General features: G+C 60.2%; 104 protein-coding genes, 1 tRNA gene and 1 other RNA gene (2 of these 106 running past the window's edge). 45 read left to right on the top strand and 61 right to left on the bottom strand.

The window, feature by feature from the left end; all coding sequences use genetic code 11:
- Positions 1-17: the end of a ferritin-like domain-containing protein gene (locus tag ACZ5RG_RS04060; protein WP_298599095.1), read on the top strand. The gene continues 760 nt to the left of window position 1, outside the view; the window shows 17 of its 777 coding nt (coding positions 761-777); its start codon lies beyond the left edge, outside the window; its stop codon occupies positions 15-17.
- Between the two features lie 12 nt (positions 18-29).
- On the opposite strand, the gene xerD is transcribed toward ACZ5RG_RS04060, so the two are convergent.
- Both xerD and ACZ5RG_RS04050 read right to left on the bottom strand, forming a co-directional pair.
- Positions 30-938 (bottom strand): site-specific tyrosine recombinase XerD, encoded by a 909-nt coding sequence (gene xerD, locus ACZ5RG_RS04055; RefSeq protein WP_464447845.1) that lies wholly within the window; start codon positions 936-938, stop codon positions 30-32.
- A complete protein-coding gene (locus ACZ5RG_RS04050) occupies positions 938-1,912 on the bottom strand; it encodes a tripartite tricarboxylate transporter substrate binding protein BugE (protein ID WP_315135794.1) in 975 nt (324 codons plus the stop codon). Before ACZ5RG_RS04050 ends, xerD begins: the two co-directional genes overlap by 1 nt.
- Before the next feature lie 146 nt (positions 1,913-2,058).
- On the opposite strand from ACZ5RG_RS04050, the gene ACZ5RG_RS04045 reads away from it, so the two are divergent.
- A complete protein-coding gene (locus tag ACZ5RG_RS04045; protein WP_312260404.1) occupies positions 2,059-2,964 on the top strand; it encodes an AEC family transporter in 906 nt (301 codons plus the stop codon).
- Here the strand turns inward: ACZ5RG_RS04045 and queG are convergent.
- A complete protein-coding gene (queG, locus tag ACZ5RG_RS04040; protein ID WP_298600318.1) occupies positions 2,886-4,010 on the bottom strand; it encodes a tRNA epoxyqueuosine(34) reductase QueG in 1,125 nt (374 codons plus the stop codon). The genes ACZ5RG_RS04045 and queG overlap by 79 nt on opposite strands.
- A gap of 84 nt (positions 4,011-4,094) precedes the next feature.
- Between queG and tsaE the strand changes: the two genes are divergently transcribed.
- Both tsaE and ACZ5RG_RS04030 read left to right on the top strand, forming a co-directional pair.
- On the top strand, positions 4,095-4,616 hold the full coding sequence (tsaE, locus tag ACZ5RG_RS04035) for a tRNA (adenosine(37)-N6)-threonylcarbamoyltransferase complex ATPase subunit type 1 TsaE (RefSeq protein WP_464447844.1): 522 nt from the start codon (positions 4,095-4,097) through the stop codon (positions 4,614-4,616).
- Positions 4,606-6,027: an N-acetylmuramoyl-L-alanine amidase gene (locus ACZ5RG_RS04030; RefSeq protein WP_464447843.1), complete on the top strand. Its 1,422-nt coding sequence runs from the start codon at positions 4,606-4,608 to the stop codon at positions 6,025-6,027. Before tsaE ends, ACZ5RG_RS04030 begins: the two co-directional genes overlap by 11 nt.
- Here the strand turns inward: ACZ5RG_RS04030 and ACZ5RG_RS04025 are convergent.
- Genes ACZ5RG_RS04025 through ACZ5RG_RS04010 form a run of 4 tightly spaced genes read right to left on the bottom strand, consistent with a single transcriptional unit; the run spans position 6,024 to position 9,162 of the window.
- Complete coding sequence (locus ACZ5RG_RS04025) at positions 6,024-6,689, bottom strand: transaldolase family protein (protein WP_298600303.1); 666 nt, start codon at positions 6,687-6,689, stop codon at positions 6,024-6,026. The two genes, ACZ5RG_RS04030 and ACZ5RG_RS04025, sit on opposite strands and share 4 nt — an antisense overlap.
- Entirely contained in the window at positions 6,686-7,909 is a 1,224-nt protein-coding gene (locus ACZ5RG_RS04020) for an ROK family transcriptional regulator (protein WP_464447842.1), read from the bottom strand. Before ACZ5RG_RS04020 ends, ACZ5RG_RS04025 begins: the two co-directional genes overlap by 4 nt.
- A 30-nt stretch (positions 7,910-7,939) precedes the next feature.
- Positions 7,940-8,380: an RbsD/FucU family protein gene (locus tag ACZ5RG_RS04015; protein WP_464447841.1), complete on the bottom strand. Its 441-nt coding sequence runs from the start codon at positions 8,378-8,380 to the stop codon at positions 7,940-7,942.
- Entirely contained in the window at positions 8,374-9,162 is a 789-nt protein-coding gene (locus tag ACZ5RG_RS04010) for an ATP-binding cassette domain-containing protein (RefSeq protein WP_298600295.1), read from the bottom strand. Before ACZ5RG_RS04010 ends, ACZ5RG_RS04015 begins: the two co-directional genes overlap by 7 nt.
- Before the next feature lie 164 nt (positions 9,163-9,326).
- Here ACZ5RG_RS04010 and ACZ5RG_RS04005 point away from each other — a divergent pair, with 164 nt between their 5' ends.
- The 3 genes from ACZ5RG_RS04005 (at position 9,327) to ACZ5RG_RS03995 (ending at position 12,340) form a co-directional block, all read left to right on the top strand.
- Positions 9,327-10,292: a sugar ABC transporter substrate-binding protein gene (locus ACZ5RG_RS04005; RefSeq protein ID WP_019428598.1), complete on the top strand. Its 966-nt coding sequence runs from the start codon at positions 9,327-9,329 to the stop codon at positions 10,290-10,292.
- Positions 10,293-10,362: 70 nt separating this feature from the next.
- Positions 10,363-11,307: an ABC transporter permease gene (locus ACZ5RG_RS04000; protein WP_464447840.1), complete on the top strand. Its 945-nt coding sequence runs from the start codon at positions 10,363-10,365 to the stop codon at positions 11,305-11,307.
- A gap of 91 nt (positions 11,308-11,398) precedes the next feature.
- Positions 11,399-12,340 carry a PfkB family carbohydrate kinase gene (locus ACZ5RG_RS03995; RefSeq protein WP_464447839.1) on the top strand — a complete coding sequence of 314 codons (942 nt, stop codon included), beginning with the start codon at positions 11,399-11,401 and terminating at the stop codon, positions 12,338-12,340.
- A gap of 72 nt (positions 12,341-12,412) precedes the next feature.
- Here ACZ5RG_RS03995 and ACZ5RG_RS03990 read toward each other — a convergent pair whose 3' ends face one another.
- On the bottom strand, positions 12,413-13,051 hold the full coding sequence (locus ACZ5RG_RS03990) for a DedA family protein (protein WP_298599441.1): 639 nt from the start codon (positions 13,049-13,051) through the stop codon (positions 12,413-12,415).
- Between the two features lie 37 nt (positions 13,052-13,088).
- Here ACZ5RG_RS03990 and mutL point away from each other — a divergent pair, with 37 nt between their 5' ends.
- The 6 genes from mutL to ACZ5RG_RS03960 all read left to right on the top strand — a co-directional run bounded on the left by mutL (position 13,089) and on the right by ACZ5RG_RS03960 (position 22,149).
- Positions 13,089-15,164, top strand: a complete 2,076-nt coding sequence (gene mutL, locus ACZ5RG_RS03985; RefSeq protein WP_464447838.1) for a DNA mismatch repair endonuclease MutL — start codon at positions 13,089-13,091, stop codon at positions 15,162-15,164.
- 146 nt (positions 15,165-15,310) lie between these two features.
- A complete protein-coding gene (locus ACZ5RG_RS03980; protein ID WP_464447837.1) occupies positions 15,311-16,333 on the top strand; it encodes a hypothetical protein in 1,023 nt (340 codons plus the stop codon).
- Between the two features lie 20 nt (positions 16,334-16,353).
- Positions 16,354-17,571 (top strand): multidrug effflux MFS transporter, encoded by a 1,218-nt coding sequence (locus ACZ5RG_RS03975; protein WP_298599632.1) that lies wholly within the window; start codon positions 16,354-16,356, stop codon positions 17,569-17,571.
- Positions 17,568-18,524 (top strand): tRNA (adenosine(37)-N6)-dimethylallyltransferase MiaA, encoded by a 957-nt coding sequence (gene miaA, locus ACZ5RG_RS03970; protein ID WP_464447836.1) that lies wholly within the window; start codon positions 17,568-17,570, stop codon positions 18,522-18,524. The genes ACZ5RG_RS03975 and miaA overlap by 4 nt, the downstream gene beginning before the upstream one ends.
- The gene (locus ACZ5RG_RS03965; RefSeq protein WP_464447835.1) at positions 18,521-20,167 is read left to right on the top strand and encodes an SGNH/GDSL hydrolase family protein; all 1,647 of its coding nucleotides are present in this window, start codon (positions 18,521-18,523) and stop codon (positions 20,165-20,167) included. Before miaA ends, ACZ5RG_RS03965 begins: the two co-directional genes overlap by 4 nt.
- Complete coding sequence (locus ACZ5RG_RS03960) at positions 20,164-22,149, top strand: acyltransferase family protein (protein ID WP_464447834.1); 1,986 nt, start codon at positions 20,164-20,166, stop codon at positions 22,147-22,149. The genes ACZ5RG_RS03965 and ACZ5RG_RS03960 overlap by 4 nt, the downstream gene beginning before the upstream one ends.
- A 20-nt stretch (positions 22,150-22,169) precedes the next feature.
- On the opposite strand, the gene flgJ is transcribed toward ACZ5RG_RS03960, so the two are convergent.
- Complete coding sequence (gene flgJ, locus ACZ5RG_RS03955) at positions 22,170-23,294, bottom strand: flagellar assembly peptidoglycan hydrolase FlgJ (RefSeq protein ID WP_464447833.1); 1,125 nt, start codon at positions 23,292-23,294, stop codon at positions 22,170-22,172.
- 175 nt (positions 23,295-23,469) lie between these two features.
- Between flgJ and ACZ5RG_RS03950 the strand changes: the two genes are divergently transcribed.
- Positions 23,470-24,753 (top strand): SGNH/GDSL hydrolase family protein, encoded by a 1,284-nt coding sequence (locus tag ACZ5RG_RS03950; protein WP_464447832.1) that lies wholly within the window; start codon positions 23,470-23,472, stop codon positions 24,751-24,753.
- 33 nt (positions 24,754-24,786) lie between these two features.
- On the opposite strand, the gene arfB is transcribed toward ACZ5RG_RS03950, so the two are convergent.
- The 25 genes from arfB to ACZ5RG_RS03825 all read right to left on the bottom strand — a co-directional run bounded on the left by arfB (position 24,787) and on the right by ACZ5RG_RS03825 (position 47,775).
- Positions 24,787-25,191, bottom strand: a complete 405-nt coding sequence (gene arfB / locus ACZ5RG_RS03945; RefSeq protein WP_298602409.1) for an alternative ribosome rescue aminoacyl-tRNA hydrolase ArfB — start codon at positions 25,189-25,191, stop codon at positions 24,787-24,789.
- A 104-nt stretch (positions 25,192-25,295) separates the two neighbouring features.
- A complete protein-coding gene (locus ACZ5RG_RS03940) occupies positions 25,296-25,817 on the bottom strand; it encodes a DUF1178 family protein (RefSeq protein ID WP_464447831.1) in 522 nt (173 codons plus the stop codon).
- 12 nt (positions 25,818-25,829) lie between these two features.
- The gene (locus tag ACZ5RG_RS03935) at positions 25,830-26,414 is read right to left on the bottom strand and encodes an NUDIX domain-containing protein (RefSeq protein WP_298602415.1); all 585 of its coding nucleotides are present in this window, start codon (positions 26,412-26,414) and stop codon (positions 25,830-25,832) included.
- A gap of 24 nt (positions 26,415-26,438) precedes the next feature.
- Positions 26,439-26,741, bottom strand: coding sequence for a DUF2818 family protein (locus ACZ5RG_RS03930; protein WP_298602418.1), 303 nt, complete (start codon positions 26,739-26,741; stop codon positions 26,439-26,441).
- Positions 26,742-26,757: 16 nt separating this feature from the next.
- Complete coding sequence (nuoN, locus tag ACZ5RG_RS03925; RefSeq protein WP_298602421.1) at positions 26,758-28,245, bottom strand: NADH-quinone oxidoreductase subunit NuoN; 1,488 nt, start codon at positions 28,243-28,245, stop codon at positions 26,758-26,760.
- A gap of 50 nt (positions 28,246-28,295) precedes the next feature.
- Entirely contained in the window at positions 28,296-29,771 is a 1,476-nt protein-coding gene (locus ACZ5RG_RS03920; RefSeq protein WP_019428582.1) for an NADH-quinone oxidoreductase subunit M, read from the bottom strand.
- 22 nt (positions 29,772-29,793) lie between these two features.
- Complete coding sequence (gene nuoL, locus ACZ5RG_RS03915; RefSeq protein WP_464447830.1) at positions 29,794-31,827, bottom strand: NADH-quinone oxidoreductase subunit L; 2,034 nt, start codon at positions 31,825-31,827, stop codon at positions 29,794-29,796.
- 7 nt (positions 31,828-31,834) lie between these two features.
- Entirely contained in the window at positions 31,835-32,143 is a 309-nt protein-coding gene (gene nuoK / locus ACZ5RG_RS03910) for an NADH-quinone oxidoreductase subunit NuoK (protein ID WP_026036407.1), read from the bottom strand.
- Positions 32,143-32,778, bottom strand: coding sequence for an NADH-quinone oxidoreductase subunit J (locus tag ACZ5RG_RS03905; RefSeq protein WP_298602426.1), 636 nt, complete (start codon positions 32,776-32,778; stop codon positions 32,143-32,145). The genes nuoK and ACZ5RG_RS03905 overlap by 1 nt, the downstream gene beginning before the upstream one ends.
- A 37-nt stretch (positions 32,779-32,815) precedes the next feature.
- The gene (gene nuoI, locus ACZ5RG_RS03900) at positions 32,816-33,316 is read right to left on the bottom strand and encodes an NADH-quinone oxidoreductase subunit NuoI (RefSeq protein ID WP_019428578.1); all 501 of its coding nucleotides are present in this window, start codon (positions 33,314-33,316) and stop codon (positions 32,816-32,818) included.
- A gap of 22 nt (positions 33,317-33,338) precedes the next feature.
- Complete coding sequence (gene nuoH, locus ACZ5RG_RS03895) at positions 33,339-34,421, bottom strand: NADH-quinone oxidoreductase subunit NuoH (protein ID WP_298602431.1); 1,083 nt, start codon at positions 34,419-34,421, stop codon at positions 33,339-33,341.
- A complete protein-coding gene (gene nuoG, locus ACZ5RG_RS03890; RefSeq protein ID WP_464447829.1) occupies positions 34,418-36,526 on the bottom strand; it encodes an NADH-quinone oxidoreductase subunit NuoG in 2,109 nt (702 codons plus the stop codon). Before nuoG ends, nuoH begins: the two co-directional genes overlap by 4 nt.
- Positions 36,519-37,919: an NADH-quinone oxidoreductase subunit NuoF gene (gene nuoF, locus ACZ5RG_RS03885; protein WP_298602436.1), complete on the bottom strand. Its 1,401-nt coding sequence runs from the start codon at positions 37,917-37,919 to the stop codon at positions 36,519-36,521. The genes nuoG and nuoF overlap by 8 nt, the downstream gene beginning before the upstream one ends.
- Positions 37,919-38,407, bottom strand: coding sequence for an NADH-quinone oxidoreductase subunit NuoE (gene nuoE, locus ACZ5RG_RS03880; RefSeq protein WP_108287322.1), 489 nt, complete (start codon positions 38,405-38,407; stop codon positions 37,919-37,921). Before nuoE ends, nuoF begins: the two co-directional genes overlap by 1 nt.
- Entirely contained in the window at positions 38,404-39,657 is a 1,254-nt protein-coding gene (locus ACZ5RG_RS03875; protein WP_464447828.1) for an NADH-quinone oxidoreductase subunit D, read from the bottom strand. Before ACZ5RG_RS03875 ends, nuoE begins: the two co-directional genes overlap by 4 nt.
- A 1-nt stretch (position 39,658) precedes the next feature.
- Positions 39,659-40,267: an NADH-quinone oxidoreductase subunit C gene (locus ACZ5RG_RS03870; protein WP_464447827.1), complete on the bottom strand. Its 609-nt coding sequence runs from the start codon at positions 40,265-40,267 to the stop codon at positions 39,659-39,661.
- 13 nt (positions 40,268-40,280) lie between these two features.
- Positions 40,281-40,760, bottom strand: coding sequence for a NuoB/complex I 20 kDa subunit family protein (locus ACZ5RG_RS03865; RefSeq protein WP_019428571.1), 480 nt, complete (start codon positions 40,758-40,760; stop codon positions 40,281-40,283).
- A 43-nt stretch (positions 40,761-40,803) separates the two neighbouring features.
- Complete coding sequence (locus ACZ5RG_RS03860) at positions 40,804-41,163, bottom strand: NADH-quinone oxidoreductase subunit A (RefSeq protein ID WP_298602449.1); 360 nt, start codon at positions 41,161-41,163, stop codon at positions 40,804-40,806.
- 65 nt (positions 41,164-41,228) lie between these two features.
- Positions 41,229-41,313: transfer RNA gene (locus ACZ5RG_RS03855), tRNA-Leu, on the bottom strand.
- A 143-nt stretch (positions 41,314-41,456) separates the two neighbouring features.
- Entirely contained in the window at positions 41,457-41,852 is a 396-nt protein-coding gene (secG, locus tag ACZ5RG_RS03850) for a preprotein translocase subunit SecG (protein WP_298602452.1), read from the bottom strand.
- Positions 41,853-41,892: 40 nt separating this feature from the next.
- A complete protein-coding gene (gene tpiA, locus ACZ5RG_RS03845) occupies positions 41,893-42,639 on the bottom strand; it encodes a triose-phosphate isomerase (RefSeq protein ID WP_464448176.1) in 747 nt (248 codons plus the stop codon).
- Positions 42,640-42,644: 5 nt separating this feature from the next.
- Positions 42,645-43,655: an NAD(P)H-quinone oxidoreductase gene (locus ACZ5RG_RS03840; RefSeq protein ID WP_464447826.1), complete on the bottom strand. Its 1,011-nt coding sequence runs from the start codon at positions 43,653-43,655 to the stop codon at positions 42,645-42,647.
- 55 nt (positions 43,656-43,710) lie between these two features.
- The gene (pnp, locus tag ACZ5RG_RS03835) at positions 43,711-45,816 is read right to left on the bottom strand and encodes a polyribonucleotide nucleotidyltransferase (RefSeq protein WP_312260430.1); all 2,106 of its coding nucleotides are present in this window, start codon (positions 45,814-45,816) and stop codon (positions 43,711-43,713) included.
- Positions 45,817-46,026: 210 nt separating this feature from the next.
- Positions 46,027-46,293 (bottom strand): 30S ribosomal protein S15, encoded by a 267-nt coding sequence (rpsO, locus tag ACZ5RG_RS03830; protein ID WP_019428565.1) that lies wholly within the window; start codon positions 46,291-46,293, stop codon positions 46,027-46,029.
- A gap of 288 nt (positions 46,294-46,581) precedes the next feature.
- A complete protein-coding gene (locus ACZ5RG_RS03825; protein WP_464447825.1) occupies positions 46,582-47,775 on the bottom strand; it encodes a pyridoxal phosphate-dependent aminotransferase in 1,194 nt (397 codons plus the stop codon).
- Positions 47,776-47,876: 101 nt separating this feature from the next.
- On the opposite strand from ACZ5RG_RS03825, the gene ACZ5RG_RS03820 reads away from it, so the two are divergent.
- The gene (locus ACZ5RG_RS03820; protein ID WP_464447824.1) at positions 47,877-48,140 is read left to right on the top strand and encodes a hypothetical protein; all 264 of its coding nucleotides are present in this window, start codon (positions 47,877-47,879) and stop codon (positions 48,138-48,140) included.
- A 55-nt stretch (positions 48,141-48,195) separates the two neighbouring features.
- On the opposite strand, the gene recD is transcribed toward ACZ5RG_RS03820, so the two are convergent.
- The 5 genes from recD to ACZ5RG_RS03795 form a co-directional block, all read right to left on the bottom strand.
- Entirely contained in the window at positions 48,196-50,289 is a 2,094-nt protein-coding gene (recD, locus tag ACZ5RG_RS03815) for an exodeoxyribonuclease V subunit alpha (RefSeq protein ID WP_464447823.1), read from the bottom strand.
- The gene (gene recB / locus ACZ5RG_RS03810) at positions 50,286-53,972 is read right to left on the bottom strand and encodes an exodeoxyribonuclease V subunit beta (RefSeq protein ID WP_464447822.1); all 3,687 of its coding nucleotides are present in this window, start codon (positions 53,970-53,972) and stop codon (positions 50,286-50,288) included. The genes recD and recB overlap by 4 nt, the downstream gene beginning before the upstream one ends.
- A complete protein-coding gene (gene recC, locus ACZ5RG_RS03805) occupies positions 53,969-57,499 on the bottom strand; it encodes an exodeoxyribonuclease V subunit gamma (RefSeq protein WP_464447821.1) in 3,531 nt (1,176 codons plus the stop codon). Before recC ends, recB begins: the two co-directional genes overlap by 4 nt.
- 331 nt (positions 57,500-57,830) lie before the next feature.
- Positions 57,831-58,997: a HupE/UreJ family protein gene (locus ACZ5RG_RS03800; protein WP_464447820.1), complete on the bottom strand. Its 1,167-nt coding sequence runs from the start codon at positions 58,995-58,997 to the stop codon at positions 57,831-57,833.
- Entirely contained in the window at positions 58,994-60,247 is a 1,254-nt protein-coding gene (locus tag ACZ5RG_RS03795; RefSeq protein ID WP_464447819.1) for a tetratricopeptide repeat protein, read from the bottom strand. The genes ACZ5RG_RS03800 and ACZ5RG_RS03795 overlap by 4 nt, the downstream gene beginning before the upstream one ends.
- Positions 60,248-60,363: 116 nt before the next feature.
- Between ACZ5RG_RS03795 and ACZ5RG_RS03790 the strand changes: the two genes are divergently transcribed.
- Positions 60,364-60,504, top strand: coding sequence for a hypothetical protein (locus tag ACZ5RG_RS03790; RefSeq protein WP_155820306.1), 141 nt, complete (start codon positions 60,364-60,366; stop codon positions 60,502-60,504).
- 55 nt (positions 60,505-60,559) lie between these two features.
- Positions 60,560-61,195, top strand: coding sequence for a flavin reductase family protein (locus ACZ5RG_RS03785; RefSeq protein ID WP_298602485.1), 636 nt, complete (start codon positions 60,560-60,562; stop codon positions 61,193-61,195).
- Between the two features lie 11 nt (positions 61,196-61,206).
- On the opposite strand, the gene ACZ5RG_RS03780 is transcribed toward ACZ5RG_RS03785, so the two are convergent.
- The 6 genes from ACZ5RG_RS03780 to ACZ5RG_RS03755 form a co-directional block, all read right to left on the bottom strand.
- The gene (locus tag ACZ5RG_RS03780) at positions 61,207-61,566 is read right to left on the bottom strand and encodes a hypothetical protein (protein WP_464447818.1); all 360 of its coding nucleotides are present in this window, start codon (positions 61,564-61,566) and stop codon (positions 61,207-61,209) included.
- A gap of 5 nt (positions 61,567-61,571) precedes the next feature.
- Complete coding sequence (locus ACZ5RG_RS03775) at positions 61,572-61,940, bottom strand: glutaredoxin domain-containing protein (RefSeq protein ID WP_315135700.1); 369 nt, start codon at positions 61,938-61,940, stop codon at positions 61,572-61,574.
- Positions 61,941-61,995: 55 nt separating this feature from the next.
- Entirely contained in the window at positions 61,996-62,583 is a 588-nt protein-coding gene (locus ACZ5RG_RS03770; protein ID WP_298602494.1) for a restriction endonuclease, read from the bottom strand.
- Positions 62,584-62,760: 177 nt separating this feature from the next.
- Positions 62,761-63,741 (bottom strand): Bug family tripartite tricarboxylate transporter substrate binding protein, encoded by a 981-nt coding sequence (locus ACZ5RG_RS03765; RefSeq protein WP_298602497.1) that lies wholly within the window; start codon positions 63,739-63,741, stop codon positions 62,761-62,763.
- A gap of 37 nt (positions 63,742-63,778) precedes the next feature.
- The gene (locus ACZ5RG_RS03760) at positions 63,779-64,606 is read right to left on the bottom strand and encodes a beta-keto acid cleavage family enzyme (RefSeq protein WP_464447817.1); all 828 of its coding nucleotides are present in this window, start codon (positions 64,604-64,606) and stop codon (positions 63,779-63,781) included.
- A gap of 18 nt (positions 64,607-64,624) precedes the next feature.
- Entirely contained in the window at positions 64,625-65,578 is a 954-nt protein-coding gene (locus ACZ5RG_RS03755; RefSeq protein ID WP_298602503.1) for a 3-hydroxyacyl-CoA dehydrogenase family protein, read from the bottom strand.
- An 89-nt stretch (positions 65,579-65,667) separates the two neighbouring features.
- Between ACZ5RG_RS03755 and ACZ5RG_RS03750 the strand changes: the two genes are divergently transcribed.
- The 3 genes from ACZ5RG_RS03750 to ACZ5RG_RS03740 all read left to right on the top strand — a co-directional run bounded on the left by ACZ5RG_RS03750 (position 65,668) and on the right by ACZ5RG_RS03740 (position 67,423).
- Complete coding sequence (locus ACZ5RG_RS03750; RefSeq protein WP_464447816.1) at positions 65,668-66,612, top strand: LysR family transcriptional regulator; 945 nt, start codon at positions 65,668-65,670, stop codon at positions 66,610-66,612.
- A gap of 96 nt (positions 66,613-66,708) precedes the next feature.
- Positions 66,709-67,080, top strand: a complete 372-nt coding sequence (locus ACZ5RG_RS03745; RefSeq protein WP_298602509.1) for a hypothetical protein — start codon at positions 66,709-66,711, stop codon at positions 67,078-67,080.
- A 1-nt stretch (position 67,081) separates the two neighbouring features.
- Entirely contained in the window at positions 67,082-67,423 is a 342-nt protein-coding gene (locus ACZ5RG_RS03740; RefSeq protein WP_464447815.1) for a TIGR03643 family protein, read from the top strand.
- 47 nt (positions 67,424-67,470) lie between these two features.
- Here ACZ5RG_RS03740 and ACZ5RG_RS03735 read toward each other — a convergent pair whose 3' ends face one another.
- Genes ACZ5RG_RS03735 through ACZ5RG_RS03715 form a run of 5 tightly spaced genes read right to left on the bottom strand, consistent with a single transcriptional unit; the run spans position 67,471 to position 72,567 of the window.
- Complete coding sequence (locus ACZ5RG_RS03735) at positions 67,471-68,238, bottom strand: SDR family NAD(P)-dependent oxidoreductase (RefSeq protein ID WP_464447814.1); 768 nt, start codon at positions 68,236-68,238, stop codon at positions 67,471-67,473.
- Positions 68,235-69,623 carry an MmgE/PrpD family protein gene (locus ACZ5RG_RS03730; protein ID WP_464447813.1) on the bottom strand — a complete coding sequence of 463 codons (1,389 nt, stop codon included), beginning with the start codon at positions 69,621-69,623 and terminating at the stop codon, positions 68,235-68,237. Before ACZ5RG_RS03730 ends, ACZ5RG_RS03735 begins: the two co-directional genes overlap by 4 nt.
- Entirely contained in the window at positions 69,620-71,101 is a 1,482-nt protein-coding gene (locus tag ACZ5RG_RS03725; RefSeq protein WP_464447812.1) for a tripartite tricarboxylate transporter permease, read from the bottom strand. The genes ACZ5RG_RS03730 and ACZ5RG_RS03725 overlap by 4 nt, the downstream gene beginning before the upstream one ends.
- Before the next feature lie 3 nt (positions 71,102-71,104).
- Positions 71,105-71,611, bottom strand: a complete 507-nt coding sequence (locus ACZ5RG_RS03720; RefSeq protein ID WP_464447811.1) for a tripartite tricarboxylate transporter TctB family protein — start codon at positions 71,609-71,611, stop codon at positions 71,105-71,107.
- Positions 71,608-72,567: a tripartite tricarboxylate transporter substrate binding protein gene (locus ACZ5RG_RS03715; protein ID WP_312260447.1), complete on the bottom strand. Its 960-nt coding sequence runs from the start codon at positions 72,565-72,567 to the stop codon at positions 71,608-71,610. Before ACZ5RG_RS03715 ends, ACZ5RG_RS03720 begins: the two co-directional genes overlap by 4 nt.
- 260 nt (positions 72,568-72,827) lie before the next feature.
- On the opposite strand from ACZ5RG_RS03715, the gene ACZ5RG_RS03710 reads away from it, so the two are divergent.
- Genes ACZ5RG_RS03710 through ACZ5RG_RS03695 form a run of 4 tightly spaced genes read left to right on the top strand, consistent with a single transcriptional unit; the run spans position 72,828 to position 76,880 of the window.
- Positions 72,828-73,535 (top strand): GntR family transcriptional regulator, encoded by a 708-nt coding sequence (locus tag ACZ5RG_RS03710; RefSeq protein ID WP_315237210.1) that lies wholly within the window; start codon positions 72,828-72,830, stop codon positions 73,533-73,535.
- A complete protein-coding gene (locus ACZ5RG_RS03705) occupies positions 73,532-74,503 on the top strand; it encodes a Bug family tripartite tricarboxylate transporter substrate binding protein (protein WP_464447810.1) in 972 nt (323 codons plus the stop codon). The genes ACZ5RG_RS03710 and ACZ5RG_RS03705 overlap by 4 nt, the downstream gene beginning before the upstream one ends.
- A gap of 5 nt (positions 74,504-74,508) precedes the next feature.
- A complete protein-coding gene (locus ACZ5RG_RS03700; RefSeq protein WP_464447809.1) occupies positions 74,509-75,888 on the top strand; it encodes an MmgE/PrpD family protein in 1,380 nt (459 codons plus the stop codon).
- The gene (locus tag ACZ5RG_RS03695; protein ID WP_312260451.1) at positions 75,885-76,880 is read left to right on the top strand and encodes a D-2-hydroxyacid dehydrogenase family protein; all 996 of its coding nucleotides are present in this window, start codon (positions 75,885-75,887) and stop codon (positions 76,878-76,880) included. Before ACZ5RG_RS03700 ends, ACZ5RG_RS03695 begins: the two co-directional genes overlap by 4 nt.
- 12 nt (positions 76,881-76,892) lie before the next feature.
- Here ACZ5RG_RS03695 and ACZ5RG_RS03690 read toward each other — a convergent pair whose 3' ends face one another.
- The 4 genes from ACZ5RG_RS03690 to tsaD all read right to left on the bottom strand — a co-directional run bounded on the left by ACZ5RG_RS03690 (position 76,893) and on the right by tsaD (position 81,480).
- Positions 76,893-77,999 (bottom strand): stealth family protein, encoded by a 1,107-nt coding sequence (locus ACZ5RG_RS03690; protein WP_464447808.1) that lies wholly within the window; start codon positions 77,997-77,999, stop codon positions 76,893-76,895.
- 131 nt (positions 78,000-78,130) lie between these two features.
- The gene (cho, locus tag ACZ5RG_RS03685; protein WP_298602517.1) at positions 78,131-78,991 is read right to left on the bottom strand and encodes an excinuclease Cho; all 861 of its coding nucleotides are present in this window, start codon (positions 78,989-78,991) and stop codon (positions 78,131-78,133) included.
- Positions 78,991-80,265 carry a branched-chain amino acid ABC transporter substrate-binding protein gene (locus tag ACZ5RG_RS03680; protein WP_464447807.1) on the bottom strand — a complete coding sequence of 425 codons (1,275 nt, stop codon included), beginning with the start codon at positions 80,263-80,265 and terminating at the stop codon, positions 78,991-78,993. Before ACZ5RG_RS03680 ends, cho begins: the two co-directional genes overlap by 1 nt.
- A gap of 171 nt (positions 80,266-80,436) precedes the next feature.
- A complete protein-coding gene (gene tsaD / locus ACZ5RG_RS03675; RefSeq protein ID WP_298602559.1) occupies positions 80,437-81,480 on the bottom strand; it encodes a tRNA (adenosine(37)-N6)-threonylcarbamoyltransferase complex transferase subunit TsaD in 1,044 nt (347 codons plus the stop codon).
- A 144-nt stretch (positions 81,481-81,624) separates the two neighbouring features.
- Here tsaD and ACZ5RG_RS03670 point away from each other — a divergent pair, with 144 nt between their 5' ends.
- The 12 genes from ACZ5RG_RS03670 (at position 81,625) to ACZ5RG_RS03615 (ending at position 95,744) form a co-directional block, all read left to right on the top strand.
- Positions 81,625-82,314, top strand: coding sequence for a substrate-binding domain-containing protein (locus ACZ5RG_RS03670; RefSeq protein ID WP_298602561.1), 690 nt, complete (start codon positions 81,625-81,627; stop codon positions 82,312-82,314).
- 38 nt (positions 82,315-82,352) lie between these two features.
- Complete coding sequence (locus ACZ5RG_RS03665; protein ID WP_298602564.1) at positions 82,353-82,979, top strand: ANTAR domain-containing response regulator; 627 nt, start codon at positions 82,353-82,355, stop codon at positions 82,977-82,979.
- Between the two features lie 275 nt (positions 82,980-83,254).
- Positions 83,255-84,499, top strand: a complete 1,245-nt coding sequence (locus ACZ5RG_RS03660; protein WP_464447806.1) for a CmpA/NrtA family ABC transporter substrate-binding protein — start codon at positions 83,255-83,257, stop codon at positions 84,497-84,499.
- An 11-nt stretch (positions 84,500-84,510) separates the two neighbouring features.
- Positions 84,511-85,425, top strand: coding sequence for a nitrate ABC transporter permease (ntrB, locus tag ACZ5RG_RS03655; protein WP_298602569.1), 915 nt, complete (start codon positions 84,511-84,513; stop codon positions 85,423-85,425).
- Entirely contained in the window at positions 85,422-86,228 is an 807-nt protein-coding gene (locus ACZ5RG_RS03650) for an ABC transporter ATP-binding protein (RefSeq protein WP_019428528.1), read from the top strand. Before ntrB ends, ACZ5RG_RS03650 begins: the two co-directional genes overlap by 4 nt.
- Positions 86,229-86,288: 60 nt before the next feature.
- Complete coding sequence (gene nirB / locus ACZ5RG_RS03645) at positions 86,289-88,790, top strand: nitrite reductase large subunit NirB (protein ID WP_298602573.1); 2,502 nt, start codon at positions 86,289-86,291, stop codon at positions 88,788-88,790.
- A gap of 27 nt (positions 88,791-88,817) precedes the next feature.
- On the top strand, positions 88,818-89,207 hold the full coding sequence (gene nirD, locus ACZ5RG_RS03640) for a nitrite reductase small subunit NirD (RefSeq protein WP_298602576.1): 390 nt from the start codon (positions 88,818-88,820) through the stop codon (positions 89,205-89,207).
- A 54-nt stretch (positions 89,208-89,261) separates the two neighbouring features.
- Entirely contained in the window at positions 89,262-92,153 is a 2,892-nt protein-coding gene (locus tag ACZ5RG_RS03635; protein WP_464447805.1) for a nitrate reductase, read from the top strand.
- A gap of 60 nt (positions 92,154-92,213) precedes the next feature.
- The gene (gene ybiB / locus ACZ5RG_RS03630) at positions 92,214-93,113 is read left to right on the top strand and encodes a DNA-binding protein YbiB (protein ID WP_464447804.1); all 900 of its coding nucleotides are present in this window, start codon (positions 92,214-92,216) and stop codon (positions 93,111-93,113) included.
- A complete protein-coding gene (cobA, locus tag ACZ5RG_RS03625; RefSeq protein ID WP_298602586.1) occupies positions 93,110-93,898 on the top strand; it encodes a uroporphyrinogen-III C-methyltransferase in 789 nt (262 codons plus the stop codon). The genes ybiB and cobA overlap by 4 nt, the downstream gene beginning before the upstream one ends.
- 112 nt (positions 93,899-94,010) lie before the next feature.
- Complete coding sequence (locus tag ACZ5RG_RS03620) at positions 94,011-94,439, top strand: YidB family protein (RefSeq protein ID WP_312262038.1); 429 nt, start codon at positions 94,011-94,013, stop codon at positions 94,437-94,439.
- A 72-nt stretch (positions 94,440-94,511) separates the two neighbouring features.
- Positions 94,512-95,744 (top strand): BaiN/RdsA family NAD(P)/FAD-dependent oxidoreductase, encoded by a 1,233-nt coding sequence (locus ACZ5RG_RS03615; protein WP_315237238.1) that lies wholly within the window; start codon positions 94,512-94,514, stop codon positions 95,742-95,744.
- On the opposite strand, the gene ACZ5RG_RS03610 is transcribed toward ACZ5RG_RS03615, so the two are convergent.
- The gene (locus tag ACZ5RG_RS03610) at positions 95,734-97,977 is read right to left on the bottom strand and encodes a patatin-like phospholipase family protein (RefSeq protein WP_315135675.1); all 2,244 of its coding nucleotides are present in this window, start codon (positions 97,975-97,977) and stop codon (positions 95,734-95,736) included. The two genes, ACZ5RG_RS03615 and ACZ5RG_RS03610, sit on opposite strands and share 11 nt — an antisense overlap.
- A 301-nt stretch (positions 97,978-98,278) precedes the next feature.
- On the opposite strand from ACZ5RG_RS03610, the gene rpsU reads away from it, so the two are divergent.
- Both rpsU and ACZ5RG_RS03600 read left to right on the top strand, forming a co-directional pair.
- Positions 98,279-98,491, top strand: coding sequence for a 30S ribosomal protein S21 (rpsU, locus tag ACZ5RG_RS03605; protein ID WP_019428257.1), 213 nt, complete (start codon positions 98,279-98,281; stop codon positions 98,489-98,491).
- Between the two features lie 109 nt (positions 98,492-98,600).
- Entirely contained in the window at positions 98,601-99,062 is a 462-nt protein-coding gene (locus ACZ5RG_RS03600; protein ID WP_464447803.1) for a GatB/YqeY domain-containing protein, read from the top strand.
- 36 nt (positions 99,063-99,098) lie between these two features.
- Here ACZ5RG_RS03600 and ACZ5RG_RS03595 read toward each other — a convergent pair whose 3' ends face one another.
- Together ACZ5RG_RS03595 and pmbA are read right to left on the bottom strand one after the other, a co-directional pair.
- Entirely contained in the window at positions 99,099-99,989 is an 891-nt protein-coding gene (locus ACZ5RG_RS03595; RefSeq protein WP_298602600.1) for a DMT family transporter, read from the bottom strand.
- A 13-nt stretch (positions 99,990-100,002) separates the two neighbouring features.
- Positions 100,003-101,481 carry a metalloprotease PmbA gene (gene pmbA / locus ACZ5RG_RS03590; protein WP_298602618.1) on the bottom strand — a complete coding sequence of 493 codons (1,479 nt, stop codon included), beginning with the start codon at positions 101,479-101,481 and terminating at the stop codon, positions 100,003-100,005.
- 22 nt (positions 101,482-101,503) lie between these two features.
- Here pmbA and yjgA point away from each other — a divergent pair, with 22 nt between their 5' ends.
- The 3 genes from yjgA to rpoD all read left to right on the top strand — a co-directional run bounded on the left by yjgA (position 101,504) and on the right by rpoD (position 105,569).
- Positions 101,504-102,160, top strand: coding sequence for a ribosome biogenesis factor YjgA (yjgA, locus tag ACZ5RG_RS03585; protein WP_298602603.1), 657 nt, complete (start codon positions 101,504-101,506; stop codon positions 102,158-102,160).
- Positions 102,153-102,749 carry a molybdopterin adenylyltransferase gene (gene mog / locus ACZ5RG_RS03580; protein WP_298602606.1) on the top strand — a complete coding sequence of 199 codons (597 nt, stop codon included), beginning with the start codon at positions 102,153-102,155 and terminating at the stop codon, positions 102,747-102,749. Before yjgA ends, mog begins: the two co-directional genes overlap by 8 nt.
- 306 nt (positions 102,750-103,055) lie before the next feature.
- Positions 103,056-105,569 carry an RNA polymerase sigma factor RpoD gene (gene rpoD / locus ACZ5RG_RS03575; protein ID WP_464447802.1) on the top strand — a complete coding sequence of 838 codons (2,514 nt, stop codon included), beginning with the start codon at positions 103,056-103,058 and terminating at the stop codon, positions 105,567-105,569.
- A gap of 127 nt (positions 105,570-105,696) precedes the next feature.
- On the opposite strand, the gene ssrA is transcribed toward rpoD, so the two are convergent.
- The 4 genes from ssrA to ompA all read right to left on the bottom strand — a co-directional run bounded on the left by ssrA (position 105,697) and on the right by ompA (position 108,224).
- Positions 105,697-106,085: a transfer-messenger RNA gene (gene ssrA / locus ACZ5RG_RS03570) on the bottom strand.
- Between the two features lie 12 nt (positions 106,086-106,097).
- Positions 106,098-106,763 (bottom strand): HAD-IA family hydrolase, encoded by a 666-nt coding sequence (locus ACZ5RG_RS03565; RefSeq protein ID WP_464447801.1) that lies wholly within the window; start codon positions 106,761-106,763, stop codon positions 106,098-106,100.
- 6 nt (positions 106,764-106,769) lie between these two features.
- The gene (ubiG, locus tag ACZ5RG_RS03560) at positions 106,770-107,480 is read right to left on the bottom strand and encodes a bifunctional 2-polyprenyl-6-hydroxyphenol methylase/3-demethylubiquinol 3-O-methyltransferase UbiG (protein WP_464447800.1); all 711 of its coding nucleotides are present in this window, start codon (positions 107,478-107,480) and stop codon (positions 106,770-106,772) included.
- A 90-nt stretch (positions 107,481-107,570) separates the two neighbouring features.
- On the bottom strand, positions 107,571-108,224 hold the full coding sequence (ompA, locus tag ACZ5RG_RS03555) for an outer membrane protein OmpA (protein ID WP_464447799.1): 654 nt from the start codon (positions 108,222-108,224) through the stop codon (positions 107,571-107,573).
- Positions 108,225-108,458: 234 nt separating this feature from the next.
- Between ompA and gyrA the strand changes: the two genes are divergently transcribed.
- The 4 genes in view from gyrA to ACZ5RG_RS03535 are tightly spaced (at most 28 nt apart) and all read left to right on the top strand, a layout consistent with a single transcriptional unit that may run on beyond the window.
- Complete coding sequence (gene gyrA / locus ACZ5RG_RS03550) at positions 108,459-111,110, top strand: DNA gyrase subunit A (protein WP_312261107.1); 2,652 nt, start codon at positions 108,459-108,461, stop codon at positions 111,108-111,110.
- Positions 111,111-111,112: 2 nt separating this feature from the next.
- Positions 111,113-112,204: a 3-phosphoserine/phosphohydroxythreonine transaminase gene (gene serC / locus ACZ5RG_RS03545; protein ID WP_298602252.1), complete on the top strand. Its 1,092-nt coding sequence runs from the start codon at positions 111,113-111,115 to the stop codon at positions 112,202-112,204.
- 28 nt (positions 112,205-112,232) lie between these two features.
- Positions 112,233-113,333, top strand: a complete 1,101-nt coding sequence (gene pheA / locus ACZ5RG_RS03540; RefSeq protein WP_298602249.1) for a prephenate dehydratase — start codon at positions 112,233-112,235, stop codon at positions 113,331-113,333.
- On the top strand, positions 113,330-113,637 hold the 5' end (the start) of the coding sequence (locus tag ACZ5RG_RS03535; RefSeq protein WP_298602246.1) for a prephenate dehydrogenase. It continues 613 nt past the right edge of the window; only the first 308 of its 921 coding nucleotides appear in the window; its start codon is at positions 113,330-113,332; its stop codon lies off the right edge, out of view. Before pheA ends, ACZ5RG_RS03535 begins: the two co-directional genes overlap by 4 nt.

Here is a 113,637-nt window from a genome sequence, read left to right as displayed (position 1 = left end):
TGGCGGCGCTGAGCTGAGCTCAGTTCGCCTCATCCCCTGGGGTGGTGCTGGGCGTGCAGCGTCTTGAGGCGCTCGCGTGCCACATGGGTGTAAATGGTGGTGGTCGAAATATCGGCATGTCCCAGCAGCATCTGCACCGCCCGCAAATCGGCCCCGTGGTTGAGCAAATGGGTGGCAAACGCGTGGCGCAGTGTGTGGGGCGACAGTGGCGCGGTGATGCCCGCCTCGATGGCATAGCGCTTGACCAAACTCCAAAACATGACACGCGACATGCCTGTGCCGGGTTTGGGGCCACTGCTGGTGACAAACAGGTCTTCGGTCTGGCGCTGCCCCAGCAAGGCGGGCCTGGCTTGGGCCATGTAGCGCTGCAGCCACTCACGGGCCTCTTCACCAAAGGGCACCAAACGCTCTTTGCTGCCCTTGCCCATGATGCGAAGTACCCCTTCGTTGAGGGAAACATGCAGGGTTTTGAGGCTCACCAACTCGGTGACCCGCAAACCGCTGGCGTACATCAGCTCCAACATGGCGCGATCGCGCAAACCCAGCTCGGTGCCCACATCGGGTGCACGCAACAAGGCATCGACTTGCGCTTCGCCCAGGGTTTTGGGCACCCGCAAGGCCTGTTTGGCCGCGAGCATGCGCAGCGTCGGGTCGGCTTGCACCAAGCGCTCGCGCAAGGCCCAGCGAAAAAACCGCTTGAACACCGTGAGCCTGCGGTTGGCCGATGTGGCCTTGGTCTCGTCATGCCGCTCGGCAAAAAAAGACTGCAAGTGGTGTTCTTGGGTCGCCTCGAGCACCAGCCTGTGCGTCACAAACAGCCAAGTGGCGAAGTGCAACAAGTCAAGACGGTAGGCTGCCAAGGTGTTGGCAGCCAGCCCGTCTTCCAGCCAGAGGGCCTCGACAAAGCGGTCGACAGTCGTCTGGCTGGCCTCATGCATCAGTCGAGCTTGAGGTTTTGCTGGTCGACCACCTTTTTGTAAACCTCGAACTCGGCCTTGATTTGGACGGCGAACTCTTCAGGTGTGTTGGCCACCACCAAAGAGCCCGTGTCTTGAATGCGCTTGGTCACAGCCGGGTCTTGCAGGGCTTTTTTCACACCGTTGCTGATCTTATCGACCACGTCTTTGGGCAAGTTCTTGGGGCCCAGAATGCCGTAATAAGCCATGCGGTTGACGGGCTCCAGGCCCACTTCCTTGAAAGTCGGCACATTGGGCAGTTGCGGCAGGCGTTGGGGTGCGGCCACCACAATCGCGACCAGCTTGCCCGACTGGATGAAAGGCAAGGCCGAAGGCATGTTGTCAAAAATGATGGGCACCTGACCGGCTACCGTGTCGTTCAGGGCGGGGCCTGCGCCACGGTAAGGAATGTGGGTGATGAACACGCCCGCCAAGCTCTTCCACAGTTCGGTTTGCAGGTGGCCAATGCCGCCAGTGCCCGATGAGGCATAAGAGTATTTGCCCGGGTTTTTCTTCAACTCGGCGATAAAGCCTTTGTAATCTTTGGCCGGGAAGCTCGGGTGCACCGCAATCACATTGGGGGTGGCCGCGATGTTGATGATGGGGGTGAAATCGGTGATGGGGTTGTACGGAATTTTGGGGTTGATGGCCGGATTGGCCGCTGTCGTGGACACCGTGGCCATGCCCAAGTTGTAGCCATCGGGGGCCGCACGCATGGTTTCAGTGGCACCGACCACACCGCCGCCGCCGGCCTTGTTCTCGACAATCACACTCTGGCCCAGCGCCTTGCCCAAAGGCTCGGAGATGACACGCGCCACGATGTCCGTGGTGCCACCGGGTGCAAAAGGCACTTGCAATTTGATCACCTTGTTGGGGTAAGCCTGCGCCCACACCGAACCACTGGCCAACACGGTGGCAGCCAAACCGGCCACAGAAACCCAATCGCGACGCTTCATTCGATAACTCCTTAAAAGAACACACATGATAGGCAAAAAATGCAGGCCCCCGCGAGGGGGGAAACCCATAAACCCGTGAGAAAAACATGCGCCTCAGGTGACAAGTTCACGCCTGAGCGCTTACGAGGGTCGGTTATCCTAGCCGTGTGAACTTTGCCCAACTGCTCTTCCCCGATTTTTCCCTGATTTTGTGCGGCTATCTGATTTGCCGCTTCACCGCGCTGAACCGCCCCGTTTGGCAACAGGTTGAGACTCTGGTTTATTTCTTTCTTTTTCCGGTGTTGCTGTTTCACTCGATTGTAAAAAGCCCACTCGACCTGAATGCAGCGTCCAGCCTGATCGGAGCAGGCCTGAGCTTGGGGGTTTGCGCCATTGCCCTGTCTTACAGCCTGCCCTATTGGCCCATTCTGGGCAAACGGCTGGACCGACGCGACCACGCGGCCAGCGCCCAAGTGGGCTTTCGCTTCAATTCTTTCATCGCCTTGGCGCTGGCCGAACGACTGGCAGGCCCAGAAGGCTTGCTGATGATTTCGGTGTTGATCGGCGTGTGCGTTCCGCTGTTCAACATCGGCGCGGTCTGGCCCATGGCACGGCATGCCAACACCGGTTTTTTGCGCGAACTGGTGCGCAACCCGCTGATCATTGCCACCGGCTCTGGCCTGATCGCCAATTTGCTGGGGTTTCGCATTCCGCTTTGGCTGGACCCTAGCGTGAGCCGCATCGGGGCCGCATCTTTGGCCTTGGGTTTGATGGCGGCGGGCGCGGGCATGCAACTGGGCACCCTGCGCCAAGGCAAGCTGCTGGGCATGAGCGTCTTGATGGTCAAGCACCTGTTGCTGCCCTTGATCGCGTTGGGCATGGCCCACCTGTTTCAGCTCAACCCCGTACAAACCACCGCGTTGCTGGCGTTTTCTGCTTTGCCCACGGCATCCACTTGCTACGTGCTGGCTGCCCGCATGGGCTACAACGGCCCCTATGTGGCGGGCCTGGTCACGCTGTCAACCTTGTCAGGAATGTGGAGCCTGCCGTTTGCACTGGGCGTGCTGCGCTGATTGGCCAGCGACCAAGCCACCTGTTCTTGCACCACCGGATCAGGGTGTGCGGCATGCGCCGTCAGCCCCTGCTGCAAGGCTTGACGCTCTGACGCGGTGATGACTTCGGACGCCAACGCATTCCCCGCCGCCAATGCCAGATTGCGCAGCCAGCGGGCATGGCCAATGCGGCGGATGGCGCTGCCTTCGGTGCGGCGCAAAAATTCAGTTTCTGTCCAGGCCATCAACTGCACGATGCTGCCAGCCCCCAAACCTTCGCGGGCCTGCCAATCGGGCAATGGGCTGACTTGCGCGAACTTGTTCCACGGGCACGCCAGCTGGCAGTCGTCGCAGCCATAAATGCGGTTGCCAATCAGCGGGCGCAAGTCCTCGTCAATCGGCCCCGCGTGTTCGATCGTCAAATACGAAATGCAGCGCCGCGCATCCAGCCGGTAGGGGCCCACAATGGCCTGTGTCGGGCACACGTCCATGCAGGCGGTGCACTGACCACAATGCGCCGACACGGGGGGTGTTTCGGGCAAGGCAAAGTCCACAAACAATTCGCCCAGAAAAAACATCGACCCGGCTTCGCGACTCAGCACCAGCGTGTGTTTGCCGCGCCAGCCCAGCCCGCTGCGGGTGGCCAGTTCGGCCTCCATCACCGGAGCAGAGTCGGTGAACACGCGGTGCCCAAACGGGCCGATGGCTTGCGCGATGCGCTCTTGCAGTTTTTGCAACCGGCTGCGCAAGACCTTGTGATAGTCACGCCCCCGGGCATACACCGACACCACCGCCTCATCTGGCTGCAAGCTGCGGGCGGTTTCGCGGGCCAGCCAGTCGGGCGGCGTGTCCGATGGCAAATAATCCATGCGCGCTGTAATGACACTCACCGTGCCCGGCTGCAGCTCGGCTGGGCGGGCGCGCTTCATGCCGTGACTGGCCATATAGCCCATGCTGCCGTGAAACCCAGCGGCCAGCCAGGCCTGCAATCCGGGCTCGGCCGAGGTCAAATCGATGCCCGTCACGCCAATTTGGGACAATCCGAGTTCACGCGCCCAGATCTGGATCTGGGGCCACAGTTCAAGAAGGTCGATTTGAGTACGTTGAGCAGTCACCCACCGATTGTAGGAAGCCCCGCTACAACCCCGCCCTTGGCCCTGGTTTGGGAGGGCGTGTGGGCCGACGAATCCGCCACACAAGCCTTTGCCACGCAGCTGGCCCAGGCCCTGACCACTTGGCCGGGCGGACGCGATGCCCGCATCGAGCTGCGCGGCAATCTGGGGGCGGGCAAAACCACGCTGGTGCGCCACCTGCTGCGCGCCGCCGGGGTGCAAGGCCGCATCAAAAGCCCAACCTATGCGGTGGTCGAGCCACACCATGCGGGCTCGGGCGACAGTGCTTGGCCCATCTGGCATTTTGATTTTTACCGCTTCAACGACCCACAAGAGTGGGAAGACGCGGGTTTTCGCGACATCTTTGCCGGGCCGGGACTCAAGCTCATGGAATGGCCAGACAAGGTGGCGGGCCAACTGCCACCGCCCGACTGGGTGATTGCGCTGGACGCACTCGACGAGGAACAACGCGGCGTGCACATCAGCGCAGGCACCCCGCGAGGCCAACACTGGCTGCAAGCGTGGCTGGCCACACCTGCGGGGGCAGAGCATGCGCGCTGATCGCCGACGCCTGATACAGGCCGGATTTTGCGTGCTGAGCCTGGGCGCGGCACAACTGGCACGCGGCGCCAACATGCTGGCCGTGCGTGTTTGGCCCGCACCCGATTACAGCCGGGTCACGCTCGAATCGGACACCCCGCTCAAAACCACGCAAACCTTCATCGCTTCCCCACCCCGGCTGGCCGTGGACATTGAAGGCCTGCAACTGAACGCCGCTTTGCGCGAACTGGTCGGCAAGGTGCAAGCCTCTGACCCCAACATTGCGGGCATCCGTGTGGGCCAATACAGCGCCGAGGTGGTGCGCTTGGTGATTGACCTGAAACACCCCATCGCGCCGCAGGTCTTCAGCCTTCCGCCTGTAGCGGCCTATGCCCACAGGCTGGTGCTCGACCTTCACCCCATCCAGACCATTGACCCCCTTGAGCAGTTGATTCAGGAACGGGCCTCGGCCAAGACCACGCTGCCTGCACCGGCCCTGCCCAGCGCAGCCCCTGTGAACGACCCCTTGGGCGAGTTGATCGCACGCCAAACCCGTGCAGGCTCTGCCATCGGTGCACCCAGTCTGCCCTCGCCTTCTGTAACGCCCCCTGCCGCCCTGTCCACCCGCCGCCAAGACTTGACGCCCCCGGCAGGCCCGTACATCGACAGCCAGGACCACCCGCCACGCGCCGTGTCCAACAACAAGGCCGACCGATTGATCGTGATCGCGCTGGACCCGGGCCACGGCGGCGAAGACCCTGGCGCGATTGGCCCTGGTGGCACACGCGAAAAAGATGTGGTGCTCAAAATCGCCAAAATGCTGCGCGACCGCATCAACGCCAGCAGCGTCAATGGCAACCCCATGCGGGCCTACCTGACACGCGATGCTGACTTTTTTGTGCCCCTTCATGTGCGGGTACAAAAAGCCCGGCGCGTACAGGCAGACCTGTTTGTCAGCATCCATGCCGATGCGTTTTTCACGCCACAGGCCAGCGGTGCCAGCGTGTTTGCGCTCAGTCAAGGCGCGGCCTCCAGCAGTGCAGCACGCTGGATGGCGCAAAAAGAAAACAAGGCCGACTTGATCGGCGGCATCAATCTGGGCAGTCAGGATGCCCAGGTGCAACGCGCCATGCTCGACATGAGCACGGCAGCGCAAATCAAGGACAGCCTGATGTTGGGCGGTAGCTTGTTGCGCGAGATCGGCGGCGTGGGTCGCCTGCACAAACCCCGGGTGGAACAAGCGGGGTTTGCGGTCCTCAAAGCCCCCGATATTCCCAGCGTGCTGGTCGAGACCGCCTTCATCAGCAACCCGGCAGAAGAAGACAAGTTGCGCAGCGACGTTTATCAGCAGCAACTCACCGATGCTTTGATGCGCGGCATCCTGCAATACTTTTCGCGCAACCCGCCGCTGGCGCGCAACCGAAGCCTTTAAGGCTTTTGGCTCGTCGCCACATCCCGGTCAAACTGCGCCATCGCCGTGAGAGTGAGCGGGTCGGTGGCCAAGGCGGCGGCAAACTCGGGGCGCACCGTGACGGCATGGGCACCGGCTGCGATCAGCCGAGAGAGCACATCGGCCGATTTGATGCTGGCGGCCAGCAGTTGCAAGCCATCGGCCTGCACCGCCACACAGGCTTCGATCAGCGACCACACATCGCGCCCGTCGGCCTGCAAGCGCCCCACATACGGCGCCACATGGTTGGCCCCTTGGGCACGCGCCCACAGCAGCTGCACGGGGTTGGACAAACCCGTCAGCAAAGTGGGCACGCCCCAAGCCTGCACTTCGCGCAAGACCGGCTGCCAGTCTGGGTGACAAGGCAGCTTGATGGTCAGGCGCACACGGGCCTGCACGGCGGCGGGCAGCAGCACCTCGAGCCATTGCGCGGCCTCGCCCACATCGGCTCGGGGCAATTGCAGCATCAACTCGGGCATGCGGGCCTCGCCCGCCTGCGCCACCAGCTGCAGATAGCCAGGCAAGCTGACCGGCAAGCCCGCTTGCATCACCAGCGTGGGGTTGGTGGTCACGCCCTGCACCGGTGGGCAACCCGCAGGCAAGGCCCATTGGCGGGCGTCGGCGGAGTCGAGGTAAAACTTCATGCGGCGTCCTGTTTCAAGAAGATGTCTTTGTCAGGGAAAAACTGGCTGTGCAGCGGCAGCAATGCACCGCCCAAGGCACGGGCGTGCGGGCCCACCTGCCCGGCCAGCAACTGGGGCTGGTGAATGCCGTCAAAGCGGTACTGGGCCAGCGCGTCTTGTGTGGCGCTCATCAGGGCGGTCATGAGCGGTGCGCCCAGCGAGCCATCCATCACCACTGCATCCAGATCGAGCAAGGCCGCCGAGCTGGCCACCGTCATGGCCAGCGCTTGGCTGGCTTGGGCGATCCAGGGGGCGGTGAACGGGGCATAAGCAGCGTCCATGATGACCGCTTGGTGGATCAGCAAGGGGTCGTGCCCAGCTGCCAGCAGGCTTTGCTCGAGCTGCCAGCCCGAGGCTTTTTGCAGCAACTGTGGCGGCATGCCCAAGCCCTTGGATTCGGACGAGGCCAAGCCCACGGGCAAAGAGCCGATCGCCCCGGCGTTGCCCCGTTCGCCGTTCATGATGTGGCCCGACAGCACCAAGCCGCCACCAATGAAGGTGCCGACAAACACATACAAAAAGCTGCGCACGCTGCGGCCATGGCCTTGCAGCAACTCGGCCACGCAGGCGGCAGTGGTGTCTTTGGCAAACACCACGGGCAGATCGGTCAGGCGCTGCACTTGCTCTGGCAAATCGATGTGCTCCCAACGGGCCAAGGCCTGCGCCGCCTGCCCGCCCAGCAGGTCGGCCCATTTGTGCAAAGACAAGGGCGCCGTCAAACCCACCCCCACGGTGCGGGCCCACAAATCGCCCATGCGCGCTTGCAAAGTCTGCAAGCCTTGCGTCATCGACTGGAACAACTGATCCGGATCGGGATAGTCGTAAAGCACTTCCACTCGCTCGACCGGTTGGCCGGTGAAATCGGCCACCAACAACTCCAGATTGCGTCGCCCCACCTGAATGCCGACACTGAACGCGCCCTGCGGATTGAGCGACAGTGGCACCGAAGGCTGGCCGATTTTGCCGCGCACCCGGTCTTGTTTAACCAACAAACCGTCGTCGAGCAAACGGCCCACGATGATGGCCACCGTCTGGGTTGACAGCTGGGTCAGTCTGGCCAGATCGGCCTTGGGAATGGCACCGTGGTGGCGGATGGCCTGCAGCACGATGCGCTCATTGAACTGACGCATCCCGACGTGGTTGGAACCGCGCATGGCGGAGTTGGGGGATGCGGAGTTCATGCAACGGAGCCGTTCAACAATCAGGAAAAATCAAAGAAGAATCACGCCTTTGCAAAACAAGGCGTTGCCATAAGCCGTGCCCTCACCGCTTTGAACGATCAGGCTGGCCCCCTTGATTTTCTCGTAAAACGCGTAGCGTTCCACCGACTCAACCTGCTCGGCCTTAAAACCTTCGGCCACCACCAGATCGACCACGGCTTGCTGAGCTGCTGTGCGGTGGCCGTCTACGCTGTGACATACGCGCATGAAGGCCGCAGGCTGCGCCACATCCACGGCCAGCGGAAACACCGACAACACGGCACGACTCACCCGCTCCAGGCTGTTGCCTGGCAAGCGCACCACGGGCTTGCCCTGGCTCAAATGGCCGGCAGTGAAGTTGGCGTCCACCACCGCCACCCATTCACCGTGGCCCATGGCGCACAAGTGCATCAGCAGCTCTGGCGTCAACAGTGGATCGAGCCCTTTCAGCATGTGACGGCCTCTTCAGAACGCAGGCTGGCGGGGTCAATCGCGCCAGTGATCAGGCCCACGATTTGTTCAGGACTGGTCTCGCGGGTGAGGCGGCTGCAAATGATGCGGCCTTGGCGGAACACCCAGATGCGGTCCACGAGGTCAAACACCTGCCGCAGGTTGTGGCTGATGATGATCAGCGGGATGCCTTGCTTTTTCAACCCCTTGATGATCTCTTCCACGCGGGCGGTCTCTTGCACGCCCAAGGCCGCAGTGGGCTCGTCCAAGATGATCAGTTTTTTGGCAAAACCGGCCGCACGCGCAATCGCCACGCACTGGCGCTGACCACCCGACATGCCGCGCAGGCTCTCGGACATGTCCTGAATTTTCACGCCCGTGGTCGACAGCATGCTGGCCGATTTTTCGCGCATCGCCTTGTGATTCAGGATAGACAAGGGGCCCAAATTCAGGCGCGTGATCTCGCGGCCCAAAAAGATGTTGGCCGGCACGTCCAGGTCTTCGGCCAGCGCCAGCGTCTGGTACACGGTCTCAATGCCCTGCTCTCGGGCATCGAGCGGCGACTCAAAGTTAACTTTTTGCCCGTCCAGCAGGATGTCGCCGGTGTTGGGCTGCTCGGCCCCGGTGATCAGGCGCACAAAGGTGCTTTTGCCCGCGCCGTTGTCGCCCACGATGGCGGCGTGCTCGCCGGGCAAGAGGCGAAATTGGGCATCGGTCAGGGCTTTGACCCCGCCGTAATGCTTGGTCAGTTGCTGAATTTCGAGAACGGGTGTGGATGTCGACATGGCGGCTACTTTCACAATGAATGGACCGGATCATGAATGATTTGTTGAAAAACCGTATTAGTAAAACTACTAGGTTTACTTAGTCATCTTTTTCGTTTCCAATCCGTTCGCGGACAAGAAAACGGTTTCTTGTCCGAATTGACCTCAACAACGGAGATAAACCCATGATCACGAAACGCACATTCGGCCGCTTGGCCATCGCTGCAGCAGCTGCCACTTTGTTCACCTCGGCCATGGCCGCAGACGTGACGGTGGCTTACATCACCAACGGCAACACCAACGAAGGTTGGACCTTGATCAACGGCGGCGCCAAGAAAGCGGGCAGCGCCAATGGCGTCAAGTTCATCGAATTGGCCGCCGACAAAGGTGAGTTGTCGCGTCAACTGGCCATCGTTGAAGACATGATCACCCGCAAAGTCAACGCGATCGCCATCGCCCCTGTGGACTCGGCTGGCATCGCACCCGCCATCAACAAGGCCTTGGCCGCTGGCATCGCTGTGATCGCCGTGGACACCGGCATCACCGGCGCCAAGATCACTTCTTATGTCGCCACTGACAACATCAAAGCCGCCAACGTGCAAGGCAAGTGGGCTGCAGGCGAGATCAAAGACGGTGACACCGTGATCTACGTGACTGGCGACCAAGGTCAGTCGACTGGCCAAGAGCGCAAGAAAGGCTTTGTGGACGCCCTGAACGCAGGCCGCAAGAACGTCAAGATCGTTGAAGTAGCCACCACTTGGGACCAGACCATGGCCCAAAACGGTGTGGAAGCTGCTTTGCGCGCCAACCCCACTGCCAAGGTGATCGCCTGCGCATGGGACGGCGGCGCTTTGGGTGCCAAGGCCGCGCTGATGGCCGCTGGCAAGAAGCCAGGCGACGTGAAAATCGCTGGCTTTGACGGCTCCCCTGGTGGCCTGGACATGATGAAGCAAGGCTGGCAACAAGCCAACGCCGCGCAAATGCTGGCCAAAATCGGCCAAGTGGGCGTGGAAACCGCCATTGCTGCAGCGCAAGGCAAAAAAGTCGAAGCACGCATCGACACCGGCTCCTTCCTGGTGCTGCCAGCCAACGTGGACAAGTTCGCTGCCGACTCCGGCGTGGGCCAGTTCATGAAAGTCAAGGCTAAATAAGTCAAGGCCTCGATGTGGCCCGCCCGGACCTGCAGGTCCGGGCTTATCTGTTTGAAATACCGAGAAATTTATGAAATCCATCACACGACAAGAGTGGTACGGCGCCCTGGTGGCGGTGATCGTTCTGGGCGTTTTGCTCACCTTCGCTTCGCCTTACTTTTTGACCACCGGCAACCTGTCCAACATCCTGGTGCAGGCCTCGGTGATCGCCTTGCTCGCAGGTGGACAAACCTTTGTGATCTTGACCGGTGGTGTCGACTTGGCCGTGGGTGCGTTGACCGCACTGGCCGGTGCCGTGGCCGGTCACATGATGATCAAAATGGGCATTGACCCTTATCTGGCCATGCTCATGGCGCTCGCCATTGGCGCAGCGGTGGGCGTGTTCAACGGTTACCTTGTCGCTTTTGTCGGCATCCCGGCCTTCATCGTCACGCTTGGCGGCCTGACGCTCTGGCGCGGTCTGGCCTTTGACATGACCGGTGGCTTTGACAACGCGGGCTTGCCCGATCCCCTGCCCTTCATCGGTTACGGCGATGTGCTGGGCATCCCCATGCCCACACTGATCACCGGCATCTTTTTTGTGGTGATGGCCTTCATTTTGTCGAGCACCAAAATCGGCCGCTACGTGTACGCCATGGGCTCCAACGAAATGGGTGCCCGCCAAGTGGGCATCAATATCCGCTGGTACAAGTTGGGTGTTTACGTGATTTCTGGCCTGTGCTGCGCACTGGCCGCCATCGTGCTGATGGCCCGCATGGACTCGTCCAGCGGCAAGATGGCGCAAATGTTCGAGTTGGACGCGATTGCCGCTGTCATTTTGGGCGGCACCTCCTTGTTTGGCGGTCGCGGCAGCATCTGGGGCAGTTTGTTGGGCGCGGTGCTGATCACCATGATCCGCAACGGCATGAACCTGATGGAAGTCTCGCAATTCAAGCAAATGATGGCCATTGGCGCGGTCGTGATCGTGGCCGTGTGGATCGATGTGGTGCGCCGCAAACATCTGCTCAAGAAATAAGCAAGCACAGCGTCATCGCCGGGACTTGTCCTTCGTCTTAAACCCTGTGGCCTGACCGCTCAGGCCACACCATGTTGCCCCACTGATGCCCATGACCACTCCGATTTTTGTGTTGGGCGAAGCCCTGATGGACTGCATCGCACAGCCCGATGGCCAGTTGCGTCCCCTCATGGGCGGCAGCCCCTTCAACATGGCCCGCGCCGCTGCCCTGCGCGGTGCCAGCGCGACTTACCTCAACCCCTTGTCCACCGACTTGTTCGGCCAAGGCCTGGCACAGCTGCTGCAAAAAGACGGCGTACAGCTACAAGGTGGCACCAGCCGCCTGCCGACCTCTTTGGCCGTGGTGCAAGTCACCCACGGCCAGCCCAGTTACGGCTTTTACCGCGAAGGCATTGCCGACCGCGACTACACCGTGGACGGCATCGTGGCCTTGTTGCGCCAGCAAGAAACGCCGGGGATTTTGCACACGGGCTCTTTGCTGTTGATCCCGCCCGAACACCACAAAGTGGTGGCTATTTTGAAGGCGGCACGCGCGCTGGGATGGACCATCAGCGTGGACATCAACCTGCGGCCCAAAGTGGCGCATGAGCTGACCGAGTATGTGCAAGCGCTGCGCGAAGTGATTGCCCTGACCGACTGGCTCAAGGCCAGCGACGAAGACCTGGAAACCATGGGTTTTGCAAATGTCGCCATCGCTGAATCACCGCGTTTGGTGCGCGAACTGCGCCAATCGCGTTCGGGTGCGGCACCCAACACCTTGAGCCGCGTGGCCCTGACCTTTGGCGGCGAAGGCGCTTATCTGGACATCGAAGGCCAATCGCACAGCCTGCCCGTGCCGCGCATCACCGTGGCCGACACCGTGGGCGCAGGCGACACCTTTTGGGGCAACACCTTGGCCGACTGGGCCTTGCAGCCCCATGACGATGCCGCTCGCGTGGCCCAAACGCTGGAAAACGCCATGAAAGCCGCCGCCATCAACTGCACCCGCCAAGGCTGCCAGCCGCCCACTTGGGCTGAAGTTCAGGCGTTTTAAGCCTGTGCAAGCCGTCGGGGTTTGTCACCTGACAGGTCCCGGCAGGTCAGCGACCTTCTTTTTGAGGTGGTTTCACGCGGCCTTGCGGACTCGCCAAGCGCCCACAATCGCGATCAGTCCCGGCACCAAAATCAGCGCCCAAATGATCTTGGACAGGTGTGTTTGCACAAAAGGCAAGTTGCCGAACAGGTAGCCGACCAGCGTCAGCCCCACCACCCAAATGGCACCGCCCACCACGTTGTAGAGGGTGAATTTGCTGCGTGTCATTTCGGCCACGCCCGCCACAAAGGGCACAAAAGTGCGAATAAACGGCATGAAGCGGGCCAAGATGATGGTGATGCCGCCGTACTTTTCGTAAAAGGCATTGGCCTGCAAAAAGGCTTGGCGGTTGAAAAACCGGGAGTCTTCCCACTTGAACACTTTGGGACCAAAGTAGCGCCCAATCGTGTAATTGGTCTGGTCCCCCAAAATCGCCGCCACCAGCAACAAGCCCATGGCCAGTGGCAGGCTCATCAGGTCGGCCCCGCACATGGCACCCACAATGAAAAGCAGAGAGTCGCCCGGCAAAAAGGGCATGACCACCAAGCCGGTTTCGACAAAGATGATCACAAACAGCAAGGCGTATACCCAGGCCCCGTATTGGCCCACAAAGGCCTCCAGGTAACGGTCAACGTGAAGGATGAAATCAAGGAGTTGCAAAAGAAGGTCCATGGGCCGATTATCCCCGGCCAAGCCCTAAAATCAGGCGGTGACCTCCCAACAGACCCCGGCGACCGCGCGCCGCCCCATTCGCGAACTCCCCGATGAACTGATCAGCCAGATCGCCGCAGGCGAGGTGGTCGAACGCCCTGCCTCGGTCGTGCGAGAACTGGTGGACAACGCCATGGATGCCGGAGCGCGCAGCATCACGCTGCGCCTGATGGGTGGTGGCACCCGGCTGATTTCGGTGGAAGACGATGGCGGCGGCATCGCCCCGGACGAGCTGGCCACGGCCCTCAAGCGCCACGCCACCAGCAAGATCGGCAACCTGGGCGAGCTCGAATCGGTCATGACCATGGGCTTCAGGGGCGAAGCACTGGCGGCCATCAACTCGGTGTCTGAACTGACCTTGCTCTCGCGCATGGACGGCCAAGCCACCGCCTTTGCACTCGATGGCCGCACCGGTGAGATCCGCCCAGCGGCCCGCGCTGTGGGCACCACAGTGGAAGTAAAAGAACTGTTTTTTTCCACCCCCGCCCGCCGCAAGTTTTTGAAAAGCGACAGCACCGAACTGGCGCACTGCATCGAAGCCGTGCGCCGCCACGCGCTGGCCCGCCCCGATGTGGGCTTTGCCATCTGGCACGAAGGCAAACTGGTCGAGCAGTGGCGCGTGCACCCCGGAGAAGCGGGGCTGGAGCAGCGCCTGGCCGATGTGTTGGGCGAGGAATTTGTGGCGCAGTCCATTGCGGTGGCCTACAGCGCCGGGCCACTGAAGGTGATCGGCCGCGCGGGCCTGCCCGATGCCGCTCGTTCGCGCCCCGACCACCAATTTGCCTATGTCAATGGCCGATTTGTGCGCGACAAAGTGGTCATGCACGGCGCACGCAGCGCCTACGAAGACGTGCTGCACGGGCACAAACAACCGGCCTATGCGCTGTTCATGCAAATCGACCCCACGCTGGTCGATGTGAACGTGCACCCCACCAAGATCGAAGTGCGCTTTCGCGACAGCCGCGCCGTGCACCAAGCGGTTCGCCATGCGCTGGAAAACGCGCTGGCTGCGCCACGCGCACACAAGCTGAGCGAGGCCGCTGGCGACAGCCCGTTTGCGGCATCCCCCGGGGCTTTGTCCGAGTCAGCGCAGGCGTTCAAATTGCAAAATGGCCCTTCACCCAAGGCCCTGCCCGAATCGGCCGCCTGGCAACAAGGCGGCATGGCTTTTGAACGCCCGGGGCTGGCCAGCTTCAACGCCCCCTGCTACAAACCAGCTGATTTTTTGCGCCCCCGTGTGGACGGCGAACAGGCGATGGCCGACCTCAAGGCGCTGTGGCAGCCCACAAACGAAGCCCGCAGCGAAGTCAGCGCTGGGTGGTCAAGTGATGGCACCCCGCAGGGCCCAATGCCACCGCAGGCGGCTGAAGCCTCGGGCATGTGGGCCATCTCGCCGAAACCCGACAGCCAGGCGCTGGCAGGGGCAAATGCCGACTGGGCACAAAGCACCCCGGCCGCCCCTTTGCCCGAGGGCGACTGGCCTTTGGGTCGCGCGGTGGCGCAGTTGCATGGCGTTTACATCTTGGCTGAAAACAAGCAGGGCCTGGTGGTGGTGGACATGCACGCTGCGCACGAGCGCATCGTGTACGAGCGCCTGAAAAACCAGCTGAACACCGCCCACGGCGAAGGCCCGCGGATCGCCAGCCAGCCTTTGCTGATCCCAGCCACCTTTGCCGCCAACCCCACCGAAGTGGCCACCGCCGAAGCCTGCGCCGAAGCGCTGGAACAGCTGGGTCTGGAGATCTCGCCCCTGTCGGCCAAGACCTTGGCCGTGCGTGCTGTGCCCACCACCTTGGCCCACGGTGATGCGGTGGAGCTGGCCCGCAGCGTGCTGGCCGAACTGGCCCAACACGATGCCAGCACCGTGGTGCAACGCGCCCAAAACGACATTCTGGCCACCATGGCCTGCCACGGCGCAGTCCGCGCCAACCGCCGACTGACGCTCGATGAGATGAACGGTCTGCTGCGCCAGATGGAAGAGACCGAACGATCCGACCAATGCAACCATGGCCGCCCGACTTGGCGTCAGATGACGATGCGGGATTTGGACGCTTTGTTTTTGCGGGGCAGGTGATGAGGCAACCACCATCGCACTTTGAATCCGGGTCGGCTGCACCCGCCACGCGGTCTCGCTCATACTCGCTTCGCTCGCCAAATCGCGAGCACCGCGCGGCGGGCGCAGCCGACCCTGCGGCTGCGCCCCCCAAAACAGGGGCTGGTTTGAACAACCACACAGCGATGGTTGGGGTCGGTACGCGGACTGCCCGATTTGGCGAGCGAAGCGAGTATGAGGGCAGCCGCGTACCGACCTCAACCATCGCAGTCCACAAAGACAGCCAACCTCAAACAAGCAGTGAAGCTGGTTTTCGGACCACCCGGTTTGGCGAGCGAAGCGAGTATGAGGGCAGCCGCGTACCGACCTCAACCATCGCAGTCCACAAAGACAGCCAACCTCAAACAAGCAGTGAAGCTGGTTTTCGGACCACCCGGTTTGGCGAGCGAAGCGAGTATGAGGGCAGCCGCGTACCGACCTCAACCATCGCAGTCCACAAAGACAGCCAACCTCAAACAAGCAGTGAAGCTGGTTTTCGGACCACCCGGTTTGGCGAGCGAAGCGAGTATGAGGGCAGCCGCGTACCGACCTCAACCATCGCAGTCCACAAAGACAGCCAACCTCAAACAAGCAGTGAAGCTGGTTTTCGGACCACCCGGTTTGGCGAGCGAAGCGAGTATGAGGGCAGCCGCGTACCGACCTCAACCATCGCAGTCCACAAAGACAGCCAACCTCAAACAAGCAGTGAAGCTGGTTTTCGGACCACCCGGTTTGGCGAGCGAAGCGAGTATGAGGGCAGCCGCGTACCGACCTCAACCATCGCAGTCCACAAAGACAGCCAACCTCAAACAAGCAGTGAAGCTGGTTTTCGGACCACCCGGTTTGGCGAGCGAAGCGAGTATGAGGGCAGCCGCGTACCGACCTCAACCATCGCAGTCCACAAAGACAGCCAACCTCAAACAAGCAGTGAAGCTGGTTTTCGGACCACCCGGTTTGGCGAGCGAAGCGAGTATGAGGGCAGCCGCGTACCGACCTCAACCATCGCAGTCCACAAAGACAGCCAACCTCAAACAAGCAGTGAAGCTGGTTTTCGGACCACCCGGTTTGGCGAGCGAAGCGAGTATGAGGGCAGCCGCGTACCGACCTCAACCATCGCGGTCCACGCAGAAACCTGCGCCAACGCTGCGTAAGCCAAAGAACCCACACTGGCATGCCACAAAAGCTCATCGTCCTCATCCTCGCCCTGCTGCTCGGCCTGCAACCCGTCACCACCGACCTGTACTTGCCCGCCCTGCCCGCCATCACCCAAGGCTTTGGCGCGGGAATGGGACAAGCCCAACTCACGCTCACCGCGCTGCTGCTGGCCTTTGGGCTGTCGCAACTCGTCTGGGGGCCACTGTCCGACCGCTTTGGTCGCCGCCCCATCTTGCTGTGGGGCATGGCGGCCTACACCGCGTCCTCTGTGGCCTGCGCCTTGGCACCCAGCATGGCTTGGCTGATCGCGGGGCGCACGCTGCAAGGCATCGCGATGGGCGCGGGCGTCATGGCCGCACGCGCCGTGGTGCGCGATTTGTTTCAGCCCGCGCAAGGCGCCACCGTCATGTCGCAAGGCCTCACTGGGCTGGGCATCATTGCCTGCGCCTGTGCGCCACTGGGTGGCATGCTGACCGACTGGCTGGGCTGGCGCATCGCCCTGCTCATGCTCGCGGTGTTTGGCGCTGCCACCCTCGCCCTGGTGTATTGGCGCTTTGAAGAAACCCTGGCCCGCCCCGACCCACATGCCCTGAGCGCACGCCCCCTCATCCAAGCCAACCTCGACATCCTGCGCAACCCGGTGTTCCTCACCTGGTGTGCTTTGTCGGCGGGTTCTTACCTGGGCCTGTTCACCTTTTTGGCCAGCTCCTCGTTTGTCTTTGTCACCTTCATGGGCTACAGCAAAACGGCCTATGGCTTTCTCATGCTCAGCATGTCGCTGTCGTACATCGTGGGCACCTTCTGGTGCCGCTGGATGCTGCGGCGCACCAGCGTGCACCGCACCGTAGGCATCGCCGCGGTGTTGACCATCACTGGCGGCGTCAGCATGACCGCACTGGCTTATGCAGGCCAAGGACAAGACTGGTACGGCGCTTGGGCGGTTATGGGACCGATGTACATCTTCATGCTGGGCCACGGCGTGCACCAACCCTGCGGACAAAGCGGTGCGGTCGCGCCCTTTCCGAACCGGGCCGGCACAGCATCGGCCTTGAACGGCTTTTTGATGATGCTGGGTGCCTTTTTCATAGGCGGTTGGCTGGGCACACACATGGACCGCCCGGTGTTTGCCTTGGCCCACGGCCTGTTGCTGTGCGCCATCTTCATCACCTTCGTGGCGTGGACCGGCGTGCAGCGCCATGGCCGCCCAGTGGTCACATCGGTCAAACCAACATGAGCCAACGCCCTGTCGACGCCATCGCCTTCGTCGGCCCCACGGCCAGCGGGAAAACCGCTGCGGCATTGGCACTGGCCGAAAGCCTGCAAGGTCATGGGGGTGCAGAAATCATCAGCATCGACTCGGCCTTGGTTTACCGGGGCATGGACATTGGCACGGCCAAGCCCAGCCGCCAAGAGCTGGCCGCCGTGCCGCACCACCTGATCGACACCCTGGACCCTCTGCACAGCTACAGCGCGGCCGAATTTGCCAAAGACGCCACCCGGTTGATCCACGACATCCGCGCACGCGGCAAAACGCCCTTGTTGGTGGGGGGCACCCTGCTTTACCTCAAGGCTTTGCTCGAAGGCCTGAACGATATTCCCGCAGCCAACCCCGAGGTGCGCAGCCAAATCCAGCAGCAGGCCGAGCGCCTCGGTTGGCCCGCTTTGCACGCTCAGCTGGCCCAAGTGGACCCGACCACCGCCGCACGCCTGGCCCCTGGCGACAGCCAGCGCATTGGCCGTGCGCTGGAAGTCTGGACCGCCACGGGCCAGACCTTGACGTCGTTTCACCAAAGTGCCAAAAGCAACGCGCCCGACTGGCACATGCCCATCATCAGCCTGGAACCCGCCGACCGGGCCTGGTTGCACGGGCGCATTGCCCAACGCTTTGACCTGATGATGGCGACGGGTTTCATGGACGAAGTGCGAAGCCTGCGCCAGCGCGGCGACCTGAACCCCGACCTGCCCTCGATGCGCTGCGTCGGTTACCGCCAAGCCTGGGAGGGGCTGGACGCAAACGGGCCCGAAAGTGAGATCCGTGAGCGCGGGATTTTTGCGACGCGGCAATTGGCCAAACGCCAAATCACTTGGCTGCGCAGCATGCCGCAGCGCACGGTGGTGCAGGCCGATGGGCCACAAGACCCGGTCACCCGCGTGGTGGCTCTGGCCCAGGAGTGCTTGCAGAAATGAAGATGCGTTTTTGGATGCTGATGTGGGGCTGTTTGTGCGTTGGGGCTTGGGCTCAGCAGACGCATTCGGCACCATCAAGCCCAACAAGCCCATCGGCCATCTTGGCCTCTGTGGTCTCGGTGCAATCACGCCACATCGACCACACCGGAGCGCGCCCCGTAGAGCTGGTGTGCCCGCGCAAAGGCCCGGCCCAAACCAGGCCATCAAGCCCAGCCCCAGAGCCCACCGAAATCCCTGACGATGACGAAGTCGAACAAGCCTTGCAAGAGGCTCGAGCGCAGGCGCAGGGACAAACTCAGGCACAAGCCAAAGGAAGCACTGGGGGCCTTGAGGGCTTTGGAAGCGCCAAACAGCTGCTCCGCAGCGGCGCTTTGAGGCAGGGCTTGCCTGGCCACTTGTCCGGCCACTTGCCAGGCCAATTACCCGGCCATTTGCGCATGGCCATCTGGGGCGACAGCCACATGGCGGCTGCGTTTTTCAGCGACCACTTGCTGCGTCAAATGCTGCGACAAGAAGCGGCCGCCGATGCCACCGTCGGCAGCCGCTTCGTCCATGCTGGGGTCGGCCACGGCGGCGTTCGAGCCTTGGTGCGCAAGACCTGTTTGTCTGGTGACTGGGGGCGCGAAATGGCCTATGCCCACGCCGATGCCGCCGCCGCACCCGGCCCGGGCATGACGAGCCTGGTGGCCAAACGCCCCGGCGCCACACTGGCCATGGACCTGCGTGACGCACAAGGCCAGGCCCGTCACACCCGCTTGCAAATTCTGCACCACGGGGATGTTGCGAACGCTGTGCGGCTGGCCATCAGCCTGAACGGCGAAGCCGAAACACAGGTCACCTTGGCCGCACAAGCCGGACCCAACGCCTTGGCGCTGACCACCAATGCCCCACTGTCCACCTTGCAAATTCGCGTGGTCGAGGGGGCCTTTCGCTTTCAGGGCCTCAAGCTGACGGAACCGGCCACACCCACACCCACACCCCCCACAGCACTGACACCGGCCATTCACCTGGACCTGTTCGCCTACCCCGGTGCCACCGTGGCGGGCTGGGTGCGCAGCGATTTGGCTTACCTGGCGTCGTGGTTCACCGACCAGCCATACGACTTGGCCTTGATCGCTTTTGGCACCAACGAAGGCAACGACCCGCGTTTCAGCGAGGCCGCCTACCGCGACACCTTGAACCAGGCGCTGCTCAACTTCCGCCAAGTCTTTCCGCAAACGCAATGTGTGCTGATCGGTCCGGGCGATCGGGGCATGAGGGTCGCCAAACCCAAAGCAGCCAAGGGGAGCAAAAAACAAGCCACTCAAAAACCAAGCGGCCAGGCCAGCGCCAAGGACAAGAAAGCCAAGTCGAAAGCCAGTGCCCCACCCAGGCCGCCCAACACCGCCGCTGCGCCTGTGGCCCAATTGCTCAAGTACAGCCGCATTCACACACTGATCGGCCAAATTCAGGCCGAGGCAGCGGCCCAGAACGGTTGTCTGGCCTGGAGCATGCAAGACGCCATGGGCGGCGCAGGCAGCGCCTACCAGTGGGCGCGAAAAAATCCACCGCTCATGGCCCCTGACCTGATCCACTTCACCCCGGCCGGTTACCGCGAACTGGCCGACCGCTTCATGGCCGACTTCGGCCTGTCCAAGCCATGAGTGCATTGGCCCGATTGCCAGGTCTCGATGGCTTGCGCGGCGTGGCCGTGTTGGCCGTCATCGGTTACCACCTGAATCTGGGCAACTTCCTGCCTGCGGGTTTTCTGGGCGTGGACATTTTCTTCACCGTGTCCGGGTTCATCATCACGGCGCTCATGTTGCAAGAGCACGCAAAGACCGGCCGGATTGACTTTGCGGCCTTTTACCTGCGCCGAGCACGCCGCCTGTTTCCGGCTGCGCTGCTCATGCTGTTGTTGCTGGTGCCGCTCACGCCGCTGTTGCTGCCCGCCGCGCTGCCGCGTTTGCGCGAAGACCTGCCTGCGGCATTTCTGTATGTCTCCAACTGGTGGCAGATCGTGGCGCAGCAGTCGTATTTCGAGGCGATTGACCAACCTCGGCTGTTGCAACACCTGTGGTCACTGGCCGTAGAAGAGCAGTATTACCTGCTGTGGCCCCTGGCTGCGCTGTGGCTTTTGAACCGGGCCAGCCGCACAGGTCTGGGCATGTGTGCCGCGCTGATTGCCTTGGCCAGCACCGCCTGGATGGCCTGGCTCTATGCCACTCAAATAGACGGCGGCGACCCCAGTCGCGTGTATCTGGGCACCGACACCCATTTGATGGGGCTGTTGGCGGGATCGGCCCTGGCCGCCTGGTGGAACCCCTGGAAAATCCGCATGGCCTCGCCCGCGAGCGACGAATTGCTGAACCTGGCAGGCACAGCCGCCTTGGCCGCGCTGATCTGGGGCATGGCCGAAACCCACGAAGGCACGCCTGGGCTGTACCAAGGCGGTTTCTTGTTGGCCGTCATGCTGACCTGCATGGTCATTGGCGCAGCCACCCGTGAGGGCACTTGGGTGGCTTGGATGCTCTCCACACGCCCCATGTTGTGGCTGGGGGCACGCTCTTATTCGCTGTACCTGTGGCATTGGCCTGTGGTGGTCTGGCTGCGGCCTTCCTCACAGGCTGACGCCCTGGAGCTGACCTGGGTCAACGCCGCCCGCTTGGCCATCACCCTGCTGTGCGCCGAAGCCTCTTACCGCTGGGTCGAAACCCGCTGGGCCCATGGCTTCAAGGGCAAGCCCTGGCGACGCAGCATGGTGCTCGCTGTTTCGGGTTTGGTGCTGGTCAACACCGGGGTCTTGGGCTTCGTGTCGGCCCCTCAAGCCCTCAAGCCCACGGAACTGCCAGAGGCCCCCCAAGCCGCAAGCGCCAGCCCCGCGCCAGTGACACCACCCAAGGTCAACGGTGCGCGTTACCAAAAAGTCACTCTGGTGGGTGACTCGGTTTTGCTGGGTGCCAGCCCTTACCTGTTGCGGCGTTTGCCGTCTGCTTCGGTGGAAGCCAAGGTGGGCAGGCAAGGCAGCGATGGTCTGAAAGTGGTGCAAAGCCTGCGTGAAGAAGCGCAGCTGGGCGATGCAGCGGTCATCCACCTGGGCACCAACGGCTATCTGGCAGAAAAGCAATTTCGGGCTTTGCTGGAGCAACTGACCGACCGCAAGACTGTTGTGGTGGTGAATGTTTACGGCGCAAGACGCTGGACCAGCCCCAACAACAACATGATCGCGCGGGTGAGCCAAGATTTTGGCAATGTGCAGTTGGTGGACTGGCATGCCATTGGGCAGGCCAACCCGAACTACTTTGTGCAAGACGGCATCCACCTGTCGGGCAGCGGGATTCATGCCTATTACAACCAGATCCGCATGGCTTTGGGCCAGCCCGAAGCCATGGTCTCTGGGCCGACCCTGTGGCAACTCAAACGCCCACAACTGCCCAAGCCTTCGGCCCAGCCGGAGCCCGCCAATCCGGAGCCCAAGGCAACCAATTTGCCCGCAGGTGCGACCTTGTCCTCGACCGCGCTGACCGACCCCAGCACCAGCCCGTCGGCGCAGCCAGGCAGCACAGGCCCAGATCCAACAGGCCTTACCAACCACACGCCCACGCCCACGCCCATGTCCAACCCCAAGCCGTCGCCTGGCGATTGAGCACTTTGTGGGCCTGCGCGTCAGGGCAGGATTTTGGGGATGCCCAGCTCGGCGTAGGGCGACTGGCGCCATTGCCGCGAACCGACAACGGGCAGGCCCGCGCCACCGGGCAAGGTGTTCAGCGCTGTGTTCATGACGCCCATGACACTGCCTGCCGTGGTTTGCCCACTTGGCTGGCGCATGTTGAGCATTTGTGCGGTCGTGGGCAGTGTCGCAGCCGCCATGGCGGGCACAGTGCCTTGCAGGCGCTGGGTTTTTTCGATCATTGAGCCCAACACACTGGCGTAGTTGGGCGCCGTGGCATACCCCGCTTGTTGCAAGGCCGCCGCATAGGCCTGTGGATCACCCAGATGGCGCATCGCGTTGGCGTAACGCGGACTTTGGCTGATCAAACGGGCATAGTCATTGAAAGACTCTTCGTAGCTGCCATAGGCGCGAAACTGTCCCCGCACTTTTTGCGCTGTGCCATTCACAAATTCGGTGGTCCATATTTCGGCCACAGGCCCCTTCCAGTGGGTCCCAGCGCGGATGCCAAACAGGTTGTGCGAGGTGCGGCCGTCGTCAAAACGAATTTCGTGTTTGCCCCAACCGGTTTCGAGGGCGGCTTGCGCCACCATGAAGGTGGCCGGAATGCCACTGGTGGCTTGGGCCTGGCGGGCGTGGGCAGCATGCTGGGCCAAAAATGCCCGCGAATCGGCCGCAGCTGGACCGTCAGGGGAGGCAGACAAGCGGCTGGCCGATGCCGTGGCGTTGGGCGGCAGGCCAGCCAAGGGCGTCGCCCGCGTGTCAGGCTGCAAGGCCTCGGCCATGGCCAAGGTCGATGCCGACGACAAATCAATGCGTTGCTCAGGGTAGATCAAGTTGGCATTGGGAATGCCGTTGTCGGCCGCCACCTTCAACGCCACACGGTACAACTGGTCACCCGAGAGTTGCAGCGGCGAACGCGTGTCCTGCAGGCGTTTTTGAATCAGCCCACTCAGGGTATCGCCGGGGCGCACAGTCACCACCTCGCCCGGCTGCGTGAGCCGGGACAGGGTCTGGGAAAATGCCCCCCCCTGTGTCACAGAACGCGCAGACGCGCCCGCCAGGCGGTCCGATGATTCGGACGCCGTGGGGGTGAATGTCGTTACAGCAAGCAAGGTCATGGCATCATGAGAAGTCGGTGCGACAGGTGCACCGACGCAGAAAAAGTTGACGGATATTCCACAGTCTGTTCAGCAAAAGCAATTTTCAAGCCTGAATTAATAGATACCCCCAGGCCGCCCGAACCAACACCTAAGTGGTACAAACACCCACTTCTATTGCTCAACGGACGCACTTTTGACACCGGTTTTTTACAGATTCACCGCCGCCCTCGTCACGGCCTGTTTGTCGCTCAACACCCTCGCCGAGCCCGACATCATGCTGTTGCGGGTGAATGGGCAGCGCGAACCGGCCGAATTCAACTGCCCGCCCCCCAAGTCACGGGCTTTTACAAGCCCCCCGCGTTCTGGCCATGCCACAACAACAACGACGGCGGCAAACCCTGACCCCGCCAGCGACCCAATGCCACCCGAATGGCGTCAGGCGTACACACCGCCCGTGCACAAGCACACGCTGGGACCCAAAATCGGCCTTTGGGGCGACAGCCACACAGCGTCCGGCACCTTTGCCGACAGCCTGTTAGAGGCACTGCGCCTGCCCCACGCACAGACCCACCCCAGCTTCATTGCCCCGACCTTCGGACTGAAGGGGATTCGCCATCCCCTGCGCCGCGCCTGCCTGAGTGACGACTGGCACCTGAGCATGGCCTACCGCACACCCACCGAAGGCCCGCAGGCCTATGCCAAATCACTGGCCCACTTGGGCACCGAAGACGCTGGTGCGTTCATGTGGCTGGACTTTCGCTACCCCGATGCCCAGACCCGGGTGAAATGGGCCGACATCCACTTTGCCAAAGACAAGGCCGAGCGCAGCCTGGTGCTGGGCATCACCGTCGATGACGGTGCAGAAGCCATCGTCAATCTGGGGCCGAGCAGCAGCCAGCGCCTGCGGGTGCAAGCAGAGCAAGCCTTTGCAACATTGCGCTTGCGGGTCATTGCTGGACAAATTCGCATCGACGGCATCGCCCCGGTGTACGAGGGCAAAACCCAGGCCATTCTGGATGTATTCAGTATCCCCGGGGCCACCGCCAAGGGCTGGCGCGTGGCGGACAGTGGCCACTTGCGCCGGGAAGACCCACTGAACGCGGGCTACGATGTGGTCATCTTGCAATCGGGCACCAACGAATCGCTGGACCCGGACTTCAAGGTCGGGCTGTACGAGGCCCAGCTGAACGCCAGCATCACCCGTCTGAAAAACGCCTACCCTCAGGCCCGATGCATCCTGATCGGCCCGCCCGATGCCCAACGATCGTCCAACACCCTGCGCCTGATCAACGACAGCCAGGCCAGCGCAAAGGGCTGCGCCCACTGGCACTGGCAAAAAGCCATGGGCGGCCCGGGCGCCGCACAGCGTTGGTTAGCCAAAGGCTGGATGCAAGCCGACCTGCTGCACCTGACGCCCGAGGGCTACGCGCAAAGTGCACGCAGTTTGGTCAGCATGGTGCCAATCAAAGCACGGTAGGCCGTGTACAGGGGTGGGGGCTGGCCAGGCAGCTCAATCCCCGGTGTCGTTGCGCCGGCTTGCTTTCAGGCGCGACTGCATCGACTTGCCCTCCAGCCGCCTTTTGACCGAGCCATAGGTGGGCTTGGTGGCCTTGCGGGGCTTTGGGGGCTTGGCATACAAGTCCAAGGTTTCATAAAGGCGCGCCCACGCATCCATCCGGTTGGCCTCTTGGGTGCGGTGGCGCTGGGCCTTGAGAATGAAGACCCCCTCTTGCGTCAGACGGCTGTCGCCGGACTGCAGCCAACGCTGCTTGACGTCATCCGGCAAAGATGCGTTGGCCACATCAAATCGCAGCTGAATGGCGCTCGAGACTTTGTTGACGTTTTGCCCACCCGGGCCTTGCGCACGGATGGCCGTCAGTTCGACCTCGGCGTCTTGGATGTGGAGGGTGTTCATGGGCTGCCGCGAGTATGACGCAGACGATGGTGCTTGTCGGTCATGGGGGTCACACTCTGTCGATCTGATCGAATCTCTCAGAGCGCAGGGCTGGTGCGCCCGCTTTACTGCAGCGGACCTTTGAGATTCTCAGGCACTGGCAAGGGCATGACGTCGATGCCCTCTTCGAGCAAGGCTTCGGTTTCTTCGCGGGTGGCCTGGCCACGAATGTTGCGTTCTTCGCGCTCACCGTAATGGATCTTGCGGGCTTCTTCGGCAAACTGAGGGCCTACGTCTTCGGTGTTGGCCATGACGTGGCGCACCATGTTCAACATGGCCGCTTGCATTTGTTGCAAGACTTGCAGATCGGTGGGCCGCTGGCGATGCGGGTCTGCCAGCTCGGGCAACGCAGGTGTGGGCGCAGGACTGGCATTGTCTTTGGCTGCCGTTTCTGCCGTGCTCGACACCGGGGCCACGCCGTGCCCCAAGTTCAGTCGCGGTGCAGACGGCATTTTGACAATGTCGCTGTCGTTGCACACCGGGCATGTGACCAGCCCGCGCGCACGTTGTGCGTCGTAGTCGTCTTGAGAACCAAACCAGCCTTCAAAGCTGTGGCCCTGCGGACATTGGAGGTCCAGCACTTTCATGGGTAGAAGGCCTCAGGGCACGGTTTGCCAGGTCAGCGGCCAGCTGCCCGCGAGCATGTTCTGAAGCCACAGCACGCCCGTGAGGGTTTTGGCATCGGTGACTTGCCCGTCGCGGCACCAGGCCATCAACTCGGCAGGGGTGGCGGTGAAGACGTCCAGAAACTCTTCAGAATCCAGTTGGCGCTCACCCAGCGTCAGGTCTTTGGCAAACCAGATTTCAATCACTTCGGTCGAGTACGCAATCACAGGGTGCAACACGCCCGCCCTCGCCCATTGACGGGCGGTGTAACCGGTTTCTTCCATCAGCTCGCGCTGAGCGCACAAGCCGGGTTCTTCGCCCGCATCGAGCTTGCCAGCAGGGAACTCGATCATCACCTGCCCGACGGGGTAGCGGTATTGGCGCTCCAACACAAGGCGCAGGCCCTCGGGTGTGTCGAGCAGCGGAATGACCATGACCGCACCCGGATGAACCACATATTCGCGCGTGGCCAATCCTTGATTGGGCAATCGAACGGTGTCGCGAAAGGCGTGCAAGAAGTTGCCGCGCAGCAATTCTTGCTGGCTGACCCGGTGCTCGATCAGGTGGTCGTCAGACATGCGCGCGTCCAAACCCAACAGCGCTCAATGTTGACGGTGCATGAGATAGCGGTAAACAAATCCGGGGAATGCCAAGGTCACAAACATGGTGCCTGTGATGGCGTAAAACTCCCAGCCTTGGGGTGCAATTTGGCCGCCATGGTTTTCGAATGCCAAGCCGATGGCACCCACCACGAAGTACAACACCACCAGTTCAGCCAATCGCCATACCAGGGGTTTGGTGCTGCGCTGAGGCCCCAGCACCAAGATCCGCTGGTTGATGAAGGGCAAATTGGCCGCCAGCAACGCCAGTAAGACCAAAAAGCCGATTTGCACAGAGGTTGACATGCTCAAGCAACGCCGATCAGATGACCAACATGCGGGCAATGGCATCTGCGCACAGTGCCATCAAGGCACCCGGCATGATGCCCAACACCAAAACCAGCAAGCCGTTAACCGACAACACCACGCGCACATCTGTGTCGGCCGACACCGTGGTGGCCGTCACAGGCTCATCAAAGTACATGACCTTGACGACTCGCAGGTAGTAGAACGCACCGATCAACGACATGATCACGGCGAAGATGGCCAGCCCGATGTAGAAACTCTGACCCGAGACGATCAGCGATTGCAACACCGACAACTTGGCATAGAAGCCCACCATCGGCGGGATACCGGCCATGGAAAACAGGCAGATCGCCATCACGCCAGCGTACAGCGGGCTGCGCTGGTTCAGACCAGCGAGGTCGGTGATCTCTTCGCTCTCAAAGCCTTGACGGGCCAGCAACATGATCACGCCAAAACTGGCCAAGGTGGTCAGCACATACGAAACCATGTAGAACATGGCCGAGCTGTAAGCGTTGGCAGCCAGAGTGGTTTGGCCATTGATGACACCGGCCACAAAACCCAGCAGCACAAAACCCATTTGCGCGATGGTCGAATAGGCCAGCATGCGTTTGAGGTTGGTCTGGGCAATGGCGGCCAGGTTGCCAACCAGCAAAGAACCAATGGCCAAGAATGACAACATTTGCTGCCAGTCAAAGGCCAGTGGCAACAAGCCTTCGACCAACAAACGGATCATGATTGCAAAAGCCGCCAACTTGGGGGCACCGCCAATCATGAGGGTCGCCGCCGTTGGTGCACCTTGGTACACGTCCGGAATCCACATGTGGAAGGGCACGGCACCGATCTTGAAAGCCAAACCGGCAACGATGAAGACCAAACCGAACACCAGCACCTGGTGGTTGACTTGGCCCGAAGCCACTGCCTTGAAAACAGACGACAGTTCCAAGCTGCCTGTGGCACCGTACATCATGGACATGCCGTAGAGCAAAAAGCCCGAGGCCATGGCACCCAGCACAAAGTATTTCATGGCCGCTTCTGTGGCTTGCGTGTGGTCACGGCGCAAAGCGACCAGGGCATAACTGGACAAAGTCAACAGCTCGAGGCCCAGGTAGATCACGATGAAGTTCTGCCCCGAGATCATGAAGCTCATGCCCAGCAAGGCGAACATGCTCAGGCTGAACAGTTCACCACCACGCAACATGTCGCGATCGGCGGCATAGGGACGTGAATAAACCAGGGTGACCATGACGGAAATCGTGGCAAAACACTTGAGCCAATGGCCCATCGGGTCACTGACCACCAGGCGACCAAAGCCGTAGAGCGTTTGTCCGGCATCGGCCGACATGGCGTGCAGCCAAGCCACTCCGCCCAATGACAACAAGGTCAAGGCGTAGGTGGCGGTGCGCTTGGGGCTTTTCACGAAGAGGTCGGCCAGCGCAATCACGCAGGCCATGACCAGCAACACGATCTCCGGATAAATCGTCATCCAGCTGGAGTTGTCCATCATCTGTGTTCTCTCAATTCTTCTAATCAGGCTAAACGTTCAATGCCCGTTGCTCAAGGCAACTTGGACATGGCAACGTGCTTGAGCAAGTCGGCCACCGAAGTGTCCATCACGTCGGTGAAAGGTTTGGGGTAGACACCCATGTAGAGCACTGCGGCGGCCAGCAAGGCCATCACCAGGAACTCACGGCCATTGATATCGGTCAGGTCTTTGACGTCGTCGTTGGCAACAGGGCCGAGGTACACGCGCTTGAACATCCACAGGGTATAAGCTGCACCAAAAATCAGGGCCGAAGCCGCCAGGGCACCGATCCAGAAGTTGAACTTCACAGCACCCAAAATGACCATCCACTCGCCCACGAAACCGGCTGTGCCTGGCAAGCCGCAGTTGGCCATCGAAAAGAACAATGCAAAGGCGGCGAACTTGGGCATGGTATTGACCACGCCACCGTAGCTGGCGATTTCACGCGAGTGCACGCGGTCGTACAACACACCGATGGACAAGAACATGGCCGCCGACACGAAGCCGTGCGCGATCATTTGCACAATGCCACCGGACACGCCCAAGGGGTTGAAGATGAAAAAGCCCAAAGTCACAAAACCCATGTGCGCCACCGATGAGTAGGCCACCAGTTTCTTCATGTCTTGCTGCACCATGGCCACCAGACCCACGTAGACCACGGCGACCAGAGACAGCACGATGATGAACATGCCCCATTCGCGAGCCGCATCGGGTGCGATGGGCATCGAGAAGCGCAAGAAACCATAAGCACCGAGCTTGAGCATGATGGCGGCCAACACCGCAGAGCCGCCTGTGGGCGCTTCGACGTGCACATCGGGCAGCCAAGTGTGAAATGGCCACATGGGCACTTTCACGGCAAAGGCCGCAAAGAACGCAAAGAACAACAGTGTTTGCACGGTGCCCGACAGCTGCAGCTTGTGCCAAGTCAGGATGTCAAAGCTGCCATTCGAGGCGGTGTACAGATAAATGAGGGCAATCAGTGTGAGCAAGGAGCCCATCAAGGTGTACAGGAAGAACTTGAACGCCGCGTAAATCTTGTTCGGGCCACCCCAAATACCAATGATCAAATACATCGGGATCAAGGTCGCCTCAAAGAAGACGTAAAACAAGATGCCGTCCAAGGCACTGAACACACCGATCATCAGACCCGACAGGATCAGGAAGGCGGCCATGTACTGGTTGACTTTGCGCGTGATGACTTCCCAGCCCGCAATGACCACGATCACGTTGATGAACGCCGTCAACAGCACGAGCCACAAAGAGATACCGTCCACGCCCAAGTGGTAGTGCACATTGAAACGCTCGATCCACGACGCCTTTTCAACGAACTGCATGGCCGAAGTGCCGAGCTGAAAGCCCGAATACAAAGGCAAAGTGATCAGGAAACTGACGATCGAACCGACGAGAGCCAACCAGCGCACTGCGCGGGCTTGGCTGTCACGACCGAAGGCCAGCAAGATGACACCGAAAGCAATCGGCGTCCAGATGGCAAGGCTTAACAATCCCATTTTTATCTTGTCCTCAAAATCGTTAAGCGAGCCAGACGAAATACGTCATCAGCACGAACACACCCAGAATCATGACCAGGGCATAGTGGTACAGGTAGCCTGACTGGAACCAGCGCACCACGCCAGAAACCAAGCCCACGACTTTCCAGGAACCGTTGACGAAGAAGCCGTCGATGATGGCGCGATCGCCCACCTTCCACAGACCCGAACCCAAACCACGGGCGCCTTTGGCCAGGATGTTCTCGTTGATCCAGTCCATGAAGTACTTGTTCTCCATGACCACGATCAACGGACGCAAGGCGCGGGCAAAGAATGCGGGCACTTTGGGGTTAACCAAGTACATGTACCAAGCGGTCACCACACCGGCCAAAGCCAGCCAGAACGGTGCTGTGCTCAGGCCATGCAGTGCCATGGCCACTGGGCCGTGGAAGGACTCAGCCAGCTCTTTCATGGCGGGGTGCTTGACCGCGTCAATGAAGATCACATCTTTGAAGAACTCGCCATACAGCATGGGCTGAATGGTCATGAAGCCGATCACCACCGAAGGAATGGCCAGCAAGACGAGCGGCACGGTCACAACCCACGGCGACTCATGCGGCTTTTCATGGCCATGGTCGTCATGGCCGTGGTGGTGGTCATGCCCATGGTGCGCATCAGGGTTCTGGTCGTAACGCTCTTTGCCGTGGAAGACCAAGAAATACATGCGGAACGAGTAGAAGGCGGTCACAAACACGCCGACCAACACCGCAAAGTTGGCAAAACCAGCCGCAGGCAAGTGGCTCAGGTGCACAGCTTCGATGATGCTGTCCTTGGAGTAAAAGCCCGAGAACAAAGGCGTGCCGATCAAGGCCAGCGAACCCAGCAGCGAGGTGATCCAGGTGATGGGCATGTACTTGCGCACGCCACCCATCCAGCGGATATCTTGGTTGTGGTGCAAGCCCATGATGACGGAGCCAGCACCCAAGAACAGCAGCGCCTTGAAGAAGGCGTGCGTCATCAGGTGGAACACCGCCACCGAATAGGCCGATGCACCCAACGCCACGGTCATGTAACCCAATTGCGACAGGGTTGAATAAGCCACCACACGCTTGATGTCGTTTTGGATGATGCCCAAAAAGCCCATGAACAACGCCGTGATCGAGCCGATCACCATGATGAAGTTCAAGGCTGCATCGGACAACTCAAACAGAGGCGACATGCGGGCGACCATGAAGATACCGGCCGTCACCATGGTGGCAGCGTGGATCAACGCGGAGATGGGGGTTGGACCTTCCATCGAGTCAGGCAACCACACATGCAAGGGGAACTGGGCCGACTTCCCCATGGCACCGATGAACAGGCAAATGCAGATCACGGTGATCAGCATGCCATCCAGGCCAAAGACGTACCAAGGGAAGTTGATGGCGGCCAGCTCATTGGCTTTGGCAAACAACTCGGTGTAGTTGAGCGTGCCGGTGTAGGCCACGATCAGGCCAATGCCCAGGATGAAACCGAAGTCACCCACACGGTTGACCAAGAAGGCCTTCATGTTGGCGAAAATGGCAGTCGGTTTGTTGTACCAAAAGCCGATCAGCAGATAAGACACCAGACCCACGGCTTCCCAACCGAAGAACAGCTGCAGCAAGTTGTTGCTCATGACAAGCATCAACATCGAGAAGGTGAACAGCGAGATATAGGCAAAGAAGCGGTTGTAGCCTTCGTCTTCTTCCATATAGCCGATGGTGTAGATGTGCACCATCAGCGACACAAAGGTCACCACGCACATCATCATTGCAGTGATGCCATCGACCAAAAAGCCGACTTCCATCTTCAGACCACCCACCACCATCCAGGTGTAGAGGGTCTCGTTGAAGCGGGCACCGTCGATGACGTTTTTGAGCGTCATGGCAGACAGAACGAGCGCCACAAAAACACCCAGAATGGTCAGGGTGTGTGACAGGCGACGGCCAATCCAGTTGCCACCAAATTGGGTGCCGAGGACGCCGGCCAACACCGAGCCCACCAGGGGCGCGAGGGGCACAGCCAACAGCGTGCTTGCGTTGAGGGTTTGACTCATATTCTTGTTAACCCTTGAGCGAATTGAGTTCGTCCACGTTGATGGTGTTCTTGTTACGGAACAACAGCACGAGGATGGCCAGGCCGATGGCCGATTCAGCAGCCGCCACGGTCAAGATGAAAAACACGAACACTTGACCGTGCATGTCACCCAGGTAGTGAGAGAACGCCACAAAGTTCATGTTCACGGCCAGCAACATCAATTCGATGGCCATGAGCAAAACGATCAGGTTCTTGCGGTTCAAAAAGATGCCGATCACGGCCAATGCAAACAGCATGGCGCCGAGCGACAGGAAATGCCCCAAGGTCAGTGTCATCATTTGCTTTCCTCCGCAGGAGCCACAGGCGCAGGCGCCGGTTGTGTGACACCCATCTTGACCAATTGCATACGGTCTGCTGCGCGCACCTTGACCTGAATGGAAGGATCAATCGCCTTGCTGTCCTTGCGCTCACGCAGAGTCAGGGCAATCGCCGCGATCATGGCCACTAACAAAATGGAGGCGGCGATCTGGATCGGCATCAGGTATTCGGTGTACAACAAAATGCCCAGGGCCTTGCCATTGTCGACAGGCACAGCGCCAGCCAACATGGCCGGTGCTTGGGACAAGCGGAAACCAGACAACAACACTGCCGCCATTTCAAGGGCCACGATGGCTCCCAAAGTCGCAGCCAGCGGAAAGTTTTTCCAGAAGCCCTTGCGCATGGTGTCGATGTTGATGTCCAGCATCATCACCACAAACAGGAAGAGCACCATCACAGCACCCAAGTACACCAGCACCAGCACGATGGCCAAAAATTCTGCGTTAAGCAGGAACCACACCGCAGAAGCTTGCGAGAAAGCAAGCATGAGGTACAGCACAGCGTGCACGGGGTTGCGCGCAGTCACGACTCGGAAGGCTGCAAACAGCAGCACCACCGAGAAGAGGTAGAAGAAACCGGTCTTGACGTCCATAGGTCTGTCTTTTTAAATGTTCAGGACTGGGCAGCGTTCAACGGTAAGGAGCATCGGCGGCTTTGGCAGCTGCGATCTCTTTTTCGTAACGGTCACCCACAGCCAGCAACATGTCCTTGGTGAAGTACAGGTCGCCACGTTTTTCACCGTGGTATTCGAAGATGTGCGTCTCGACAATCGAGTCCACCGGGCAGCTTTCTTCGCAGAAGCCACAGAAGATGCACTTGGTCAGGTCGATGTCGTAGCGGGTGGTGCGGCGTGAGCCGTCTTCGCGTTGACCGGCTTCGATGGTGATGGCCATCGCGGGGCAAACAGCTTCGCACAGTTTGCATGCGATGCAGCGCTCTTCCCCGTTGTCATAACGGCGCAAAGCGTGCAGGCCACGAAAACGCGGCGACAGCGGTGTTTTTTCTTCCGGGAACTGCACCGTCACCTTGCGGGCGAAAGCGTAGCGTCCGGTCAGGGCCATGCCCTTGAGCAACTCCACGAGCATGAAGCTCTTCAGGAAGTCCTTGATCGAGAAGGAGGAAGCAGTCATTGTTGTCATGGTCGTGAACCGCTTATTTCCAGATGTTCCAGGGTGAGAAAAGCCAAGCGCCCACCACCAGCAGCCACACCAAGGTGACCGGAATGAAAATCTTCCAGCCCAGACGCATGATCTGGTCATAACGGAAGCGCGGGAAAGTGGCACGAATCCAGATGAACATGGACACGACCACGAAAGTCTTGAGGCCCAACCAGATCCAGCCCGGAATCATGTTGAACAAGGCACTGTCGATGGGCGGCAACCAGCCCCCCAAGAACATGATCACGGCCAGAATGGACACGAGCCACATGCTGGCGTATTCGGCCAAGAAGAAGATGGCAAAGCCCATGCCCGAGTACTCGACCATGTGACCGGCCACGATTTCGGCTTCGCCTTCGACCACGTCAAACGGGTGACGGTTGGTTTCAGCCACGCCAGAGATCAGATAGACGATGAAAATCGGCAGCAACGGCAGCCAGTTCCAGGACAGGAAGCCCAGACCCATGTGGGCCATCTGGCCCTTGCCTTGAGACAACACGATCTCGGTCAGGTTCATGCTGCCCGACACCATCAAAACCACCAGGAAACAAAAGCCCATGGCGATTTCGTAGCTCACCATTTGGGCAGATGCACGCAGCGCACCCAAAAAAGCGTACTTGGAGTTAGAGGCCCAACCCGCAATGATCACGCCGTAAACCTCGATCGAGGTGATGGCCATCACCAGCATCAGGCCGGCATTGATGTTGGTCAGTGCGACTTCAGGCCCAAAAGGAATCGCCACCCATGCGGCCAAAGCGGGCATGATGGCCATGATCGGACCCAAGCGGAACAAGCCCAAGCTGGCCGCAGACGGGTTGATCAATTCCTTGGTCAACAACTTGAGTGCATCGGCAATCGGTTGCAACAGACCCATGGGGCCTACGCGGTTGGGTCCGTGGCGCACTTGCATAAAGCCCAGCAGCTTGCGCTCCCACAGCGTCAGGTAAGCCACAGCGCCCATCAGCGGCGCAAGGATGGCGACGATCTTGAGCAATATCCACAACACAGGCCAGACCAAAGTGGCCCACCATGTGGCAGCGATCAGGTTCAAGCCGCCGTTGTACAGAGCATCAATCATGCTGTCACCTCCTGGCGTGCGTCTGCGGTCAACTGCAAAGACGGTGCACGGCGAACGATGCTGTCGAGCTGATAGATCGAAGCGACCGCAGGCGCACTCACCGGCCCAGCCAAACGAATTTCAGCGCGAACAGCGTTCGATGCAGCCAGCGGCTTGGCTGTTGCACGGGCCAATACGTCTTGTGAAGTTTCAAAGGCCACGCCCGGAATCTCGAGCAAATTGGCCAGCACGCGCAACACCTTCCAGGCGGGACGGGTTTCAGCCAATGGCTTGACCACCGCATGGAAGCTTTGCAGACGGCCTTCGGCATTGACGAAACTGCCCGATGTTTCGGTGAACGGTGCAATCGGCAACAACACATCGCTGAAAGCCATGTTGGCTTTGAACGGGCTGAGCGTGACGACCATCTCGGCCTGGCCCAGGCTCTGGGCAGCGGCAGCACCTGCGGCGCTGTCGAACTCGGGTTCGGTGTTGAGCAAGATCGCGGCCTTGAGGCCACCGGCCAGCATCTGGCCAGCGTTTTTGCCGCCGGTCTGCGGCTGCGCACCCACCCACTGCGCGCCCACGGTATTGGCCGCTTCGGTCAAGTAACCCAAGCTGGCACCGGTTTGCTCGGCGATCCAGTTGGCCAAGGCCAACAAGGATGAAGCATTGGCGTGGTGCGCTGCGGCATTGCCCAGCAACACGGCTTTGCGCTCGCCGCCCAACAAGGACTTGGCGATGGCTTGGGCTTGCGCGGTCACGTTGCCAGCCGCGGGAGCCGTCACGCCTTTTTCTGCAGCGATGGCTGCAGCCACATCGGCCAAGGCTTGCGCCCAGGCAGCCGCATCGGCCAACACGGCTTGCGACACAGGCATGGCCCAAGCGTCAGCGTGGGCGAAATCAGCTTGCGATGTGATGACATTCAATTGAGCGCCTTGGCGCACGGCATGACGCACGCGCAGGGCAAACAAGGGATGGTCTTTGCGCAAGTTAGAGCCCACAACCAGCACACGCTGCAAAGTGCTCAGTGAAGCAATCGATGTGCCCAAAGTGCGAACACCTTCAGCGGTGCCAAATTCGGCGTTGCGCAGACGGTAATCGATGTTGTCCGAGCCCAGGCCGCGCACCAAAGCGCCAGCCAAGTACAACTCTTCCAAGGTGCTGTGCGGGCTGACCAGTGCGCCGATGCTGTTGGCACCGTGATCACGCTGGATATTGCGCAGGCCATTGGCCACGTATTCGAGAGCGGTCTGCCAGTCGACGGTTTTCCACTCGCCACCTTGCTTGAGCATGGGCTGGGTCAAGCGGTCTTCGCTGTTGAGGGCTTCGTAAGAGAAACGGTCGCGGTCGGCAATCCAGCACTCGTTGACTTCTTCGTTCTCCAGTGGCACAACGCGCATGACCTGGTTGTTCTTGACCTGAACGATCAGGTTGGCACCCGACGAATCGTGCGCAGCCACCGACTTGCGGCGCGACAACTCCCACGTACGGGCGTGGTAGCGAAAAGGCTTGCTGGTCAATGCGCCCACCGGGCAGATGTCGATCATGTTGCCCGACAACTCGGAATCAATGGTCTGACCCAAGAAGGTTTCGATCTCGGCATGTTCACCGCGGTGGGACATGCCCAGCTCCATGGCGCCCGCCACTTCTTGGCCAAAGCGCACGCAACGTGTGCAGTGGATGCAGCGGCTCATCTCTTCCATCGAGATCAGCGGGCCGACTTCCTTGTGGAACACCACGCGCTTTTCTTCTTCATAGCGCGATGTCGTACCGCCGTAACCGACCGCCAAGTCTTGCAACTGGCACTCACCGCCTTGGTCGCAAATCGGGCAATCGAGCGGGTGGTTGATCAGCAGGAACTCCATGACCGACTTCTGGGCCGCAATGGCTTTGTCGCTCTTGGTGCGCACGATCATGCCTTGCGTCACGGGCGTGGCGCAGGCGGGCATGGGCTTGGGGGCCTTTTCGACCTCGACCAGGCACATACGGCAATTGGCCGCGATGGAGAGTTTCTTGTGGTAGCAGAAATGAGGGATGTAGGTGCCGGCTTTTTCAGCGGCATGCATCACCATGCTGCCTTCGACAACTTCCACTTTCTGACCGTCGAGTTCTATTTCAACCATGGGTCTTCACCGTTGACACATCGGCACCGACCATGCAGGTCTTGTGTTCAATGTGGTGTACAAATTCGTGACGGAAATGCTTGAGCATGCCGCGCACCGGCATGGCCGCTGCGTCACCCAAGGCGCAAATCGTGCGGCCCATGATGTTGCCGGCCACGCTGTCGAGCATGTCGATGTCGCTGGCACGGCCTTGGCCGTTTTCAATGCGGTCCACCATGCGCCACAACCAACCAGTGCCTTCGCGGCAAGGCGTGCACTGGCCACATGACTCGTGGGAGTAAAAATAAGACAGTCGGGCCAAAGCCTTGACCATGCAACGCGTTTCGTCCATGACGATCACCGCGCCCGAACCCAACATCGAACCGCCCTCTTTGGCGATGCTGTCGTAGTCCATGGTGAGTGTCATCATCAAATCCGCAGGAACGACCGGCGAAGACGAACCACCCGGGATCACGGCCTTGAGCTTGCGGCCACCGCGCACGCCACCAGCGAGTTCAAGCAGCTTGGCAAAGGGCGTGCCCATGGGCACTTCGTAGTTGCCGGGGCGCTCGACATCACCGCTGACCGAGAAGATTTTGGTGCCGCCGTTGTTGGGCTTGCCGCATTCGAGGTAGGCCTGACCACCGTTGCGGATGATCCAAGGCACTGCCGCGAAAGTCTCGGTGTTGTTGATCGTGGTGGGCTTGCCATACAGGCCAAAGCTGGCTGGAAATGGTGGCTTGAAGCGCGGCTGGCCTTTTTTGCCTTCCAGCGATTCGAGCAATGCCGTTTCTTCGCCGCAGATGTAAGCGCCAAAACCGTGCGATGCGTGCAGCTGGAAGTTGAAGGTGCTGCCCAGAATGTTGTTGCCCAGGTAGCCTGCGGCACGGGCTTCTTCGAGGGCCGCTTCAAAACGCTCGTAGGTGTGGAAAATTTCGCCGTGGATGTAGTTGTAACCCACGCTGATGCCCATGGCATAAGCGGCAATGATCATGCCTTCGATCACTGTGTGCGGGTTGTACTCCATGATGTCACGGTCTTTGCATGTGCCCGGCTCGCCTTCGTCCGAGTTGCAGACCAAATACTTTTGACCCGGGAACTGACGGGGCATGAAGCTCCACTTCAAGCCCGTCGGGAAACCCGCACCACCTCGTCCGCGCAGGCCGGATTCTTTGACGGTGGCGATCACCTGGTCTTGCGTCATGCCGGCGATGCCGGTTTCAGGGTTCGGTGCGCTGCCGTCTTTGCCCAAAATTTTGCGCAATGCAGCATAGCCGCCACGTGCTTCGTAGTCTTTGATGCCCCAATTGCGGCCATTCAGACCGGCATAAATTTGCGGGTTGATGTGGCGGTCATGGAAGCAAGTTTCAACGCCGGTGGCCTGGAATTGACTCAGGATTTGTTCGACTTTCATCAAGCGGCCTCTGCTTTCTTCAGGCTGTCGACAAGCTGGTCAAGCTTTTCATGGCTCATGAAACTGCACATGTGGCGGTCGTTCACAAGCAGCACAGGCGCATCGGCGCAAGCGCCTTGGCACTCGCTGGGCTGCAAGGTGAACAGGCCATCGGCGGTGGTTTCACCCACATGGACGCCCAACTTGTGCTCCAGATGCGCCAGTGCCTGAGCACCGCCACGCAACTGGCAAGGCAGGTTGGTGCAAACGTTCAACTTGAACTTGCCCACCGGCTTTTGGTTGTACATGTTGTAGAAGGTGGTGACTTCGTGCACCGCCATCACTGGCATGCCCAGCACCTCGGCCACGACCTGCTCACTGTCGGGACTGACCCAGCCAAGCTCTTGCTGCACGATCGACAGGCAGGCCATGACGGCCGACTGCTTTTGGTCTGCAGGGAACTTGGCGACTTCACGCGCAAAGCGTGCTTTGGTTGACTCAGAGATCATCGGTCAATCTCTCCAAAAACGATGTCCATGGTCCCGATGATCGCGACCGCATCGGCCAGCATGTGGCCGCGGGCCATTTCATCGAGAGTGGCCAAATGGGCAAAGCCCGGGGCACGAATTTTGAGGCGGTAAGGCTTGTTGGCACCATCGCTGACCATGTAGATGCCGAACTCGCCCTTAGGGTGTTCGACCGACGCATAAGCCTCGCCTTCAGGCACATGAAAACCTTCGGTGAAAAGCTTGAAATGGTGGATCAAGTCTTCCATATTGGACTTCATGCCTTCGCGTGAAGGCGGTGCCACCTTGTGGTTGTCGGTAATGACTGGGCCAGGGTTGGCACGCAACCACGCAACGCACTGTTGGATGATGCGGTTCGATTCGCGCATCTCTTGCATGCGCACCAGGTAACGGTCATAGCTGTCACCGGTTTTGCCCACAGGCACGTCGAACTCGACTTTGTCGTACGCGTCATAAGGCTGCTTCTTGCGCAAATCCCAAGCAATGCCTGAGCCACGCAGCATAGGGCCGGTCATGCCCAGATTCAGGGCTCGCTCGGCTGGCACAACGCCGACGCCGACCGTGCGCTGTTTCCAGATGCGGTTGTCGGTCAGCAGGGTTTCGTATTCGTCGACGCACTTGGGGAAACGCTGCGTAAAGTCGTCAATGAAATCCAGCAAGGAACCGTTGCGGTTTTTGTTGAGCTGCTCAATGGCCTTGGCATTTTTGATCTTGCTGACCTTGTACTGCGGCATGCTGTCCGGCAAATCGCGGTACACGCCACCCGGACGGAAATACGCGGCGTGCATACGGGCACCCGACACGGCCTCGTACATGTCAAACAGATCTTCACGCTCGCGGAAGGTGTAGATCAAGATGGTTGAGCTGCCGCAATCGTTGCCATGCGAGCCAAGCCACATGAGGTGATTCAGGACACGGGTGATTTCCGAAAACATCACGCGGATGTACTGCGCGCGCATCGGCACTTCAAGGCCCAGCATCTTCTCGATGGCCAGGCAGTAAGCGTGCTCGTTGCACATCATCGACACGTAATCCAGTCGGTCCATGTAGGGCAGCGACTGGATGTAGGTTTTGCTCTCGGCCAGCTTTTCAGTGGCACGGTGCAACAGGCCGATGTGCGGGTCGGCACGTTGCACCACCTCGCCGTCGAGCTCCAAAACCAGGCGCAACACACCGTGCGCAGCCGGGTGCTGTGGACCGAAGTTCAGCGTGTAATTCTTGATTTCGGCCATATCAGTTCAGGCCTCCATAGTTGTCTTCGCGAATGATGCGCGGTGTGATTTCGCGTGGCTCAATGCTGACCGGCTCATAAATCACGCGCTTGCGCTCAGCGTCGTAACGCATTTCAACATGTCCGGACATGGGGAAATCTTTGCGGAACGGATGTCCAATGAAGCCGTAATCCGTCAGGATGCGGCGCAGGTCGTTGTGGCCTTCAAACACGATGCCGAACAAGTCAAAGGCTTCGCGCTCGTACCAGTTGGCCGAGTTCCAGAGCTCGTTGACCGAGGCCACCAGAGGCAAGTCATCATCGGGGCAGAGCACCTTGACACGCACGCGCTGGTTCAAGCTGACCGACAGCAAGTGCAAGGTCACACCAAAGCGGGGGCCATCGGTGCCAACTTCACGGTAGGCAGAATAATCAACGCCGGCAAGGTCGATCAGTTGTTCGAATTGGCAGCCTGCTGTGTCGCGCAAGGTTTGCATGACACCCAGGTAATTGGCGGCATTGACATGCACAGTCACCTCACCCAAAGCGATGGTGATACCGCTCACGCGGTCACCCAAGGCGCTGGCCAAGGTGTCTTGCAGATCTTCGGGGCGAATGGCGAAATCGGTCATCGTCTTCTTTCCCTCAAGCACGCGCAATGGTGTGGGTGCGGCGAATTTTTTGCTGTAACTGGATGATCCCGTAGATCAGCGCTTCGGCTGTGGGTGGGCAACCTGGCACATACACATCGACCGGCACAATGCGGTCGCAACCACGCACCACCGAATAGCTGTAGTGGTAGTAACCACCGCCATTGGCACAAGAACCCATGGAGATCACCCAACGGGGTTCCGACATCTGGTCGTACACCTTGCGCAAAGCAGGCGCCATTTTGTTGCACAAGGTGCCGGCCACGATCATCAGATCGGCCTGACGGGGGCTGGCGCGGAACACTTCGGCGCCAAAGCGGGCCAAGTCGTAACGGGCTGTCGCTGAATGCATCATCTCGACCGCGCAGCAAGCCAGACCAAAGGTCATGGGCCAGAGCGAGCCGGTTTTGGCCCAGTTCACCACAGAGTCGTAGCTCGTGGTGATGAAGCCTTCTTTCATCACGCCTTCAATCATTTTGAGTCCTTAAGCAGGCTGAATGCTGTTGTGTTTGGCACGATCATTCCCAATCGAGGGCGCCTTTTTTCCACTCGTAGACAAAGCCCACGACCAGAATGGCCAGGAAAATCACCACGGCAACAAAGCCCGCCACCCCCACCTCCTTGAGCGCCACAGCCCAAGGAAACAAGAAAGCGATTTCCAGATCGAACAAGATGAACAAGATGGCCACCAAGTAGTAGCGCACATCAAACTTCATGCGAGCGTCTTCGAAGGCTTCGAAGCCGCATTCATAGGGGGAATTTTTTTCCGCGTCAGGTTTGTTGGGGCCAAGAATGTAGCCCAAAACCTGGGGAATGATGCCGACAGCAATGCCGACCAAAATGAACAAGAGAATGGGGAGATATTGATCGAGGTTCATCTTGAGACTGACGGTATCACCGAATGAATAGCCCAGACCTTGCAGTCTGGGCTATTCTGTTTGTCTGGTGCCGTCGGCGAGACTCGAACTCGCACAGCTTTCGCCACTACCCCCTCAAGATAGCGTGTCTACCAATTTCACCACGACGGCTGGATACTTTTGCCCAGTTTGCATGAGGCGCATCAAACGATGCATTTAGCTCTCCGGACAATCCCGTAGTTTACTCTGAAAACCCTGCCATTTCCTTTCAAAAAACGGGAAATTTGTGCAGAGTAACAAAGCTGAATGACAACTTACTTGGCTGGTGCAGGTGGCACGCTGTTGTCCGTCTTTGCAGCGGGCGCATTGCCAGGAATTTGTGCAGCGGTGCTGCTGTCAACAGGAGCGGATGGCGCGGCCGGCGCGGTCACAGTGACACCTTCAAGAACGCTGCCTGTAGGGGCCGTTGGGCGGGCGTTGCTGAAATAAGCCAGCAACAATGTGCACACAAAGAACACCGCAGCCAAAACAGCCGTGGTACGCGACAAAAAGTTGGCACCCCCAGTGGCACCAAACAGGCTGCCAGAACCGCCACTGCCAAAGGCAGCACCCATGTCAGCACCTTTGCCGTGCTGAATCAGGATCAAACCGATCATGGCCAGGGCCGACAACATCTGCACCACCAAAATCAAAGTCAACACCATGCTCATCTGTATCTCCAAGAATCAATAAAAAAAGTTATCCAAAAACTCAGCGCGAAGCGGTCTTCAGCATGGACAAAAAGTCAGGCGCTTTCAGCGCTGCGCCACCAATCAGGCCACCATCCACATCGGGCTGGGCCAACAATTCAGCTGCATTGGCGGCATTCATGCTGCCGCCATACAAAATAGAAACCCGATCCGCATGCGACGATGCCGCTTGCAACTGCGCACGCAAAACAGCATGCACTTGTTGCGCTTGCTCAGGGGTGGCTGTCAAGCCAGTGCCAATAGCCCAGAGAGGCTCGTACGCCACCACAATTTCGCTGATGCAATGGCCATTGGCATGAATCACAGCGGCCAACTGACGCTTCACCACGCGCTCGGTTTGCCCTGCATCACGCTCGGCCAGGCTTTCACCGACACAAACGATCGGCGTGATGCCCACAGCCAATGCACGTTGCACCTTGGTGGCCACAAGTAAATCCGATTCGGCATGGTACTGACGGCGCTCCGAGTGGCCCACGATGCAATAACGCACCGCGAATTCACGCAACATGTCGGCAGACACCTCACCCGTGTAAGCACCCGAAGCATGGGCAGACACGTCTTGTGCACCCAAGCCAATGCAAGAGCCAGCCAGCAAGGCTTGCAACTGCGCCAGATAAGCCGCGGGCACACACACCGCAGCACGGCAATTCACGGTTGCAATGTCGGCCAAAATGGCATTCACCAAAGACGCATTGGCAACCAGGCTGCCATTCATCTTCCAGTTGCCGACCATCAACTTGCTGCGCATTGTCATCACCAAGTCACCACCAATTTGCCCACATGTTGGTTGGACTCCATCAAGGCATGGGCTTGCGCCGCACCCGATGGCAAACCTCCACCCGCATCGACCGCGCCAAACACGCTGTGGATCACCGGCTTGATGCGGCCCGACTCAATCCAGGGCCAGACCGTTTTACGCAACGACTGTGCAATGGCTGCCTTGAAAGCAACAGGTCGTGGACGCAGCGTAGAGCCCGTGATCGTCAAACGACGACGCAACACCATGCCGGCATTGAACTCACTCTTGACACCACCTTGAACCGCGATGATGACCAAGCGACCATCTTCGGCCAAGGCCTCAACTTCGCGTGCCACGTAGTCGCCCGCAACCATGTCCAAAATCACATTCACACCCAAACCGCCCGTCAGACGCTTGGCCTCGGCCACGAAATCGGTGGTTTTGTAGTTGATGGCATGGTCTGCACCCAAAGCCAAGCAGGCCTGGCATTTGTCGTCGGACCCAGCCGTGACGATCACGGTAGCGCCTGCCGCCTTGGCCATCTGGATGGCCGTCACGCCAATGCCGCTGGTACCGCCTTGAATCAACAAGGTCTCGCCCGCTTGCAAATGTCCACGGTCAAACACATTGCTCCAGACCGTGAAAAACGTCTCGGGCAACGTGGCGGCCTCGGTGTCGGTCAAGCCCATGGGCACCGGCAAACACTGAGCCACAGGGGCGACGCACAACTGCGCATAACCACCACCAGACACCAAGGCGCACACACGGTCACCCACCGCGAAACCCGCTTCGGCCATGGCCACTGCATCACCGGAAACAACCACGCCTGCCACTTCGAGGCCTGGAATGTCCGATGCGCCAGGTGGCACGGGGTAGTTGCCAGTGCGTTGCAGCACATCGGGGCGGTTGATGCCGCTGGCCGATACGCGGATAAGCAACTCCCCTGCCCCGGCCACAGGGTCGGGACGGGTCGCGGGCACCAGCACCTCGGGGGCACCGTAGCTCTGGATTTCAATGACGTTCATAGTAAGTCGACATCACGGGCTCGGGTGATCGTTGACCACCCGAGGTACCCAGGATTTAGCCCTGAGCTGGACGGTCCAACAAGGCTTTCATCGACAACTTGATGCGGCCTTTTTCGTCGGTTTCCATGACCTTGACTTTGACAATCTGGCCTTCGCTCAGGTAGTCGGTCACTTTTTCGACGCGCTCGTGGGCGATCTGGCTGATGTGCAACAAACCGTCTTTGCCAGGCAGCAAGTTGATCAGGGCACCGAAGTCCAAAATTTTGGTCACTGGGCCTTCGTAAACCTTGCCGATTTCAACTTCAGCAGTAATCTGCTCGATGCGGCGCTTGGCGATTTCAGCCTTGTCGCCATCGGTTGCCGCGATGGTGATCGTGCCGTCTTCGGAGATGTTGATCTGGCAACCTGTTTCTTCGGTCAGTGCACGGATGGTCGAGCCACCTTTGCCGATCACATCACGGATTTTCTCGGGGTTGATCTTCATGGTGAAGAGCTTGGGCGCAAAGTCAGACACTGCTGTGTTGGCTTCGCTCATCGCTTCTTGCATTTTGCCCAGAATGTGCATGCGGGCTTCTTTGGCTTGAGCCAAAGCGACTTGCATGATTTCTTTGGTGATGCCCTGGATCTTGATGTCCATCTGCAAAGCGGTGATGCCGTTGGTGGTACCGGCCACTTTGAAGTCCATGTCACCCAGGTGGTCTTCGTCACCCAAGATGTCGGTCAACACGGCAAAGCGGTTGTCTTCCTTGATCAAACCCATGGCGATACCGGCCACGTGGGCTTTCATCGGCACACCAGCGTCCATCATCGACAAGCAGCCGCCACAGACCGAAGCCATGGACGAAGAACCGTTCGATTCGGTGATTTCGGACACCACACGCAGGGTGTAGGGGAATTCTTCTTTGCTTGGCAACACAGCGGCCAAAGCACGCTTGGCCAAACGGCCGTGGCCGATTTCGCGGCGCTTGGTCGAACCCATGCGGCCCACTTCGCCAGTGGCAAAGGGAGGCATGTTGTAGTGGAACATGAAGCGGTCTTCGAACTCACCGGCCAGGGCGTCAATGCGTTGTGCATCGCGCTCGGTGCCCAAAGTGGTGATCACCAAAGCCTGGGTTTCGCCACGTGTGAACAAGGCAGAACCGTGTGTGCGGGGCAGCACGCTGTTGCGGATTTCGATAGGGCGCACAGTGCGAGTGTCGCGGCCGTCGATGCGGGGCTCACCAGCCAAAATCTGGCTGCGCACGATGCGGGCTTCGATTTCGAACATCAGACCGTCGAGCTTGACGCTGTCGAATGCCACGCCTTCTTCAGCCAAAGCAACTTTGACCGAAGCGTAGGCTTCACGGCAAGCGTGTGTACGGGCTTGCTTGTTGCGGATTTGGTAGGCTGCACGCAGTTTTTCTTCTGCCAAAGTAGCCAGCTTGGCTTCGAAAGCCAAGTCGCGGGCAGGTGCTTGCCAATCCCACACGGGCTTGCCAGCTTCACGCACCAGTTCGTGGATCGCGCTGATGGCAATCGCCGATTGCGCGTGGCCATACACCACACCACCCAACATGATTTCTTCGGACAGTTGCTGGGCTTCGGATTCGACCATCAGCACAGCGGCTTCGGTACCCGCCACAACCAAGTCCATCACGCTGTCTTTGCGCTGGGTCTGGCCAGGGTTCAACACGTATTCGCCGTTGATGTAACCCACGCGAGCGGCACCAATGGGGCCGTTGAACGGGATGCCCGAGATGGACAAGGCGGCAGACACAGCGATCATCGCAGCGATGTCGGCATCGACTTCGGGGTTCAAGGACACGGTGTGGATGACCACATGCACGTCGTTGTAGAAACCTTCTGGGAACAAGGGACGAATCGGGCGGTCGATCAGGCGGCTGGTGAGGGTTTCGTGCTCGCTGGGCTTGGCTTCACGCTTGAAGAAGCTGCCGGGGATCTTGCCTGCAGCGTAAGTTTTCTCGATGTAATCAACGGTCAGCGGAAAGAAGTCCTGACCGGCCTTGGCGATCTTGGAACCCACCACCGTGGCCAACACCACAGTGCCTTCCATGTCGAGCAGCACAGCGCCGCCAGCTTGGCGAGCGACTTCGCCCGTTTCCATTTTGACCGTGTGCTGGCCCCACTGGAAGGTTTTGGTAACTTTGTTAAAAATAGACATGTTCAGTACTCCTGAAATCAAAAATGCATGAGGCTGCACGGTGGGCCCGGAAAATGACTTTCTGAACTCGATGCCATTCCACAAAACCTGGGATTGCAAGTTTTGTGGAATGACACAGCGCGAGATCGCCCTGACAAATTCCGACTGAAAAAAAGAATAAAGCGCCTGAGCTAGTGAACTAACTCAGGCGCTTTTCATCTGGAGAGACGATTACTTACGCAGGCCAAGCTTGGCGATCAACGCAACGTAACGGTCAGCATCACGGGACTTGAGGTAGTCCAGCAGCTTGCGGCGACGGCTCACCATGCGCAGCAGACCGCGACGACCGTGATGGTCTTTGGCGTGTGTTTTGAAGTGAGGTGTCAGCTCGTTGATACGGGCTGTCAGCAAAGCCACTTGGACTTCTGGGGACCCAGTGTCGTTGGCTGCACGTGCGTTGGCCTTGACGACCTCTGCCTTGATTGAAGATGCAATCATGGTATTTCCTTGTTGTTTCGCTGTCGTTCAGTGACGAATTTCAGCGGGTGAATGACTTGCGCCAACTGCCGGAAAAGCGGATGGCGTGCGCTTTGCAAATCGCAAAACAGGCGGATTATAGCCCGAAAGAGGCCACTTTCATGACCTTCAGCCCGGCTCGGAGTCGGTTCAGCACAGCTTTGCTGGCTACAAAATAGGGATCTAACCGCCATTCAAAGGCATGGATACCCGCATTCGCGGGCATGACAAGCATGGATTGGGGCCCCCTTAATTGGGGTCAGATCCCAATTAATTTTTGGCCAGCCAATTTTTGAGCCGGTCCACTCCTTGAACCAAGCGGTCCAGGTCTTTGGACGCAAAGCACCAGCGCAGCCAGCCTGCTGCTTCGGGGGCAAAGGCGTCACCGGGGGCCAAGCCCAGACCGGCCTCGGCCACCAAGCGCTTGGCCGTGGCCAACGAGTCGGAATGTCCTTCTAGCTTGAAGAACGCGTACATGCCGCCCCTGGCCGCTGCCACTTGGACGCCCGGCACGGCTTGCAACAGCGGCACCAGCGTGTCGCGGCAGGCTTTGAGGTGGCTCACCACGCGGGGGGTGATGTCTGCGGTGTTGCGCAGCGCAGCCAGCCCTGCGCGTTGGGTGAACACCGAAGCGCACGAGGTGTTGAACTCGATCAATTTGCCCATGTGAGGGGTCATGGCCGCAGGCATGACCAGCCAGCCCAGACGCCAGCCGGTCATCAAGAAACTCTTGGAAAAGCTGTGCACCACGACCAGACGGTCATCGGGCTCAGACACATCCAGAAAAGACGGCGCACAGCCATTGGCCGTGTCGGCTTCGTAGTACAAGCGCTCGTACACCTCGTCGGCCAGCACCCAGGTGCCGGTGCTGCGGCAGTGCGCCAAGATGTCGGCCTGCTCGGCACGGCTGAGCGTCCAGCCCGTGGGGTTGTTGGGCGAATTGACGATCAGCAAACGCGTGGCCGGGGTGATCGCGGCCTTGAGCGCGGCCATGTCAAGCTGCCACTGGCCATTGAGCGGCCTCAGAGAGACGCACTTCAAATTCGCCCCCATCACCAAGGCCTGCGCCGTGAGGTTGGGCCAGACGGGCGTGACCGCAACCACCTCATCGCCGGCATCCACCAGCGCCTGCGCGGCCAGCATCAGGGCATTCACGCCCCCTGAAGTGATGGCCAAGCGGTCCACGCCTATCGCTTGTGTTTGGCCATGCAGAGCCGACATGTAATCGGACACGGCCTGGCGCAGCTCGGGCAGGCCCAGGTTGTGCGCATAAAAGGTCTCGCCTTGTTGCATCGATTCAATGGCCGCTTGACGCACGACATCGGGGGTGACCTCATCCGATTCGCCAAACCAGAAAGCCAGCACATCGGACCGGCCCATGCCGGCGTTGGCCACTTCACGGATGCGGGACTCTTCAAGGTCCATGACCGCTTGGCGCATAAAAGGAGCAGTGTTTTTGTTCATCTCGCCATCCTAACGTCTGCCCAGCCCTGAACGGGGCACCCCTTGCACAAGCGCTGCGCTTGCCTATGATGAACCGCACAACAACAGACAGGGAGACCGACATGCACACACGGCTTTTGCCTTTGATGCTCGTCAACGTGGGATTTGGGCTTTGTTTACTGGCCTTGTCGCCGGCCAGCGGGGCGGCAGACAACTTCACCGCAGTCAGCGCCGCCGACAAGCCCGCCAAGGCCAAAAAATCCAAAGCACCCAAACCACCCAGCAGCCCCGGCAGTGGCGAAAGCAAGGCAGAACGCGACAAACGCCTTTTGCGTGAATGCCGTGGCAAAGCCAATGCAGGGGCGTGCGAGGGCTTTGCCAGCTGATGCTTCGCCCCCCGCCCAAGTGCATGCGGCCATTCAAGGGCCACCCGCGTTTCGTTCAGCCCGCGACCCACCACTGCGCCAAGCCGCTGGCCCGCACACTGGGGCGCTGAACAGCCGCTTCCAGCAAACCCGCCTCGGCCTCGATCAAGGTGAACTGCTCACGCGCTCGGGTGATGCCGGTGTAGACCAGCTCGCGGCTGAGCACCTCGCCGCCGCCGGGCGGCAACACCAAAGCGGTGTGCTCGAACTCTGAGCCTTGGCTCTTGTGCACCGTCATGACGAACGCCGTTTCGACCTGCGCCAAGCGCATCACGCTGACCGAGCGCAAGGCCTGGCCATCAAGAAACCACACCTTGGGCTTGCCCTCCAAATTGGTCAGCACCAAGCCCACATCGCCATTGAAGACGCCCAACTGTGCATCGTTGCGCGTGACCATGACAGGCCGACCTGCAAACCACTCACCTGTGATTTTGAGCAGCCCCTTGTCAGCCAGCGCCTTTTGCACTGCGGCATTGAGCCCTTGGGTGCCCCAGTCGCCCTGGTGCACCGCACACAAAATGCGAAAGCGCTCGAACGCCATGAGCACACTGCGTACCCAATCGGCATGGGCCTGTGCATCTTGCCCTACAGGCCCTTGTTGCATCAGGCGCAAGCCATCGGCATACGACGGCTTGCCCAAAGTCCCCAGCGCCAAGTCGCAAACGGCTTGGGCAGTGGGAGGCTGCAAGGCCAACAAGGCAGAGGACTCAGGCGATGCGGCCCTGGTGTCCACAGCAGCAGACAGGGCAGCACGGGCCGCCGCGGCATCACCCCGGTTGACGGCCAGCGCCAATTGCCCAATGGCGCCTTTGAAGCGGCGGCTTTGGCGCAGCATCACCGTCTGCTGAGCCAGCACGGGCACGGCACCCACAGACCGGTATGACGCGGGCAAAGTCTGCCCTGCCACGGCCTGCGCAAACTGTGCGGTGCCCGCGCTGTAGCGGCCTGCGGCGGCGTCGCGACACAACTCACCCAGCACCGCACCGGCTTCGACCGAGGCCAGTTGGTCCTTGTCACCCAGCAGCACCAGCCGCGTCGTGGGGGGCAAGGCTTGCAGCAAAGCGTCCATCATTTCCAGATGCACCATCGAGGCTTCGTCCACGATCAACACATCCACATCGAGCGGCTGAGCGGCATGGTGTTTGAACTGGCGTGTGCCCGGCCGCGCCCCCAACAACGCATGCAAGGTGCGTGCTGGCCCCATGCGGGCGATCAAGGCGCCCAAGTCCAGCCCGCTGTCGGCAGGCACTTGCTCTTGCAGGCCCGTCAGCGCGTGGTCAATGGATTGCTTCAAACGCGCAGCCGCCTTGCCTGTGGGCGCAGCCAGCGCCACACGCAAAGGGCTTTCGCCCTCGTGCAAGGCCAGCAGCAAAGCCAATAAACGTGCGGCGGTGTAAGTCTTGCCCGTGCCCGGCCCGCCGGTGATCACCGACAAACGCGCACGCAGCGCCACAGCGCAAGCGAGCTTTTGCCAATCGGTCTCGGCAAGGGCCTCGGTGCTGGGCACAAAAAAGCGGTCCAGCCACTGGCGCGCGGTCAACTCAGGCACAGCCAAGGCTTCACTGGCCCGCTGCAGCAGGCCTTGGCCCACGCGCTGCTCATAGCCCGCATAGCGGCGCAGGTACAAAAGCGGCGCTGTGGCGCTGCCACCCCACACCAACGGCTGGCCTTGGTCGGGCATGTCGTTGTGGCGCACACACGCATGGCCCGGCGGCCCTTGCAAAGCGGCTTGCCAGTCGACCAAGGTACCGGGCAAATGCGCCCACAGCGCACGCAGGCCTTGCGGCCCGTCCACCGCCGCCGCAGGCCAGCCCAACAGGGCCACGGGCGGGGCGCACAGATCGGCCACTGGCAAGCAAGTGTGGCCACGCCCTTCCATTTGAGCCAACAGCGCTGCCGCCACCAGCAACGCAGGATGGGCGTGTGCATCCAAACGCAACAACTGCACCGCCAAAGCGCTGTCGATGTGGCGCAACAGGCCTAGCTCGGTCCAGCGCTGCAAACACGCGATGACGTGCGCAGCACTCAGGCCTTGGGCCGGCACATCGTTGAGCCAATCCATTTGCGCCATGGGCACAGCGGCCACGCGATTTTTTTTGTGCAAGCTCATGCCTTGCCCTCAGCGTTCAGCATGGCGTCCAAGCCCTCCAGCAGCGCCACAGGCGCAGGCAATGTGCAGCAGCCTCCGGCGGGCCCGTCGATGCCGCGCAAAAACAGATACACCGCACCCCCCAGTTGCTGCGCCGGGTCATAGGCTTGGCCCAAACGGGCTCGCAACAAACGGTGCAAAGCCAGCATGTACAGCGCGGCTTGCACCTCGTAGCGGTGGTGGGCCATGGCTTGGGCCAGAGCCTGCGGGGTGTAGGCCGCATCGTCTGCGCCCAAGTGGTTGGATTTGTAATCGAGCACCCAGTAGCGGCCTTCGTGCTCGAACACCAGATCGGCAAAACCCATCAACATGCCGTGCAACTGGGCATCGGGCAGCTGCGGGCGGCTCACGCCGGGCAGCAGGTGTTGCTGGCACAAGGCATCCACCTCACGCGCATGCAGGCGCTGGGCAGGCAGCCAAAACTCCATCTCAGGCAACAAAGCCCCCAGCGCTTGGAGCGGTGCGTTGGGTCCGCGCAAAGGCTGTGTCACCACACGCGTCAGCCACTGCACCACATCGTCGGCCTGGGCCTTGTAGCCTGCGCGTTCGCTGCGCAGTTTCAGCCGCACGGCCTTTTGCGGGTCGATGGCAAAGTGCTCGGCGGCCAGCCATTCGAGCTGGTCGTGCAAAAAATTGCCCGCGCTGGGGCCTTTGGCAAAGGTGTGCCAAGCCGCCTGTGTGCGCGGGTTGGGGCTTGTATCCAGGGCTGTGGCGGGTGGCCATGTAGGCGTGTCTTCGAGCGGTTCGTCATCGGCGGCACGAGGGCTGGCCATGTGCATGCCCATGGGTGCCAAAGGCTGCGAAGACAAATCGCGTGTCAAGCGCGAGAAGCTGGCGATGGTCCACGACTTGTCGATCGGGGCTGTGCAGCTCAGCGCTGGGCGCAATGCGCTGTTGCGGGCGGGCCGCTGCCAGACCGTCAGCGGCACCATTTCAGGGGCTGAGGCCAGCTGCACCGACAAGCTGTTGGCATGCGCGTCGCTCTGCAAACTTTGCAAGGCGGACAGCCATTGGGCCGCCTCCCAGTCGGCAGTGCCGCCCAACAAATGGCCTGCAGCGCTGTGGTGATTGACACCGCTTTTGCCTGCCCCGCGCGTGACGGGGCTCCAGCCCACCCACAGCGCATGGCGTGCACGCGTGAGCGCCACGTACCACAGGCGCAAGTCTTCACGCAGGCGATCGCGGTCAGCCAGCTCGGTGTCTTCTTTGTCAAAAGCCAGTGTCCAATGGCGCTCGCCATGCCCGTCATCGCGTTGCAGCACCGGGGTTTTGTGCGCCTCCATCATGCGGTGGCTGTGCGCAAAGGGCAGGCACACCACCGGGTACTCCAGGCCCTTGCTGGCGTGGATGGTGATGACCTTGACCAGGTCTTCATCGCTCTCCAGCCGCACGGTTTGTTCTTCGCTGTCGCCCGCACTGCCCGAGCTCGCCTCGTCGATCTGTTGGCTCAGCCAACGGATCAGCGCCTGCTCGCCGGCCTGCTGGCTGCTGGCGGTTTGCAACAGCTCGGCCAAGTGCAGCACATTGGTCAGGCGGCGTTCGCCATCGGTCTGGCCGCGCCAGCGCCCGGCTAGCTGCAGCACATGCAGCGACTGGCGCAGCATGGCCAGCACCCCCTGCCCTTGCCAAACCCCGCGCAAATCGCGCATCTGTTCGGCACGCTGGTCCAGCAGCTCGTCTTGGGTGGCCAAGGCATGCAACTCGGTCAGCGACAGGCCCACGGTGCGCGTGCCCAATGCGGCCCGCACGTGGCGCATGTCTTGCGGCTCGGCCACGCCGCCAAGCCACAGGCACAGGTCTTGCGCTTCGTCGCTGGCAAACACCGAGTCGCGGTCTGACAAATACACCGAGGCCACGCCCCGTGCACGCAAAGCGTCGCGCACAGCGGCGGCTTCTTTGCCGGTGCGCACCAGCACCGCAATGTCTTGGGGTTGCAGCGCCTTGTCACCTTCGCTTGTGTGTGCAAAACGCGCTTGCGGATCACTCAGCCAAGCCACGATTTGCTCGGCGCACAGGGCCGACAGGTGCGTCTGCGCATCGCGCTGGCTGCGCAGCGTGCTGCCATGCACCACGGTCATGGCCTTCACCTCGCCTTGCTGGGTGGTGAACACTTCGCTGCGGCCCTTGGCTTCAACGGGCTGAAAGGGCAAGGGGTCTTCATCGCCCTGACGGTAACCAAAAGCGTCTGGCGTGATCTGAAACCAGCGGTTGACCACATCGACCACGGCCTGGGTAGACCGGTAATTGGTGCCCAACACATGGTGGCGGCCTGCGGTGGCTTGGCGTGCGGCCAAATAGCTGAAGATGTCGGCCCCGCGAAAGCCATAGATCGACTGCTTGGGGTCGCCGATCAAGAGCAGCGCCGTGTCTTGCCGGTGCTCCGAGGTGCGGTAAATGCGGTCAAAGATGCGGAACTGCAAAGGCGATGTGTCTTGAAACTCGTCGATCATCGCCACCGGAAACTGCTCGCGCAGCCGCTGCGCCAAACGCTCACCCGAGTCGGGATCGGCCAGCGCCACATCCAGGCGCTGCAACATGTCGGCAAAGCCAAACAAGCCGCTGCGGCGCTTGAGCTCGGCCATGCGTTGCAGCACATGCGTGCGGGCGTGTAACCTGGCCACTTGTGCCGGCTCAGGCAAGGCCTGCAAAGCGGTTTTCAAATCGGCAAAGGCCTGCGACTCGGGCGGCAAGTCCACCGGTGCTTCGCCGGGTTTGCGGCATTCAAGCAGGCCATCGGGCGTGAAGCGGGTCCAGCCTGTCTTCATGTCCTCTTGCAATACCTTGGGCTCATCAGCGCTTTGCGCCCAGGCTTTGAGCACAGCCAACCATTCAGCGCATTTTTTGTAACTCAGCTTGCGGCCATCCCAGCTCGGCTTATGGTGCTCCAGCTGCGCCTCGATCCAGCCGAGCAAGTGGTCGGCCTTTTCAACCCAGCCTTGCTTGAGCACTGTCAGTTGTGCCTCGCGCTCGGCCATCGCATGGCCAAACAACTGCGCCAGCGTGCCGACTGCGGCGTTGGGCAGGGGCACGGCCATCAAGGCCCGCATGTCTTTGTCGAGTGCGGGCACATCGCGCCAAACGCGCTGCACCTGCGCCACCAAGGGCGTGGCCATGGGGTAGAGCTGTTGCCGCCAGTAGTCCTGCACCGCTTCGAGGCGCAGCGCGGCTTCGTCACCGACCAGCTTTTCTTCAAACAGGCTGCCGCTGTCAAAAGCGTGTTCGCGCAGCATGCGCTGGCACCAGGCATCGATGGTGTAGACCGCCGCATCGTCCATGGCCTGCGCAGCCAGCGCCAGCCGATAGGCCGCTTGTTCGCGCGCCTGGCCCTCGGGAAATTCACTTTGGAGTTGTGCCAAAAAAGCGTCGTCTGTTTCGGCAATGCCGCGAAACACCTGCGCCGCTTCGGTCAAACGGGCGCGGATGCGGTCCGACAATTCGCGGGTGGCCGCGCGGGTGAAGGTCATCACCAACACGTCTTGCGGCAGCATGGGCCGCACAGGTGCTGCGCCCTCACTGCCGTGGCCCAAGACCAGGCGCACATACAAGGCGGCAATGGTCCAGGTCTTGCCCGTGCCTGCGCTGGCCTCGATCAGGTGGCTGCCGCGCAGCGGAAACCGGTGGGCGTTCAGGGTATGGGGGGTCATGCCGCCTGCCCTTCTTCGTTGGCCAGGGCCTCGGGCAAAGGCTCGACCTGCGCTTGTGCGGCCCAAGCTTTGAGCGGTGCGTACACCGCCTCGGCAAAGCGCCCCAGAGCCTGCGTGGCCAACAAATCGGCCAGCGTGGGGTAGGTGCGGGCCAGGGCCGGGTCTTTGTCCTTTTCTGCGCTTTTGAAGTCGCTGCCTTCGTAGGCATCGGCCAAGGCATGGCCGTTGTCCGGGTCTTTGAGCCACTGCAAAGCCACGCCGGGCGGCAAGGGCAGCGGCCAGCGCATGCCTTCGGCCCAAGTGGCCAGCAGCACCTGCAACTGGGCGCGTGCGTCATCGGGCGCTGTCGGGGGCACACGCACCACGGCATTGCGGCCCACCACCACACAGCGCAATGGCTGGCCCATGGCGGCAGCGGCCAGCGACTGCAGCCAAATGTCGATGAGTTTGTCGGGTTTGGCCACGGGTGTCTTGGCTTGGAGGTCGGCCACTGCGTTGGCACGCAAGCTCAAGCGCATGGGCCCGCCTTCGCCCACCAGCACGCCGCCCAAGGCGTCTTGCAAACCCACCTGCGGGTGCGACAAATCGACCAGCACGCGCTCGGCCGCCTCGGGGCATGTCTGGCGCTCACGCAGGGCTGCGGCCAACTGGGTTTGCAACAGATGGGTGAGTTTTTGCGCTTCGAGCGTGCCCACACCCGCCAGCGGCAAGGCCCCGGCTTGGCGCAGGCGCTGCACCACGCGCGCGGCGTGGGCGGGCAATGCGTCTGCGTTCAGATCGGCGGGCACATGTTGCAGTTCATGGTCGAGCAGTTGGTACAGGTCCAGCCCACCCAAGCCAAACAGTTCTTCGTCATGCAACTCGCTGCGTTCAACGTCCAACTGCACCTGCAGCCGTTCACGGAAAAACGCGCTCACAGGTTGGCGCAAAAAGCGCGCAAGCTGCGCCAAAGTGATGACCGGCGCTTGGTCGTTGGCCGCCATGAGCGGTGGCAAAAGCGCAAGGGCCATCGATGGACTGCCCGCCTGCGTGGCCCCATTGCCAGGCTGATCGTCTTGCGCGGCTCGCCACTCTTTGGCATAGGTCTGCAAGGCACTGCCTTCTTCAAAGTAAGCGCGGCCAAAGGGTTGCAGCGGGTATTCAGTGGTTCGGTTTTGCGCCGTGCCTTTGCCCCACAGCAGATCGATCTCGTCACGCAACTGCGACACCAGCACCGAAGGGGGTTGATGGTTGTTGTTGCGCACGCTGCGACCGCTCCAGCTCACATACAAAACCTGCCGCGCCGACAGCAGCGCTTCGAGCATGAGCTGACGGTCGTCGTCGCGGCGCGATCGGTCGCCGGGGCGCGTCATGCCGGGCAGTCCCATCAGGTCAAAGTCGGCACGTGGGCTGCGGCGGGGGTAGTCGCCATCGTTCATGCCCAGCAGGCACACCGCCTTGAACGGAATGGCCCGCATGGGCATGAGCGTGCAAAACGTCACACCACCGGCCCGAAAGCGCTGCTCCAGCCGGGGTGTTTTCAAGGCTTCGAGCCAAGCCGATCGGGCCACCGCCAGCGGCACCACCTCGGCAAAGCCCGCATCGTCGCAGGCCCGCACCCAGTCGCTCAGGGCTTGGTCCAACGCGGCCAGCGCATTGCGGTCGTTGTCGTCACGCGGCTTGAACAAAGCGGCCAACAAAGCACGCCCCCGCTCGGCCCACTGCGCCGGCGCGGCGTCTTGCGTGCAGGTTTGCCACCAGTCGATCAGCGCCTGCAACAGGTGGGCCAGCGAGCCAGCCCACTCGGCATCCAGCCCGCCCACTTCCGGGTAAGGCGACACGCCCGATGCAGCGCCTTCGGCCTGCACCGGGTCGGCCCCGCAGGCATAGCCCATGAGCATGCGCTGCACACCAAACAGCGCCGAGTTGTCGTCGCCGCACACCCCCAAGCCCAAGCCTGAGCGGTGTTCTGCCGACAGCCCCCAGCGGATGCCCGAACCCGCCATCCAACGCGTGAGCGTGGGCAGGTGTTCGTCCTTCAGGCCAAAGCGGGCGGCAAGGGCGGGCACTTCGAGCAGTTCCACCAGCTCGCTCATGCGGCTGCGCTGCTGCGGCAAGGCCAGCAACCACTCCACCGCGTGGATCAGCCCACTGGTGGCCTGCGCCCCCAGGTCGGCGATGTCATACGGAATGAAGCGCGCATCGCTGCGCTTGTACTGGCCAAACACCGCGCGGATCGCCGGGGCCATGACATCGATGTCGGGCACCATCACCACCACTTCGCGCGGCGACAAGGGCTGATCGCCCGGCGCTGTGTGAAACCACTGCAACAGCTGGTCGTGCAGCACTTCGAGTTCGCGCACCGGGCTGTGCGCCACGCTGAAGGTGAGCGAAGCATCGCCTTGGCGCAAAGGCTGGGCTGGTGCGCCACCGCTGGACGGCTCCAAATCGCGGATGCGCCGCTGCAACTGCGCCAGCATGCGCGTGGGGTCTTCGCCGGGCACATCGTCAAAAAAATCCAGGCGCGGCCACTGCGTGAGCTGCTGGGCGGCATGCAAGTCGTCAAAGGCATCGAGCTGTCGGATGAAGTCGCGCCCCTGCCGCCCCCAAGCGGCCAGCAGCGTGGGGGCGTGCAGGTGCATTTGCGCCAGCGGCAATGCGGCCAGCGCCTGGCCTCGGTAGGCATGGCGACGGCGCTCGGCCTGCAACCATTCGCGCCCATCGATGATGTCGCCCCAGTGGTATTGGCAAGGGTTGGGCACGGCCAGCATGACCTGGCTGTGCGTGGCCAGCGCGGCCAACATCTCCAGCAGTTGCCCCGGCATGTGGCTCATGCCAAACACCGACACGCGCCGCGCCACCGGGCTGGCCAGCGGCTGGCCCGACTGCAAATGCGCCAGCGCCCGCGCATGCAGCGCTGGGCGGGTGGCATCGCGTTGCGATTCATCCAGCGTGGCCAACACGCGCCGCCAAAGTTCGGCCTGCCAGAGTTGGTCTTCGCCGAGCTCATCTTGCCCAGCGGCTTTGCGCAACACATCGCGCCCAGCGGCCCAGTCTTGCAGCCAGTCGGGTCGGTAAATTTGGTATTGGTCAAACAAGTCGGCCAAGCGGCTGGCCAGTTGCAGCAAGCGGTCGGGCTCTGGGCTTGCATTGGCATGGGCACGCAAAAAGCCCGCCACCGGTTGGAACACCGCATCGCTCAGGCAAACGGGCAACAGCGCCATCAGCCGCCAAGTCATGGGCAGCTTGTCGAGCGGTGAGTCGGGCGGCACATTGTGCGAGCCCAGCACCTGTCGGTAAGTGCGCCACAAAAACCGCGAAGGCAATTCCACCCGCGTGGCTGCGCACACGCCACCATGCGCACCCCCTTGCCGGGCCAGCTCAATCTTGATCCACTCGGCCATGCCGTTGCTTTGCACCAGCACCACTTCGCTCTCCAGCGGCTGCAAAGGATGCGCACGCAACCAAGCCGTCAAGGTGTCGGCCAGCACCTCAGAGCGGTGGCTGTGCAAGGCGATGAAGCCCGGAGCGATCAAGGAGGTGGTCATGCGGTCAGCGGTCAGCGGTCAGCGGTCAGCGGTCAGGGCATCCACCCTGAAAAACAAGGCGACAAAAGTGCGTGCGAAACAACAAGAATAGCCGCAAAACCAGCTGACGAAAGCGCAACAGGCGAGCCTGAACGGGATAAAAACAACTGCTTGTTTTTTAAGCACATCCCGCCGAGCCAACAGGCATGCGGCTTGAACGACTTGTTCAAGGACTTATCCACAGCTTTGGGCACGGGGTTTGGGGATAGCGATGCCTATGGGTCAAGGGCTGCAAGCTGTGAGGCGACAGCTTGCAGCGGCTTGCGCTACCCCCGCAGGCCGCGGCAGTTCATCAGCCGAGCCACCCGATGCGCTGCAGCGTCCAGAACACACCCAGCACGACAATCGCAACAGACCCGCCCGTCACCACCCCCCAGCGGTAAAAACGGGTATGGCGCAGCGCCCAGGCCAGGGGCAAAAACACGCCCACGATGGCCAGTTGCCCCAGCTCCACACCGATGTTGAAGCCGCACAACGCGGCCAGCAGCGAGCTGGTGGGCAGGCCCAGGTCGAGCAGCACGCTGGCAAAGCCAAAGCCGTGCACCAGACCAAACACCAAGGCCAATCGCCAGCGCTGGAGGGCACTGAAACCCAGCAGGTTGTTCAGGGCAGCCAGCACCACCGACAAGGCAATGGCCGGCTCGACCAAATCGGCAGGTGGCGTGAGCCAGCCGGTGATGGTCAAGCCCAGCGTGATGGAGTGCGCCACTGTGAAGGCGGTGACAACTGCGAGCACGTCCAGCACCACGGGCCGGGCCTGCTGGGCCGCTTGCCAGTGCACCACCCTTTGGCGTGAAGACTGCAAGGGGGCCAGCACCAGCAGGCTGAGCAAGAAGACGATGTGGTCAATGCCGATCCAGATGTGCCACACGCCTTCGATGGCATAGCGCCCAAACACCCGCCAGGCACTGCTGTCGGCCACACTGACCAGGGCCTCGGGACGCTCGGGGCTGAGCAAGGCACTGCTTTGATTGCCAGGCAAATCCACTTTCAGCAGGCCCCGGTGCAGGTTGTCTTGCGCAAAGATCAGGCCATATCGCAGCGCCAGGCTGGCATGGGCCACATCCGTCAGCCCCAAGCAAACGGGCGTCCACAGCGCACTCAGGTACATGCCGTCGGCATGCTGGCTGGCTTGCAGATCGGCATCGCCCAAGGTGCAGCCCTGGCCCAACGCACTCAAGGCGATGCCCTGCCCCAGCCAGGTTTTCAGCTCGGCGCTGCGCGCCTGGGTCTCGCCCCAAGTGACCTGGCCATCCCGGTCATGGTCGAGGTCAAAAATCAGGTCGACATCACGCAGGTGAATGTCGGCACGCAAGCTCAGCTGCCCGTCAGGCGCACTGAGCGCAAGGTAGCTGTTGCTGCTGGAATGGGCCACAGCAGCCGGGGCCCAGCACAAGGCCATGAGCACCAACGCCGCGCACAAGCCACGCCAACCCAAGAGCCATGTTCGGGCCATCATGGGCGACCGCCTGTCCAGCTCGGGTGCAATTGGAGTTCCTGCATCAGCGGCCCCAGTTGCGGGTCGGTGTAGCCTGTTTTTTTAGCCCAGGCCAGCACGGGCTCGGCGGCTCGGGCCTGGCCCAGTGCAAGCGCAGCCTGCACAAACAAAACCGCATCGGGCGGTTCTTTTTGCAGCCGCCAGTTCTCGATGGACAAGGCGAGACCCGCCGCCACATCCTGACCGTAGGCAATCTGGTGAATCAATTTGGGGCGCTCAATCAACGACTCCTGTCGCAGGGCTTGCGACTGCAAACGCGCCGTCATCTGGCTGGCCAGTCGGGCCTCGTCCGGGTCTTTCAGGCCCCGGCTGGCCAGCAGGGCCTGCATGAGCAGCGCATCGGTCAGGCTGCCGATGTCGGCCTTGTACAAGGCAGTGGTTTTGGCCTGTGCATATTGGCCTTGCTGGTTGAACAGCTCAGCCAGCGAAAGCCGGATCAGGTGCGACTGCGGGCTGGCTTTGAGGCGTTGGCCCCACAGGGCGATGGCCTGCACGGGCTGCCCGGCCACACGGTGTGCCTCGCCAAGATGAAAACCCAGCCAGTCTTGCGAAGAGGCGTCCTGGTTGTCGGGTGATCGCATCGCCCGGGTCAGCATCTGAACGGCAGGCAGCGGCTGACCGGTACGGTAAAGCAACACGGCGCGGTACACATCGGCCTCTTGCGACCCGAACAGCCGGGCCATCTCATCGGTGTCTTGTCGGGCAGACGCCATGTCGGCCAACAACAGGTGCAGGGCAAAGCGCCAGGACCAAAATTCGGCACGCCGGGGTTCGAGCGCAATGGCGCGGTCGATGTCCTGCAAGCCGACATCGAAAGCGTGAAAGCCTTGCTTGATCAGACCCCGCAAAAAATACCCTTCGGCCGGCAAATCAGCGGCCGTCCACCACGGCGCCAGTGCCGCCTTGGCCGAACCGAACCAGCGCAAGTCGCCTTCGTTCAGGCCCAGGGTAAACACGGCGCGGGCATAGGGCAGTGCGGCATTCAGGTCTTGGGGTTGGGACCGCCAAGCCAGATCAAGGGAGCGCAAGGCCGCCTGACGTCCGCCCTGAGCATGCACCGAAGTAGACAAAACAACCGCAGACGCGGCGGGCAAAAACCGCTCTTGCGCTGCGGCAGGCGAAGCCGCCGCAAGAACACCCAACCCCCAGGCGATACCCAGCAGAAAGACGGCCTGTGTGGGTGCTTTTTCGGGCGTCTGACTTTTGTCCATGTTCGACGTGTGCCTTTGATGCTTGATAGGATATGTTCGTGACAGCTAAAACTGACACAGCATTCTGGCCTCTTTTATCAACCTCATTCCCTGAAGGTGTTTCTATGAAAATCGTGATGACCGCTCTCGTTTCCGCTTTCATGTTGGTGTCCATGCCCTCCTTCGCTGGCAGCCATGGCGGTGGCAAGATGGACGACAAAAAAGTCGACTGTTCCAAGAAAGAAAACGAAACCAATTCAGCTTGCGTCAAGAAGTGATCCTTCTTGCGCTCTGAGCCCAACCCCTCTTGAGGGGTTTTTTTACACCTCGACCATGATGCACTTTTACGAACCCCATCTGGGCCACGGCCTCAAGCACGATCCGTTCAACGCCATCGTTGGCCCGCGCCCTATTGGTTGGGTGTCGAGCCACAGCGCCAGTGGCGTGCTGAACCTGGCCCCGTACAGCTTTTTCAGCGCCTTCAACTACGTGCCGCCCGTGATCGGGTTTTCGAGCATCGGGCGCAAGGATTCGCTGAACAACATCGAGGCCACGGGCGAGTTTGTCTGGAACTTGGTCACGCGTGATTTGGCCGAGGTGATGAACCAGACCTGCGAGGCGGTGCCACCCGAGGTGAGCGAGTTTGATCTGGCGGGCCTGACGCCCGAGGCTTCACGGGTGGTGGGCGTGCCGCGTGTGGCGCAAAGCCCGGTGAGCTTTGAGTGCCGCTGCACGCAGATCCTGCAACTGGAAGACCTGCAAGGCCGGAAAATCGAGACTTGGATGGTGTTTGGCCAGGTGGTGGGCGTCCACATTGACCAGCGCTTGCTCAAGGCCGGGGTTTATGACACGGCCAATGCGGGGCATATTTTGCGCGGGGGTGGCGCGGCGGATTACTTCAGCATCGGGCCGGAGCAGCTGTTCAAGATGGTCCGCCCCCAAAGCGGTGCACGCGACCTGCCCAAGTGAAACGCAAAGGGCTAAGACGGCTTGTCTTCGCGGGCTTCGATCTGCAGGCGCTGCACCACAGCGCCCCGAGTACCCGCCACCGCGCGGATGCGCAGTGAGGGGCCTGCTTCGAGCACGAAACGGCAGTGGTAGTCCAACCCGTCGGTCTGGCCTGGACAACTGCTGGCGATGCGCCGATGCCATTGCCGCTTGCCGTCAATCTCCAGCGTCAGTGCATGCCAAGCCTCTGTGTTGTCTTCTGGCACACGCACCAGCAGGCTGACATCGATGTCAAAAGTGCGTGAACGCTTCAATGCACCCGGAATATGGAGCACGGCCACCGCATCACCGACTTCTGTGCGCCACAACTCGGGTTTTTCAGGGGACGCCATCGCTCTCAGGCTTGCAACAAGGTCTTGAGTTCGCCACTGTCGATCAGGCGGCGCAGGTCATCGGCCCCACCAACCAAGGTGCCCCGCACAAAGACCATCGGAAAAGTTGGCCAGCCCGTCCACATCTTCAAGGCGTTGCGCAAACGCCACTGCGAGAAGTAACTGCCAAACTCGATGTATTCGTGCGCCACGCCGGTTGCGGCCAGCGCTTTGCGCGCTTTACCCACAAAGGGGTTGCCCGACAAACCCACCACCACCACGGGGTGCAGGCCGATGGCCGTTTGCACCTGTTGGATGACGGACAGGTGGTGTTCGGCAATACGTTGGCGGACAGCAGGATGAATGGCCGATTCGCCGAGAAGAGGTCGTGTCATGAAATTCCTTGAAAGCCAAAAGAAAGCGCCAAGGCGCAAGCGATGTGCCCGAGCTTTAGGGCTTCAGGGCTTTGGCCCCATCGTGCATGAGTTGCGCAATATTGGCCGACCCCAGCAACTGCATGGGGCTGTTGTTGGCCAAATCGATCGCGGCCTGGCTGAAAATGCCCAGACTCATGCAGGTGCACGAAAAAGCATCCCGACTTTCGCGGGCGGCCAGCAGTTCACGCAAATGCTCTGCGCCCACGGTGGCGGCTTTCCAGCGCTTGGCGCTGACCAAAGTGACACGGCCATTTTTTTCGATCTGAAAATCAGCCGGTCCATCGGTCAAACGAGCGACCACAAAGCCCTGTTGACGCAACGCTTCTTCCACCAGCACTGAAAAATCACGCCACCCCATGCCTCTGGCCTGCTCAAGCAGTTCCTGGATGCGGCTCGCCGATATGGCGTTTCTTTGCCGCCACGCGGCCATGACACCGATCACCAAAAACGGAAACGCCCCCAGCATGCCCGCTGTTTTGTAGGCATCAGGCAGCAAAGCCCCCGCCACCAAAGCCACGGCCAGCATCACCAAAAAGCTCACCCACCAAGGGGCACGCAACAAAGCCGCAAACAGCGACTTCTCGGACATTTTGAATTTCATGGGCAATCAGAAAAGAAGGAAGCCCGGGGTCAATCGGGCAGGTTCAACGCGCTGCTTTGAACAAAGGCTCGCCAGTGTAGCGGCTGCCGCCGTTGCTGATTGAAAAAGCCTTTCCTTGCGTCCCCTCGGGGGCCAGCCGAACACTCGGCCCAGCCGATCCCGCCTCAGCCAGTCCGGTCAGTCCAGCGTCACGCCCGCGTTCTTGACGATCAGTCCCAAACGGGCACTGTCTTTGCGAATGAGATCGGCAAATTGCTGAGGCGTTCCGCCCACCACGGGCGTGCCAATCGCTTCCCACTTTTTCTTGAACTCGGCGTCGTTGAAGATCGCGTTCAAGGTGGCGTTGAGCTTTTGAACAATCGGCGCTGGCGTGCCTGCACGCACTGCGACCCCGTGCCAGGCGGTGAACTCATAACCGGCAATGCCGGCCTCAACCATCGTGGGGACGTTGGGCAAAGACGCATGGCGCTTGGCCGATGTGACCGCCAATGGCTGCAGGCGGCCACCCTGAATGTGCGGCAAGCTGCTGCCCAACACATCAAACATGACCTGCACCTGTCCACCCAACAAGTCATTGAGCGCCGGGCCTGCGCCACGGTAAGGGATGTGCGTGATCTTCACGTTCATCTGGGTGTTGAATATCTCGCCCGCCAGATGCTGAGGTGTGCCGTTGCCGGCCGAGGCGAACGAGAGCTTGCTGTCGGACTTTTGGGCCAAAGCCACCAATTCCTTGACCGTTCTAACACCCACAGATGGGTGAACTTCCAGCACCAATGGGAAAGACGAGATCTGAACCACGGGCGTCAGGTCGGTCAAGGGCTCGAAGGGCATGTTGCGAAACAGCGAAGGGTTGACGGCCATAGGGCCACTGGCCGCCAACAACAAGGTGTAGCCATCTGCTGGCGCTTGCTTGGCCACCTCAGCGCTGCCCAAGTTGCCGCCTGCGCCGCCTTTGTTGTCGACCACCACCGTGACGCCCAAGCGCGAGCTCAATTCGCTTTGAAGCATGCGGGCCATCAAATCGGTGGGACCACCCGGAGGGTAAGGCACCACAAAGCGGATGGTCTTGCTCGGGTAATTGTCTTGCGCAAGGGCAGGCAAGGTAGTGGCGCTCAAAAGTGCTGCGGACAGTGCCGTGACAAAGGTGCTGCGTTTCATGGGGTGGTCTCCGGTTGGTTTGAATTGTTTGAATGGTTTAAGAGGCAAAAAAAGCTTCACGCGCTTGTTGAGCGGTGCAGAGGCTGCGGCCCAACACGTGGGCAGAGTCGGCCACCTGGCGCACCAAGGCCGCATTGTCGGGGGCAATTTGCCCGTTGTTGAGCAACAGATTGTTCTCGAAACCCACACGCGCATGACCACCCAGCGCGACCGCAGTGGTGGCACAGGCGTGTTCTCCCGCGCCAAAGGCGCACATGGACCACGGCTCCGTACCTGTGTGGGCCAGCACAAAAGGCAGCAGGTCTTTGGGCTCTGAGGTTTGGCCTACTGAATAGCGGCCAAGTACAAACAAGAGCGACCAAGGCGCATCGGGAATCACTCCTTGCGCACGCAGGGCTTGCCAACGTTGCAGGTCGGTCACGTCGTAAACGATGACCTGGGTCATCACGCGCTCTTGGGCCAGCCAGCCAAAAAACCGGGACAAACCGGCTTCGCCGATCTCGGGTTGGTCCACCTCGCGCAGGCCCACCGAGACGGCTTCAGGCTTGAGCGCGGTGACCATGGCTATTTGCTCGGGGGCTTGGTACACACGGGCCGCTTCGCTGGTGACCTGGATGATCAACTCCTCGCCAACCGCCGCTTTGACTGCCTGTTGAGCATCACGGTAACCCTGCACGTCGAGGCTGTGGCGGCCTTGCGCATCGCGGATGTGCATGTGCACCATGGCCGCACCAGCATCGAGGCACTGTTTGGCCGTCTGACCCAACTCGGCAGACGTCATGGGCAGAGCAGCATGGTCAGTTCGCTGCTTGTAAGCGCCGTTGGGCGCCACAGTAATCAACAAGGAATCTGAAAAAACAGCCATGGGAATACCTTTGAAAGATCAATCTTGGGGGTTAAGAGATGGCAATTCGGATGCCAACAAGTCCAGCCCCTGGCGCAGCAAGCGGTCGTAGCGCTCGCGCTCGGCCTTTTGGGTTACGGGGGTCCAGCTGTAAAAGCCCTGACCGGTCTTCATGCCCAGGTCGCCCCGGGCCACACGTTCTTGCAGCACGCGGGCGGGTTCGGCATTGACCGCCAAACTAGGGTACATGCTGGCCGCAGCAGCGGTATGCACTTCCAGGCCGGCATGGTCGCGCTGCATGACCGGGCCTGCGGCCAAAAATCGGAACCCAAAGCCAAAGCGCACCGCCGCGTCCACGTCTTCGGGTGAGGCCACACCTTCATCGATCAGGGCAAAGGCCTCACGCGCGAGAGCATGCTGCATACGGTTGGCCAAAAAGCCCGGTTTGTCCTTGCGTACCAGCACTGGCACGCTGCCACAGCCGCGCATGAAGCCACACAGCTGCTCGGCTTCTGACACGTCAGACTGCGGCCCCAACACCACCTCAACCAAGGGCACCAAATGCGCAGGCATAAAAAAGTGCAATCCCAACATGCGCTGCGCCGTGGGCAAGCCCTCCGCGATGGCGCTGATCGGAAAGCTAGAACTGTTGCTGCACAGCAAGGTTTCTTGAGGCGCCAGTTGCGCCAGCTGTGCAAACAAAGCTTGTTTGAGCGGCAGTTTTTCGGGAATGCATTCGATGAGCAAGCTCACGCCGGGCCATGCGATGTCGGCCAAATCGGCCACAGCTTGCACGCGCTCGATTCGGTGTGCCATGCCCAAGGGGGTCAGGTTGTGGCGCACATGGCTTGCAAGCGCTTGCCGCTTGGCGGCATCAGGTTCGACCACCGTGACCTGGCTGCCGCCACGGGCCAGTACGATGGCCACGTCCATGCCCATGGTGCCGCCACCGACGACCACGGTAAGGGCTTTATACGGGTCTGCAGAAATCATGTTGAATGCCACTTACAGGATGAGATGGGTGCAGTCTAAAAAGGCTCTATTGGCCCGTCCAGCCGTTTTTTCCCATAAACTGATCTTCAATGAAGATCAATTCCCCTACCCAACTGCAAGCCAACGCACAACTGAACTGGACGCCCCGCGACCTGGACATCTTTTTGGTACTGGCCGAAACCGGCAGTTTCAGACGCACGGCCGCGCAAGTGCATTTGTCGCAATCGGCCGTGTCAGGGGTCATCGTTCGACTTGAAGAAGCCCTGCTCACACGCTTGTTTGACCGCACCACCCGCAGCGTGCACCTGACGATAGCGGGCCAGGTGTTTGTCGAGCAAGCCAAGCTGCTCAGCGCCCAAACCCAAGAAGCCGTGCAAAGGGTGCAGCACATCACTCAAATCCAATCGGGCAAAGTGAGCATGGCCGCCCTGCCCTCTTTGGCGGCCACGGTGGTGCCTCGGGTCATGGCCCGTTTTGCAGCGCAATATCCGCAGATTGCGCTGCAACTGCACGACACCTTGTCTGGCCCCGCTTTTGACATGGTGCGCTCTGGCAAGGTGGATTTGGCGCTGACGGCCGCCAACCCCGACTACGCCGACCTGGACTACACGCCGTTGTCGGCCGATGGATTTGTGTTGCTCATGCCCTTGGGACACCGCTTGGCCAAAGCCCAAAGCCACATGAACTGGTTGGACGTGGCCGAGTTGACCCACATTTCAATGCCTCTGCCAGCCAGCGTGCGGCAATACGCCAACGCCGCATTCATCTCGCACAGCATCGCCTTTCAGCCGCGTTACGAAGTCGAACACATCGCCACCATCCACGCCATGGTCAAAGCTGACCTGGGCGTGGCGGCCCTGCCCGAATTGGCTGCGGCCTTTGTACAGCAGGGCGGCGTGGCCACACGCCGCTTGAAGGCGCCGGACATCCAGCGCCCCATCGGCGTGGTCACCCGACGCCACCGAAGTCTGTCCCCTGCAGCAGAAGAAATGGTGCGCATGCTACGGCAAGAGACCGCCGCTTTGCTGCGGTGAGACGGCGCACACACAGCAAGCGATAAAGGGCCCACACCGTGGCGAAATTCCTTGTTCTGGCATCATGAAATTATTCCTTTTTACACAAAAAACACCTTGAACTGGCTCCAAAAATTACCGGGCTTTACCCGCTCAGCCCCAGGCCTGGAATGGTCGCTTTGGAAAAAGCTGCCCTGGATTGGGCTGTTGGGCACGGCCTTGCCCATGGCGTTGGTCGGCATGGCTTACCTCTGGGCACCCGATCCACCCACCCCGGCATCTGAGCGCGAACTGAGCCAATGGCTTTACATCGCCATCGGTGTGCTTGTGCTGCACTGGACTTTGGTGCTGACAACAGGCATCGGTTGTGTGATCGTGATGCTGATGAAGGGGCCCGCCTTTGTGGCCGATGGTTTTGAGGTGCAGCACAGCGACCACCCCGGCAGCCCGCCCCCACCACCTGTTGAAAACCCACAAGGCACACACTGACATGAACACACGCGCTTGCGATGTTTTGAGTGCTGCCGACGTGTCCGGCATCATCGCCATGGCTTGGTCCGACGACACGCCGTTTGAGGCCATTGAGCAGCAGTTTGGTTTGAGCGAAGCAGAGGTCATTGCGTTGATGCGTGACCAGCTGAAAACCCGCTCGTTCAGGGTTTGGCGCATCCGGGTGCGCGGCCGACCGGCCAAGCACGGAGGCCGTAACAAGATGGACTTGCAGTCGCAAATGCACCCATCTAACTCAACGGTGCAGTCATTGGCACTGAATGATTCCCAAGAAGACTTTCCTGTGCCAAGCTTTTCGCTCACCCAAGCCTCACTGCAGTGAAGATGCGGTGAAAGCGCAACACCGCGGCTTCGGCAAAAAACCCGGCCTCAAGATCCCAAATAAGTGCCCCCGTTGACATGCAGCACTTGGCCTGTCACAAAACGGGCTTGTGGGCTGGCCAGCCAGGCCACCGAGTCAGCCACCTCTTCGGCCGTCCCGCGTCTGCCCAGCAATGGCGTGTGCTTTTTGTGGTGCTGAGGTTGGGCTGAAACACTGCTGCCGTGTCGCACGGTGTCGATCATGCCGGGTGACACGCAGTTCACCGTCACTTGATGAGCAGCAAGGTCATGGGCCAAAGCACGGGTCAAGCCCACCAGCCCGGCTTTGGCTGTGACCACATGCACACGGTTTTCGGCCCCCGTGTGCGCAGTCAATCCACCGATGTTCACGACGGCACCGTCTGGTGCATTTTGTAAGTGTGGCAAGGACGCTTGGGTGCAGTGAAAGGCACCGTCCAAAACCACGGCCAAGGTGCTGCGCCAATCTGCACTGCTCATGTCGGCCAAGGTGGCTTCTTTGCGAATGGCAGCGTTGTTCACCAACACATCGATACGCCCGAAGCGCGCCACTATTTGGGCCACCATGAGCTGCACCGCACGGGCATCGGTGACATCGGCCACACACAACAGTGCAGGAACACCCAATGCGGACAGCTCATCGACCACCGCTTGCCCTTCGGCTACGGAGCTGCGCACGTTGACGGCAACAGCCAACCCGTCCCGAGCCAAGGCCAAAGCGATGGCGCGACCAATGTTGCGACCGGCCCCTGTTACCAAGGCAACGCGACGGATTTCAGTTTGAGTGTTGGCGCTCATTGCGCCCCCGAGGCAGCCAAGGCCGAGAAAGACAAGGAACCACCCAACAAGGCTGCATTGACCGTGTCCAAAAGTGCCTGCGTTTGCGCAGCGTCCAAACCACCGTGACTGCAGTTGGCTCGGAATTTCTGTTCCAGATCGGCGTCACTCAAGGGGTGGGCTGCACCGCCTTTGAAGAAGGCTTGACGCTCTTCCAGCACACGGCCGTCTTTCAGATGCACGCGCACATGCCCTGTGAATTGATGGGGATAAGGATTGGTCGGGTCCACGACGTAGCGAACTTTGGACGCGAGCGAGCGCAAATCATCGCGCTGAACCGTGGCCTCGGTGTAGGCCGACAAGCCCGCATCGTCCAACAATAGCCCTGCCGCAATGGCATAAGGAATGCTGAACTTGGCCGCATAAGCGTTGGGCGGCGACGCCTTGAGCGCAAGAGGCTCCCACAACCGATGCACGATGCCCTCTGCGGTTTCGCACTCAATACTTTGAATCTGATCAGCCGTCACGCTCTGCTTGCGCAATGCGCGCGCACAGTCGATGTAGGGATGCGCCATGGTGCCGCAAGCGTAGGGCTTGAAGGCAATTGTGGTCCAGACCCACTGCTCCCCAAAACCAGCCAGCATGGCTTCAAAGTCACCGTCCAGCGTGTTGGCAAAACCATGGAACAAACCGTGCGTGCCCTCAAATACAGTGGCAGGCCCCACAAATCCGGCTTGCGCCAAGCGCACCGCGCGGTACGCTGACTGGGCTGCCCACCCGGGATGCATGCGCTTCGTCCATGAGCCGTCGGCCAAATATTCGATGATGCCTGCAGCCATGCTGCCGGCCAAACCAAACGCGTTGACCATTTGAGCTTCGGTCAGTTTCATGGCGGTCCCCATGCCCGCCACGGCGCCGATGACCCCAAAAATAGCCGTCGGATGGAACCCCGCTTTGTGCACACGGGTAGGCGCCACAGCACACAGGCGACAAGTGACCTCTACACCCATAGCGATACCGCGCAAAAGCGCATCGCCATGAAGTGCGTGGCGCTGCGCGACCGCCAACAAAGCTGGCACGATGACCGCACCGGCATGAACCGGGCCCCCTTCGTAGGTGTCGTCAAAATCTTCACCATGGGCGGCGATGCCGTTGACAAAAGCAGCGGCTTCGACCCCGTAACCCTCCGTAAAACCGAACACAGTGCAAGGACCGGGCTGCTCCACTGCCGCCAATGCAGCCCGTACATAGTTTTCATGGCGTGCCGCCATGCAAATGCCGGCCACATCCATCAACAAACGCCGAGCCACGGGCAACGCCGAGGGATCTAATTCGGGCTTGGACAAGGCCATGGCCCTGGCCAGTCTTGTGGCAACCGATGTGCCAGAAAGGCTTGCTTGACTCATTTCTTCGACTTTCTCTCAGTGAATTCTTTGATGCCGGTGTAAAGCGCCAAGACCAAAGACAAGACCAACAATCCCGCAGAGACCCAGTCCGTCATAAAGATACTGTGATCTCCCCCCGAAATCAGCAAACTTCTGCGGTAATTTGACTCGACCATATAGCCCAGCACCAATCCCAAAACCATGGGCAACACAGGGATGCGCAACAAGCGCATGCCATAACCCAAGACCCCGACAAGCAAGGTCATGGCGATGTCAAAAACACTTTGGTGCAGCGCGTAAACACCGGTCATGACCAAGGCCAAAATGCCGGCAATCAGGTAGGGCTTGGGACGGTTCACCAGCCAAATACAAGGATTGAGAATGACCAAACCGATCAAGAGCATCGCGATGTTGGCGACGAACAAGCCCCCATACAGGCCATAGACCACATCAGGGGCTTTGGTGAACAACATGGGGCCTGGCTGCAAACCATGGATAAGGAAGCCCCCCATCAAGATGGCCGCCGAATTGGAGCCCGGAATTCCCAAACTGAGCAAGGGCACCAGCGCCGTGGCAGTCACCACGTTGTTGGCGGCCTCGGGTGCCGCCACCCCCTCAGGCGATCCACGACCATATTCTTCGGGATGCTGGGACCAGCGCTTGCTTTCTGAATAAGCCATAAAGGCAGCAACCGTTCCACCTGCGCCTGGGGTCACCCCCTCGAACGTGCCCACAGCAGCGCCGATGGCCTGAGGCCTGAACAAGCGCTTGGTCATGGCCCAATCGGGCAATTTCAAGCGAGACGATATTTTGTCGGCCTTGGCCCATGCAGGTTCACCAATTTGCACCAACATTTCAGTGACGGCAAACAAGCCCACCATGATGATGATGGGTTTCACACCGTCCAGCAGATCGGAAGAACCAAAAGTGAAACGAGACACCCCAGAGACTGGATCACTGCCAATGAAGGCGATCATGAGACCCAAGCAAGCGGCAATCAAACCCTTGAGCAAGGTGCCACCAGACAAGCTGGCGATGACAGAAAGCCCCAAAATACCCAAAGAAAAATAAGCAGCGGGTGTGAAAGCCAGTGCCACTTTGGCCAAACTTTCGGTAGCAAGCACCAAGACCACCAGTCCAAAGAGCCCGCCCACCAAGCCAGACATCAGTGAAATGCCGAGCGCCTCACCCGCCTTGCCTTGCCTAGCCATTTCATAACCATCAATGACCGTGGCCGATGCGGAATTGGTGCCAGGCGTTCGAATCAAAATAGCGGGGATAGAACCGCCATATTCAGCACCAACATAAACGCTGGCCAACAGAACGATGGCAATGGTCGGCGACATACCGACGGTGAACGGCAGCAACAAAGCCATGGCAATCGAAGGAGAAATGCCAGGCAATGCGCCCCCCAAAATGCCCCACAAGACACCCCCAAATGCCGCGGCGATGACCCACAACCAAGCATAGCCACTGAGCGATTGCAATAACGCGTCCATACATCAACCTGCAAAAAACGCGGCCCAAATGCCCATTGGCATTTTGACTTTGAGCGCGTAGTCAAACAAAAACCACAGCAACGGACCTGTGAGCAAAACAAAACCCAACAGCACTTTGGATTCACGTCCACCCGCGAACCAAGCCACTGCAGCCGAAAGCAGACCAATGGCCACCACGTAACCAAGCCATGGCAGCAGGATCAAATAAATGGCCAGGATCAAGAGCAAGCCCAAGGCCAATCGGTGCGGGTTTTGGGGCGCATCTTCATTCGCAGCCTCATCTGGTTCCGCCAGCAAAGCGGGTGCCTGCTTTTGCTTCAACGCTTTGACCAGCAACAAAACCGAAGCCAGCGCCATCAAAGCACCAATTGACATCGGAACACCCGAGGCCCCGACCTCGTCAGCCAACAAACTGTCCTCAATGCCACTGGCAAATCGAATGTAAGCCAGGGAAAAAACCAAGCCTACGGTGCCAGTGATCAGGTTGGAATGGCGCTCACTGATGCTCATTTCAACAGTCCCAGCTCTTTGAACGAAGCCACAGTTTCAGCAGCGACATCTGCCGTGAATTTGCGTGCAGCCTCACGGCCTAGCACCATGGGCGTCAGGTTCTCGCGTGTGTACTCGGCTTTGTATGCGGGTAACTCCATGACCTTGCGGGCAGCATCTTCCCAGGCTTTGGCCACACTGTCTGGCACGCCCTTGGGGCCAGCCAGTCCACGGAATTTCCGCACCACCACGTTGAAGCCTTGTTCTTTGGCCGTTGGCAACTGGGGCAAACCTTGTAAGCGGGTTTCGGACAAAGTGGCTAACAAGCGGATCTTCCCGGCTTCAAGCTGACCTTGCAATTCCTGCATTTCACCAATGCCCAAGTCATAGGTGCCATTGAGCACACCGATCATTTGGTCTGCGCCGCCTTCATGACTGACGATCGGAACTTTCACGCCCGCTGCGCGCGAAAGACGCTCCATAGCGATGCGCTCCAGAGAGGCCGGATTGGACGCGCCCCAGCGGGATTTGCCTGGATTGGATTTGGCAAAAGCGATCACATCGGCCAGTGTCTTGTGCGGCGAATCTGCGCGGGTGTAAATCAACTCGGGGTCCAAAAAGACGATCAGCATGGGGTCTAAACCGTCATAACCGACGGGTGGCTTAGACAACAAAGTGGTCTGTATGTAGGTGGGCGTAGTCCCGTAAAAAATGGACCCGTCTGGAGCCCCTTTGGCCACAGCCGCCACTGCAGTTGCGCCACTGCCACCGCGAATGTTTTCCACCGAAAAACTGGTCTTCATCACGCCACTTAACTGTTTGGAAAAGTCACGCAAAAAAACGTCTGTCCCGCCACCTGGGCTGGAGTGGGTGACCAATGAAACACGCGAAACGGGGTAAGGAGCTGGTTGCGCGTGCGTCAAGCTGCTGACCGCCAACAAGACGCTGAGGCCGGTGAAAAAATGTTTGATTTTCATGTTTTGTCTCCAAAATAATTTGATCTGTTCAGGACATTCTTTGATGTCCTTTTCTCTTCTTTCATTTTTATCGTATACGAAAATGCAGACCTGTCAACATTGCTAAAAACCCGAATAGATTGTCTTTGTGCCCTCGAAATAGACATGGCGCGCTCTGAGATCGGCCGTCACGATAGGGAATTCCCGATGACAAGCAAACGGGGATTTCGTATACGATAAAACCATTCGCATCCGACAAGACCCTTTTTTCAAACCATCGCATGCTCCCCTGGCTTTCAGAAAACCCGGCTGTTCAGCCGCATGACGCGCACACCACCTCTTTGGCGAAGTTGGTGCGCGACGACGTGTTGGCCGGCATTCTCAATGGCAGCTTGACGCCGGGCCAACGCATCAACGAGCCTGATGTGGCTGCGCGGCTGAATGTTTCTCGCGTGCCCGTTCGAGAAGCACTGAGAGAACTCGAAAGCTCTGGCGTGGTGATTTCACGCAAACACTCTGGTGTGTTCGTTCGCCAATTGGGCATGGTCGAGGTGCGCGATCTGTACCAACTGCGGGCCCTGCTGGATGGTTTTGCCGGACGCACCGCCGCGCAGCTGCCCAAAAAAGAGCGTGACGGCTTGGTCAAGTTTTTGGTCAACAGCACCAGCAGCATGAAAGAGGCGCTGAAAAGCAGCGATGCCAACCGCTATTACGCTGAAAACCTGCGTTTTCACTGGGCCATCGTGGAGGCCGCTGGCAATTTGCAAATGGCCGAAATCTACCGGGGCATCGTGCAAAAACTCCACATTTCGCGCCTGAAAAATCTTTCCGGCAACAGCGGCAGAAAGGCATCTATTGCCGAGCACCAAACCATTGTTCGGTCTTTGCGGCAAGGCGACTTTGCGCAGACCGAGTTACTGATGGCGCGTCACGTCAACGACGCCTTTGTTCGACTCGAAGAAACATCCCAATTGGAGACCACCCCATGAAACGCCGCAACCTGCTTCAAGCTGCCTCGGCCCTGAGCCTGCTTCCTACTTTGGGCCACGCCCAAGCGGCTTATCCCAACAAGCCGATCCGCTACATCGTGCCGGTCGTGGCCGGTGGTGGCAGTGACATGGTGGGCCGCACCGTCACCGAGCGTTGGGGCGCTTTGCTCAAGCAGTCTTTCATTGTGGACAACCAAGCGGGTGGTGGCGGCGTCATCGCCTGCCAGGCAGCAGCCCGCGCGGCACCCGATGGCTACACCCTGCTGCAAGGCTATGTCGCCACCCATGGCACCAGCCCTGCCACACGCAAAGTGCCTTATGACCCGATCAAGGATCACACACCCATCGGCATGATCGGCGCCACACCCAATGTGTTGGTGGTCAACGCCTCACTGCCTGTGCGCAACCTGCAGGAATTCGTGGCTTACGTCAAAGCCAATCCCGGACGTCTGAGCTATGGCTCAGCGGGTCAAGGCTCGCTGACTCACTTGACGATGGAACTGTTCAAGCAACAAATCAACTCCTTCATGGTGCACATTCCCTACCGGGGCGTGGCATTGGCCTTCACCGACCTGATTGGGGGCCAGACACAGGCCATGTTCCCCGGCTTGGCGGCGGCCGTGCCCCACATGAAATCGGGTCGCGTGCGTGCACTGGCGGTCACGGGTCCCAACCGCCACCCTCAATACAAAGACATCCCCACGCTCGACGAATCGGGCTTCAAGGGCTTTGACGCTCAGCAGTGGTATGGCGTGGTCGGCCCCGCCGGCATGCCCGCACCCATCGTCAAGCAACTCAACGACACCTTGGCCACGGTGCTCAAAAGCCCTGACTTGCGCGACAAACTCTCGATTGAAGCCATCGAACCCATTACCATGTCACCCGAAGAATTCGGCACCTTCATCAAAGCCGAAATTGGTCGTTGGTCCGCCATCGCCAAAGCCCGCAACATCCAACTCGACAACTGAACACCATGGCACGCAATACCCAAGTCACCGCTGATCACAACGCCCCTGCAGTCACCCAAATTCTGGCCAAATTTGTGGCCACACACCCCTCTAAGGGCTGGAGCGACGAGGTCGATTTAGAAGCACACCGCACCTTCATGAACTGGCTCGGATGTGCTGTGGGCGCTACCGGCCACGAGGCGGCAGACGCCGCGCTGGCCGCCGTGCAAGTGCTGCAACCCGCTGCGCAGGCCAGCGTACTGGGCCGCGCCACCAAGGTGGACATGGCCAGCGCTGCATTGCTCAACGGCATCACATCGCACACTTTTGATTTTGACGACACCCACCTCAAAACCATCATCCATCCAGCAGGACCTGTGGCCTCGGCCATTTTGGCTTTGGCTGAACACCAGAATTACAGTGGCCGCGAAGTGATCGACGCGCTGGTCATCGGCATCGACGTGGCTTGCCGTGTGGGCAACGCCATGTACCCCGACCACTACGACCGGGGCTGGCACATCACCGGTTCCACGGGCACCTTGGGTGCAGCCGCTGCCTGCGCACGCCTGCTCAAACTCAATGAACAGCAAACCGCCATGGCTTTGGGCATCGCGGCTTCGCAGCCCATCGGCATGCGCGAGCAGTTCGGCACCATGACCAAACCCTTCCACCCGGGTGCTGCGGCGCGTGCAGGCCTGATGTCGGCACTCATGGCTCAGCAAGGTTTCACGGCCAGCCCCAAAGCGCTTGAAGCGCCGCGCGGCATGATGCAAACCGTTTCCATCAAGAACGACTGGCGCGAAATCACGCACGAGCTGGGTGAACGGTTTGAAATTTCGTTCAACAGCTACAAGCCTTTTGCCTGCGGCATCGTGATTCACCCCAGCATCGACGCTTGCGCCCAATTGCGGGCCAAGGGCGTGCGCCCAGAACAAGTGCAGCGCATTGACCTGCGCGTGCACTCCTTGGTGTTGGAACTCACTGGCAAAAAAGAACCTGTCGATGGTCTGCAAGCCAAATTCAGCGTCTACCACGGTTGCGCTGCGGGCTTGACCTTTGGTTTCGCCGCCGAAGAAGAGTTCTCTGACCACATCGTGACCCGCGACGACATGGTGGCCTTGCGACGCAAAGTGGTGGCAACAGTTGACGACTCCATCGACGAAGCGAGCGCCGATGTGACGGCCACCTTGACCGATGGCAGCACAGTGCACGTGTTTGTGGAGCACGCCATCGGCTCGCTGCAAAACCCCATGACACAAGCGCTGCTCGAGGGCAAGTTCCATGGGCTGAGCGATCCGGTTTTGGGACAAGAACAAACCACTGCGCTGATCAACGCCTGCTGGGCGATTGGCAACGCGGCGAATGTGCAGTCCATCGTCCAATTGGCTACGCCCAAAGCCCCATGACCACATCGGCCTGCACGCATTCAACACCGCGCCCACGCATTGCTTTGCTGGGGGATAGCGAGCAGGCCCTTCGCCGTTTGGGTGACTGGCAGACCGTCGATGCGGCAGCTGACGTGACCGTGCACCCTTACCCCTTGAAGGGTCCTGCGCTGGTGCAGGCCATTCAAGACGCTGACGTGGTGGTCTTGGTGCGCGATCGCACGCCCTTTTCAGCGGAGCTGCTGGCCCAACTGCCCCGCCTGAAATACCTGATTTTCACAGGCACCCGCAACACCACACTCGATCTGGAAGCACTGGCAGCACGCCAGATTCCTGTCAGCCACACCGAGTGGGGCCCCTCCAAAGACAGCACCTGCGAGATGACATGGGCCTTGATTTTGGCGGCCCGGCGGCAACTGCTGGCGCAAGCAGCTGTTTTGCGTGCGGGCCAATGGCGCAGCACTCGCCCCGAACCACTGGCACACGTGCTGAAAGGCCAAACACTGGGCTTGGTGGGACTGGGCGAAATTGGCGCGCGGGTGGCTAAAATTGGTTTGGCCTTTGGCATGAATGTGCTGACCTGGAGCCCCAACATGACACCTGAGCGTGCCGCCGTGCACGGCGTGCAGTCGGTTGGCCTGGATCATTTGCTGCAAGCATCGCATGTGGTCAGCCTCCACTTGGTTCCGTCTGAGAAGACACGGCACCTGCTGAACGCCGAGCGCCTGGCCCAAATGCGGCCCGACAGCCTGCTGGTCAATACATCACGCTCTGCACTGATCGACAGCGAAGCTTTGGTGCAGGCCCTGAAGCAAGGCCGTCCCGGCTTGGCCGCATTGGACGTGTTTGACACTGAGCCTTTACCCGCCGATTCACCTCTGCGCGACCTGCCCAACGCGCTGCTGACGCCCCACCTGGGCTTTGTGGCCGAACCGGTCTTCCAGCGCTTTGCCGATGGCGTGATCGCCCACCTGCAAACTTGGCTGAACGCACGCGCATCCGCCAACATTTAAGTTCATTCGCACTCAGGCCCTTTTTTGAACCACAAGTGCCTTGTCCGCATCAAGCGGATGGCACTTTTGCAAATGCCCTTGCACATGCATTTGCGGCGCTGTTGCAGCCTCGCTGACTGGCGCGTTTTCAAACCCCGAAGGCGCAGGCAACATGCCCTGCAGCACCGTCAATACATTCTGCAAACGCGGGTCACTGGTGTGTGCATCGTCGGTGGTGTCGTTGATGCAAAAGAAATCAAGGGCACCGAACTCGGCCACCAAGGCTTGCAACTGCGCGTTTTGATCGGCTTCGCCCGTAGAGACATAACGGTGGCGGTAAGGCCGGACGCTGGCCACGCCATGCGCCAAAGCCCAGCGCAACACAAAGTCGGACACGATGGTGGGCTTGTCCCAGCTGCGAAACACGGTCGAGCGCACAGCGGCAAACAACTCGGGCGCGGTGTCCTCCAGCTCCAGCAAAATCGACTTCAGCATGGGCCGAGGCGAATGCGCAAAGGTGCGGAAGGTGCTTTGGTACAAAGGGTCTTGCTCGCGCAGCGCGGGAGCGCCCAAGCGGGCATTGTCGGTGAGCCACTGGATGGACAGGCGACACGCATTTTCGAGCGAAGTGGCATCCATGCGCATGGCTTCGTCAGTGACTTCGGGGTCGTCGGACCACGTCACATGAAAGCCCCCGGGGCGGAACCAGTCTGCCACCGTCACCGGGGCACCAAAGAACACATCGTCGTTGAGGTAGAAGTAGCGCTCGGACAAACCGGGGATGTGGTGAATCCAGGACTCGATGTGCCCCGAATCAAAGGTGGGCAAAGACGCCTCGGGCATCAGGTCGCGGTGGTCGACCAAGGTCAGCCGGTCCGATGAGCGCAGCCAGTCGGGGGCCTGGGCGTCGGTGACGATGTACACGTGCCCGTGATTGGGGAAGAACTTTTCCAACGCACGCAGGCTGTAACGCAACTCGTGGTTGTCCCGAAAACGCCCTTCTACATTGCTGTAGCGGGCCATGGCGGCGCTGGAATCGCTGGGGAGTTGCTGCAGGGCCGCTTGGCGTTTGGCGCGCCAGTTCGAATCGTTCCCGTCAACCCACAAGTAAACGATGTCGATGGGCGAATCGTGGGGCATGTCTGCGTTGGATTTTTTGTAGGCGCTGAGTCTAGCAGCGCAGAGGCGTCAGCGTTTCCAATACCCGCCCTGACGTGAGGGCCACTGGATAAGTGACCCTTGCGCGGCCAACGACCAGCCAATTTGGGTCCTTACAAAGCTTGCACCTGCACGCTTTGCGTGAGCAAGGGACGACACAAAATTTTGTAGCCATCGGCGTCAAATCCTGCGGCCACGGTGCTCAGGCGTCGGGCCTCTTCGACCGTGGCTGCGCTGCCCAAATAGCACCAGTGGTTGACCACATGGATTTGCACCAGGTCGGCATCGCGCTCAACAAGGCCCACCGCGCCACCGAAGGGCCAGCAGGCCACGCGCAGCGCCAGCAAGCTGCTGAACAGCCGCTCACGGTGCACTTCGTGGCTTTCGTCGCCCCGGCACACGCCCGCGCATTGGCGGATCGCGGCCCTGAAACAGGCTTTGCCGGGGGACAGCTTTTCGAGGCCCAAAGGGCCATAGCAAAGTTTGTGCTGGTCGGCAATGGCCCGCAGCGCATCGAGTGCGGCGTGGCGACTGGCAAACAAGCCGTGCAAATCGGGCTGGGTGGCGAAGTCAATGTCTCGGGCATAGACCACTTGCGGCACGCCGCCCACCATTTGCAGACTGCACAGTTGTTGGTTACGGCGCAGTTTTTGGTTGAACAGCGGATGTTGGGCCTTGATCATTTGCGCTTCGAGCAGCAGCGCCCCGATCTCGCCCGCCGTGCGGATGTGGCTGATGCGCTGGGTTTGGCGCAGCATGCGGGTCTCGTCGGCCGTGCGCAGGTGCGACAGCAGCCGGGCCCGGATGTTGATGCTCTTGCCGATGTAAAGCGGCAAGTCACCTTCTTGACCATGAAAGGTATAGACGCCCGCACCGGTGGGGGCGTCTTCGATGGCTTGGCGCAGGTGCTGCGGGTATTCGAAGACGCTGCTGTCTTCAAAGTCGGCGCGACGGCGGCGGCGCGCAGAGTCCATCAGCCTGGGCGCACCATCTTGCAGCTGCTGGGCAACTGGGCCTGCTCGGCCTTGAGCTGGCGCACCACCTTGAAGCCGTAGCCCGAGCCCTCCACATCAAAAGGCACCCCCGCAGCACCCTGGCGTTGCATCACACCCACCACCAAGGGTTGTTGGAACTGGTGGTCTTCGGCCCGCATGAAGCCGGTTTGCCCGGCCATGCTGACGCGGGCTTTTTCAAGGGCCAGCGCCACCGCCATGGGCTCGGTGCTGCCCGCTTTTTCGACCGCTTGAGCCAAGGCCTCGACCATGAGTTGCATGCGCACATGCACGTAATCTTCGGATGGCTTAGTGAAACGCTGGCGGAACGATTGGTAAAACGCCTCACTGGCCTTGCCCGGCACATTGGGCAGCCAGTCGGCCACCGCGATCACGCGGTCCAAGCCCGCATCACCCAAGGCCGCAGGGGCCCCCAGCGCGTTGCCATAAAAGGTGTAGAACTTGCCTTCATAACCGGCCTCGCGGGCCGACTTGACCAAGAGCGTCAGGTCATTGCCCCAGTTGCCGGTGATGACGGCTTGGGCGCCGCTGGCCTTGATTTTGGCGGCGTAAGGCAAAAAGTCTTTCACGCGGCCCATCGGGTGCAGCTCGTCGCCCACCACCTTCACATCGGGGCGTTTGTCGGCCAGTTGGCGCTTGGCTTCGCGCAGCACGGCCTGGCCAAAGCTGTAATCTTGGCCAATCAGGTACACCGACTGGACTTTTTTGTCTTCGCGCAAGACTTGCATCAACGCGGTCATGCGCATGTCGGCGTGGGCGTCAAAACGGAAATGCCAAAAGCTGCACTTTTCGTTCGTCAAGATCGGATCGACCGCCGAGTAGTTCAAAAACAGCACGCGCTTGGCCGGTTCGCGTTCGTTGTGTTTGTTGATGGCGTCGATCAGGGCCGCGGCATTGGCCGAGGAGTTGCCTTGCAACACCACCTGCGCCCCATCGTCGATGGCCGACTTCAGCGCCGACAAAGCTTCTTCGCTTTGGCCTTTGCTGTCGTAGCGCTCCAGCACCATGGGCAGCAGGCCTTGCGGAGTTTTGACGCCACCGCGTGCGTTGACCCGCTCCACCGCCCAAGCGATGTTGCGCACCACGGCCTCCCCCGTGTTACCAAAAGGACCGCTCAGGCCTTCGATCAAGGCGAGTTTGATGGGGGCTGGCGATTGCGCCCAAGCGGGTGCCAAGCAAAGGACGGCGGCCAAGGAAACGAGGGCAAGGCGAGAAGACGCGAGGGATAAACGCATATTAAAAACAGAACCCGCCGCAAGGCCGAGTGGTACTTAAAAAGGGCGCAGTGTAACGGGTCAGACTTGGCCCATCCAACTTGCCCAGCGTTGCCCAAGGTTTTGCCCAAGGTCTTGCACTTGGCGTGCAAATGGGCGCTGTTGCAAAGCGCGTGAAACTCGGACGTTGACTCAAGCCAGCTCGTGCAGTGGCCAGCGCGGCTTGACGTCAAAGCTGTAACGGGCCTCGGCTTGCTGCGCACCGGCTTGCAAGCGCATGGCCGCTGCCATGGCGATCATGGCGCCGTTGTCGGTGCACAGGTGAAGCTCTGGGTAATGCACGCGCACCTGGGCTTTGGCACAGGCGGCGTTCAGTTGCGCCCGCAGTTCGCGGTTGGCCCCCACGCCACCGGCCACCACCAAGCGTTTCATGCCGCTGGTTTTGAGGGCGGTCATGGATTTTTTGACCAGCACTTCCACAATCGCCGCTTGCGTGGATGCGGCCAAGTCGGCCCGCTCGGTGGTGCCCTCGGTGTGGGCAGCAGGGCCGATTTTTTGGCTTTGCGTGAGTACAGCGGTCTTGAGGCCCGCAAATGAAAAATCCAGATCGCCACTGTGCAGCAGTGGGCGCGGCAGTTTGTAGGCCGCCGGGTTGCCCTGCTCGGCCAAGCGCGACAGACCCGGACCACCGGGGTACGGCAACCCCATGAGCTTGGCCGATTTGTCAAAGGCCTCGCCCGCGGCATCGTCAATGGTTTCACCCAAGAGCTCGTAGCGGCCCACACCATCGACCCGCATCAATTGCGTGTGACCGCCCGACACCAGCAAGGCGATGAAGGGGAATTCGGGCGGGTCGGCACTCAAAAACGGCGAGAGCAAATGCCCTTCGAGGTGGTGCACACCCAGCACCGGCTTGCCCAAAGACGCGGCCAGTGCGCAGGCCACACCCGAGCCCACCAACAGCGCCCCGGCCAAGCCCGGACCGCGTGTGTAGGCCACCACATCGATGTCGGCCAAAGTTGCGCCCGCTTCGGTCAAGACTTGGCGCGTGAGCGGCAGCACGCGGCGGATGTGGTCGCGGCTGGCCAGCTCGGGCACCACACCGCCATAGGCCTGGTGCATGTCGATCTGGCTGTAAAGCGCATGAGACAACAGGCGCGGCAAGGCCTCGCCCGTGGTCTGCACCAGGGCCACGCCGGTCTCGTCGCAAGATGATTCGATACCCAAAATTCGCATAACAGGTAGTTTAAGCGGGGCACGGGCGCTGGCCCTGCCCTTGGCCATAATCTTGGCAAGAGCGACTGCACCATCGCGAAATTCCGCAGTCCATCGCAACAAGAGCGTCGCGGCCACAACCCTCTGCATTTCAAAGCCCACACCATGACCACACTCCGACTGATTTCCTCCATGGCCACAAAACCGCTGCTGGCCGATCTGGTGGCGCTGTACAAGGCACAAATGCCTGATGTGCAGGTGCTCGTTGAGTCGGTGGGGGGGGTGGACGCGGCCAAGCGCGTACAAGCGGGCGAAGCCTTTGACGGTGTGGTGTTGGCCAGCGACGCCATCGACAAGCTGATCGCCAGCGGCCATGTGCTGGTGGGCAGCCGTGCCGACCTGGTGCGCTCGGGCGTGGCGGTGGCCGTGCCGGCGGGGCAGCCCGTGCCCGACATCTCGACCGAGGCCGCGCTCAAGGCCGCCGTGTTGGCCGCGCCCACGCTGGGCTATTCGACAGGTCCCAGCGGCGTGCAACTGGCCAAACAGTTTGAGGCCTGGGGCATCGCCGAAACCATCGCGCCCCGCACGGTGCAAGCCAAACCCGGCGTGCCGGTAGGCTCACTGGTGGCCCAAGGTCAAGTGGCGCTGGGCTTTCAACAGCTGAGTGAAATGCTGGGCGTGCCAGGCATCACCATCGTGGGCGGCCTGCCCCCAGCGGTGGAGATCATCACCACGTTTTCTGGCAGCGTGGCCAACACCTGCGCCCAACAAGACGCCATGCGTGCGCTGCTGGCCTTCTGGCAGTCGGCCGCGTGCGATGCGCTCAAACGCCAGCACGGCATGGCCCCGGCCTGAAATTGGGAGCTCCGGCGCGCTTCTTGCATGACACCAACATGCAAGAAGCCTTGAGAATCGTCGTCATCATCTCCGACCCCGCCCTGGTGGCCGAGGGCGATGAGCAGGCGCAAGCCACTGAGGAGCGCTCGCGGTTGTTGCGCATTGGCCTGCTCGAAGCGGGCTACAACCTGGTGGCCACCCTGCCCGCCGATGTGTTTCTGACCGAGCGCCTGGCCCAGCTGCAGGCCGACATGGTCATCGTGGACGCCGAGAGTGATGCCCGCGATGCGCTGGAGCATGTGGTCATGGCCACACGCGACGAGCGCCGCCCCATCGTGATGTTCACCAATGACAGCGACACGCGGCCAATGAACGAGGCCGTGGCCGCAGGTGTGACGGCCTACATCGTGGCGGGTCTGGCCCCTGAGCGCATCCACCCCATCCTGACGGTGGCGATGGCCCGCTTCAAACACGAGCAGGCCCTGCTGGCCGAGCTGGACAACGCCCGTGGCGAATTGCAAGACCGCAAACTGATCGACCGCGCCAAGGGCCTGTTGATGCAGCGCCAAGGCCTGAGCGAACAAGAAGCCTACGCTCGCCTGCGCAAAGCGGCCATGAACAAAGGCATGAAACTGGCTGACATGGCGCAGCAGATGGTTGAAATGGCTGAATTGCTGGGCTGAACGCCTTGGCGCACCACACAGGTGCGCGCCATCGCACCCCAAAGGTGCCCCAACCCCCAAATCAGGGGATTTCAGGGCAGTCAACCGAGGAAAACCCTGGCACGTGGCTTGCAATACCAGAAGCAAGACCAAAGAAGGTCAACCGTGAGATCACCCAATGGCGGGTGAACCCACACCGGACAAAGGCGTCCCCATGCTTTCGCGCCCTGCACTGCAGGCGTGAGTGACATGAGGACGCCTTTTTTGTTTTGTAAAACCGCACCAGGAGTTTCGCCATGACCGACCTTCTCAAAAACAGCTTGACCCGCCGCAACGTGTTGCAGGCCGCCGCCGTGGGCGCAGCAGGCATCTCGCCCGCGCTGCGCTCTGTGGTGTACGCCGCAGGCTCGGATGCCCCCGAGAAAAAAGAAGTCAAGATCGGCTTTATCCCCCTGACCGACTGCGCCAGCGTCGTCATGGCCTCGGTGCTGGGCCTGGACGTCAAGCACGGCGTGAAGTTCGTGCTGAGCAAAGAAGCCAGTTGGGCCGGCGTGCGCGACAAGCTGGTCAACGGCGAACTGGACTTTGCCCATGTGCTCTATGGTCTGGTCTATGGGGTGCACTTGGGGCTGTCTGGCCCCAAGAAGGACATGGCTGTGCTGATGACGCTCAACCACAACGGACAGGCCATCACGCTGTCCAAAAAGCTGGCCGACAAAGGCGCGGTGGACGGCGCAGGCCTGGCCAAGCTGATGCAAAGCGACAAGCGTGAATACACCTTTGCCCAGACCTTCCCGACTGGCACGCATGCCATGTGGCTCTACTACTGGCTAGCGTCTTATGGCATCAACCCGATGAAAGACGCCAAAGTCATCACCGTACCGCCGCCGCAGATGGTGGCCAATATGCGCGTGGGCAACATGGACGGTTTTTGCGTGGGCGAGCCCTGGAACCACCGCGCCATCATGGACGGCATCGGCGTGACAGCCACCACCACCCAGGACATCTGGAAGGACCACCCTGAGAAAGTGCTGGGCACCACCGCCGACTTCGTCAAGAAATACCCCAACACCGCCCGTGCCGTGACGGCCGCCATCATTGAAGCGGGTCAGTGGATCGACGCCAGCTTGCAAAACAAACTCAAGATGGCTGAGACCGTGGCTGACAAATCGTACGTGAACACGGGGGTGGACGCGATCAACCAGCGCATCTTGGGCCGTTACCAAAACGGCATGGGCAAGACCTGGGATGACGCCAACCACATGAAGTTCTACAACGATGGCGCAGTGACCTTCCCCTACCTGTCTGACGGCATGTGGTTCATGACCCAGCACAAACGCTGGGGCTTGCTCAAGGACCACCCCGATTACCTGGGTGTGACCAAACAGATCAACCAGATCGCGATCTACAAACAAGCCGCCACTGCGGCCAAGGCCCCGGTGCCCAAGAGTGAAATGCGCAGCCACAAGCTGATCGACGGCGTGGTCTGGGATGGCAAAGACCCCAAGAAATACGCCGACGGTTTCAAAATCAAAGCGTGAAGGAGAACACCATGGTCAGCGCCGTTTTCCATTCACCCACCGGGGGCAAAACCGGGTCAGCACCGGTCGCGCCTCTCACCACCCAACAAGCAGCGAATGCTGCCGCCACCGCCGCAGCCGCCTCGCAAGTGCAACGTGCACGCCAGTGGCACAACTTCTGGATGGCGGTCTTGCCGCCGCTGATGGGCTTCGGCCTCTTGATCGGTTTGTGGGCCCTGGTGTCTATCACGACCAAGGGCAGCATTCCCAGCCCTTACGAAACTGGTGTGCAGGCGATTGACATCTTCAGCGACCCGTTCTACCGCAAAGGCCCCAACGACCAAGGCGTGGGCTGGAACGTGCTGATGTCGCTCGAGCGCGTGGCCGTGGGTTTTGGCCTGGCGGCGTTGGTGGGCATCCCTGCTGGGTTTGTCATCGGGCGATTTACCTTTCTGTCGCGCATGTTCAACCCGCTCATCAGTCTGCTGCGCCCGGTGTCGCCGTTGGCTTGGTTGCCGATCGGTTTGTTGGTGTTCAAGGGCGCCAACCCGGCCGCCATCTGGACCATCTTCATCTGCTCCATCTGGCCCATGATCATCAACACCGCCGTCGGTGTTCAGCGCGTGCCGCAGGACTACCTGAACGTGGCACGGGTGCTCAACCTGTCGGAATGGAAGATCGCCACCACCATCCTCTTCCCCGCGGTATTGCCTTACATGCTGACCGGCGTGCGTCTGGCCGTGGGCACCGCATGGCTCGTGATCGTGGCCGCCGAAATGCTCACAGGCGGTGTCGGCATCGGCTTTTGGGTGTGGGACGAATGGAACAACCTGAACGTCAAGAACATCATCATCGCGATTTTTGTGATCGGCGGCGTGGGTCTGATTCTCGAATTCGCCCTGATCCGAATCGCCACCGCCTTCACCTTTGAGGATGTCAAATCATGAACAACGACAGCAAGTACATCCAGATCCAGAGTGTCGAGCAGACCTTCAAAACCAACAAAGGGTTGTTCCCGGCGCTGCGTGACATCCACCTGGACATCGCCAAGGGCGAGTTCGTGGCCCTGATCGGTCATTCGGGTTGCGGCAAGTCCACCCTGCTCAACCTGATCGCCGGCTTGACCACCCCCACAGCCGGTGTGCTGCTGTGCGCCAACCGCGAGATCGCGGGCCCCGGCCCCGAGCGTGCGGTGGTGTTCCAAAACCATTCGCTGCTGCCCTGGCTCACCTGCTTTGACAACGTGCACCTGGGCATCGAACGCGTGTTTGGTGCGACCGAAAACAAGGCCCAGTTGCGCGCGCGCACCGACGCGGCGCTGGCCATGGTGGGCCTCACCCACGCCGCGCAAAAACGCCCCGGCGAAATCTCGGGCGGCATGAAGCAACGGGTGGGCATTGCACGGGCTCTGGCCATGGAGCCCAAAGTGTTGTTGATGGACGAACCCTTTGGCGCACTGGACGCGCTGACCCGAGCCAAGCTGCAAGACGAACTGCTGGAGATCGTGGCGCGCACTCAAAGCACGGTGGTCATGGTCACGCACGACGTGGACGAAGCCGTGTTGCTGTCCGACAAGATTGTGATGATGACCAACGGCCCCGCCGCGACGATTGGCGAGGTGCTGAGCGTGGATCTGCCACGTCCGCGCCAGCGCGTGGAACTGGCCGAAAGCGCCGAGTACCAGCGTTACCGCAAAGCGGTGATCGACTTCCTCTACACGCGCCAGGCGCATGTGGAAAAGACAGCTTAAAACCTTGCGAGACAGACCAGGCGAAGACCTGCTTTGCCCTCAACTGACTGAAAGAACACCATGGACATGCGTACCCCATTCACATCCGGTGCCAGAGAAAAAATGAAACTGGTCATGGTCGGCAACGGCATGGCCGGGGTCCGAGCCATCGAAGAGCTGCTGAAGCTCGCGCCCGACCTGTACGACATCACTGTGTTCGGTGCCGAGCCGCACCCCAACTACAACCGCATCCTGCTGTCGCCTGTGCTGGCCGGTGAACAAACGCTCGAAGAGATCGTGCTCAATGACTGGGCTTGGTACACCGACAACAACATCACCTTACACGCGGGCTGCAAAGTCACGCAGGTCGACCGCGTCAAGCGCGTGGTCATCGCGCAAAACGCCGCAGGCGAAACCGTCTCAACCCCTTACGACCGCCTGGTGATCGCCACCGGCTCCAACCCTTTCATCTTGCCCTTGCCCGGCAAAGACCTGCAAGGCGTGCTGGCGTATCGCGACATCGCCGACACGCAGGCCATGATCGACGCCGCTGCGCAGTTCAAGCACGCGGTGGTCATCGGCGGCGGCCTGCTGGGCCTCGAAGCAGCCAACGGCCTGATGAAGCGCGGCATGCAAGTGACGGTGGTGCATGTGGGCGACTGGCTGATGGAGCGCCAACTCGACAAGGTGGCCGCGCAGATGCTTCAAGCGTCGCTCGAAGCGCGTGGTATGCAGTTCCGCATGAGCGCCCAAACGGCGGCACTGGTCGGCAACGACAGTGGCCGCGTGAGCCAAGTCGAATTCAAGGATGGCAGCCATGTGCCGGCCGACTTGGTCGTGATGGCCGTGGGCATCCGACCCAACACGGCATTGGCCGAAAGCATGGGCCTGCATGTGAACCGTGGCATCGTGGTCAGCGATACCCTGCAAACTGTGACCGACCCACGCATCTGGGCCGTGGGCGAATGCGCGGCGCACCGAGGCATTGCCTACGGGCTTGTGGCCCCGTTGTTTGAACAAGGCAAAGTGCTGGCCAACCACTTGGCCGAATTCGGCATTGGCCGTTATCTGGGCTCGCAAACCTCGACCAAGCTCAAGGTCACCGGCATTGACCTGTTCAGCGCAGGCGACTTCATGGGCAAGGCTTCGGGACGTCCAGAGGACGAGGAATGCGAAGAAATCGTGATGAGCGATCCGGCTGGCGGCGTCTACAAAAAACTGGTGCTCAGGGGCGACCAGCTGGTGGGCGCGTGCCTGTATGGCGACACGGTGGACGGCAGCTGGTATTTCAAGCTGCTGCGCGACGGCCGCAATGTGGCCGACATTCGCGAGAAGCTGATGTTTGGCGAATCGAACATCGGCGACGTGGGCCACCAGGGCCAAAGCAAAGCCGCCGCCATGGCCGACACCGACGAAGTGTGTGGCTGCAACGGCGTGACCAAAGGCGCGATCTGCAAGGCCATCAAGGACAAGGGCCTGTTCACGCTAGACGAAGTGCGCAAGCAGACCAAGGCCAGCGCCAGCTGCGGCTCGTGCACTGGGCTGGTCGAACAGATTTTGATGTTCACCGCCGGTGGCGACTATTCAGCCACGCCCAAGCTCAAGCCCATGTGCGGCTGCACCGAGCACGGTCACCAGGTGGTTCGCGACACCATCCGCGCGCAAAAACTGCTCACCGTGGGTGGCGTCTTCAAGTTCATGAACTGGCGCACGCCCAACGGCTGCGCCAGCTGCCGCCCGGCGGTCAACTATTACCTGATCAGCACCTGGCCCAAAGAGGCGCAAGACGACCCGCAAAGCCGCTTCATCAACGAACGCAGCCACGCCAACATCCAGAAAGACGGCACCTACAGCGTGATCCCGCGCATGTGGGCGGGCGAGACCACCGCCGCCGAGCTGCGCCGCATCGCCGATGTGGTGGACAAATACCAGATCCCCACAGTCAAAGTCACAGGTGGCCAACGCATCGACTTGTTGGGCGTCAAAAAAGAGGACTTGGTCGACGTCTGGAAAGACATCGGCATGCCGTGCGGCCACGCTTATGCCAAAGCCCTGCGCACCGTGAAAACTTGCGTGGGCAGCGAGTGGTGCCGCATGGGCACGCAAGACAGCACGCAGATGGGCAAAGACCTCGAAAAAGCCATGTGGCGCATGTACGCGCCGCACAAGGTGAAGTTCGCCGTGTCGGGCTGCCCGCGCAACTGCGCCGAAGCCGGCATCAAGGACGTGGGCATCATCGGTGTGGACTCGGGCTGGGAGATGTATGTGGGCGGCAACGGCGGCATCAAGACCGAAGTGGCGCACTTTTTCACCAAGCTCAAGACCGCCGAAGAAGTGCTGGAATACACCGGCGCCTTCATGCAGCTGTACCGCGAAGAAGGCTGGTACCTAGAGCGCACGGTGCACTACATCAACCGAGTGGGTCTGGACTATGTAAAGAAAAAAATCCTGGAAGACGCGCCCTTGCGCCAGTCCCTGTGGGCCCAGCTGCAAGCCGCGCTCGACGGCGAACCCGATCCGTGGTTCGAGCTGCAGGAAGCCAAGGTGGACACCCGCCAGTTCGTGCCGATCACGACCGCATAAGCCCCCGCCGAAAAACAAGGAAACAAGATGACTGCATGGAAAGAAATCTGCCGAGTCGAAGACATCCCGGTGTTGGGCTCGCGCCGCGTAGCGCGGGACCAAGGCCTCGATGTCGCCGTGTTCCGCAACGATGCTGACGAGGTGTTCGCCTTGCTCGACCGCTGCCCGCACAAAGGCGGGCCGTTGTCGCAAGGCATCGTGTTTGGCACCAGCGTGGCCTGCCCCATGCACAACTGGACGATTGGCCTGTGCGACGGCCAGGCGCAGGCGCCCGACGAGGGATGCACACCACACTTTGAAGTCAAAGTCGAACACGGTGTGGTGTTCCTGAACGCCGACGAATTGATGGGACACGCCATCGAGTTGACGCGGCCGATCGCCGGACCCGTTTCGCGCAAAACGACAACAAACCCGTAGGTCGGACCTGAAGGTGCGACCTGCAAAACACCCAAACCCCAAAGCCCGAACGCCATGATCCCGGTCACCAACGAAACCAAATCCACCTGCCCCTATTGCGGCGTGGGCTGCGGCGTGGTCATTGAATCTCGTGGCAACCAAATCACAGGCGTGCATGGCGACCCGGATCACCCGGCCAACTTCGGACGCTTGTGCACCAAGGGCCAGTCGCTGCACCTGACCGCCGCCCCACAGGTCAACCAGCAAACGCGCTTGCTAACGCCCCAGTGGCGGCCCGTGCGCGGCCAACCCCCTCAGGCCCTGGACTGGGACGCGGCCATGGACATGGCCAGCCAACGCCTGGCCGCCATCGTGCAAAACCACGGCCCCGACGCTCTGGGGTTTTACATCTCGGGCCAGCTGCTCACAGAAGACTATTACGCCTTTAACAAATTGGCCAAGGGCCTGCTGGGCACCAACAACATCGACAGCAACTCGCGCCTGTGCATGAGCAGCGCGGTAGCGGGCTACAAGATGACGCTGGGTGCCGATGCGCCCCCCGCCTGCTACGACGACATCGCGCAGGCGCAATGCCTGTTCATCGCGGGCAGCAATGCGGCCTGGGCACACCCGATTTTGTTTCGCCGCATCGAAGACGCCAAGCGTGCCAACCCGACGCTCAAAATGGTGGTCGTTGATCCTCGCCGCACCGACACCGCCGACATGGCGGACCTGCACTTGGCCATCCAGCCCGGCACCGATGTGATGCTGTTCCATGGCTTGCTGCACATCATGCTGGCCCAAGCTTGGACTGTGCCCGACTACATCGCCGCCCACACCTCGGGCTTTGAAGCCCTGCAAGCACGGGTGGCCGAGTACACGCCACAACATGTGGCGCAGATTTGTGGCGTGCCAGAGGCGGACCTTTACACCGCAGCCCGCTGGTTTGCGGGCGTGCAAGAAGGCAACGAGGGCAGCCACAGAGGCGGCTCTGAGCGTGCGCCCACCCTCAGCCTGTATTGCCAAGGCCTGAACCAGTCCAGCAGCGGCACGGCCAAAAACGCAGCCCTGATCAATCTGCACCTGGCCACCCAACAAATTGGTCGCCCCGGCGCAGGCCCGCTGTCTCTGACGGGTCAGCCCAACGCAATGGGCGGGCGTGAAGTCGGCGGCATGGCCAACTTGATGTCGGCGCACCGCGATCTGGCCAATCCGCAACACCGAGCCGAAGTGGCCGCGCTGTGGGGCGTGGCCGATGTACCTGCCAAGCCAGGCCTGACCGCCGTGGAAATGTTCGAAGCCGCCGCCGACGGGCAAATCAAAGCCCTGTGGATCGCCTGCACCAACCCGGCGCAGTCCATGCCCGACCAAACCACCGTGCGCCGTGCCCTGCAACGCGCTGAGTTCGTGGTGGTGCAAGAGGCTTTTGCCACGGCCGCGACCTGCGACTGGGCCGACCTGCTTTTGCCCGCCACCACCTGGGGCGAAAAAGAAGGCACGGTCACCAACAGCGAGCGCCGCATCAGCCGGGTGCGCGCCGCCGTGCCAGCCCCTGGCCTGGCCCGCGCCGACTGGGCGATTGCCGCCGATCTGGGCCAGCGCATGGCTGTGGCGTTGGGCCGCCCGCAAGACGCTCGCCTGCTGAACTACACCACACCCGAGGCGATCTGGAACGAACACCGCGCCAGCACAAAGGGCCGCGACCTGGACATCACCGGCCTGAGCTACGACCTGCTGGAGACCGCTGGCCCTGCCCAATGGCCGCTGCCCGAAGGGGCCAGCACCGGCCAGGACCGCTTGTATACCGACGGGCAATTTGCCACCGCCGATGGCCGTGCCCGCTTTGCCGCTGTGAGCTGGCAACCGGTGTCCGAAGAGCGTGTGTCGCAATTCCCGTTTTCGCTGACCACAGGCCGCCTGCGTGACCAATGGCACGGCATGACGCGCACCGGCACCGCAGGTCGGCTGTTTGCCCACAGCCCCGAGCCTTGCGTGCAAATCAACCCCCAAGACGCGCTGCGCCTGGACCTGCAAGATGGCGAACTGGTGCAAGTGCGCAGCAAGCGCGGCAGCCTGGTGCTGCCCGTGCAGGCCAGCGCGCAAGTCGCCGCCTCGCAAGCGTTCATCGCCATGCACTGGGGCCCCGAGGTGCTGGGCGGGCGGGGTCAAGAGGGTCAACAAGGCCAAGCCGGTCTGGGCGTGAACGGCTTGACCACGTCCAGCTATTGCCCCAGCTCCAAGCAGCCCGAGCTCAAACACGCTGCCGTGCAAATCACACGCGCCGCACTGTCGTCCCCTAGCGCTTGGCATCTGTCGGCCATGGCCTGGTTGCCCAGCGACACGGTCTGGACCGTGCGCCAGAAATTGCAAAAACAGCTGCCGCAATTCGACTTTGCCTACCTCGTGCCTTTCACCGACCCGAGCGCCGCCCTGACCGATCCCAACCCACGCACTGGCTTGCTCTTGCGTGCGGCCTGCAGCCAAGCCGCTGATGCGGGCTTGCTGCACAGCGTGGCCGAGGCCCTGGGCCTGAACGGCGCAGACACCCTGCATTACCAAGATGCGGTGCGTGTGCAACGCCGCTCGGTGCAACTGAGCGCCCCCGACGAAAGCGCCTCGGCCAGCCCAGGCCTGCGCCAACTGCAAGGCTTTTTGACGGCAGGCGACAGCCGCTCTGCCCGCTGGCTCAAAACCTTGCTGCAAGAAGGCACTCGGCTCAACTGGCCCGCCCGCCAATGGCTGATGGCGTCTGACGCACCACCCGAAGGCGCGGCCCCCGTCAGCCGACAAGTGTGCAGCTGCCTGAACGTGCGCGAAGACGCAATTGCTGCCTGCCTGCAAAGCCAAACCGGCAGCGAAGACCAGCGCTTGGCCGGGCTACAAAGTCAGCTGCGCTGCGGCACACAGTGTGGCTCTTGTGTGCCCGAATTGCGCAAAATCATCCGGCTCGTACCCCAAAACGCCTGAAGCCTGAACGCGCATACCCATATAACGAACAGTTATCTGACTTCCTTCACAATCAAACACATGGCCATCAGTCACTACATCAAGGACATCGGACGCGGTAAGGACGGCGCGCGTGCGCTCAGCCGAGCGCAAGCGGCCGACCTGATGGGCCAAGTGCTCGACCAGCAAATCAGCGACCTCGAATTGGGTGCTTTTTGCATCGCCATGCGCATCAAGGGTGAGACACCCGAAGAGATGGCCGGTTTTCTGGACGCTACACACGCCAGGCTGAACAAGGTCCACACCGGCCAAGTGCCCACTGTGGTGCTGCCCAGCTACAACGGCGCCCGCAAGCTGCCGGTGCTCACACCGCTGCTGGCTTTGTTGCTGGCCCGCGAAGGTGTGGCGGTGGTGGTGCACGGCGCAGCCACCGAAGACAAGCGCGTCAGCAGCCAGTCGGTTTTTGCACACCTGGGCGTGAACGCAACCGAACACCTTGGTCCGGCAGCGGCCGGGCAAGTGCAATTCATTGCCACGGGCGTGCTGAACGCCGGGCTGGATCGCTTGCTGGCCGTACGCCGCGTGGTGGGCCTGCGCAACCCGGGCCACAGCCTGGTCAAACTGATGAACCCTTGCGACGGCGCGGCTTTGGTGGTGAGCAGCTACACGCACCCCGAATATTTGCTGTCCATGTCGGCCACTTTTGCCCTGACCGGCCAGCACGCCCTGCTGCTGCGCGGCACCGAAGGCGAAGCCGTGGCCGATGCCAGGCGCACCCCCGCGATGGACGTGTTCAAAGACGGTCAAACCCTGCGCGTACAGGCCCCACAAGAGGGCTCTTTGGTGCAAGTGCCCGAACTGCCTGCCACAGACGCAGCCGCCACCGCTGTGTACATCGAACATGTTTTGCAAGGCCTGCTGCCCGTCCCCCAAGCCATTGCACTGCAAGTGCAACACATCCTGAACGAGGTGAAGCCATGAACGCACACAAGCAAGGCCGTTGCACCCTGGTCGGCGCAGGCCCCGGCGACCCGGAACTGCTCACGCTCAAAGCCGTACGCGCCATTGCCAGCGCCACAGTGCTGCTGGTCGATGACCTGGTCAATGAGGCTGTGCTGGCCCATGCCTCGCCTGCCGCGCGCATCGTGCATGTGGGCAAGCGCGGCGGCTGCAAAAGTACGCCACAGGCCTTCATCGACAAGATGATGATTCAGGCCGTGCAAGACGGCGAGCAGGTGGTGCGCCTCAAGGGCGGCGACCCGTTCATTTTTGGCCGGGGCGGAGAAGAAGTCGAACACCTGCGCCAAGCCGGCATTGACGTTGAGGTGGTCAACGGCATCACCTCGGGCCTGGCCGGCATGAGCAGCTTGGGCGCACCACTGACGCACCGCGAGCACGCGCATGGCGTGGTCTTCGTCACCGGTCATGCCAAACCCGGCGACAGCGGTACCGACTGGGCGCAACTGGCCACCACAGCGTGCCAAGCCAAATTGACCTTGGTGATCTACATGGGCGTGAGCAGCCTGGACCACATCAGCCAGGGTTTGCTGCAAGGCCTGCCTGCTCAGACCCCCGTGGCCGTGGTTCAGCACGCCAGCTTGCCAAAGCAGCGCGAAGCCTTGACCACGCTGGGCGAGCTGGTGAACACCGTGCAGCGCGACCAGTTGCAAAGCCCCAGCATCATCGTGGTGGGTGATGTGGTGCAAGGCGCACGGGCATGGAACACACATCTGTCCAGGCCAGAGCCCAGGTCCCTGCAGGCCTGAAAGGCGAAATTACAAATTCGAACAAGTTCCTTGTTGGCGGGATCGGCATGGCCGAATCTGCACACTAGACTTGATTTGCGGCGACTTTCCGCCGCAACCAAGGGAGGAATTCATGGGACTTTTTGATTCAATCGCAGGCCAAGTCGCTCAACAAGCCACGTCTGCACTGTCGGGCCAAGGTGGTACAGATGGGGGCAACGTGACGAAGATGTTGACGGGCTTGCTGAACAACCCCGAGCTCGGCGGCATCAGCGGCTTGGTCAGCGCCTTTCAGAAAAACGGCCTGGGCGATACCGTGGCGTCCTGGATTTCCAACAACGCCAATTTGCCGATTTCTGCCGACCAGATCCAGTCCGTGCTCGGCCAAGGCCCTTTACAAGACCTGGCGACCAAAATGGACCTGTCCACCGCTGATGTGGCCAGCACCTTGTCCGAGCGTCTGCCGGGTCTGGTGGACCAACTGACGCCAAACGGCCAACTGCCCAGTGGCGACCTGATGTCTCAAGGCCTCGGCCTGCTGCAAGGCTTCATGAAGTCCTGAGCCTCAGTGTCCTGTCATGAAAACGCCCTTCGGGGCGTTTTTTGTGCCTGTCCCTAACCTACACTTCCGGCTATGAATACATGGGATGTCGTGATCGTGGGTGCCGGGGCTGCCGGTTTGTTTTGTGCTGGTGAGGCGGGCCAACGCGGTCTGAAGGTGCTGGTGATTGATCACAGCGACAAGATCGCCGAAAAAATCCGCATCTCGGGCGGCGGGCGCTGCAACTTCACCAACCGTTTGCTCGATGCATCTGCACCGCAAAAGCACTTCATCAGCCAGAATCCGCACTTTTGCCGCTCGGCCCTGTCGCGCTACACGCCGCAAGACTTCATCGATCTGGTTCAAAAACACGGCATCGCTTTCCATGAAAAGCACAAAGGTCAGTTGTTTTGTGACCATTCGGCCGAAGACATCATCCAGATGCTGCTGGCGGAATGCGAGGCTGGGGGCGTAGAAATTCGCACCGGTTGCAGCGTGAAGTCTGTAAGTCACCTGACACAAGACGCGCAAGCCACGCACTACGTTTTGGAAACCGACAAAGGCCCTGTGCAAACCACCTCGCTGGTGGTAGCCACAGGCGGCCTGTCCATCCCCAAAATAGGGGCAACGGGCTGGGGCTATGAAGTGGCGGCTCAGTTTGGTCTGCGCTTGGTCGAACGCCAGCCGGGCCTGGTGCCATTGACTTTTGACGGTACCGCTTGGGCGCCTTATGCCCAACTGGCGGGACTTGCGCTGCCTGTCGGCATCGAGACGGGCGAGAAAAAAGGCCGCATGCACTTTGACGAAGACTTGCTGTTCACGCACCGGGGTTTGTCAGGCCCTGGCGTGCTGCAGATTTCAAGCTACTGGAAAGAAGGCACACCCATACGGCTCAACCTGGCCCCCGAAGTCAACTTGCCTGAACGCCTGCAAGAAGCGAAGTTACGGTCCAAAAAACTGTTGGGCAACGAATTGGCCATGCTGGTGCCCAACCGCTTGGCCGAGGCATGGGTCAGCCAAGACCCTGCCTTGCAACGCACATCTGCAGAGGTGCCCGACAAAGCGCTGAGCCAATTGGCGCAAGCCTTGTCCAGCTGGAGCCTCACACCCACCGGCAGCGAAGGGTACAAAAAAGCCGAAGTTACTTTGGGCGGAATCGACACGCGCGATCTGTCTTCGCAGACCCTGGAGTCCAAACAGCCCGGCTTGTATTTCATTGGCGAAGTGGTGGATGTGACCGGTTGGCTGGGCGGCTACAACTTCCAATGGGCCTGGGCCAGCGCCCACGCCTGCGCGCAGGCTTTGCCAGCGACGGTCAAAAGCTGAAGCGCCTGCCCAGCTGCAAAAACAGGTTGTAAGAGTCGCCGGTGCCTCTGGCGGCACCCAGATAGATGTCACCGATCTTGCTGTCAACCGCCACAAAGAGCGTGCCGCTGTAGCGCCAGCGTATGCCCTCGCCCTTGTACCAAGCGTCGCCTGCTTCCAGCACCGCACCTACATAGGTTTTTTGGTTGAACAAACCGCCACGGGTCAAGCGGTACATGTAAGTGGACTGCAGGTGCGCCAATTGATCCCCGGCCAATTGGCCCATTCGGTACGCGCCCATGTTCTGAAAACCACCCAGAATCAACTGGCTGGGGGAACGGCAGTTGGCGCAATCGAGGGTGACGCGGTCCTGTGCCAAGTTAAGGCCCAGATTGACAATGTGCGGCCCCTGCGAATGGGCCCATTTGGCGGTCAAGCGCCCTCCGCTGTAAATGGCCCCCGAAACCCCTCGCTCTAGGCTGGCGCCCAGAAAATACCCCCGCGTTGGGAAGCTCAAGGAATCGAGTTGGTCAATCTGCAACTGTGCCTTCAGGCCCTTGTATTTGACCAAGTCGGTGTTCGTTACCTCCGTCAAATCAGCCGTGGTGTCAAAGGTTCTGCGTATCGCACTGGAGGTGACGCCCATCTTGATGTTGGCCTTGCGCTCGAAGTCATAGACCAATTGCGCGTCCACACTCTGAACCGTCTGATTGAAGTACGCCAGCTTCTCGTTGCCCACTTCGTCCCGGAAAATCGCGGTTCTGTACAACGGCAAATAGTTGCGGTCCCATGACGCACCAGCTTCCAGGCTCCAGCCACCCATCAAGGGCTGGTACAAACGGGCGGCCAATTCAGACTGCGTACCCATTCGGGCATCGAGCGAAAACTCCAGACCCGAAGGGGTCAGCCAGGGCCGCCGATAGCCCACACCCGCCGTGAATTGCGTGACACCGTCCACCTCGGCAGAAAAGCCCAGGGTGGTCTTGAAGAAATGGGGGCTGTAAGGCTTCTCACGCACCTTGACGATCAGCGTGTACCGATCGCCCCGCTGTTGCTCCAGGGTGTAACTGACCAGATCAAAGTAGCCACTGGTGTAGAGCTCATCCATGTAACGTTCGGCCTGCACAGGCGAAAACTCTTGTCCCAACATGGGCGACAACATGGTCTGTATATAACGCTCTGACACATCCTTGTGGCCTTGTGCCTCTATGGCCACGATTCGTTTTTCACGTTGGTCAAATGCCAGGCGCGTGGCCGTTTGCACTGGGGGCTGTGCTGCAAAAGCCGTGCGCAAGGCAGACAGCTGGGCCTGCACGGGGATCAGGGCCTGCTCGCCACGCGCCACAATTTCAGGGGCTCGGCTGAAGTCGGCAAAGCCGATGTCCTGCAACGCCGGCTGCACCAACACATCTTGGGGGCGCAACAAGGCCAGATTGCGTTTTTCGTTTTGACGAATCAGGATGTCCAGCATGCGGTTGGCCACCACCAGCGCGTGGCTGGCTTGTTCGGTCTGCGCTTCTTCAACCCCACCGCCCAAAAAGGAGGCCACGATCACATCGGCACCTTCTCGCAGCGCCACTTCAACAGGCAAATTGGCCACAAGCCCGCCATCCACATAGGTCTCACCATCAACCTCGACCGGCGCAAAAACCGCAGGTGCCGCCATGCTGGCCCGAATCGCCAAGTGCAAAGCGCCCTGGTCAAAGACCTTTATTTCCCCATCCCGATAACGGGTGGCCACAGCACGAAACGGGATTTTCAGGTCATCGAAATCCACATTCGGCGGCACATGCACCGTCAAAGCCTGCAGCAAAGCCAAAAACCGCTGACCGTCACTCACCCCACGGGCAAAGCTCACACCGCCATTTTTGATGCCGAACTCCAGTTCAACCGGGTATTTTTGCTGGTAAGCACGGGTGCGAGACGGTAATTCCAAGCGATTGAGCTGGTCCAACGCCACCTTGGATGGGTCCAAGCCACCCACCATGCGTTCAATGTCATCGGTGGACATGCCACTGGCATACAAGCCCCCTATCACGGCCCCCATGCTCGTGCCCACAATGCGGGCAATGGGAATGCGGTCTTGCTCCAACTGCCTCAACACCGCCAAATGCGCAAAGCCTTTGGCCCCGCCACCCGCCAAAACCACCACCACCGAAGGCGTTGCAGGCACGGCGTTGACAGGCCCCTGTGCCCTGACCCCGCTGACCCACAAGCTCAATGCAAGTGCCCAAATGACAGGGATCCAAGACACACGAGCATGAGAGGTAGGTTTGAAGGAATGCATTTGTATGGCATTTTAGGGATTCACCCCTTGTAACGGCTGACAGCAAACACCCCTGCCGTGCGGGCCGTTTCAATTTTGCGCAAAGATGTGCTTTGGACCACGCAAAGTCTGTCAGCACCGGTTTCTCTGGCGTTATAATCGCAGGCTTTGCTGGCAAACCCCCGTCTGCCAAATACTAGTTCGTGACGGGGAACCGCCGAAACTGGGTTTCAAGGGCCCGATCTCCCTTTTGACTGCAGCCGGCACATTTTTTTGGAAAATTGATTCAATGACCACCATCCGCGTGAAAGAAAACGAGCCGTTTGACGTTGCCCTGCGTCGCTTCAAGCGCACCATCGAAAAACTCGGCCTGCTGACAGACCTGCGTGCCCGCGAGTTCTACGAAAAGCCAACGACCGAGCGCAAGCGCAAGAAGTCGGCTGCCGTCAAGCGTCACTACAAGCGCGTTCGCAGCATGCAATTGCCCAAGAAGATGTATTGATCTTCTTTTTGTATGACCCGCAAGGGTCTGCAAACAAGCCCGCTGGAGGACGCTCAGGCGGGCTTTGTCGTTTATGCCTCCCCACTTTCAACCACGCCAGGAGCCGCTCATGAGCCTGAAAGAACAAATCACCGAAGACATGAAGACCGCCATGCGGGCCAAAGATGCCGAGCGTCTGGGCACCATTCGCTTGCTGCTGTCGGCCATGAAGCAAAAAGAAGTCGACGAGCGCATCGAACTCGATGATGTGGCCGTGGTGGCCATCGTGGACAAGCTGATCAAGCAGCGCAAAGACTCGATTACCGCCTTTGAACAAGCGGCCCGCCAAGATTTGGCCGACAAGGAAAAGGCCGAAATGGCTGTTTTGGTGGGTTATTTACCCGCCCGCATGTCAGCCGAAGAAGTGGCAGCGGCCGTGCAGGCCATCGTGACCGCGTTGGGCGAAGAAATGGGCAAAAAAGTAGGCCCCGGCGACATGGGCAAGGTCATGGGTGCAGTCAAAGCGCAACTGGCCGGCAAAGCCGACATGGGCCAAGTGTCCGTTGCGGTGAAGGCAGCGTTGGCGGGCTGATGCTCTGAAAGGGCGCGACCTGCACGCCGCATTGGCTCAGGTCTGCAAGATGAGCGCAGCCCCTGCCACAGCCAGAACGGCCCCGCCCCAAGCCCCCCAGGCCGGGCGGCGGCGGTACACACCCCACAGCAGCGGCAGCAGCAAAATGGGCGTGAGTGACGAAAAAATGCCCACCAGATTGGCCTGCCCGGTTTGCAGGGCCTGCAAGATCAAGGTCATACCCAGCGCCATGGCCACTGCCGCACTGGCCCAAGTGTTGAACAAGGTTTTGACGTTCAGCGGGTTTTGCACACGCGCGACCTGTGCCCCGGTCCACAACAGCGCCAGATGCGCCAAAAAACTCGCCGATGTGCGCACCGCAGATGCCGCCACGGCATCCACACCCGAAGCCATCAAGGGCTTGATCATCAAGGTGGCAACCGACTGACACACTGCGGCCAGCAGGCCCAACAACACGCCGGTCATCAAGGCACCACGGGTGTTTTCCCAAGCATGTGTTTCGCTCTCGCGGCGTCCCCATACGATGGCCACCATGACGCCCGAAACCAGCAAACCGCCGCCCAACAAAGTCCAGCCCCAGAGCGTTTCGCCCAAAACCAGCCACGCCAGAAAAGTGGAAAAGATGGCGTGCGTGGCAAACAACACGCCGCTGCGACGCGGGCCGAGCCGGTTCATGCAGGCAAACAACGCCGTGTCGCCAATGAATATCCCGATCAGACCAGACAGCGCCAGCAAAGCGATATTCGAGCCATCCAGACTGCGCCATTGCCCGGTGAACACCGCCAGCGTCCAGAGCAGTGTCAGCGCAAAAAACAGCCGCCAGCGGGTAAAAGCAAACGCGCCCATGCGACTCGATGCGGCGGCAGAAAACAAACTGCCCACCGCCCACGACAATGCGGCCAGTGCCGCAAGGAGTTCTGCCTGCACAGCGCAGCAGGCCTCAGCTGCCCGCCACCTTCATGCGGTTGAGCAAGATGGAACCGGTGGTTTTGGCCCCCATGTTGTAGGCATCCGAGCCAATCGCTTCGATGCCCATGAACATGTCCTTGAGGTTGCCCGCAATGGTGATTTCATGTACCGGGTAAGCAATCTGGCCGTTCTCGACCCAGAAGCCACTGGCCCCGCGTGAATAGTCACCCGTGACGTAGTTCACGCCCTGCCCCATCAACTCGATCACAAACAAGCCCGTGCCCAACTTTTTCAACATGGCGTCCAGATCATCGCCTGGCTGCGTCAAGCGCGAGGTGAGTGTGAGGTTGTGCGAGCCACCGGCATTGCCTGTGGTCTTCATGCCCAGCTTGCGCGCTGAATAACTGCTCAAAAAATAGCCCTCAACACGCCCACCCTTGACCACTTGGCGGCGCACTGAGCGGACACCTTCGTCGTCAAACGGCGAGCTGCCTTTGCCGCGCAAAAGAAATGGGTCTTCTTCAATGTCGAGGTGCTTGGGAAACACCTTTTTGCCAAGGCAATCCAACAGAAAACTGCTCTTGCGATAAAGCGCTCCGCCGCTGACGGCTTGCACAAAACCGCCCAACAAGCCAGCTGCCACAGGCGACTCGAACAACACTGGGCATTCGGTGGTAGCGATCTTGCGGGCACCCAGGCGAGACAAGGCACGTTCTGCGGCGTAGCGACCTACGGCTTCAGGCGAAGCCAATTCGTCCGCCGAACGCATGGAGGTATACCAGGCATCGCGCTGCATTTCGGCGTTGCGGCCCGGCAGCTTCGCAATCGGGGCCACCGACACACTGTGCCGCGAGCTGGCATAACCACCCCGAAAGCCATGGGTATGGGCGCTGAAAAAGTGGCTTTGCTGGGCCGACACAGCAGCGCCGTCGCTGTTGGTGATGCGTCGGCTGGTTTTAAGGGCTGCAGCTTCGCACTGCAGCGCCAAGCGGGCCGCCTCTTCGCTGTTGATGGACCAGGGATGGAACAAGTCCAGATCGCGGTGGTGGGTTTCAATGTCGGCCTCGTCGGGCAAGCCAGCCGTGGGGTCTTCGGCCGTGAAACGTGCAATGTCGTAGGCGGCTTGCACGGTACGCTCAATAGCCGCTTTGGAAAAATCCGAGGTGCTGGCGTTACCCCGGCGGTGGTCCACATAGACCGTCACACCCAAGGATTTGTCGCGGTTACGCTCCACGTTTTCCAACTCACCCTTGCGCACACTAACCGACAGGCCACAGCCCTCGGAGGCTTCGGCACCTGCATTGGTGGCGCCCAGCTTTTTGGCATGGTCAAGGGCAATGTCAACCAACTCTTCAAAATGACCACGGGAATAGCTGAAGCCGTCGTGCGGTTGCGAAGAAGGGACTTTGGCAGAGGCGTTTTTTTTCACGGAATGGTTCTCGCAGCAGATGGCGAACGCGCAGCTCGCAGTGGCCGCTATGATACTTGCCACCCAGCCCTTGCGCTGCATCAGAGAACGAGTTCCCCCAGTCATGTCCCGTAAACCCAAAAAAGGCTATTTCGTCCGTGGTCAATTTGTTGCCGAAGGCAGCGAACTCGACCTGGAATACAAACGCGAGCTCAAAGGTGGCTTTGATGGCCCCAGCCGCACCGAACTCAAGCGCGAAAGCACCGAACTTCAAGATCTGGGCACAGACCTGCTGACCCTGCGCAAAGACCTGATGGAGGGGTTGAGCCTGCCTGACAAACTGGTCGACGGCCTGGCCGAGGCGAAACGCATCACCAACTTTGAAGGCAAACGCCGTCAGATGCAGTTCATCGGCAAGCAAATGCGCCTGCTCAGCCCCGAAGCATTGCAGTCCGTGCGCGAAGCGCTGGACATCCAGCGACTGGGCAGTGCCAAAGACACGCAAGCCCTGCACTTGGCCGAAGCCTGGCGCGACCGCCTGATCGCAGACGATGCTGCCGTGGGTGAGTGGATTGCGCACTACCCGCAAACCGACATCCAGCAATTGCGAGCCTTGGTGCGCCAAGCCCGCAAGGACGCGGTGCCAGTGACCAACGCCGATGTGTCACAAGGCCTGGCCCCACGCCAAAGCCGCGCTTACCGTGAAATGTTCAAACTGGTGCGCAGTGTGCTCACAGACGGCCAAAGCGACGAAACACCCGACGAGACCGACGATGAGTAAATCCTTGTTTGATCCGATCAAGATAGGCATCGTGTCCATCAGCGACCGGGCCAGCACCGGCGTGTACGAAGACAAAGGCCTACCCGCGCTGCAAGAGTGGTTGTCCAAAGCGCTGCACAACCCCATCACTTTTGAGCCACGCCTGATTCCGGACGAAAAAGCACGCATCAGCGCCACCCTGATCGAGCTGGTCGAGGCAGGTTGCAGCCTGGTGCTGACCACGGGCGGCACAGGCCCTGCCTTGCGCGATGTAACGCCCGAAGCCACGCTGGCCGTGGCCGACAAGGAAATGCCTGGCTTTGGCGAACAAATGCGCCAAATCAGCCTGAAATTCGTGCCCACCGCCATCTTGTCGCGACAGGTGGCAGTGATCCGGGGACAAAGTCTGATCATCAACTTGCCGGGCCAACCCAAATCGATTGCCGAAACGCTGGAGGGCCTGAAGGACGCGCAGGGCCAAGCCGTGGTGCACGGTATTTTTGCCGCCGTGCCCTACTGCGTCGATCTGATCGGTGGCCCCTACATGGAAACGCGCGACGAAGTCTGCAAAGCCTTCCGTCCTAAAACAGCGATACGGCCTGCTCGCTGAACCAGACTGACAGCGCAAGCTGGAGGCCATCTGCAAGCGGTTGATATCTGTCTTTGGGTATAATCCGTTTTTTCGGCAAGAGCGACAGCAGCACCTCCGGCTAGACCACCGCCATCAGCGCGACGCCCCCATGTGGGCCGGTCACCGTTCCGCAAGGACTGCATTCCAAATGTTCGCCCACCATCTTGCTATTGCAGATTTGACGCCCATATAGGGTGTTGATTTGTGTCCTACAAGCCCGCGCCGGGATGTATTTGGCGCTGACTGTGTCCGTTTCCTTGTCTGTTTTGATGTTCTGAGGTGTTCATGCCTGCTCAAAAGTCGAAGAAGCCTGCCCAGGCCCCTGCCCAATCCAAAACCGTTGCCAAAACCGCCGTTGCCAAAAAAGCCCCCGCGCCCGTCGCCAAGCCCAAAGCAATCAGCAAAGTGACTGCCAAAGCACCCGCCCCAAAGCCCACCCCCGTGGTGAGCAAGGCCAAGGTGCCCGCCAAAGTCGCTGCCAAACCGGCAGCCAAGGCAGTCACCAGCGCGGTCAAGACAACGGCAGCCCGGGCGACTCCCGCCCAGCCTGTGAAGAAAGCCGCCTCCGTGCCCGCCAAGAAATCTGAAGTGATCGTTAAAAAAACCACTGCTAAAGCCAAAGAGGCAGTTGCCGAAGTGGAAGTAAAAAAAACCACCAAAGCGGCCAAAACCGCGGCCCCTGCTGAAGACAAAAAGCCCGCTGCAAAAAAAGCCGTGACCGGTGCCAAGCGCGGCCCCAAGAAAAAAGGCAGCATCGCCGAGCCCAGCCTTGACGATGATCTGGACATCGAAGCCGACCTCGAGGGAGAACCCGTCGTTGAAGCAGGCTCCGAGACCGCCGAAAAGGTCAAGCCCCTGCGCATGAAAATCAGCAAGGCGAAAGAACGCGCCTTGATGAAGGAATTCGGTCTGGACGAAACCGTCCTCACCGAAGCCGAAATGAAGCAACGCCGCGACCGTCTGAAAGCCCTGATCAAGCTGGGCAAGACACGCGGCTACCTCACCAACGGCGAGATCAGCGACCACCTGCCCGACAAGCTGGTCGATGCCGAAACGCTGGAAGTGGTGATCGCCACGCTGAACGACCTGGGTGTCGCGGTGTACGAGCAAACGCCCGACGCCGAGAGCATGATCATCACGGACAACGCGCCCACGGGCTCGACCGAGGAAGAAGCCGAAGAAGCCGCTGAAGCCGCGCTGTCCACCGTGGACAGTGAATTCGGTCGCACCACAGACCCCGTGCGCATGTACATGCGTGAAATGGGCACCGTGGAACTGCTGACCCGGGAAGGCGAGATCGAAATCGCCAAGCGCATCGAAGGTGGACTGATGGACATGATGGCTGCGATCAGCGCATCACCTGCCACCATCGCCGAAATCCTGCGTATGGCCAACGAAATCCGCGAAGGCAAGGTCGTCATCTCCACCGTGGTGGATGGTTTTGCCAACCTGAACGAAGCCGACGACTACGTGGCCGAAGAAGACTTCGATGAGTTCGATGAAACCGACGACGACGACGGCAAAGGCGGCTCAAAGGCCCTGACCAAGAAGCTCGAAGAGCTGAAAAACCAAGCACTCGAACGCTTCGACCGGATCACAGAATATTTCGAAAAAGTGCACAAGGTGTACGACAAGGAAGGCTGGGGCACGCCCGCTTACGTCAAAGTGCAATCGGCACTGTCCGAAGAACTGATGACGATCCGCTTCACTGCCAAGACCATCGAAAAATTGTGCGACTTGGTGCGCAGCCAAGTCGACGATGTGCGCAAGAAAGAACGTGAACTGCGCCGCATCATTGTGGACAAATGCGGCTACCCGCAGGACAACTTCATTGCCGATTTCAGCGGTCGCGACAAAAACGGCAAACGCGTGGAATCGCAGCTGCTCAACCTCAAGTGGATCGAGAAACAAGCCGCCTCAGGCAAGAGCTGGTCTGCGGTCATGGGTCGCAACATCCCGCCAGTGCAAGACTTGCAACAAAAGCTGATGGACCTGCAATCGCAGGTGGTCGTGCCGCTCGACGAGTTGAAAGACATCAACAAGCGCATGAACGCCGGTGAGCGCTCGTCACGCGATGCCAAGAAAGAGATGATCGAAGCCAACCTGCGCTTGGTGATTTCCATCGCCAAGAAATACACCAACCGCGGCTTGCAGTTCCTGGACTTGATCCAGGAAGGCAACATCGGCTTGATGAAGGCAGTGGACAAGTTCGAATACCGCCGTGGCTACAAATTCTCAACCTACGCCACCTGGTGGATCCGTCAGGCCATCACCCGCTCGATTGCCGACCAGGCCCGCACCATCCGCATCCCGGTGCACATGATCGAGACCATCAACAAGATGAACCGCATCTCACGCCAGCACTTGCAGGAGTTCGGCTTCGAGCCTGATGCCTCCATCCTGGCCGAGAAGATGGAAATCCCGGAAGACAAGATCCGCAAGATCATGAAGATCGCCAAAGAGCCGATCTCGATGGAAACGCCGATCGGTGACGACGACGACAGCCATCTGGGCGACTTCATCGAAGACAGCACCCACACGGCGCCGATTGACGCGGCCCTGCAAGCCGGTCTGCGTGACGTGGTCAAGGACATCCTGGACAGCCTGACACCGCGCGAAGCCAAAGTGCTGCGCATGCGTTTCGGCATCGAGATGTCCACCGACCACACGCTGGAAGAAGTGGGCAAGCAGTTCGACGTGACCCGCGAACGCATCCGCCAGATCGAAGCGAAGGCGCTGCGCAAGCTCAAGCACCCCAGCCGCAGCGACAAACTGCGCAGCTTCATCGACACGATGTAAACGCCTCAGGGGCCTCCGCAGTGGAGGCTCCCGTTGCATCACCAAGGGCGATCGGTCAACAGATCACCCCCAATGCCAATAAAAATGCCGCCAAGAAGTGACTCTTGGCGGCTTTTTTATTGGCATATGGTGGAGCTGGGGGGATTTGAACCCCCGTCCATAAGTCTTTTTCGTACAGTTCTACATGTGTAGTCGTCTGATTTGAGTCTCGCCAAATGAACCGCGCAGCGACACGCTGAACACCCAGCCAGTACCCTTTTTTCTCACACCATCTCAAGGTACCCGAGATGATGCCAGCCCATATGTTTTACCTTGCAGCTAGGACTTTGAGGGCTTTAACACCCCCATCACCCTAACCCAGCCTATCGGCCAACTGTTGCAAGGCTCACCGGATTAAGCGGCGAGTGCGAAACGTTCGTCGTTTGCAGTTAGTTTTTTTTCTGCTGTTTTACGAGGATCAGAACCTCGACATGCCCTGCCACGCGTCCGAACCCATGTCGAAACCAGTGCAGCCCCTCAATGGCTATTTTAGGCGTTGTTCAGGAATTTCAAGAGGTCCATTGGATAATCAATGTGCAAATGGGCATTCCAACGCGAAATATCGGTCTGCTGACCCAAATAACCGTAAGTGGCTGCCACCGTTCCCATGCCTGCAGCAAGGCCCGCGACAATATCACGCTCATCGTCGCCCACATAGACGCACCGAGCAGGGTCTACGGACAACCGACGGGCCGCCTCGAACAAGGGTTCTGGATGGGGTTTGGCATGCGGAGTGGTGTTACCGCTGACGATGGCACCCGCTGTCGAAAAAAGAGGCATGGCCGAAGTCAGTGGATCGGTAAAACGGCTGGACTTGTTGGTCACAACGCCCCAAGGCAAACCTTGAGCCACGAGAGTGGCAATCATGTCGACCACCCCCTCAAAAATACGCGTGCGCTCGGTCATGCAGTTTTCGTAATTGACGAAAAACTCTTCTTTCATCGCATCAAAATCGGCGTGCTCGGGCGTCACACCAAAGGCGATGCCAATCATGCCTCGCGCACCCGCACCCGCCATGTGACGGTATTGCTCAAGCGGAAAGGATGGCAGGCCTCGGTCCATTCGCATTTTGTCTACAGCGGAGCCCAAATCAGGGGCACTGTCGATCAGCGTGCCGTCAAGGTCAAACAGCACGGCTTCTACATTCTTAAACATGCGTACTTATCCTTTGCGACATGCCAGCAAGTAATTCACACTGGTGTCTTGGCTGAGCCAATAACGCTTGGTAAAGGGGTTGTATTCCATGCCCTTGAAGCCTTGAGCATCGAGCCCAGACTCTCTGGCCCAAGTGACCAGCTCGCTGGGTTTGATCATGCGGGCGAATTCGTGGGTGCCTTTGGGCAACAACTTGAGGATGTACTCGGCACCCAAAATCGCAAACAAAAAGGATTTGGGGTTGCGGTTGAGTGTGGAGAAGAACACCCAACCACCAGGCTTGACCATTTGGGCGCAGGCCCTCACCACCGATGCGGGGTCAGGAACATGCTCCAGCATTTCCATACAGGTGACCACATCAAACTGCTCAGGCTGCTCTTTGGCCAATGTTTCGGCACTGAGTTCCCGGTACTGCACGCCAGTTGTGCCTGCTTCCAGTGCATGTAACTGGGCGACCTTGAGGGACTTGGTGGCCAAGTCTATGCCCAGGACATGTGCCCCCTTGCGAGCCATGGCATCAGCCAAAATACCGCCACCACAGCCGACATCGACCACTTGCTTGCCTGTCAAATCCGCCAGGCCATGAATCCACTCCAGTCGCAGAGGATTGATCTGATGTAAGGGACGAAACTCACTCTCAGGATCCCACCAACGGTGAGCCAGATCGGAAAATTTGGCCAATTCGGCCGGATCGACGTTGCTTGCAGCTTGATTCATGGAAGAGATTGTCTCGCAAGCTGCGCTTCGAAAAAGAATTGACCATAAAAAAAGCCCCATCGCTGGGGCTTTTTCATCCTGATAAAAGGATTACTGGTTAGCGCGTGTACCGACCACTTCGATTTCAACGCGGCGGTTCTTGGAACGGCCAGCAGAAGTCTTGTTGTCAGCCACGGGCTGCTTTTCGCCTTTGCCTTCGGTGTAAACGCGGTTCTTTTCGATGCCTTTGGACACCAAATAGGCCTTCACAGCATCAGAACGCTTGACCGACAATTTTTGGTTGTAAGCGTCAGAGCCAACGGAGTCAGTGTGACCCACGGCAATGATGACTTCCAAGTTGATGCCTTTGACTTTACCGACCAGGTCGTCCAGCTTGGCTTTGCCTTCAGCTTTCAACACAACTTTGTCGAAATCAAAGAATGCATCAGCAGCGTAGGTCACTTTGGTGGCCGCAGCTGGCGCTGGAGCAGGTGCTGGCGCAGCAGCTTGAGGAGCTGGGGCTGGTGCAGCGACAGGAGCTGGAGCTGGTGCAGGAGCGGCTTTAGGAGCAACGATGGCACCATCGCAACCAACAGCTGCAGTTGCAGGTGTCCAGTTGGCATCGCGCCAGCACAGTTCTTGTGTACCGTTTTTCCAGACGAGGTCGCCGGAGCCGTTGCGCCAGTTGTCAACAGTCTGAGCGCCTGCTGCTGTTACGAGAGCTGCGGAGGCAACCAACATCGCCAATTTGTTGAATTTCTTCATGGTCTTCCTCTTAAGGGATAAAGCCGCAGACTCGCTGCGAAAAAAAATACGTCTCAAGTGACCATCACTTGATCCGTTGACAAATATTGTGCCATAGACCGCAGTGTGATTCGTGAAATGACTAACGCTAGCGCCAGGCACAACTCGAATGAATGAAAAACGTTGCATATACGCGACACCCGCTTGCACCTAAAATCACGGCTTCACATTGCGTCCATTACTCCTTCTATCTTTATGACCCAGTTCGCCAAAGAAACACTGCCCATCAGTCTAGAAGAGGAAATGCGGCGCAGCTACCTCGATTACGCCATGAGTGTGATCGTGGGCCGTGCCTTGCCTGATGCCCGCGATGGCTTGAAGCCGGTACACCGCCGCGCCTTGTTCGCCATGCATGAGTTGAACAACGACTGGAACCGCCCCTATAAAAAGTCAGCCCGTATCGTGGGTGACGTGATTGGTAAATACCACCCGCATGGCGACCAGTCGGTGTACGACACCATCGTGCGCATGGCGCAAGACTTTTCAATGCGTCACATGCTGGTGGACGGCCAAGGCAACTTCGGCTCGGTCGATGGCGATAACGCGGCTGCGATGCGTTACACAGAAATCCGTTTGGCCAAAATCGCCCATGAAATGTTGGGCGATATCGACAAGGAAACCGTCGACTTCGGCCCCAACTACGACGGTTCGGAAAAAGAGCCACTGGTGCTGCCTTCGCGCCTGCCTAACTTGCTGATCAACGGCTCTGGCGGTATCGCTGTGGGCATGGCCACCAACATCCCGCCGCACAACTTGAATGAAGTGGTGGATGCTTGTTTGCATTTGCTGCGTAACCCGGAAGCGTCGATCGACGAACTGATGGAAATCGTGCCTGCACCCGACTTCCCGACAGGCGCCATCATTTACGGCATGACGGGCGTCAAGGACGGCTACCGCACAGGTCGCGGTCGCGTGATCATGCGGGCCAAGTGCCACTTTGAAGACATCGACAAAGGTCAACGCCAGTGCATCGTGGTCGACGAGCTGCCTTACCAAGTCAACAAAAAGACCCTGCAAGAGCGCATGGCTGAACTGGTCCACGAAAAGAAAATTGAGGACATCAGCCACATCCAGGACGAGTCTGACAAATCGGGCATGCGTCTGGTGATTGAACTCAAACGCGGTGCTGTGCCCGAGGTGGTGCTGAACAACCTGTACAAGCAGACCCAGTTGCAAGACACGTTTGGTATGAACATGGTGGCCCTGATCGACGGTCAACCCAAGTTATGCAACCTGAAAGACCTGATCCAGGTGTTCTTGCAGCACCGCCGTGAAGTGGTCACACGCCGCACTGTTTTTGAGCTGCGCAAAGCGCGCGACCGCGGTCACGTGCTGGAAGGCTTGGCCGTGGCATTGGCCAACATCGACGACTTCATTGCCATCATTCGTGGTGCCCCCACGCCACCCGTGGCGAAGGTCGAACTGATGCACCGTGGCTGGGACAGCCAGATGGTGCGCACCATGCTGACGCGGGCCAAGGGAGATGGCTCAGTCATCAACGCCGACGACTACCGCCCAGAAGGCCTGGAGCGCGAATACGGTCTGGGCCAGGACGGCCTGTATCGGTTGTCGGACACACAAGCGCAAGAGATTTTGCAGATGCGCCTGCAGCGCCTGACAGGCCTGGAGCAGGACAAAATCGTGGCCGAATACAAAGAGGTCATGTCCGAAATCGAAGACTTGCTGGACATCTTGTCCAAGCCTGAACGCGTCTCGACCATCATCGGCGATGAGCTGGGCACCGTGCGTCAGGAATTTGGTCAAACCAAGATCGGCGCACGCCGCAGTGAAATTGAGCACAGCGCACAAGACCTCTCGACCGAAGACCTGATCACCCCGACCGACATGGTCGTGACCTTGTCGCACAGCGGTTACATCAAGAGCCAGCCGCTGAGTGAATACCGCTCACAAAAGCGTGGCGGACGTGGCAAGCAAGCTGCCGCGACAAAAGAAGACGATTGGATTGACCAACTCTTCATTGCCAATACCCACGACTATTTGCTGTGTTTCTCCAACCGTGGTCGCCTTTACTGGCTCAAGGTGTGGGAAGTGCCTGCAGGCTCACGCGGCTCGCGTGGTCGCCCCATCGTCAACATGTTCCCGTTGCAAGAAGGCGAAAAAATCAACGTGGTGCTGGCCTTGACTGGCGAAGCACGCGCCTTCCCAGAAAACCAATACGTTTTCATGGGCACGTCCATGGGTACAGTCAAGAAGACATCGCTGGATGAATTCAGCAATCCCCGCAAAGGCGGCATCATTGCAGTCAATTTGGACGAAGGCGACTTCTTGATCGGCGCAGCGCTGACCGACGGCAAACACGATGTGATGCTGTTCAGCGACGGAGGCAAGGCCGTGCGCTTTGACGAAAACGACGTGCGTCCATTGGGTCGCAGTGCCCGCGGCGTGCGCGGCATGATGATCGAAGAAAGCCAAAGCGTGATCGCCATGCTGGTGGCGGGTGACGAAACACAAAGTGTGCTGACAGCCACCGAAAACGGCTACGGCAAACGCACCAGCATCACCGAGTACACACGCCATGGCCGCGGCACCAAGGGCATGATCGCCATTCAGCAATCGGAACGCAACGGCAAAGTGGTCGCCGCCACTTTGGTGCACGCCGATGACGAGATCATGCTGATCACCGACACGGGTGTTTTGGTGCGCACCCGCGTGTCCGAAATCCGCGAACTCGGCCGTGCCACACAAGGCGTGACCTTGATCGGTCTGGACGAGGGTGCCAAGCTGTCAGGCTTGCAACGTATCGTCGAGAACGATGCCAACGTATCCGAAGGCGAGACGGGTGATGGCGAAGCCGCCCCGGATGACGGCACAACTGCAGCAGAATAACGATGGGGCGCGCTTTCAACTTTTCGGCAGGCCCTGCCGTCATGCCTGAAGCAGTCTTGCATCAGGCCGCAGCCGAGATGCTCGACTGGCACGGTTCAGGCATGAGCGTGATGGAGATGAGCCACCGCGGCAAGGAGTTCATCAGCATTTACGAGCAAGCCGAAGCCGACTTGCGGGAACTGCTGGCCGTGCCCGCGCATTTCAAAATCTTGTTCATGCAAGGCGGCGGCTTGGCCGAAAACGCCATCATCCCGTTGAACCTGTCGCAAGGCGGGGCCATGGATTTTGTGCTGACCGGCAGTTGGAGCCAAAAATCACTCAAAGAAGCGGGCAAATATGGACAAGCCCGCGTCGCAGCCAGTGCGCAAACCGATGGTTTCACCACACTGCCCGCTCCGGCAAGCTGGCAAGTCGGCGCGGACAGCCGGTACGTGCACATTTGTGGCAACGAGACCATTCACGGCGTTGAATTTCACGAACTGCCCGACCTGAAGGCCTTGGGCTGCGATGCCCCTTTGGTGGTGGACTTTTCATCCCACGTTGCGTCACGCTCGGTCGATTGGTCTCGTGTGGGCCTGGCCTTTGGTGGCGCACAAAAGAATCTCGGCCCTGCAGGCCTGACCCTGGTCATCGTGCGAGAAGACTTGATCGGCCACGCCCTGCCACACTGCCCAAGCGCCTTCGACTACAAGCTGGTGGCAGACAACCAGTCAATGTACAACACGCCACCAACTTACAGCATTTACATCGCAGGCTTGGTGTTCCAGTGGCTGAAAAAACAAGGTGGCATCGCAGCCATGGAAGAGCGCAATATCGCCAAGGCGCAGCTGCTGTACAACTTTTTGGACAGTTCCAGCCTGTATGTGAACAAGGTCGCCAAAGACTGCCGCTCACGCATGAACGTGCCGTTTTTCTTGCGTGACGAATCGCGCAACGATGCCTTCTTGGCCGGGGCCAAAGCCGCCAACCTGTTGCAGCTCAAAGGGCACAAATCGGTAGGCGGCATGCGTGCAAGCATCTACAACGCCATGCCTCTTGAAGGTGTGCAGGCCTTGGTGGCCTATATGCGTGAATTTGAAAAAACACAGGCCTGAAGCAGGCGACCAGAAAGACTTTTCGGACATGAGCCAACAACCCATTCAGTCGGATGCCTTGGGCGCCCTGCGCGTGCAGATCGACTCGCTGGACAAACAGCTGCTGAGCCTGCTGAACCAGCGCGCCCATGTGGCCGAGCAAGTGGGCGAGATCAAACGAGCCGAAGGTTCGCCCTTCTTTCGCCCCGACCGCGTGGCGCAAGTCATCGACAAAATCACACAGGCCAACCTTGGCCCGCTGAAAAACGAACATGTGGCCTCGATCTGGCGCGAGATCATGTCGGCTTGCTTGGCCCTTGAAGCGCCGCAACGCGTCGCCGTGCTGGGGCCACAAGGCACATTCTGCGAACAGGCCGCCATCGAGTTTTTTGGCAGCGCCGCCAATCTAATTTACTGCGCCAACTTTGACGAAGTGTTCCACGCCACTGCCGCAGGCACAGCCCAATACGGTGTGGTCGGCATGGAGAACTCCACCGAAGGCGTGGTGGCCCGCTCACTCGATTTGTTCTTGCGCTCGCCCGTGCATGTGGTGGGCGAAGTCAGCCTGCAAGTGCGCTTTAACTTGCTGCGACAGCTCAACTCGGATGCGGGCATTGAAGTGGTCATGGCCCACCCCCAAGCCCTGGCCCAGTGCCAGGGCTGGCTGTCCAAGCACCTGCCGCATGTGGAACGCCGCGCGGTATCCAGCAACGCCGAAGGCGCCCGCTTGGCAGCGACCAACCCCGCCTGGGCCGCCTTGGCCAGCGAACGTGCCGCCAGCCAGTTTGGTCTGCACATCGTGCACCACGCCATTCAGGACGAAGCATTCAACCGCACTCGCTTTGCTGTGATTGCTTTGCCGCAAACACTGGCCACGCCACCGGCCTCGGGCAAAGACTGCACCAGCTTGGTGTTGTCTGTGCCCAACCGCCCGGGTGCAGTGCACGATTTGCTGGTGCCACTCAAAAACAACGGCGTGTCCATGACCCGCTTTGAATCGCGCCCCGCCAAATCGGGCCAGTGGGAGTATTACTTCTACATCGACCTGCAAGGCCACATCAGCGAACCTCATGTGGCCGCTGCCTTGCAAGAATTGCAAGGGTTGTGCGCGTTCTACAAGGTGCTGGGTTCTTACCCCGTTTCTGAATGACGCCCGAGCGTCCGACCGCGCCACGTTTTGAGCGTTTGGCCCTGATCGGCTGCGGCCTGATGGGCGGCTCGTTTGCACTCGCCCTGCGCAAGGCTGGCCTCGTCAAGACCATCGTCGGTTTCAGCGCTTCTGAAAAAACCCGACAACGTGCCGTTGAACTCAAGGTGCTCGACCACGCCTGCACCAACGTGGCCGACGCTGTACGAGGGGCAGATTTGGTTTTATTGGCGGTCCCTGTGGGCGCAATGCAAGTCAGTTTTTCCGCCATGCGCGATGCATTGCAGCCCAGTGCCTTGCTGATGGA

The organism is Limnohabitans sp. TEGF005, assembly GCF_055394835.1.
Note: the sequence above shows the minus strand (reverse complement) of the source record. Positions and strands in the feature narration are given on the sequence as shown.

What these genes read in the sequence shown, in the direction of transcription:
- xerD (WP_464447845.1), bottom strand. Translation starts at nt 938, where the DNA reads ATGCATGAGGCCAGCCAGACGACTGTCGACCGCTTTGTCGAGGCCCTC.
- ACZ5RG_RS04050 (WP_315135794.1), bottom strand. Translation starts at nt 1,912, where the DNA reads ATGAAGCGTCGCGATTGGGTTTCTGTGGCCGGTTTGGCTGCCACCGTG.
- ACZ5RG_RS04030 (WP_464447843.1), top strand. Translation starts at nt 4,606, where the DNA reads ATGCGCGCTGATCGCCGACGCCTGATACAGGCCGGATTTTGCGTGCTG.
- ACZ5RG_RS04025 (WP_298600303.1), bottom strand. Translation starts at nt 6,689, where the DNA reads ATGAAGTTTTACCTCGACTCCGCCGACGCCCGCCAATGGGCCTTGCCT.
- ACZ5RG_RS04020 (WP_464447842.1), bottom strand. Translation starts at nt 7,909, where the DNA reads ATGAACTCCGCATCCCCCAACTCCGCCATGCGCGGTTCCAACCACGTC.
- ACZ5RG_RS04015 (WP_464447841.1), bottom strand. Translation starts at nt 8,380, where the DNA reads ATGCTGAAAGGGCTCGATCCACTGTTGACGCCAGAGCTGCTGATGCAC.
- ACZ5RG_RS04010 (WP_298600295.1), bottom strand. Translation starts at nt 9,162, where the DNA reads ATGTCGACATCCACACCCGTTCTCGAAATTCAGCAACTGACCAAGCAT.
- ACZ5RG_RS04005 (WP_019428598.1), top strand. Translation starts at nt 9,327, where the DNA reads ATGATCACGAAACGCACATTCGGCCGCTTGGCCATCGCTGCAGCAGCT.
- ACZ5RG_RS04000 (WP_464447840.1), top strand. Translation starts at nt 10,363, where the DNA reads ATGAAATCCATCACACGACAAGAGTGGTACGGCGCCCTGGTGGCGGTG.
- ACZ5RG_RS03995 (WP_464447839.1), top strand. Translation starts at nt 11,399, where the DNA reads ATGACCACTCCGATTTTTGTGTTGGGCGAAGCCCTGATGGACTGCATC.
- ACZ5RG_RS03990 (WP_298599441.1), bottom strand. Translation starts at nt 13,051, where the DNA reads ATGGACCTTCTTTTGCAACTCCTTGATTTCATCCTTCACGTTGACCGT.
- ACZ5RG_RS03975 (WP_298599632.1), top strand. Translation starts at nt 16,354, where the DNA reads ATGCCACAAAAGCTCATCGTCCTCATCCTCGCCCTGCTGCTCGGCCTG.
- miaA (WP_464447836.1), top strand. Translation starts at nt 17,568, where the DNA reads ATGAGCCAACGCCCTGTCGACGCCATCGCCTTCGTCGGCCCCACGGCC.
- ACZ5RG_RS03965 (WP_464447835.1), top strand. Translation starts at nt 18,521, where the DNA reads ATGAAGATGCGTTTTTGGATGCTGATGTGGGGCTGTTTGTGCGTTGGG.
- ACZ5RG_RS03960 (WP_464447834.1), top strand. Translation starts at nt 20,164, where the DNA reads ATGAGTGCATTGGCCCGATTGCCAGGTCTCGATGGCTTGCGCGGCGTG.
- flgJ (WP_464447833.1), bottom strand. Translation starts at nt 23,294, where the DNA reads ATGACCTTGCTTGCTGTAACGACATTCACCCCCACGGCGTCCGAATCA.
- arfB (WP_298602409.1), bottom strand. Translation starts at nt 25,191, where the DNA reads ATGAACACCCTCCACATCCAAGACGCCGAGGTCGAACTGACGGCCATC.
- ACZ5RG_RS03940 (WP_464447831.1), bottom strand. Translation starts at nt 25,817, where the DNA reads ATGAAAGTGCTGGACCTCCAATGTCCGCAGGGCCACAGCTTTGAAGGC.
- ACZ5RG_RS03935 (WP_298602415.1), bottom strand. Translation starts at nt 26,414, where the DNA reads ATGTCTGACGACCACCTGATCGAGCACCGGGTCAGCCAGCAAGAATTG.
- ACZ5RG_RS03930 (WP_298602418.1), bottom strand. Translation starts at nt 26,741, where the DNA reads ATGTCAACCTCTGTGCAAATCGGCTTTTTGGTCTTACTGGCGTTGCTG.
- nuoN (WP_298602421.1), bottom strand. Translation starts at nt 28,245, where the DNA reads ATGATGGACAACTCCAGCTGGATGACGATTTATCCGGAGATCGTGTTG.
- ACZ5RG_RS03920 (WP_019428582.1), bottom strand. Translation starts at nt 29,771, where the DNA reads ATGGGATTGTTAAGCCTTGCCATCTGGACGCCGATTGCTTTCGGTGTC.
- nuoL (WP_464447830.1), bottom strand. Translation starts at nt 31,827, where the DNA reads ATGAGTCAAACCCTCAACGCAAGCACGCTGTTGGCTGTGCCCCTCGCG.
- nuoK (WP_026036407.1), bottom strand. Translation starts at nt 32,143, where the DNA reads ATGACACTGACCTTGGGGCATTTCCTGTCGCTCGGCGCCATGCTGTTT.
- ACZ5RG_RS03905 (WP_298602426.1), bottom strand. Translation starts at nt 32,778, where the DNA reads ATGGACGTCAAGACCGGTTTCTTCTACCTCTTCTCGGTGGTGCTGCTG.
- nuoI (WP_019428578.1), bottom strand. Translation starts at nt 33,316, where the DNA reads ATGACTGCTTCCTCCTTCTCGATCAAGGACTTCCTGAAGAGCTTCATG.
- nuoH (WP_298602431.1), bottom strand. Translation starts at nt 34,421, where the DNA reads ATGATTGATGCTCTGTACAACGGCGGCTTGAACCTGATCGCTGCCACA.
- nuoG (WP_464447829.1), bottom strand. Translation starts at nt 36,526, where the DNA reads ATGGTTGAAATAGAACTCGACGGTCAGAAAGTGGAAGTTGTCGAAGGC.
- nuoF (WP_298602436.1), bottom strand. Translation starts at nt 37,919, where the DNA reads ATGAAAGTCGAACAAATCCTGAGTCAATTCCAGGCCACCGGCGTTGAA.
- nuoE (WP_108287322.1), bottom strand. Translation starts at nt 38,407, where the DNA reads ATGATCTCTGAGTCAACCAAAGCACGCTTTGCGCGTGAAGTCGCCAAG.
- ACZ5RG_RS03875 (WP_464447828.1), bottom strand. Translation starts at nt 39,657, where the DNA reads ATGGCCGAAATCAAGAATTACACGCTGAACTTCGGTCCACAGCACCCG.
- ACZ5RG_RS03870 (WP_464447827.1), bottom strand. Translation starts at nt 40,267, where the DNA reads ATGACCGATTTCGCCATTCGCCCCGAAGATCTGCAAGACACCTTGGCC.
- ACZ5RG_RS03865 (WP_019428571.1), bottom strand. Translation starts at nt 40,760, where the DNA reads ATGATTGAAGGCGTGATGAAAGAAGGCTTCATCACCACGAGCTACGAC.
- ACZ5RG_RS03860 (WP_298602449.1), bottom strand. Translation starts at nt 41,163, where the DNA reads ATGAACCTCGATCAATATCTCCCCATTCTCTTGTTCATTTTGGTCGGC.
- secG (WP_298602452.1), bottom strand. Translation starts at nt 41,852, where the DNA reads ATGAGCATGGTGTTGACTTTGATTTTGGTGGTGCAGATGTTGTCGGCC.
- tpiA (WP_464448176.1), bottom strand. Translation starts at nt 42,639, where the DNA reads ATGCGCAGCAAGTTGATGGTCGGCAACTGGAAGATGAATGGCAGCCTG.
- ACZ5RG_RS03840 (WP_464447826.1), bottom strand. Translation starts at nt 43,655, where the DNA reads ATGAACGTCATTGAAATCCAGAGCTACGGTGCCCCCGAGGTGCTGGTG.
- pnp (WP_312260430.1), bottom strand. Translation starts at nt 45,816, where the DNA reads ATGTCTATTTTTAACAAAGTTACCAAAACCTTCCAGTGGGGCCAGCAC.
- rpsO (WP_019428565.1), bottom strand. Translation starts at nt 46,293, where the DNA reads ATGATTGCATCTTCAATCAAGGCAGAGGTCGTCAAGGCCAACGCACGT.
- ACZ5RG_RS03825 (WP_464447825.1), bottom strand. Translation starts at nt 47,775, where the DNA reads ATGAACAAAAACACTGCTCCTTTTATGCGCCAAGCGGTCATGGACCTT.
- ACZ5RG_RS03820 (WP_464447824.1), top strand. Translation starts at nt 47,877, where the DNA reads ATGCACACACGGCTTTTGCCTTTGATGCTCGTCAACGTGGGATTTGGG.
- recD (WP_464447823.1), bottom strand. Translation starts at nt 50,289, where the DNA reads ATGAGCTTGCACAAAAAAAATCGCGTGGCCGCTGTGCCCATGGCGCAA.
- recB (WP_464447822.1), bottom strand. Translation starts at nt 53,972, where the DNA reads ATGACCCCCCATACCCTGAACGCCCACCGGTTTCCGCTGCGCGGCAGC.
- recC (WP_464447821.1), bottom strand. Translation starts at nt 57,499, where the DNA reads ATGACCACCTCCTTGATCGCTCCGGGCTTCATCGCCTTGCACAGCCAC.
- ACZ5RG_RS03800 (WP_464447820.1), bottom strand. Translation starts at nt 58,997, where the DNA reads ATGATGGCCCGAACATGGCTCTTGGGTTGGCGTGGCTTGTGCGCGGCG.
- ACZ5RG_RS03795 (WP_464447819.1), bottom strand. Translation starts at nt 60,247, where the DNA reads ATGGACAAAAGTCAGACGCCCGAAAAAGCACCCACACAGGCCGTCTTT.
- ACZ5RG_RS03790 (WP_155820306.1), top strand. Translation starts at nt 60,364, where the DNA reads ATGACCGCTCTCGTTTCCGCTTTCATGTTGGTGTCCATGCCCTCCTTC.
- ACZ5RG_RS03785 (WP_298602485.1), top strand. Translation starts at nt 60,560, where the DNA reads ATGATGCACTTTTACGAACCCCATCTGGGCCACGGCCTCAAGCACGAT.
- ACZ5RG_RS03780 (WP_464447818.1), bottom strand. Translation starts at nt 61,566, where the DNA reads ATGGCGTCCCCTGAAAAACCCGAGTTGTGGCGCACAGAAGTCGGTGAT.
- ACZ5RG_RS03775 (WP_315135700.1), bottom strand. Translation starts at nt 61,940, where the DNA reads ATGACACGACCTCTTCTCGGCGAATCGGCCATTCATCCTGCTGTCCGC.
- ACZ5RG_RS03770 (WP_298602494.1), bottom strand. Translation starts at nt 62,583, where the DNA reads ATGAAATTCAAAATGTCCGAGAAGTCGCTGTTTGCGGCTTTGTTGCGT.
- ACZ5RG_RS03765 (WP_298602497.1), bottom strand. Translation starts at nt 63,741, where the DNA reads ATGAAACGCAGCACCTTTGTCACGGCACTGTCCGCAGCACTTTTGAGC.
- ACZ5RG_RS03760 (WP_464447817.1), bottom strand. Translation starts at nt 64,606, where the DNA reads ATGGCTGTTTTTTCAGATTCCTTGTTGATTACTGTGGCGCCCAACGGC.
- ACZ5RG_RS03755 (WP_298602503.1), bottom strand. Translation starts at nt 65,578, where the DNA reads ATGATTTCTGCAGACCCGTATAAAGCCCTTACCGTGGTCGTCGGTGGC.
- ACZ5RG_RS03750 (WP_464447816.1), top strand. Translation starts at nt 65,668, where the DNA reads ATGAAGATCAATTCCCCTACCCAACTGCAAGCCAACGCACAACTGAAC.
- ACZ5RG_RS03740 (WP_464447815.1), top strand. Translation starts at nt 67,082, where the DNA reads ATGAACACACGCGCTTGCGATGTTTTGAGTGCTGCCGACGTGTCCGGC.
- ACZ5RG_RS03735 (WP_464447814.1), bottom strand. Translation starts at nt 68,238, where the DNA reads ATGAGCGCCAACACTCAAACTGAAATCCGTCGCGTTGCCTTGGTAACA.
- ACZ5RG_RS03730 (WP_464447813.1), bottom strand. Translation starts at nt 69,623, where the DNA reads ATGAGTCAAGCAAGCCTTTCTGGCACATCGGTTGCCACAAGACTGGCC.
- ACZ5RG_RS03725 (WP_464447812.1), bottom strand. Translation starts at nt 71,101, where the DNA reads ATGGACGCGTTATTGCAATCGCTCAGTGGCTATGCTTGGTTGTGGGTC.
- ACZ5RG_RS03720 (WP_464447811.1), bottom strand. Translation starts at nt 71,611, where the DNA reads ATGAGCATCAGTGAGCGCCATTCCAACCTGATCACTGGCACCGTAGGC.
- ACZ5RG_RS03715 (WP_312260447.1), bottom strand. Translation starts at nt 72,567, where the DNA reads ATGAAAATCAAACATTTTTTCACCGGCCTCAGCGTCTTGTTGGCGGTC.
- ACZ5RG_RS03710 (WP_315237210.1), top strand. Translation starts at nt 72,828, where the DNA reads ATGCTCCCCTGGCTTTCAGAAAACCCGGCTGTTCAGCCGCATGACGCG.
- ACZ5RG_RS03705 (WP_464447810.1), top strand. Translation starts at nt 73,532, where the DNA reads ATGAAACGCCGCAACCTGCTTCAAGCTGCCTCGGCCCTGAGCCTGCTT.
- ACZ5RG_RS03700 (WP_464447809.1), top strand. Translation starts at nt 74,509, where the DNA reads ATGGCACGCAATACCCAAGTCACCGCTGATCACAACGCCCCTGCAGTC.
- ACZ5RG_RS03695 (WP_312260451.1), top strand. Translation starts at nt 75,885, where the DNA reads ATGACCACATCGGCCTGCACGCATTCAACACCGCGCCCACGCATTGCT.
- ACZ5RG_RS03690 (WP_464447808.1), bottom strand. Translation starts at nt 77,999, where the DNA reads ATGCCCCACGATTCGCCCATCGACATCGTTTACTTGTGGGTTGACGGG.
- cho (WP_298602517.1), bottom strand. Translation starts at nt 78,991, where the DNA reads ATGGACTCTGCGCGCCGCCGCCGTCGCGCCGACTTTGAAGACAGCAGC.
- ACZ5RG_RS03680 (WP_464447807.1), bottom strand. Translation starts at nt 80,265, where the DNA reads ATGCGTTTATCCCTCGCGTCTTCTCGCCTTGCCCTCGTTTCCTTGGCC.
- tsaD (WP_298602559.1), bottom strand. Translation starts at nt 81,480, where the DNA reads ATGCGAATTTTGGGTATCGAATCATCTTGCGACGAGACCGGCGTGGCC.
- ACZ5RG_RS03670 (WP_298602561.1), top strand. Translation starts at nt 81,625, where the DNA reads ATGACCACACTCCGACTGATTTCCTCCATGGCCACAAAACCGCTGCTG.
- ACZ5RG_RS03665 (WP_298602564.1), top strand. Translation starts at nt 82,353, where the DNA reads ATGCAAGAAGCCTTGAGAATCGTCGTCATCATCTCCGACCCCGCCCTG.
- ACZ5RG_RS03660 (WP_464447806.1), top strand. Translation starts at nt 83,255, where the DNA reads ATGACCGACCTTCTCAAAAACAGCTTGACCCGCCGCAACGTGTTGCAG.
- ntrB (WP_298602569.1), top strand. Translation starts at nt 84,511, where the DNA reads ATGGTCAGCGCCGTTTTCCATTCACCCACCGGGGGCAAAACCGGGTCA.
- ACZ5RG_RS03650 (WP_019428528.1), top strand. Translation starts at nt 85,422, where the DNA reads ATGAACAACGACAGCAAGTACATCCAGATCCAGAGTGTCGAGCAGACC.
- nirB (WP_298602573.1), top strand. Translation starts at nt 86,289, where the DNA reads ATGGACATGCGTACCCCATTCACATCCGGTGCCAGAGAAAAAATGAAA.
- nirD (WP_298602576.1), top strand. Translation starts at nt 88,818, where the DNA reads ATGACTGCATGGAAAGAAATCTGCCGAGTCGAAGACATCCCGGTGTTG.
- ACZ5RG_RS03635 (WP_464447805.1), top strand. Translation starts at nt 89,262, where the DNA reads ATGATCCCGGTCACCAACGAAACCAAATCCACCTGCCCCTATTGCGGC.
- ybiB (WP_464447804.1), top strand. Translation starts at nt 92,214, where the DNA reads ATGGCCATCAGTCACTACATCAAGGACATCGGACGCGGTAAGGACGGC.
- cobA (WP_298602586.1), top strand. Translation starts at nt 93,110, where the DNA reads ATGAACGCACACAAGCAAGGCCGTTGCACCCTGGTCGGCGCAGGCCCC.
- ACZ5RG_RS03620 (WP_312262038.1), top strand. Translation starts at nt 94,011, where the DNA reads ATGGGACTTTTTGATTCAATCGCAGGCCAAGTCGCTCAACAAGCCACG.
- ACZ5RG_RS03615 (WP_315237238.1), top strand. Translation starts at nt 94,512, where the DNA reads ATGAATACATGGGATGTCGTGATCGTGGGTGCCGGGGCTGCCGGTTTG.
- rpsU (WP_019428257.1), top strand. Translation starts at nt 98,279, where the DNA reads ATGACCACCATCCGCGTGAAAGAAAACGAGCCGTTTGACGTTGCCCTG.
- ACZ5RG_RS03600 (WP_464447803.1), top strand. Translation starts at nt 98,601, where the DNA reads ATGAGCCTGAAAGAACAAATCACCGAAGACATGAAGACCGCCATGCGG.
- pmbA (WP_298602618.1), bottom strand. Translation starts at nt 101,481, where the DNA reads ATGCAGCGCAAGGGCTGGGTGGCAAGTATCATAGCGGCCACTGCGAGC.
- yjgA (WP_298602603.1), top strand. Translation starts at nt 101,504, where the DNA reads ATGTCCCGTAAACCCAAAAAAGGCTATTTCGTCCGTGGTCAATTTGTT.
- mog (WP_298602606.1), top strand. Translation starts at nt 102,153, where the DNA reads ATGAGTAAATCCTTGTTTGATCCGATCAAGATAGGCATCGTGTCCATC.
- rpoD (WP_464447802.1), top strand. Translation starts at nt 103,056, where the DNA reads ATGCCTGCTCAAAAGTCGAAGAAGCCTGCCCAGGCCCCTGCCCAATCC.
- ACZ5RG_RS03565 (WP_464447801.1), bottom strand. Translation starts at nt 106,763, where the DNA reads ATGTTTAAGAATGTAGAAGCCGTGCTGTTTGACCTTGACGGCACGCTG.
- ubiG (WP_464447800.1), bottom strand. Translation starts at nt 107,480, where the DNA reads ATGAATCAAGCTGCAAGCAACGTCGATCCGGCCGAATTGGCCAAATTT.
- ompA (WP_464447799.1), bottom strand. Translation starts at nt 108,224, where the DNA reads ATGAAGAAATTCAACAAATTGGCGATGTTGGTTGCCTCCGCAGCTCTC.
- gyrA (WP_312261107.1), top strand. Translation starts at nt 108,459, where the DNA reads ATGACCCAGTTCGCCAAAGAAACACTGCCCATCAGTCTAGAAGAGGAA.
- serC (WP_298602252.1), top strand. Translation starts at nt 111,113, where the DNA reads ATGGGGCGCGCTTTCAACTTTTCGGCAGGCCCTGCCGTCATGCCTGAA.
- pheA (WP_298602249.1), top strand. Translation starts at nt 112,233, where the DNA reads ATGAGCCAACAACCCATTCAGTCGGATGCCTTGGGCGCCCTGCGCGTG.